General features: G+C 24.8%; 99 protein-coding genes, 9 tRNA genes, 1 other RNA gene and 1 pseudogene. 62 read left to right on the forward strand and 48 right to left on the reverse strand.

The window, feature by feature from the left end; all coding sequences use genetic code 11:
• Positions 1–221: 221 nt before the first annotated feature.
• From mnmG to GUU85_RS00045, 9 genes are all read left to right on the forward strand, one after another.
• The gene (mnmG, locus tag GUU85_RS00005) at positions 222–2,102 is read left to right on the forward strand and encodes a tRNA uridine-5-carboxymethylaminomethyl(34) synthesis enzyme MnmG (protein WP_163118815.1); all 1,881 of its coding nucleotides are present in this window, start codon (positions 222–224) and stop codon (positions 2,100–2,102) included.
• Between the two features lie 194 nt (positions 2,103–2,296).
• Positions 2,297–3,121 (forward strand): F0F1 ATP synthase subunit A, encoded by an 825-nt coding sequence (gene atpB, locus GUU85_RS00010; RefSeq protein ID WP_163118817.1) that lies wholly within the window; start codon positions 2,297–2,299, stop codon positions 3,119–3,121.
• Between the two features lie 39 nt (positions 3,122–3,160).
• Entirely contained in the window at positions 3,161–3,400 is a 240-nt protein-coding gene (gene atpE, locus GUU85_RS00015) for a F0F1 ATP synthase subunit C (RefSeq protein WP_163118818.1), read from the forward strand.
• Between the two features lie 131 nt (positions 3,401–3,531).
• On the forward strand, positions 3,532–4,026 hold the full coding sequence (locus GUU85_RS00020; protein WP_163118820.1) for a F0F1 ATP synthase subunit B: 495 nt from the start codon (positions 3,532–3,534) through the stop codon (positions 4,024–4,026).
• The gene (locus GUU85_RS00025) at positions 4,017–4,550 is read left to right on the forward strand and encodes a F0F1 ATP synthase subunit delta (protein WP_163118822.1); all 534 of its coding nucleotides are present in this window, start codon (positions 4,017–4,019) and stop codon (positions 4,548–4,550) included. The genes GUU85_RS00020 and GUU85_RS00025 overlap by 10 nt, the downstream gene beginning before the upstream one ends.
• Positions 4,551–4,563: 13 nt before the next feature.
• Positions 4,564–6,114 carry a F0F1 ATP synthase subunit alpha gene (gene atpA, locus GUU85_RS00030; protein WP_163118823.1) on the forward strand — a complete coding sequence of 517 codons (1,551 nt, stop codon included), beginning with the start codon at positions 4,564–4,566 and terminating at the stop codon, positions 6,112–6,114.
• Positions 6,115–6,140: 26 nt separating this feature from the next.
• Positions 6,141–7,013, forward strand: coding sequence for a F0F1 ATP synthase subunit gamma (gene atpG, locus GUU85_RS00035; protein WP_163118824.1), 873 nt, complete (start codon positions 6,141–6,143; stop codon positions 7,011–7,013).
• A gap of 29 nt (positions 7,014–7,042) precedes the next feature.
• Entirely contained in the window at positions 7,043–8,449 is a 1,407-nt protein-coding gene (gene atpD, locus GUU85_RS00040; RefSeq protein ID WP_163118825.1) for a F0F1 ATP synthase subunit beta, read from the forward strand.
• Between the two features lie 19 nt (positions 8,450–8,468).
• On the forward strand, positions 8,469–8,885 hold the full coding sequence (locus GUU85_RS00045; protein WP_163118826.1) for a F0F1 ATP synthase subunit epsilon: 417 nt from the start codon (positions 8,469–8,471) through the stop codon (positions 8,883–8,885).
• 62 nt (positions 8,886–8,947) lie between these two features.
• Here the strand turns inward: GUU85_RS00045 and gyrB are convergent, their stop codons facing one another.
• From gyrB to dnaA, 3 genes are read right to left on the reverse strand one after another with little or no spacing between them, the layout of a single operon-like run.
• Positions 8,948–11,359 carry a DNA topoisomerase (ATP-hydrolyzing) subunit B gene (gene gyrB / locus GUU85_RS00050; protein ID WP_163118827.1) on the reverse strand — a complete coding sequence of 804 codons (2,412 nt, stop codon included), beginning with the start codon at positions 11,357–11,359 and terminating at the stop codon, positions 8,948–8,950.
• A 44-nt stretch (positions 11,360–11,403) separates the two neighbouring features.
• Positions 11,404–12,507, reverse strand: a complete 1,104-nt coding sequence (gene dnaN / locus GUU85_RS00055; protein WP_163118828.1) for a DNA polymerase III subunit beta — start codon at positions 12,505–12,507, stop codon at positions 11,404–11,406.
• 4 nt (positions 12,508–12,511) lie between these two features.
• Positions 12,512–13,876, reverse strand: coding sequence for a chromosomal replication initiator protein DnaA (gene dnaA / locus GUU85_RS00060; protein ID WP_163118830.1), 1,365 nt, complete (start codon positions 13,874–13,876; stop codon positions 12,512–12,514).
• 446 nt (positions 13,877–14,322) lie between these two features.
• On the opposite strand from dnaA, the gene rpmH reads away from it, so the two are divergent.
• The 4 genes from rpmH to mnmE all read left to right on the forward strand — a co-directional run bounded on the left by rpmH (position 14,323) and on the right by mnmE (position 18,009).
• Positions 14,323–14,466, forward strand: a complete 144-nt coding sequence (gene rpmH, locus GUU85_RS00065; protein WP_163118831.1) for a 50S ribosomal protein L34 — start codon at positions 14,323–14,325, stop codon at positions 14,464–14,466.
• Positions 14,467–14,483: 17 nt separating this feature from the next.
• Positions 14,484–14,828, forward strand: a complete 345-nt coding sequence (gene rnpA / locus GUU85_RS00070) for a ribonuclease P protein component (RefSeq protein ID WP_163118832.1) — start codon at positions 14,484–14,486, stop codon at positions 14,826–14,828.
• A gap of 146 nt (positions 14,829–14,974) precedes the next feature.
• Complete coding sequence (yidC, locus tag GUU85_RS00075; protein ID WP_163118833.1) at positions 14,975–16,603, forward strand: membrane protein insertase YidC; 1,629 nt, start codon at positions 14,975–14,977, stop codon at positions 16,601–16,603.
• Positions 16,604–16,647: 44 nt separating this feature from the next.
• Positions 16,648–18,009 (forward strand): tRNA uridine-5-carboxymethylaminomethyl(34) synthesis GTPase MnmE, encoded by a 1,362-nt coding sequence (gene mnmE, locus GUU85_RS00080; RefSeq protein ID WP_163118834.1) that lies wholly within the window; start codon positions 16,648–16,650, stop codon positions 18,007–18,009.
• Positions 18,010–18,036: 27 nt separating this feature from the next.
• Here mnmE and GUU85_RS00085 read toward each other — a convergent pair.
• A tRNA-Phe gene (locus tag GUU85_RS00085) sits at positions 18,037–18,109 on the reverse strand.
• A 262-nt stretch (positions 18,110–18,371) separates the two neighbouring features.
• Here GUU85_RS00085 and GUU85_RS00090 point away from each other — a divergent pair.
• The 3 genes from GUU85_RS00090 (at position 18,372) to efp (ending at position 21,107) form a co-directional block, all read left to right on the forward strand.
• Positions 18,372–18,662, forward strand: coding sequence for a co-chaperone GroES (locus GUU85_RS00090; protein ID WP_163118835.1), 291 nt, complete (start codon positions 18,372–18,374; stop codon positions 18,660–18,662).
• A gap of 58 nt (positions 18,663–18,720) precedes the next feature.
• Positions 18,721–20,367: a chaperonin GroEL gene (gene groL, locus GUU85_RS00095; protein ID WP_163118837.1), complete on the forward strand. Its 1,647-nt coding sequence runs from the start codon at positions 18,721–18,723 to the stop codon at positions 20,365–20,367.
• Between the two features lie 170 nt (positions 20,368–20,537).
• On the forward strand, positions 20,538–21,107 hold the full coding sequence (efp, locus tag GUU85_RS00100) for an elongation factor P (RefSeq protein WP_174240621.1): 570 nt from the start codon (positions 20,538–20,540) through the stop codon (positions 21,105–21,107).
• Positions 21,108–21,113: 6 nt separating this feature from the next.
• Here the strand turns inward: efp and dnaC are convergent, their stop codons facing one another.
• From dnaC to rsmD, 3 genes are all read right to left on the reverse strand, one after another.
• Positions 21,114–21,854: a DNA replication protein DnaC gene (gene dnaC / locus GUU85_RS00105; RefSeq protein ID WP_163118841.1), complete on the reverse strand. Its 741-nt coding sequence runs from the start codon at positions 21,852–21,854 to the stop codon at positions 21,114–21,116.
• Positions 21,854–22,351 carry a primosomal protein DnaT gene (gene dnaT / locus GUU85_RS00110; protein WP_163118843.1) on the reverse strand — a complete coding sequence of 166 codons (498 nt, stop codon included), beginning with the start codon at positions 22,349–22,351 and terminating at the stop codon, positions 21,854–21,856. Before dnaT ends, dnaC begins: the two co-directional genes overlap by 1 nt.
• Before the next feature lie 80 nt (positions 22,352–22,431).
• The gene (rsmD, locus tag GUU85_RS00115; RefSeq protein WP_163118845.1) at positions 22,432–23,004 is read right to left on the reverse strand and encodes a 16S rRNA (guanine(966)-N(2))-methyltransferase RsmD; all 573 of its coding nucleotides are present in this window, start codon (positions 23,002–23,004) and stop codon (positions 22,432–22,434) included.
• 135 nt (positions 23,005–23,139) lie between these two features.
• Between rsmD and ftsY the strand changes: the two genes are divergently transcribed.
• Complete coding sequence (gene ftsY, locus GUU85_RS00120; RefSeq protein WP_163118853.1) at positions 23,140–24,222, forward strand: signal recognition particle-docking protein FtsY; 1,083 nt, start codon at positions 23,140–23,142, stop codon at positions 24,220–24,222.
• Positions 24,223–24,375: 153 nt separating this feature from the next.
• Complete coding sequence (gene rpoH, locus GUU85_RS00125) at positions 24,376–25,230, forward strand: RNA polymerase sigma factor RpoH (RefSeq protein ID WP_163118855.1); 855 nt, start codon at positions 24,376–24,378, stop codon at positions 25,228–25,230.
• Between the two features lie 134 nt (positions 25,231–25,364).
• On the opposite strand, the gene glmS is transcribed toward rpoH, so the two are convergent.
• Positions 25,365–27,194 (reverse strand): glutamine--fructose-6-phosphate transaminase (isomerizing), encoded by a 1,830-nt coding sequence (glmS, locus tag GUU85_RS00130; protein WP_163118857.1) that lies wholly within the window; start codon positions 27,192–27,194, stop codon positions 25,365–25,367.
• A gap of 79 nt (positions 27,195–27,273) precedes the next feature.
• A complete protein-coding gene (glmU, locus tag GUU85_RS00135) occupies positions 27,274–28,650 on the reverse strand; it encodes a bifunctional UDP-N-acetylglucosamine diphosphorylase/glucosamine-1-phosphate N-acetyltransferase GlmU (protein WP_163118859.1) in 1,377 nt (458 codons plus the stop codon).
• A gap of 167 nt (positions 28,651–28,817) precedes the next feature.
• On the opposite strand from glmU, the gene GUU85_RS00140 reads away from it, so the two are divergent.
• Both GUU85_RS00140 and metE read left to right on the forward strand, forming a co-directional pair.
• Positions 28,818–29,636 carry a Cof-type HAD-IIB family hydrolase gene (locus tag GUU85_RS00140; protein ID WP_163118861.1) on the forward strand — a complete coding sequence of 273 codons (819 nt, stop codon included), beginning with the start codon at positions 28,818–28,820 and terminating at the stop codon, positions 29,634–29,636.
• Between the two features lie 918 nt (positions 29,637–30,554).
• Complete coding sequence (metE, locus tag GUU85_RS00145; RefSeq protein WP_163118863.1) at positions 30,555–32,828, forward strand: 5-methyltetrahydropteroyltriglutamate--homocysteine S-methyltransferase; 2,274 nt, start codon at positions 30,555–30,557, stop codon at positions 32,826–32,828.
• A gap of 180 nt (positions 32,829–33,008) precedes the next feature.
• Here metE and purH read toward each other — a convergent pair whose 3' ends face one another.
• From purH to murB, 15 genes are all read right to left on the reverse strand, one after another.
• The gene (gene purH, locus GUU85_RS00150) at positions 33,009–34,589 is read right to left on the reverse strand and encodes a bifunctional phosphoribosylaminoimidazolecarboxamide formyltransferase/IMP cyclohydrolase (RefSeq protein WP_163118864.1); all 1,581 of its coding nucleotides are present in this window, start codon (positions 34,587–34,589) and stop codon (positions 33,009–33,011) included.
• 183 nt (positions 34,590–34,772) lie between these two features.
• Complete coding sequence (locus GUU85_RS00155) at positions 34,773–35,045, reverse strand: HU family DNA-binding protein (protein ID WP_163118866.1); 273 nt, start codon at positions 35,043–35,045, stop codon at positions 34,773–34,775.
• Between the two features lie 528 nt (positions 35,046–35,573).
• Positions 35,574–39,797: a DNA-directed RNA polymerase subunit beta' gene (rpoC, locus tag GUU85_RS00160; protein WP_163118868.1), complete on the reverse strand. Its 4,224-nt coding sequence runs from the start codon at positions 39,795–39,797 to the stop codon at positions 35,574–35,576.
• Positions 39,798–39,872: 75 nt separating this feature from the next.
• Entirely contained in the window at positions 39,873–43,901 is a 4,029-nt protein-coding gene (gene rpoB / locus GUU85_RS00165; protein ID WP_163118869.1) for a DNA-directed RNA polymerase subunit beta, read from the reverse strand.
• Between the two features lie 217 nt (positions 43,902–44,118).
• Entirely contained in the window at positions 44,119–44,487 is a 369-nt protein-coding gene (gene rplL / locus GUU85_RS00170; RefSeq protein WP_163118871.1) for a 50S ribosomal protein L7/L12, read from the reverse strand.
• 50 nt (positions 44,488–44,537) lie between these two features.
• On the reverse strand, positions 44,538–45,050 hold the full coding sequence (gene rplJ / locus GUU85_RS00175) for a 50S ribosomal protein L10 (RefSeq protein WP_163118873.1): 513 nt from the start codon (positions 45,048–45,050) through the stop codon (positions 44,538–44,540).
• Positions 45,051–45,295: 245 nt separating this feature from the next.
• Positions 45,296–45,991 carry a 50S ribosomal protein L1 gene (gene rplA / locus GUU85_RS00180; protein WP_163118874.1) on the reverse strand — a complete coding sequence of 232 codons (696 nt, stop codon included), beginning with the start codon at positions 45,989–45,991 and terminating at the stop codon, positions 45,296–45,298.
• A 1-nt stretch (position 45,992) separates the two neighbouring features.
• Positions 45,993–46,421 (reverse strand): 50S ribosomal protein L11, encoded by a 429-nt coding sequence (rplK, locus tag GUU85_RS00185; protein WP_163118876.1) that lies wholly within the window; start codon positions 46,419–46,421, stop codon positions 45,993–45,995.
• Between the two features lie 40 nt (positions 46,422–46,461).
• Positions 46,462–46,998, reverse strand: coding sequence for a transcription termination/antitermination protein NusG (nusG, locus tag GUU85_RS00190; RefSeq protein WP_163118878.1), 537 nt, complete (start codon positions 46,996–46,998; stop codon positions 46,462–46,464).
• 6 nt (positions 46,999–47,004) lie between these two features.
• The gene (gene secE / locus GUU85_RS00195; RefSeq protein ID WP_163118880.1) at positions 47,005–47,388 is read right to left on the reverse strand and encodes a preprotein translocase subunit SecE; all 384 of its coding nucleotides are present in this window, start codon (positions 47,386–47,388) and stop codon (positions 47,005–47,007) included.
• Positions 47,389–47,623: 235 nt separating this feature from the next.
• Positions 47,624–47,696: transfer RNA gene (locus tag GUU85_RS00200), tRNA-Thr, on the reverse strand.
• Between the two features lie 20 nt (positions 47,697–47,716).
• Positions 47,717–47,788: transfer RNA gene (locus GUU85_RS00205), tRNA-Gly, on the reverse strand.
• A 24-nt stretch (positions 47,789–47,812) separates the two neighbouring features.
• Positions 47,813–47,894, reverse strand: a tRNA-Tyr gene (locus tag GUU85_RS00210).
• Between the two features lie 39 nt (positions 47,895–47,933).
• Positions 47,934–48,006: transfer RNA gene (locus GUU85_RS00215), tRNA-Thr, on the reverse strand.
• Positions 48,007–48,143: 137 nt separating this feature from the next.
• The gene (gene murB, locus GUU85_RS00220; RefSeq protein WP_163118882.1) at positions 48,144–49,193 is read right to left on the reverse strand and encodes a UDP-N-acetylmuramate dehydrogenase; all 1,050 of its coding nucleotides are present in this window, start codon (positions 49,191–49,193) and stop codon (positions 48,144–48,146) included.
• 87 nt (positions 49,194–49,280) lie between these two features.
• Between murB and metF the strand changes: the two genes are divergently transcribed.
• The 6 genes from metF (at position 49,281) to cysE (ending at position 56,510) form a co-directional block, all read left to right on the forward strand.
• On the forward strand, positions 49,281–50,159 hold the full coding sequence (metF, locus tag GUU85_RS00225; protein ID WP_163118883.1) for a methylenetetrahydrofolate reductase: 879 nt from the start codon (positions 49,281–49,283) through the stop codon (positions 50,157–50,159).
• 1,680 nt (positions 50,160–51,839) lie between these two features.
• Positions 51,840–53,048 (forward strand): argininosuccinate synthase, encoded by a 1,209-nt coding sequence (locus GUU85_RS00230; RefSeq protein WP_163118885.1) that lies wholly within the window; start codon positions 51,840–51,842, stop codon positions 53,046–53,048.
• 80 nt (positions 53,049–53,128) lie between these two features.
• Positions 53,129–54,508, forward strand: a complete 1,380-nt coding sequence (gene argH / locus GUU85_RS00235) for an argininosuccinate lyase (RefSeq protein ID WP_163118887.1) — start codon at positions 53,129–53,131, stop codon at positions 54,506–54,508.
• A gap of 110 nt (positions 54,509–54,618) precedes the next feature.
• Positions 54,619–55,062: a rhodanese-like domain-containing protein gene (locus tag GUU85_RS00240; protein WP_163118889.1), complete on the forward strand. Its 444-nt coding sequence runs from the start codon at positions 54,619–54,621 to the stop codon at positions 55,060–55,062.
• Positions 55,063–55,166: 104 nt separating this feature from the next.
• Positions 55,167–55,604: a protein-export chaperone SecB gene (gene secB / locus GUU85_RS00245; RefSeq protein ID WP_163118891.1), complete on the forward strand. Its 438-nt coding sequence runs from the start codon at positions 55,167–55,169 to the stop codon at positions 55,602–55,604.
• A gap of 81 nt (positions 55,605–55,685) precedes the next feature.
• Entirely contained in the window at positions 55,686–56,510 is an 825-nt protein-coding gene (gene cysE / locus GUU85_RS00250; protein ID WP_163118893.1) for a serine O-acetyltransferase, read from the forward strand.
• A gap of 106 nt (positions 56,511–56,616) precedes the next feature.
• Here the strand turns inward: cysE and rpoD are convergent, their stop codons facing one another.
• The 3 genes from rpoD to rpsU all read right to left on the reverse strand — a co-directional run bounded on the left by rpoD (position 56,617) and on the right by rpsU (position 60,611).
• A complete protein-coding gene (gene rpoD / locus GUU85_RS00255) occupies positions 56,617–58,443 on the reverse strand; it encodes an RNA polymerase sigma factor RpoD (RefSeq protein WP_163118895.1) in 1,827 nt (608 codons plus the stop codon).
• A 147-nt stretch (positions 58,444–58,590) separates the two neighbouring features.
• Entirely contained in the window at positions 58,591–60,324 is a 1,734-nt protein-coding gene (gene dnaG / locus GUU85_RS00260) for a DNA primase (protein WP_163118897.1), read from the reverse strand.
• 71 nt (positions 60,325–60,395) lie between these two features.
• Entirely contained in the window at positions 60,396–60,611 is a 216-nt protein-coding gene (gene rpsU / locus GUU85_RS00265; RefSeq protein WP_163118899.1) for a 30S ribosomal protein S21, read from the reverse strand.
• A gap of 189 nt (positions 60,612–60,800) precedes the next feature.
• Between rpsU and tsaD the strand changes: the two genes are divergently transcribed.
• Positions 60,801–61,811: a tRNA (adenosine(37)-N6)-threonylcarbamoyltransferase complex transferase subunit TsaD gene (gene tsaD / locus GUU85_RS00270; RefSeq protein ID WP_163118901.1), complete on the forward strand. Its 1,011-nt coding sequence runs from the start codon at positions 60,801–60,803 to the stop codon at positions 61,809–61,811.
• Here the strand turns inward: tsaD and ribB are convergent.
• Together ribB and rfaE1 are read right to left on the reverse strand one after the other, a co-directional pair.
• Complete coding sequence (gene ribB, locus GUU85_RS00275) at positions 61,792–62,436, reverse strand: 3,4-dihydroxy-2-butanone-4-phosphate synthase (protein ID WP_163118903.1); 645 nt, start codon at positions 62,434–62,436, stop codon at positions 61,792–61,794. The two genes, tsaD and ribB, sit on opposite strands and share 20 nt — an antisense overlap.
• A gap of 284 nt (positions 62,437–62,720) precedes the next feature.
• Entirely contained in the window at positions 62,721–63,674 is a 954-nt protein-coding gene (rfaE1, locus tag GUU85_RS00280; protein WP_163118905.1) for a D-glycero-beta-D-manno-heptose-7-phosphate kinase, read from the reverse strand.
• Between the two features lie 219 nt (positions 63,675–63,893).
• Between rfaE1 and GUU85_RS00285 the strand changes: the two genes are divergently transcribed.
• Positions 63,894–65,156 (forward strand): tRNA CCA-pyrophosphorylase, encoded by a 1,263-nt coding sequence (locus GUU85_RS00285; RefSeq protein WP_163118907.1) that lies wholly within the window; start codon positions 63,894–63,896, stop codon positions 65,154–65,156.
• 6 nt (positions 65,157–65,162) lie between these two features.
• Here GUU85_RS00285 and GUU85_RS00290 read toward each other — a convergent pair whose 3' ends face one another.
• From GUU85_RS00290 to cysK, 5 genes are all read right to left on the reverse strand, one after another.
• The gene (locus tag GUU85_RS00290; protein ID WP_163118909.1) at positions 65,163–65,936 is read right to left on the reverse strand and encodes an undecaprenyl-diphosphate phosphatase; all 774 of its coding nucleotides are present in this window, start codon (positions 65,934–65,936) and stop codon (positions 65,163–65,165) included.
• A gap of 116 nt (positions 65,937–66,052) precedes the next feature.
• Entirely contained in the window at positions 66,053–66,556 is a 504-nt protein-coding gene (gene crr, locus GUU85_RS00295; RefSeq protein ID WP_163118911.1) for a PTS glucose transporter subunit IIA, read from the reverse strand.
• Between the two features lie 35 nt (positions 66,557–66,591).
• On the reverse strand, positions 66,592–68,325 hold the full coding sequence (gene ptsI / locus GUU85_RS00300) for a phosphoenolpyruvate-protein phosphotransferase PtsI (RefSeq protein WP_163118913.1): 1,734 nt from the start codon (positions 68,323–68,325) through the stop codon (positions 66,592–66,594).
• Between the two features lie 141 nt (positions 68,326–68,466).
• Complete coding sequence (locus tag GUU85_RS00305) at positions 68,467–68,724, reverse strand: HPr family phosphocarrier protein (RefSeq protein ID WP_163118915.1); 258 nt, start codon at positions 68,722–68,724, stop codon at positions 68,467–68,469.
• 160 nt (positions 68,725–68,884) lie between these two features.
• A complete protein-coding gene (cysK, locus tag GUU85_RS00310) occupies positions 68,885–69,829 on the reverse strand; it encodes a cysteine synthase A (protein ID WP_163118917.1) in 945 nt (314 codons plus the stop codon).
• A gap of 168 nt (positions 69,830–69,997) precedes the next feature.
• Between cysK and ligA the strand changes: the two genes are divergently transcribed.
• On the forward strand, positions 69,998–72,034 hold the full coding sequence (gene ligA / locus GUU85_RS00315) for an NAD-dependent DNA ligase LigA (RefSeq protein WP_163118920.1): 2,037 nt from the start codon (positions 69,998–70,000) through the stop codon (positions 72,032–72,034).
• A gap of 10 nt (positions 72,035–72,044) precedes the next feature.
• On the opposite strand, the gene GUU85_RS00320 is transcribed toward ligA, so the two are convergent.
• Together GUU85_RS00320 and GUU85_RS00325 are read right to left on the reverse strand one after the other, a co-directional pair.
• A tRNA-Lys gene (locus tag GUU85_RS00320) sits at positions 72,045–72,117 on the reverse strand.
• 132 nt (positions 72,118–72,249) lie between these two features.
• Positions 72,250–72,325: transfer RNA gene (locus GUU85_RS00325), tRNA-Val, on the reverse strand.
• A 212-nt stretch (positions 72,326–72,537) separates the two neighbouring features.
• Between GUU85_RS00325 and gltX the strand changes: the two genes are divergently transcribed.
• The gene (gene gltX / locus GUU85_RS00330; RefSeq protein ID WP_163118922.1) at positions 72,538–73,950 is read left to right on the forward strand and encodes a glutamate--tRNA ligase; all 1,413 of its coding nucleotides are present in this window, start codon (positions 72,538–72,540) and stop codon (positions 73,948–73,950) included.
• A gap of 234 nt (positions 73,951–74,184) precedes the next feature.
• A tRNA-Ala gene (locus GUU85_RS00335) sits at positions 74,185–74,257 on the forward strand.
• 105 nt (positions 74,258–74,362) lie between these two features.
• On the opposite strand, the gene fliE is transcribed toward GUU85_RS00335, so the two are convergent.
• Positions 74,363–74,662 carry a flagellar hook-basal body complex protein FliE gene (gene fliE, locus GUU85_RS00340; protein WP_254056358.1) on the reverse strand — a complete coding sequence of 100 codons (300 nt, stop codon included), beginning with the start codon at positions 74,660–74,662 and terminating at the stop codon, positions 74,363–74,365.
• A 258-nt stretch (positions 74,663–74,920) separates the two neighbouring features.
• Here fliE and fliF point away from each other — a divergent pair, with 258 nt between their 5' ends.
• From fliF to fliR, 12 genes and pseudogenes are all read left to right on the forward strand, one after another.
• On the forward strand, positions 74,921–76,579 hold the full coding sequence (fliF, locus tag GUU85_RS00345) for a flagellar basal-body MS-ring/collar protein FliF (protein WP_163118924.1): 1,659 nt from the start codon (positions 74,921–74,923) through the stop codon (positions 76,577–76,579).
• A complete protein-coding gene (fliG, locus tag GUU85_RS00350) occupies positions 76,576–77,571 on the forward strand; it encodes a flagellar motor switch protein FliG (protein ID WP_163118926.1) in 996 nt (331 codons plus the stop codon). Before fliF ends, fliG begins: the two co-directional genes overlap by 4 nt.
• Positions 77,564–78,214 (forward strand): flagellar assembly protein FliH, encoded by a 651-nt coding sequence (locus GUU85_RS00355; RefSeq protein WP_163118927.1) that lies wholly within the window; start codon positions 77,564–77,566, stop codon positions 78,212–78,214. The genes fliG and GUU85_RS00355 overlap by 8 nt, the downstream gene beginning before the upstream one ends.
• Positions 78,172–79,575: a FliI/YscN family ATPase gene (locus tag GUU85_RS00360; protein WP_174240615.1), complete on the forward strand. Its 1,404-nt coding sequence runs from the start codon at positions 78,172–78,174 to the stop codon at positions 79,573–79,575. Before GUU85_RS00355 ends, GUU85_RS00360 begins: the two co-directional genes overlap by 43 nt.
• A 27-nt stretch (positions 79,576–79,602) precedes the next feature.
• On the forward strand, positions 79,603–80,046 hold the full coding sequence (locus tag GUU85_RS00365; protein WP_163118931.1) for a flagellar export protein FliJ: 444 nt from the start codon (positions 79,603–79,605) through the stop codon (positions 80,044–80,046).
• Positions 80,047–80,054: 8 nt separating this feature from the next.
• Entirely contained in the window at positions 80,055–81,236 is a 1,182-nt protein-coding gene (locus GUU85_RS00370; protein ID WP_163118933.1) for a flagellar hook-length control protein FliK, read from the forward strand.
• Positions 81,237–81,368: 132 nt separating this feature from the next.
• Complete coding sequence (locus tag GUU85_RS00375) at positions 81,369–82,310, forward strand: FliM/FliN family flagellar motor switch protein (RefSeq protein ID WP_163118934.1); 942 nt, start codon at positions 81,369–81,371, stop codon at positions 82,308–82,310.
• Positions 82,307–82,693, forward strand: coding sequence for a flagellar motor switch protein FliN (fliN, locus tag GUU85_RS00380; RefSeq protein ID WP_163118935.1), 387 nt, complete (start codon positions 82,307–82,309; stop codon positions 82,691–82,693). The genes GUU85_RS00375 and fliN overlap by 4 nt, the downstream gene beginning before the upstream one ends.
• Before the next feature lie 86 nt (positions 82,694–82,779).
• Positions 82,780–83,079, forward strand: a pseudogene (fliO, locus tag GUU85_RS02885) (flagellar biosynthetic protein FliO); the annotation flags it as partial.
• 45 nt (positions 83,080–83,124) lie between these two features.
• Positions 83,125–83,859, forward strand: a complete 735-nt coding sequence (gene fliP / locus GUU85_RS02890; RefSeq protein ID WP_254056376.1) for a flagellar type III secretion system pore protein FliP — start codon at positions 83,125–83,127, stop codon at positions 83,857–83,859.
• A 56-nt stretch (positions 83,860–83,915) separates the two neighbouring features.
• Positions 83,916–84,185 carry a flagellar biosynthesis protein FliQ gene (gene fliQ, locus GUU85_RS00390; protein ID WP_163118937.1) on the forward strand — a complete coding sequence of 90 codons (270 nt, stop codon included), beginning with the start codon at positions 83,916–83,918 and terminating at the stop codon, positions 84,183–84,185.
• Positions 84,185–84,961, forward strand: a complete 777-nt coding sequence (gene fliR / locus GUU85_RS00395) for a flagellar biosynthetic protein FliR (protein WP_163118938.1) — start codon at positions 84,185–84,187, stop codon at positions 84,959–84,961. The genes fliQ and fliR overlap by 1 nt, the downstream gene beginning before the upstream one ends.
• 81 nt (positions 84,962–85,042) lie before the next feature.
• On the opposite strand, the gene rpmG is transcribed toward fliR, so the two are convergent.
• Complete coding sequence (rpmG, locus tag GUU85_RS00400) at positions 85,043–85,210, reverse strand: 50S ribosomal protein L33 (protein ID WP_014499811.1); 168 nt, start codon at positions 85,208–85,210, stop codon at positions 85,043–85,045.
• A gap of 13 nt (positions 85,211–85,223) precedes the next feature.
• Positions 85,224–85,451 (reverse strand): 50S ribosomal protein L28, encoded by a 228-nt coding sequence (rpmB, locus tag GUU85_RS00405; protein ID WP_163118940.1) that lies wholly within the window; start codon positions 85,449–85,451, stop codon positions 85,224–85,226.
• A 208-nt stretch (positions 85,452–85,659) separates the two neighbouring features.
• Between rpmB and GUU85_RS00410 the strand changes: the two genes are divergently transcribed.
• Positions 85,660–88,581: a translocation/assembly module TamB gene (locus GUU85_RS00410; RefSeq protein WP_163118942.1), complete on the forward strand. Its 2,922-nt coding sequence runs from the start codon at positions 85,660–85,662 to the stop codon at positions 88,579–88,581.
• A gap of 31 nt (positions 88,582–88,612) precedes the next feature.
• Here GUU85_RS00410 and ppa read toward each other — a convergent pair whose 3' ends face one another.
• Entirely contained in the window at positions 88,613–89,143 is a 531-nt protein-coding gene (gene ppa / locus GUU85_RS00415; RefSeq protein WP_163118944.1) for an inorganic diphosphatase, read from the reverse strand.
• A 180-nt stretch (positions 89,144–89,323) separates the two neighbouring features.
• On the opposite strand from ppa, the gene pmbA reads away from it, so the two are divergent.
• A complete protein-coding gene (pmbA, locus tag GUU85_RS00420; RefSeq protein WP_163118945.1) occupies positions 89,324–90,664 on the forward strand; it encodes a metalloprotease PmbA in 1,341 nt (446 codons plus the stop codon).
• 77 nt (positions 90,665–90,741) lie between these two features.
• Here pmbA and rnpB read toward each other — a convergent pair.
• Both rnpB and rsmI read right to left on the reverse strand, forming a co-directional pair.
• Positions 90,742–91,115: RNase P RNA component class A (rnpB, locus tag GUU85_RS00425), an RNA gene on the reverse strand.
• Between the two features lie 19 nt (positions 91,116–91,134).
• Positions 91,135–92,010, reverse strand: coding sequence for a 16S rRNA (cytidine(1402)-2'-O)-methyltransferase (gene rsmI, locus GUU85_RS00430; RefSeq protein WP_425619822.1), 876 nt, complete (start codon positions 92,008–92,010; stop codon positions 91,135–91,137).
• Positions 92,011–92,125: 115 nt separating this feature from the next.
• On the opposite strand from rsmI, the gene GUU85_RS00435 reads away from it, so the two are divergent.
• The 4 genes from GUU85_RS00435 (at position 92,126) to dapE (ending at position 97,766) form a co-directional block, all read left to right on the forward strand.
• Positions 92,126–93,343: a beta-ketoacyl synthase N-terminal-like domain-containing protein gene (locus GUU85_RS00435; RefSeq protein WP_163118947.1), complete on the forward strand. Its 1,218-nt coding sequence runs from the start codon at positions 92,126–92,128 to the stop codon at positions 93,341–93,343.
• A gap of 196 nt (positions 93,344–93,539) precedes the next feature.
• Complete coding sequence (gene tal, locus GUU85_RS00440) at positions 93,540–94,490, forward strand: transaldolase (protein ID WP_163118948.1); 951 nt, start codon at positions 93,540–93,542, stop codon at positions 94,488–94,490.
• A gap of 44 nt (positions 94,491–94,534) precedes the next feature.
• Positions 94,535–96,532, forward strand: coding sequence for a transketolase (gene tkt / locus GUU85_RS00445; protein WP_163118949.1), 1,998 nt, complete (start codon positions 94,535–94,537; stop codon positions 96,530–96,532).
• A 106-nt stretch (positions 96,533–96,638) separates the two neighbouring features.
• The gene (dapE, locus tag GUU85_RS00450; protein WP_163118950.1) at positions 96,639–97,766 is read left to right on the forward strand and encodes a succinyl-diaminopimelate desuccinylase; all 1,128 of its coding nucleotides are present in this window, start codon (positions 96,639–96,641) and stop codon (positions 97,764–97,766) included.
• A gap of 134 nt (positions 97,767–97,900) precedes the next feature.
• Here dapE and GUU85_RS00455 read toward each other — a convergent pair whose 3' ends face one another.
• From GUU85_RS00455 to aroC, 3 genes are all read right to left on the reverse strand, one after another.
• Positions 97,901–98,155, reverse strand: a complete 255-nt coding sequence (locus GUU85_RS00455) for a hypothetical protein (protein WP_163118952.1) — start codon at positions 98,153–98,155, stop codon at positions 97,901–97,903.
• A complete protein-coding gene (dapA, locus tag GUU85_RS00460) occupies positions 98,121–99,017 on the reverse strand; it encodes a 4-hydroxy-tetrahydrodipicolinate synthase (RefSeq protein ID WP_163118954.1) in 897 nt (298 codons plus the stop codon). Before dapA ends, GUU85_RS00455 begins: the two co-directional genes overlap by 35 nt.
• 412 nt (positions 99,018–99,429) lie before the next feature.
• Complete coding sequence (gene aroC / locus GUU85_RS00465; RefSeq protein WP_163118956.1) at positions 99,430–100,494, reverse strand: chorismate synthase; 1,065 nt, start codon at positions 100,492–100,494, stop codon at positions 99,430–99,432.
• Positions 100,495–100,752: 258 nt separating this feature from the next.
• On the opposite strand from aroC, the gene smrB reads away from it, so the two are divergent.
• From smrB to metG, 12 genes are all read left to right on the forward strand, one after another.
• The gene (gene smrB, locus GUU85_RS00470) at positions 100,753–101,289 is read left to right on the forward strand and encodes an endonuclease SmrB (RefSeq protein WP_163118958.1); all 537 of its coding nucleotides are present in this window, start codon (positions 100,753–100,755) and stop codon (positions 101,287–101,289) included.
• Between the two features lie 367 nt (positions 101,290–101,656).
• Positions 101,657–102,556, forward strand: a complete 900-nt coding sequence (gene hisG / locus GUU85_RS00475; protein ID WP_163118960.1) for an ATP phosphoribosyltransferase — start codon at positions 101,657–101,659, stop codon at positions 102,554–102,556.
• A 7-nt stretch (positions 102,557–102,563) separates the two neighbouring features.
• Positions 102,564–103,877 (forward strand): histidinol dehydrogenase, encoded by a 1,314-nt coding sequence (gene hisD / locus GUU85_RS00480; RefSeq protein ID WP_163118962.1) that lies wholly within the window; start codon positions 102,564–102,566, stop codon positions 103,875–103,877.
• Positions 103,867–104,952 (forward strand): histidinol-phosphate transaminase, encoded by a 1,086-nt coding sequence (hisC, locus tag GUU85_RS00485; RefSeq protein ID WP_163118964.1) that lies wholly within the window; start codon positions 103,867–103,869, stop codon positions 104,950–104,952. The genes hisD and hisC overlap by 11 nt, the downstream gene beginning before the upstream one ends.
• A 12-nt stretch (positions 104,953–104,964) precedes the next feature.
• A complete protein-coding gene (hisB, locus tag GUU85_RS00490) occupies positions 104,965–106,026 on the forward strand; it encodes a bifunctional histidinol-phosphatase/imidazoleglycerol-phosphate dehydratase HisB (RefSeq protein WP_163118966.1) in 1,062 nt (353 codons plus the stop codon).
• The gene (gene hisH, locus GUU85_RS00495; protein ID WP_163118968.1) at positions 106,026–106,616 is read left to right on the forward strand and encodes an imidazole glycerol phosphate synthase subunit HisH; all 591 of its coding nucleotides are present in this window, start codon (positions 106,026–106,028) and stop codon (positions 106,614–106,616) included. Before hisB ends, hisH begins: the two co-directional genes overlap by 1 nt.
• 4 nt (positions 106,617–106,620) lie before the next feature.
• Complete coding sequence (gene hisA / locus GUU85_RS00500) at positions 106,621–107,361, forward strand: 1-(5-phosphoribosyl)-5-[(5-phosphoribosylamino)methylideneamino]imidazole-4-carboxamide isomerase (RefSeq protein WP_163118969.1); 741 nt, start codon at positions 106,621–106,623, stop codon at positions 107,359–107,361.
• The gene (gene hisF / locus GUU85_RS00505; RefSeq protein ID WP_163118970.1) at positions 107,340–108,116 is read left to right on the forward strand and encodes an imidazole glycerol phosphate synthase subunit HisF; all 777 of its coding nucleotides are present in this window, start codon (positions 107,340–107,342) and stop codon (positions 108,114–108,116) included. The genes hisA and hisF overlap by 22 nt, the downstream gene beginning before the upstream one ends.
• Positions 108,110–108,763 carry a bifunctional phosphoribosyl-AMP cyclohydrolase/phosphoribosyl-ATP diphosphatase HisIE gene (gene hisIE, locus GUU85_RS00510; RefSeq protein WP_163118971.1) on the forward strand — a complete coding sequence of 218 codons (654 nt, stop codon included), beginning with the start codon at positions 108,110–108,112 and terminating at the stop codon, positions 108,761–108,763. Before hisF ends, hisIE begins: the two co-directional genes overlap by 7 nt.
• Positions 108,764–108,995: 232 nt before the next feature.
• Positions 108,996–110,405 (forward strand): NADP-dependent phosphogluconate dehydrogenase, encoded by a 1,410-nt coding sequence (gene gndA, locus GUU85_RS00515; RefSeq protein ID WP_163118972.1) that lies wholly within the window; start codon positions 108,996–108,998, stop codon positions 110,403–110,405.
• A 201-nt stretch (positions 110,406–110,606) separates the two neighbouring features.
• Positions 110,607–111,188, forward strand: a complete 582-nt coding sequence (dcd, locus tag GUU85_RS00520; RefSeq protein ID WP_163118973.1) for a dCTP deaminase — start codon at positions 110,607–110,609, stop codon at positions 111,186–111,188.
• Positions 111,189–111,286: 98 nt separating this feature from the next.
• Positions 111,287–112,930 carry a methionine--tRNA ligase gene (gene metG, locus GUU85_RS00525; RefSeq protein ID WP_163118974.1) on the forward strand — a complete coding sequence of 548 codons (1,644 nt, stop codon included), beginning with the start codon at positions 111,287–111,289 and terminating at the stop codon, positions 112,928–112,930.
• Between the two features lie 35 nt (positions 112,931–112,965).
• On the opposite strand, the gene tilS is transcribed toward metG, so the two are convergent.
• The 3 genes from tilS to GUU85_RS00535 all read right to left on the reverse strand — a co-directional run bounded on the left by tilS (position 112,966) and on the right by GUU85_RS00535 (position 114,392).
• Positions 112,966–114,174: a tRNA lysidine(34) synthetase TilS gene (gene tilS, locus GUU85_RS00530; RefSeq protein WP_367889640.1), complete on the reverse strand. Its 1,209-nt coding sequence runs from the start codon at positions 114,172–114,174 to the stop codon at positions 112,966–112,968.
• Positions 114,138–114,290 carry an ATP-binding protein gene (locus tag GUU85_RS02895; protein ID WP_254056359.1) on the reverse strand — a complete coding sequence of 51 codons (153 nt, stop codon included), beginning with the start codon at positions 114,288–114,290 and terminating at the stop codon, positions 114,138–114,140. The genes tilS and GUU85_RS02895 overlap by 37 nt, the downstream gene beginning before the upstream one ends.
• Positions 114,291–114,318: 28 nt before the next feature.
• A tRNA-Val gene (locus GUU85_RS00535) sits at positions 114,319–114,392 on the reverse strand.
• Positions 114,393–114,513: 121 nt separating this feature from the next.
• Between GUU85_RS00535 and GUU85_RS00540 the strand changes: the two genes are divergently transcribed.
• The gene (locus GUU85_RS00540; RefSeq protein ID WP_163118975.1) at positions 114,514–115,134 is read left to right on the forward strand and encodes a riboflavin synthase subunit alpha; all 621 of its coding nucleotides are present in this window, start codon (positions 114,514–114,516) and stop codon (positions 115,132–115,134) included.
• Positions 115,135–115,343 lie beyond the last annotated feature (209 nt).

Below are 115,343 nucleotides of genomic sequence, written 5' to 3' on the forward strand. Positions count from 1 at the left end.
TTATCCACAGATTTTACTTTTACTAATAACAATAATAAATATTACTACTATTTTTTATTTTTTCTTTTTTTATTTTAAAGAACTAAAATATAAAAACAAATTCTAAAAATAAAAAACCTTTCTTTTCTTTTTTAAATTTTATATTTAATATAGACATGTGTTATCTTTAATAAAATATTAATAATATTAGATTTGTATTTTTTTTTAAAAGGTTTTAATTTATGTCATGTTTAAATAATTTTGATGTCATTGTTATTGGAGGAGGTCACGCTGGCACTGAAGCGGCTATGGCTTCATCTAGAATGGGATGTAAAACATTATTATTAACTCAAAAAATTACAGATTTAGGTGTGTTATCTTGTAATCCTGCAATTGGTGGTATTGGAAAAAGTCATTTAGTAAAAGAAATAGATGCATTAGGTGGGGTTATGGCTCAGGTTACTGATTATTCAGGAATTCAATTTAGAATTTTAAATTCTAGAAAAGGTCCTGCTGTCAGGTCGACTAGAGCTCAAGTAGATAGATTGCTTTATCAAGAACATATCAAAAAAATTTTAATACAACAAAAAAATTTGTTAATTTTAGAAAAAGAAGTGAAAGATTTAATTATTAAAAATTATACTGTTATAGGTGTTATAACAAATAATGAAATGAATTTTTATTCAAAAGCAGTAGTATTAGCAACAGGGACATTTTTAGGAGGGAAAATACATATAGGATTAAAGAGCTATCCATCTGGTCGAATAAATGGAAAATCTTCCGTAGATTTATCTATTCGTCTAAGAGAATTATCTTTACGAGTTAATCGATTAAAAACTGGAACACCTCCTCGAATTGATATTAGTAGTGTGAATTTTCATAATTTATTTGTGCAATATAGCGATACTCCTGTTCCTGTTTTTTCATTTATAGGAGACGCTTCTAATCATCCTCAACAAATACCATGTTACTTGACGCATACTAATGAAAAAACGCATGATATTATACGTAATAATTTACATCAAAGCCCAATTTATGAAGGTTTAATAAAAGGAGTAGGGCCTAGATATTGCCCTTCTATTGAAGATAAAATCGTACGGTTTCCTGAGAAAAAATCACATCAAATATTCTTAGAACCTGAAGGATTATCGAGTATTAAAATATATCCTAATGGTATTTCTACTAGTCTTCCATTAGAAGTTCAAGAAAAAATAATACATTCAATTTCAGGCTTAGAAAAATCCAAAATCATAACTCCTGGTTATGCTGTTGAATACGATTTTTTTGATCCAAAAGATTTAAAATTAACTTTAGAAAGTAAATTGATAAAAAGATTATTTTTTGCTGGTCAAATTAATGGCACTACAGGCTATGAAGAAGCAGCAGCGCAAGGATTATTAGCTGGTTTGAATGCAGCACTAAAATCAAAAAATATAGAAAGTTGGTTTCCGAAACGTCATCAAGCATATTTAGGCGTTTTAATTGATGATTTAACTACTCAAGGTACTAATGAACCATATAGAATGTTTACTTCACGCGCAGAATATCGTTTGATACTACGAGAAGATAATGCAGATCTGCGTTTAACTGAAATTGGTCGTAAATTTGGTTTAGTTAATGATATACGATGGATGCATTATAATAAAAAACTATATAATATTAAAAAAGAAATTAGACGTTTAAATAATATTAAAATATACCCTATGTCATCTGATGCTAATATTTTACATCAATTATGTAATATCGATATAGTTAATCCGAAAAGTCTTGCTGAATTATTAAAACGACCAGAAGTTACATATCAAAAATTAGTACAATTAAATAATTTTAAGAATAGTATGTGTGATACACAAGTTATAGAACAAATAGAAAGTGAAATTAAATATGAAGGTTATATTAAAAGACAATTAGAAGAAATTCATAAACATGCAAGAAATGAAAACACTATTTTATCAGATACTCTTGATTATCAAAATATACAAGGTTTATCTTCTGAAGCAGTTAAAAAATTAAATGATTATAAACCACTATCTATTGGTCAAGCATCACGTATTCCTGGTATTACTCCAGCGGCAATATCAATTTTGTTAATTTATTTAAAAAAAAAATCTTATTGTGTATAATAACTTTGTTAGGTTTTTTAAATTTATGTTATTCAAAAAAATATTCATTGGAAATTTGATTTTAATTCATTTAAAATACATAATTATTTTAATTATTATAATAATTATTTCAAATGAAATATTTACTGAATGTATGCTTTTTATTATATATAATTTCTTTAAAATTGTATTAAAAATTATAAAAAGAGAAAAATATGTTTTTAGAAAAAATATCTAATCCTCAAAAATATATTAGTCATCATTTAAATCATTTACAAATAGATTTGCGTAATTTTCATATAATTGAACCAGGTAATGTTTCTTCTTATTTCTGGATAATAAATATTGATTCAATAATTTTCTCTTTTGTTCTTGGTTGTTTTTTTTTAAGTCTTTTTTATATTATTGGAAAAAAAATTAATACAAGTAAACCTAACAAGTTACAAGTTGGAATTGAATTAATTTTTGAATTTATAAATTTTAATGTAAAAAATATGTATACTGGGAATAATATTCTTATTGCTCCATTATCATTAACAGTTTTTATTTGGGTTTTTTTAATGAATTTAATGGATTTAGTGCCAATTGATTTTATTCCTATAATATTTGAAAAATTTTTTAAATTACCTGCTATTCGTATAGTGCCTTCTGCGGATATTAATATTACATTATCTATGTCATTAAGTGTTTTTGTATTAATTGTATTTTATGCTATAAAAATGAAAGGATGTATTGGTTTTGTAAAAGAACTCACTTTACAACCATTTAATCATCCTGTTTTTGCTATTTTTAATTTTATTTTAGAGAGTGTTTCATTAATTTCTAAACCAATTTCTTTAGCATTAAGACTGTTCGGAAATATGTATGCAAGTGAGATGATTTTTATTTTAATTTCAGGCTTTTTGCCATGGTGGCTTCAATTTGTTTTAAATCTTCCATGGGCGATTTTTCATATTTTAATTATTTTTTTGCAATCTTTTATTTTTATGGTATTAACTATTGTGTATTTATCGATGGCATCTCAATCACATAAAAGTTAAAATTTATTATGATCTTATAAAATAATTGGAGTTAATAAAATGGTAAATTTAAATGTTGATATACTTTATATAGCAGTAGCAATTATGGTTGGGTTAGCATCAATTGGAGCAGCAATTGGTATTGGTATTTTAGGCAGTAAATTTTTAGAAGGAGCAGCTAGACAGCCAGATTTAGTTCCGTTATTAAGAACGCAATTTTTTGTTGTGATGGGATTAGTTGATGCTATTCCGATGATTGCAGTGGGTTTAGGTTTATATATGTTGTTTGCAGTATCATAAATATATATTAAATTTTAATCTTGAATATTATATTAAAAAAAATATATATTTTTTATTCAATAAAATAATATCTTTACTTTTTTTGGATAAAGTGAATACTCTATTTTATTTAAATATAAAGGTGCGTTATTGTGAATCTTAATGCGACAATTATTGGACAAGCTATTTCTTTTATTTTATTTGTTTGGTTTTGTATGAAGTATGTTTGGCCTCCTATTATTTTAGCAATTGAGACTAGACAAAAAGAGATTAACACATCATTAATCAATGCTCAAAAAGCCAAAGATGATTTATATATTATACAACAAAAAATAAAGAAAAATATCTTAGAATCTAAAAAGGAAGCATCTAATATTTTATATGAAGCAAATAAACAAAAACTTTTAATATTAGATGAAGCACGAAAAAATGCTTTGATAGAAAGCAAGAGTATTATTCTTAATGCTCAATCTGAAATAGATATTACTATTATGAATGCACGTGAAAATTTATATAAAGAAATTTTAGATTTATCAGTTTTAATTGCGAAAAAAATTATTAAAAAAAATCTTTCTAAAGATGATCACGCATATGTTGTAGATGAATTTATTGCTTCTTTAAAAAAGGTAAAAAAATCATGTCTGTAATAGATACTATCGCTAGACCTTATGCGAAAGCTATTTTTGAAATAGCTATTCAAAAAAATAATATTACAGAATGGAAAAATATTTTAATTTTTATTAATCAAATTGCTTCCATAAAAAAAGTAAAAAGTTTTTTATCTGGCGCTCTTTCATCAAAAGATTTATCATTAATATTTATTAAAATTAGTCATGATATCATTAATGAGGATGCAAAAAATTTAATTCAGTTACTAGCTGAAAATCAACGTTTAAATATATTAAATAACATATTAAAACAATTTTTAAAATTGGAAACTGATTATCAAAATATTTTAATTGTAACATTGAGTACAGCTTTTGCTTTGCAAGAAAAGAATATTATTGAAATACAAAAAATATTAGAAAATGTTTTTTTAAAGAAAATTAAATTATTACTTAAGATTAATCCAGAAATAATAGGTGGTATAATTGTTTACATCGATGATACTGTTTTTGATTTTTCGATTAAAAATAGTCTTAAGCAGTTATCTGAAAAATTAAATTTTTAAGAGAAGATCATACATGCAATTAAATTCTGTTGAAATTAGTGAATTAATTAAAAAAAGAATAGATCAATTTGAAGTTTTTAATCAATCTTATAATGAAGGTACAATTATTTCTGTCAATGATGGTATTATTAGAATTAATGGTCTTTCTGATGTAATGTTAGGTGAAATGATTTCATTATCTAATAATGAATATGCTATTGCATTAAATATAGAAAGAGATACAGTTGGAGCGGTCGTGATGGGCCCTTATTTTCATATTACAGAAGGGATGAAAGTTCGGTGCACAGGAAAGATTTTAGAAGTTCCAGTTGGATCTAATTTACTAGGAAGAGTGGTTAATGCATTAGGTTCACCTATTGATGGGAAAAATTCTATTAAACATGATGGATATTTACCAGTAGAAAATAATGCTCCTGGAGTAATTGACCGACAGTCTATTGATGAACCTATTCAAACAGGTTATAAAATCATTGATTCTATGATTCCTATTGGCCGAGGACAACGTGAACTGATTATTGGTGATAGACAAACAGGGAAAACAACTCTGGCAGTTGATGCAATTATTAATCAAAAAAAATCTGGTATTAAATGTGTTTATGTGGCTATTGGACAGAAGTTATCTACAACTATTGATGTTGTTAAAAAATTAGAAGATAATAATGCTTTATTTAATACTATTATAGTAGTTGCTTCAGCTGCAGAAGCAGCTTCCTTACAATACTTATCAGCGTATGCTGGTTGTACAATGGCAGAATATTTTAGAAATCGAGGAGAAGATGTTTTAGTTGTTTATGATGATTTATCAAAACATGCTGTTGCGTATCGTCAAATTTCTTTATTATTGCGTAGACCTCCAGGTCGAGAAGCTTTTCCAGGAGATATATTTTATCTTCATTCTCGTTTACTAGAAAGATCAGCACGTGTATCACTAAAATATATAGAAAATATTAATAAAAATAAAATTTTTCAAAAAAAAACAGGATCTATTACAGCTTTACCAATTATTGAAACTCAAGCTGGAGATGTATCTGCGTTTGTTCCAACTAATGTTATTTCCATTACTGATGGTCAAATTTTTTTAGAATCTAGTCTATTTAATTCAGGTATCCGTCCTGCTGTTAATCCTGGTATATCTGTATCTCGGGTAGGTAGCGCTGCGCAAAGTTTAATAATTAAAAAATTATCTTCTGGTATTCGTACAGCATTAGCGCAATATCAAGAATTATCTGCTTTTGCTCAATTTGCATCTGATTTAGATGAAATCACTAGAAAACAATTAAATCATGGTCAAAAGATTACAGAATTCTTTAAACAAAAACAACATTCTCCTTTATCAATTTCTGAACAAAGTCTGATACTTTTTATTATTGAAAACAATTTTCTTGATGATATTAATGTAGATCAAATTATGCAATTTGAAAAAGATATATTAGTATATGCTAAAAATTATTATTGTGAACATATGAAGAAAATCAATGTTACAGGTAATTTTAATAGTCTAGTAGAAGAGACTTTTAAAAAATTAATTATAAATTTTAAAAAACAATCAATTTTAATAAAATAGTAATCAATTAAAAAAATGAGATAATAGTGACTAGTATAAAAGAAATAAAAAAACAAATTTCCAGTGTGGTAAATACAAAAAAAATTACAAAAGCTATGGAAATGGTTGCGATATCTAAAATGAGAAAAACTGAAGATCGAATGAGATCTAGTCGACCATATGCTGATATTATTCAACAAGTCATCAATCATGTTTTACAAGGAAAATTAGAATATAAACATATGTATTTAAAAAAAAGAAAAGTTAAACGTATTGGTATGATTATTATTTCAACTGATCGTGGATTATGTGGTAGTTTAAATACTAATCTTTTTAAACAAGTATTATTAAAGATTCAAGAATTTGCTGAAATTAATGTTTCATGTGAATTAATATTATTTGGTTTAAAAAGTTTATCAGTATTTAAATTATTTAAAAATCATATTCTAGCGCAAATAACTCATTTAGGGGAATATCCTAGTTTAGATGATGTGATTAATTCAGTTAAAATTATATTTAATAAATACCAATTAGAACATATTGATAAAATTTTTCTTGCTTATAATAAATTTCATAATAAAATCTTTCAATCACCTCAAATTACTGAATTATTACCTATTTCTAATATAGAATATAAACATACAAATTGTAAAAATTGGGATTATTTATATGAACCAGAATCTAAAATAATTTTAGATACTTTATTTAATAGATATGTTGAATCTCAAGTATATCAAAGTATTTTAGAAAATATAGCAAGTGAACAAGCAGCGCGTATGATTTCTATGAAAAAAGCTACAGATAATAGTTCTGATCGTATTAAAGAATTGCAGTTAATTTATAATAAAATTCGTCAATCAAATATTACTCAAGAATTAACTGAAATTATTTCAGGTGCATCTGCTATTTCAATTGATTAAAAATCTTATTGAGGTGTTAATAAAAAATAATGACTACTGGAAAAATTATCCAAATTATTGGGGCTGTAGTCGATGTAGAATTTAATCAAGATGCAGTTCCAAAAATTTATCATGCTTTAGAAGTTAAAAAAAAGGGTTTCAGGCTTATTTTAGAAGTACAGCAACAATTAGGATCAGGTGTAGTAAGAACTATTGCTATGGGTTCATCGAATGGTTTAAAAAGAGGTTTTACAGTCACTAATCTAGGTCATTATATAAAAGTACCTGTAGGAGCAGTGACACTAGGCCGTATAATGAATGTATTAGGTGAAACAATAGATGATAAAGGAAGTTTAAAAAATCATGATAAATCTGAAATAGAATATTGGGAAATTCATCGTACTCCTCCGCATTACACAGAACGGACTAGTACAAGAGATATTTTAGAAACCGGTATTAAAGTAATTGATTTAATTTGTCCATTTGCTAAAGGAGGAAAAGTTGGTTTATTTGGTGGGGCAGGTGTTGGTAAAACTGTGAATATGATGGAATTAATTCGTAATATTGCTCATGAACATTCTGGTTATTCAGTTTTTACCGGAGTAGGAGAAAGAACTCGAGAAGGAAATGATTTTTACAATGAAATGAAAGCTTCTAATGTTTTAGATAAAGTAGCTTTAGTATATGGTCAAATGAATGAACCTCCTGGCAATAGATTAAGAGTGGCTTTTACTGGTTTAACTATTGCAGAAAAATTTCGTGATACAGGAAAAGATGTATTACTATTTATTGATAATATATATCGTTATACATTAGCGGGAACTGAAGTGTCTGCTTTACTCGGTCGCATGCCATCAGCAGTAGGTTATCAACCAACTTTAGCAGAAGAAATGGGAGTATTACAAGAAAGAATTACATCTACACAGAAAGGTTCAATTACATCTGTTCAAGCAGTGTATGTGCCTGCTGACGACTTAACGGACCCTTCACCTGCTACAACATTTGCTCATTTAGATTCTACTGTTACATTAAGTCGTCAAATAGCATCACTAGGTATATATCCGGCTGTTGATCCTTTAAATTCGACAAGTCGTCAATTAGATCCTTATATTGTAGGTGATGAACATTATAATATCGCTACGGGAGTACAATCAATATTACAAAGATATGAAGAATTAAAAGATATTATTGCTATTTTAGGAATGGATGAATTATCTGAACAAGATAAATTATTAGTTTCAAGAGCGCGAAAAATACAAAGATTTTTTTCTCAACCATTTTTTGTAGCAGAAGTTTTTACTGGTTCTCCAGGTAAATATGTTTCATTAAAAGATAATATTCGTGCATTTAAAGGTATAATAGAAGGTGAATTTGATTCTTTACCTGAACAAGCATTTTATATGGTAGGTTCTATTGAAGATGTCATAGAAAAATCAAAAAAATTAACAGGTGCATGATAAAATTGGATATATATATATGAGTTTATATTTAAATATTGTCAGTTTAAAAGAACGTATTTTTTCCGGTTTAGTAAAAAAAATACGCGTAACCGGGAGTGAAGGAGAACTAGGTATTTATCCAGGACATACTCAATTATTAAGTATTATTAAACCAGGAATGGTTTATATATTTCATAAAGAAAATGAAACACAAGAATGTATTTATATATCAGGAGGAATATTAGAAGTACAACCATCGGTTGTGTCTATTTTAGCTGACATAGCCATTCGTGCTATTGATTTAGATCGTGATCATATTTTGCAAACTAAGCATCATGTTGAAGAAAATATCAAAAATCAAAATACAAAAATAATAAAAGACGAAATGTTATTAAAAATTGCTCAAGAAATTGCAAAATTACGTGTACTTGAAATGATGGATAAATATAAATAATAATTCATCTTTCGCGGCTGGTTTTTCCTGCCGCAAATATTGAAAAAATTATATTTAAAATGTTAAATGTCAATATTTTGTGCTTTTAATGCATTTTCTTGTATAAATTTTCGTCTAGGTTCTACAGAATCTCCCATTAAAGTATTAAATAAATTATTTGCTGAAATTGCATTTTTAATTGTAACTCGTAACATATTTCTAGTTTTAGGATTCATGGTTGTGTCCCATAATTGTTCTGGGTTCATTTCTCCTAAACCTTTATATCTTTGTACAAATAAACCATGTTTAGATTGTTGTATCAACCATTTCCATGTATTTTGTATATTATCTATTTTATAGATTGTTCCTGATTTTTCGATTATCAACTTATTTAAAGAGTATTCTTTAAAATTTTTACCTAAATTAGTAATAAAAAAATATTCTTTACTATTAAAAAATTCTTCTCTAAATGTATATATTTTATGATATGCATATCTTGATATTTTAATACTAGGCTCATATGTGTTGCTATTAATATTTTTTTGAACTTCACAAGAATATACAAAATGACTAATATTATTCTTATTAAGTTTATCTGTTAATTGATTAATCCAATTTTTTACTATTACTATATTTGTAAAATTATTTAAATGATCATGATAGATTAATTCATTGAAAATGATTTTAGGAAAATTATATTTACTGTGTTTTATAATTTGCCTAACATAATTGTAATCATAAATAATTTTTTTGAATTGTTTAAGATTTTTATTAACATTTAAACAATCATTATCCTTTAATACTAGATCTTTTAAAGCATTTTTTATTTGATATTGATTCATTTCTTCATCATTTTTAATATATTTTTCTTTTTTCCCTGTTTTTAATTTATATAATGGAGGTTGTGCAATATAAACATATCCTTTTTCAATAAGTTGAGGTAATTGACGATAAAAAAACGTTAAAAGAAGAGTACGAATATGCGCTCCATCAACATCAGCATCTGTCATTATAATGATATAATGATATCTTAGTTTATCTATATTAAATTCATTTTTTCCTATCCCGCATCCTAATGCTGTAATAAGAGAAGCTACTTCTTGAGAAAGAATCATTTTATCAAATTTTGATTTTTCAACGTTTAATATTTTTCCTTTTAAAGGAAGAATAGCTTGATTTTTACGATTTCTACCTTGTTTAGCAGATCCTCCAGCTGAATCACCTTCTACTAAATAAATTTCTGAAAATTTAGGATCATTTTCTTGACAATCAGATAATTTTCCGGGCAAAGTTCCTAAATCTAATATATTTTTTCTTTTATTAATTTCGCGTGCGCGTTTCGCTGCTTCTCGAACTTTGGCTGCATTAATAATTTTTTGAATAATTAGTTTAGAATCAGTCGGATTTTCTAAGAGATACTCAATTAAATTTTCATTAATTAATGATTCTATGGCTGAACGCGCTTCAGAAGAAACGAGTTTATCTTTAGTTTGAGATGAAAATTTTGGATCAGGAATTTTAATTGATATAATAGCTGTTAATCCTTCTCGTGTATCTTCACCAATAATAGCAATTTTATTTTTTTTATTATATCCTTCTCTATCAATATGTAGGTTTAATGTACGAGTCATTCCAGATCGAAATCCTGCTAAATGTGTTCCACCATCTTTTTGAGGTATATTATTCGTAAAACACAATATATTTTCTTGATGAGTACTGTTCCACTGCATAGCTACTTCTAATTCTATTTTATCTTTTTTAGATTTAAAATAAAATATTTTTGAATGAATAAGTGTTTTTTTAATATTTAAGAATTTAATAAAAGCTTTAATGCCGCCTTTATAATGATAACAATTATTAATGTTTGATCTATGATCTTCTAAATAAATTGTAATATTTGAGTTAAGAAAAGATAGTTCACGTAAACGTTTAGATAAAATTTCATATTGAAATTTGATATTGTTAGTAAAGGTTTTATAACTAGGCCAAAATCTTATATATGTTCCAGATTGATGACTAGAACCAATGATAGATAGAGGACTTTTTGGTGTGCCATTATAATAAATTTGTTGATATTTATTTTTATTTTTATAAATAACTAATTCTAATTTTTCTGATAAAGCATTCACAACCGATATACCTACACCATGTAATCCACCTGATATTTTGTATGAAGAATTATCAAATTTTCCACCAGAATGCAAAACGGTCATAATTACTTCTGCTGCTGAAATATTTTCTTCAGGATGAATATCAGTGGGAATTCCCCTTCCATCATCTTCGACAGATACGGAATTATCTGAATGGATAATAACTTTAATTTCTTTACAATAACCTGATAATGCTTCATCGATAGAATTGTCAACTATTTCAAAAACCATATGATGTAATCCACTTCCATCATCTGTATCTCCAATATACATTCCTGGTCTTTTTCGAACAGCATCTAAGCCTCGTAAAATCTTTATATGAGAAGAGTTATATATATAATTCATATGTTTCCTGTAATTATTAAGAAAAAAAGAAATATTAAAATTTTTTAATATTTTAATAACATTACTATGTATGTAGTTGAAGCATCATTTTCTGCTTCAATTTGAATTGAATTATTAGAATTATTGAGAAATAAAAGAATATTTTCACTATTAATGGAATTGAGTATATCTAACATGTAATAAACATTAATTGATATTTTTATTGAAGGACCAATATATTTGATATTGAATACATCTTCTACTGTTTCTTCTTCTTGATTATCAGATAATACTTTAAGTTGATTATTTTTAATATGTATTGCTACTCCACAAAATTTTTCATGTGTTAAAATAGCTGCACGTAATAATGCTTGTTTTAATAATATACAATTTATAATAATACCATTTTTTTTTTGTTTTAAGAATAAACTATCATAATTAGGAAATTCTCCTTCAATTAATTGAGCTGTAAATATTAATTGTTCTATATATATTCTAATACTATTTTTACTAATTAAAATTTTTATTAATTGTCTAGAAACATTTAATAATTTATATAATTCTATAATACCTTTTCTTGTGACAATTATTGAAAACGGTTCTATTTTTTGGTTTTCTAAAATAGTCTTCGTAATGCCTAAGCGATAACCGTCAGTAGCTACCATATAGAGAGAAGTATGGATAATTTTTAGCAACATACCGTTTAGATAATAACGAACATCTTGTTTTGCCATAGAAAAATAAATTTTTTCTATCATAGTTTTTAGAATATGCGAATCAATATAAAATTCTGATATATGATTAAAATCATGATGATTAGGAAAATTACTACAAGGTAAAGTTTTTAATATATAATGACTTTGATTAGAAATAATGTGTATTTTATTATCATGTAGTTCTAATTGTATATTCGATGAATTTAATGAATTTCGACAGATATCTAAAAGTTTTCGACTAGAGACGGTAATTTCTCCTGATTTATAATAGTTTATCAATGGAATATTTGCGATTAATTCTATTTCTAAATTTGTCGCAGTTAATGACAAAATTTCATTTTTAATAGAAATTAATATATTTTCTAATATTGGGAAAGAAATATTTTTTGTCGTAAATCTGTTTATTTTTTGTAAGTTTTGAATAAAAATGTTATTTTTTATTTGAAATTTCATATAATCACATTGATAAAGTTTTAATTAGATTTAAAAAATCTTTTTTAATTTCATGGTTTTCTGCTATTAATTGTTCAATCTTACGACATGCATGTAATACTGTAGTATGATCTCGACCATTAAAAGACGCTCCAATTTCAGGTAAACTATGACAAGTTAATTTTTTTGCCATGGCCATAGCTATTTGTCTTGGACGAGCAATTGAACGTGAACGTTTTTTAGATAGTAAATCACTAACTTTAATTTTATAATATTCTGAAACTATTTTTTGAATATTACTAATAGTAACAAGTTTTTTTTTGAGAGCAAGTATATCTCGTAGTGCTTCTTGCGCAAAATCGATAGTAATAGTACGATGGGAAAAGCGAGAATTAATAATTACTCGATTAAGTGCGCCCTCTAATTCACGTACATTGGAACTTAAATTTTTAGCAATAAATAAAGCAACTTCATTAGATAAAATAATATTTTGTTCATCAGCTTTTTTTATAAGAATAGCCACTCGAGTTTCTAATTCTGGAGGATCTATAGCAACAGTAAGACCACAGCCAAATCTTGATTTTAGACGATCTTCAACACCATTAATTTCTTTAGGATAACGATCAGAAGTTAAAATAATTTGTTGATTTCCTTCTAATAATGTATTGAATGTATGAAAAAACTCTTCTTGTGAACGTTCTTTATGAGCAAAAAATTGAATATCATCAATGAGTAATACATCAACAGAACGGTAGTATAATTTAAATTTTTCAATAGAATTATTTTTCAATGCTTTTACCATATCTTGCACAAAACGTTCAGAGTTGATATAAATAATTTTAATGTTATATTTATGTAATAATATTCCATTTCCTATAGCATGAAGTAAATGAGTTTTACCTAATCCTGTTGCGCCATATAAAAATAATGGATTATAAGAGTTACCAGGTTTTTTAGCTACTTGAAATGCTGCAGATCTTGCTAATTGATTAGATTGACCTTCTATAAAATTTTCAAAATTATGTTTATTATTAATATTAGAATGATAAGCAATATTTTTAAATATTGAAATATTATTCCAGTGTAATTTTTTATCTTTTTTGGAAGTTTTGTTTAATATATTTTTGTTACAATCCTTATTTTTATAAATTTTATATATTTTAAATTTAATCAATGGAGAATTAGAACCACAAACATCCTGTAGTATTTTTTTTAAATGAATTAAGTATTTATCTTGCACCCAATCTAAAACAAATTCATTCGGAGCATATATTTCTAAGATATTATTGTTTAGTTTGGCTTTCAGAGAGCGTATCCACATACTAAACTCTGTAGTAGAAAGCTCATCTTGTAACCGGTCAAGACACTGTTTCCAAAGACAAAGTGACACGGTAGACTCCAAGCGAACAAAATTAATAAAAATAAAATTTAAAACATTTTGGTTTCTTATATATTTATATTTATTTATATAATTTTACATAAAACAATAATATAAAATTATATGTTTTTATATTAAAAATTATATAATCTAAGATTAGTGAATATAATGAAAAGGATATAATATATTTTTGAGATATTTTATTTATCTAAAGAAGTGATTTTAGATTTATTATTATTTGATTAATAAAAATATATTTATAATAACAGAATATAAAATTAAAAATATTTTTTATATTTATTTTGTTTTAAATATATTTTTGTTATTAAATATTTTATAAATCTTTTGTTTACATATATATAAATAAATTTAATTGATATAGTATTGAGAATAATTAATCTTAGTAAGATGATATCTTATGATTATTTTTTTATAAACAATAGTTAGGTAAAATTATAATGAAACGCACTTTTCAACCATCAATATTAAAACGTAATCGTTCACATGGCTTTAGAGCACGTATGGCAACTAAAAATGGTCGTTATGTTTTATCTCGAAGAAGAGCTAAATTAAGAACACGTTTAACTGTTTCTAGCAAGTAATATAGGTTATTAGTATTATGTTTAATTATCTTTTTCCAAAGAATAAACGACTATTATATTCTATAAATTTTCAAAATGTTTTCGATAAACCTTGTCAAAAATATCATACTTTAGAAGCAAGTATATTAGGTCGTAATAATAAATTAGGTTACCCTAGGTTAGGTATTAGTATATCTCGAAAAAATATTAAATATGCTCATCATCGTAATTTAATCAAACGTTTAGTTCGTGAAACATTTCGTTTATTACAGTATAAATTACCGTCAATGGATTTTATAGTTATAGCACAAAAAAACATTTCTCATATAAGCAATAAATGCATTATAGATATATTAAATCATTTATGGGCGTATTATTATTAATTGTGTTATTTATACCATTATGTATGTAATTTAAGTTATTCGAAAAATTATTTAATAATTTAATATATTATTACTATGATCGCATATAAATTTAAGTAGACAATATAATTGATATTTTCAATTAAAGATAAAAGTGAATATTTATTATGGAAGTACAACGTAATTTTTTTATTTTTGCTTTTTTATTTTTTTCTTTTTTAATTTGGCAAGCATGGCAAAAAGAATCTTTTTTTAAAAGTAAAAAATCTGAACAAACAAATCACATATTTCATGGTATTGATATACAAGAAAATAAAAAACAAATTTTTATTAAAAATAATGTTTTAAGTTTAGTAATCAATATGTATGGAGGAGATATAGAAAAAGCTTCTCTGCTTTTATATAAAGATAAACTACATTCTCCTAAACCATTTAAATTACTTGATACAGCACCTGATTTTATTTACCAGGCTCAAAGTGGATTAATTGGAAAAAATGGACCAGATAATTCTACGAATGCGAGTAGACCATTATATTTTTCTGATAAAAATATTTTTGAATTGAAAAATAATCAGACAGAATTGCGTGTTCCTATAACATGGGTTAGTCATGAGGGTGTAATTTATAAAAAAACTTTTATTCTTAAATTAAATCAATATGATGTTGATATAGAATATGATGTGTATAATGCAACTCAAAATATTTTAGAAATGAATATGTTTGGACAAATTAAACAAACTATTAATATACCTAAAACACGTACTATTGATCATCATAATTTTGCACTGCAAACCTTTCGTGGTGCGGCTTATTCAAGTATTAATAATAAATATGAAAAATATAAATTTGATAAAATTTCTAATAATCAAAATTTACATGTTATTACAGAAAATGGTTGGATTGCAATGTTGCAACAATATTTTGCGGTCGCTTGGATTCCACAAAATTTAGGAAAAAATATATTATATACATCTTATTTAGATAATGATATTGCTGTTATTGGATATAAATCTTCTCGTATTCAGGTTTTGCCTCATTCTCGATCAATTATAAAATCAAAGTTATGGATTGGACCTGAAAAACAACAAGAAATGAAAGCTATTGCTCCATATTTAGATTTAACAGTCGATTATGGTTGGCTATGGTTTTTATCTCAGCCATTATTTAAATTATTAACTATATTATACAATATTTTAGGAAACTGGGGGTTTGCTATTGTTTTTATTACTTTTATTATGAAAGGAATTACTTATCCCTTAATAAAATATCAATATATTTCTATATCTAAAATGCGTATATTACAGCCTAAAATTAAAGAAATCAGAGAAACATATTCATATGATAAACAGCGTTTAAGTAAGGAAATAATTAATTTATATAAAAAAGAAAAGATTAATCCATTAGGTGGATTTTTACCCATATTAATTCAGATGCCAATTTTTTTATCTCTGTATTATATGCTTATAGGATCTGTTGAATTGCGCCATGCGCCTTTTATATTATGGATTCATGATTTATCTAGTCAAGATCCATATTATATATTACCCATAATAATGGGTATAACAATGTTTTTTATTCAAAAAACATCATCTAATAATCATATTAATGATTCAATACAAAAAAATATTATGAATTGTATGCCTATTATTTTTACAGTGTTTTTTTTATGGTTTCCATCAGGATTAGTATTATATTATATTATAAGTAATTTAGTAACTATTATACAGCAAAAGTTTTTTTTATCTTATCTCGATGTAAGTAATACAGATGATGGTAAAAAACCAATCAATAGATAGTTATATTTTGAAAATCTCACATTAAGAAATACAAGAAATATTTTATGATTTATAACGAAACAATTATTGCTCAAGCGACTTGCCCAGGAAAAAGCTCTGTTGGTATATTAAGAATATCTGGTATTCAATCAAAAAATGTTGCTATAGCGTTATTAGGACGAATTCCAATACCAAGATTTGCAACTTATTCAAAATTTTTAGATGCAAATTTTAATGTATTAGATACAGGTATTGCTTTATGGTTTCCTGCGCCTTATTCTTTTACAGGAGAAGACGTATTAGAATTACAAGGTCATGGAAGTCCATTAATTATGGATTTATTAATTAAAAGAATTTTATCGATTAAAAATGTTAGATTAGCTAAACCAGGAGAATTTTCTCAGCGTGCATTTTTAAATGATAAATTAGATTTAATTCAAGCTGAATCTATAGATGATTTAATTAATGCTGAAACAAAATCTGCTATTCATGCCTCATTGCACTCATTACAAGGTCATTTTTCTTCTTTTATTAATGAATTAATAAATTTAATTATAAAATTTCGTGTTTATATAGAATCTAATATAGATTTTTCAGATGAAGATATTAATCTTGATATTAAAGAAATTATTAATATAAAATTTTGTGAATTAGATAATCAATTTTTAAAAATAAAAAAAATAATTACAGAAGGTAATTTATTAAGAGAAGGAAAAAAAATAATCATTGCTGGCCCTCCTAATGTAGGAAAATCAAGCTTATTAAATCTTTTATCATCATCTGATAGAGCTATTGTAACTAATATTCCAGGTACTACGCGAGATTTATTGTATGAACATATTAGTATTAATGGTATTACTTGTGAATTAATTGATACTGCTGGTTTACGTGATACAAATAATTTAGTAGAAAATATTGGAATTACGCGTGCTTGGGAAGAGATTAAAAAATCTGATCATATTTTATTTATTCTTGATGCAACTATGCAATTATCTGATTATAAAAAGATATACAATCAATATATTCGTAAGTTTTTTAATTTAAATATTCCAATAACTTATATCTTAAATAAAAGCGATTTAGTTAAAAATCAAAGTAGCATGACAAATATAGAAGGTTTACAATTTATTAATCTATCTGCCAAGACAGGTTTAGGTATTGAGGTATTACGTCAAAATATTATCACTACTGAAGCACATGAAAATCGAGAAAGTATTTTTATTGCGCGTCGACGTCATGTACATCAAATTGATTTATCTTATAATGAATTTTTAGCTGCAAAAAAACAATGGAAGTTATTTAAAAACATTGAATGTTTAGCTGATTCATTAAATATTATAAATAGATTTTTAGGAGAAATTACAGGAAAATATACTTCTGCTGATTTATTAAATAGCATTTTTTCTAATTTTTGTATTGGGAAATAAGATAAATTTTTAGACTAAACTATGATATGCCCGGAGGCGGAATTGAACCACCGACACGGGGATTTTCAGTCCCCTGCTCTACCAACTGAGCTATCCGGGCGTAATATATATTAAATCATTAAATATAAAACATTGTCAATATTTTTATAATTAAAAATTTACTATTATTTATACTATTTTAACTAATCGTATAAATATTTAAAAAATCATTTAAATGCAGATTGATATAAAATAAAAAATAAAAAAATAATTTCTACCCTTGAAAGTTTTAAAAAAGATCCCTATATTTAAATTGAGACAATACATTTTAAAAAATTATATTTCAAATATTCATTATATTATTTTTACAGGAGAATTATCATATGAAAATTCGTCCATTACATGATCGTGTACTTGTTAAACGACAAGAAGTAGAATCAAAATCTGCTGGTGGAATTGTATTGACGGGTTCTGCTGCAGGAAAATCAACTCGAGGCACAGTAACTGCTGTAGGAAAAGGTCGTGTATTAGATAATGGAGAAATTAAACCATTAGATGTACAAGTGGGTGATATTGTAATTTTTAATGAAGGTTATGGTGCAAAAACAGAAAAAATTGATAATGAAGAATTATTAATTTTAAATGAAAGTGATATTTTAGCAATTGTTGAATAGTCAACTAAACTCTAATATTATGCTATATTCGTTAAAAATTTATTAAAGGAAATATCAAATGGCCGCGAAAGATGTAAAATTTGGAAATGAAGCTCGAATTAAAATGCTTCGTGGAGTAAATGTATTAGCAGATGCAGTAAAAGTTACTTTAGGTCCAAAAGGTAGAAATGTTGTTTTAGATAAATCTTTTGGTGCTCCTAGTATCACAAAAGATGGTGTATCTGTAGCGCGTGAAATTGAATTAGAAGATAAATTCGAAAATATGGGCGCTCAAATGGTAAAAGAAGTTGCATCAAAAGCAAATGATGCAGCAGGAGATGGAACTACTACAGCAACTTTATTAGCACAATCTATAGTTAATGAAGGTTTAAAAGCAGTAGCTGCTGGCATGAATCCTATGGATCTTAAACGTGGAATTGACAAAGCTGTTATTAGCGCAGTAGAAGAATTAAAGAATTTGTCTGTTCCATGTTCTGATTCTAAAGCTATTACTCAAGTTGGAACTATTTCAGCTAATGCAGATGAAAAAGTTGGAGTTCTAATTGCTGAAGCAATGGAAAAAGTAGGTAATGATGGAGTAATTACAGTAGAAGAAGGAACTGGTTTGCAAAATGAATTAGAAGTAGTTAAAGGGATGCAATTTGATAGAGGTTATTTATCTCCATATTTTATTAATAAACCAGAGACTGGTATTGTCGAATTAGAAAATCCATATATTTTAATGGCTGACAAAAAAATTTCTAATGTACGTGAAATGCTACCAATATTAGAATCTGTGGCAAAATCAGGGAAGCCATTATTAATTATTTCAGAAGATTTAGAAGGTGAAGCTTTAGCTACTTTAGTAGTTAATTCTATGCGCGGAATTGTAAAAGTTGCAGCAGTAAAAGCGCCTGGATTCGGTGATCGTCGTAAAGCAATGTTACAGGATATTTCTATCCTTACTAATGGAGCTGTGATTTCTGAAGAATTAGCTATGGAATTAGAAAAATCTACTTTAGAAGATTTAGGTCAAGCAAAACGTGTTGTAATTACGAAAGATACAACTACAATTATTGGTGGTGTAGGAGAAAAACGTAGCATTCAAAGTCGAATTAGTCAAATTCGTCAAGAAATTCAAGAAGCTACTTCGGATTATGATAAAGAAAAGTTAAATGAACGTTTAGCAAAATTATCCGGAGGAGTTGCAGTATTAAAAGTAGGAGCAGCTACAGAAGTAGAAATGAAAGAAAAGAAAGCACGTGTTGAAGATGCATTACATGCAACTCGAGCTGCTGTAGAAGAAGGAGTAGTAGCTGGAGGTGGTGTAGCATTAGTTCGTGTAGCAGGAAAGATATCTCATTTACGCGGTCAAAATGAAGATCAAAACGTTGGTATTCGAGTAGCTTTACGTGCTATGGAAGCTCCATTACGTCAAATTGTTTCAAATTCAGGAGAAGAGCCTTCTGTAGTTACTAATAATGTAAAAGATGGAAAAGGTAACTATGGTTACAATGCTGCTACTGATCAATATGGTGATATGATAAATTTTGGAATATTAGATCCTACTAAAGTTACACGTTCTGCTTTACAATATGCCGCATCTGTAGCAGGTCTTATGATTACAACAGAATGTATGGTTACTGATTTGCCAAAAGAAGATAAATCTTCTGATTCCAATTCTGCTCCTGCAGGAGGCATGGGTGGTATGGGTGGAATGATGTAATCAAGTTATTTGATTTTTATGATTTTAAATTAATTTAAAAATTATCTTTCCTCAGATGCATAGATCTGAGGAAAGTATTAAATAGAAGTTAAAAATCATCAATTATATATGTTATTAATTAAAACAATATTACAATAATATATAAATATAATATATACATTAAAATTATGATAAAAATGTATTGTAGTAATAATTTTCGTATAGGTTGTAAAATTATATTTGAAAAAGAACCATGTTTAATAGAATCTAGTGAATTTGTTAATCCAGGTAAAGGTCAAGCATTCGTACGTGTAAAAATAAGAAAATTGTTAACTCAACAACTTATAGATAAAACATTTAAATCGACAGATTATTTAGAAATAGCAGATGTAAAAGAATATGTTTTATCTTATTTATATAATGACGGTTATTTTTGGTATTTTATAAATAATAATTCTTTTGAAGAATTATCGGTAGAAAAAAAAATTATTGGTGTTAATAAAAAATGGTTATTAGCACAAGATACTTGTACTATAACGTTATGGAATAATGAACCTATTGCAGTGATGCCTAACAATTTTGTTAATATTAAAGTAATAAGTGTAGAAAAAAGCTTAAAAGGCAATACAGTAAATGTTAGAAATACAAAATTAGCAACATTAATCACCGGGGCTATTGTAAAAGTGCCATTATTTATTCAGACTGGATCTTTAATTAAAATAGATACAAGATCCGGTCAATATATATCTCGAGTAAAATAAAAATATTTAATATTCGTTTCCTTTAACATACTGTCTATAACTATCCCATTCAAATGTTAACCATAAACTATTTCCTAAACGCATTCTATCGATTACTCTTTCACCTAATAAATTTTTCATGCCTTTATGATCTAAATTGGATAACATACCAGTAGAACGTTTAGATGATGATCTTCTGTCAACTATTTGATTGATAATCACTTTTTCGTAACGAGATTCAGTTTGCATCCCAATTTCATCAATCATTAATAAATCAACACTACTGAGATTATGTAATAAATTCTCTTCAGTTATATTACTCATTCCATTGAATGTTCCTTTTATATTTGACATCAAATCAGCTACTGTAACAAGTAAAATACTTTTTCCATGTAAAATTAAATAGTTTCCTATTGCTGATGCTAAGTGATTTTTTCCAGTTCCAGGTTTGCCTGAAAAAATAAAACTAGCAATATTATCATTAAATTTTTCAGCATATTTTTTTGATGCTATCAGTACTTTTCTTTGTCCATCGTGTTCGATTTTATAATTGTCAAATGAACAATTCATATATAATTCACGAATACCTGATCTTCCTAAAATACGTTGCATTTTCATAGCTTTATTTGCACGTAATATTGATTCAGAAGAAATTCTTCCTTGTTCTTGATTCCAAGCAAGTAAATCTGCATCATTATCAAATTTAGGTTTAATATTTTTCGGCATTAAGCGTTGAAGACGTTTCAAGAAGTCAGTAGAAAATATCATTATTTACCTCGAAATCCATATGGTACTGTTTGATCAGGGGTTGGTATAGATGTAATATCTCGTTTTTTTGGTAGTGTATATTGAATTGATCTACTTTTTTGTAGACTTCTAGCTAATTTTTGTTGCCATTGTATGTGATAAAAAAAGCACCCTTCTGCTTCCCAATAAGAAATAAAAGCAGCTAATTCTGATTTAGATACTTCTTCAGTTAAAATAATACCCCATAAAGCCGCTTGACGTATAAAATTTTTATCAGGTCTCCAATGTGAATGCATAGAAAATTTTTTATTTATATTTATTGTTTTAATATTTTTATGATTTGTTAAATTATATTGTGAATTAAATATTTTATTGAATGTTTTAGGAGTAATGACATAAAAAATAGTCGAATTATTTTCTAATATTTCAATTATACCTTTATTAGCATGTTCTATTATTTTCGTTGGATTTTGACAAAATATATCAATATTAATTTTATCAGAAACTAAAATTTTCATAAATATTTTACCTGATGTCATTTATAATTTTTTAAATAGTAGTTGTGTATTATTTATTTCATCAAAAATGTTTTATATTTTTATTTATTAACAATATATAAATAATATTCTATTTGATTCTGATTTTTTTGTTTATATAATATCCAATTATTTGGTATAGTAAGGGATTTATTTTTTTCTTGTTCTATATAAATAATTGAATTTTTTTTTGTCCATTTTTTATTGTCTAATAAGTGAATAGTTTTTTCAACTAATCCTTGATAATAAGGAGGATCAATAAAAATTATATCATAGGGTGTACCAGTTTTTTTTAACCAATGTAATGTATTAGTGCATATAATTTCTGCATTGGATATATTTAGTATTTTTATATTTTTTTTGAGATTCCAGAATGTTTTTTTTTCTATTTCCAATAAAGTGAGAAATTTTGCGTAGCGCGATATAGCTTCAATTCCAAGAGCGCCACTACCAGAAAAACAATCAAGACATTTTGCATTTTTAATATCTTTAGATAACCATTGAAATAGTGTTTCTCGTATTTTATTAGTAGTAGGACGTAAATTATAATAATTATTAAAATATATTTTTCTACCTTTAAATTTTCCAGAAATAATGTAGACTTTTCCATTTCTTTTACAAAAAGAATTATACATGTTATTAGGCTATTTTATTAATAATACAATTATTTTTAATTGTTAATAATTTTACAATTAATATTGTAATTAAATTTAACTTGTAAGTTTTAATTATAAACATCATACTTAATTAATTAATTAAGGTAAATAAATATGAAGAGTAATAAAAAAGATAATTTTTTTTCTTGGTTCAGTTCTAAAATAAAAAAAGAAAAAACAAAAGATATTATACAAAACAATAATAAAAAAAAAAATAATATAGCTATATTAAATAAAATTGATAATTATATTGATGACAATGTTACAGATAATACAATTATAAAAACTAATTTTTTTTCACGATTAAAAAAAGGTTTAACAAAAACAAAGCAATTATTACATAATAGCATTAATAATATTTTTTTATCAAAAACTATAGATGATGCTCTTTTTGAAGAATTAGAAGAAAAAATGTTACTTGCTGATATTGGAATCAAGACTAGTAATCGAATTATTAGTAATTTAATACAAGATGTCAATCGCATAGATTTAAAGAATTCTAAAAAAATTTACTTTTTATTAAAACAAAATATGTATAATATTTTAAAAAAAGTAGAAATTCCTTTAGAAATTACAGATCATCAACCTTTTGTTATTTTAGTAGTAGGAGTAAATGGAACAGGAAAAACGACCACTATAGGTAAATTAGCAAAAAAATATAAATCTGAAGGAAAATCTGTCATGTTAGCTGCGGCAGATACATTTCGAGCAGCTGGAATAGAACAATTACAAATATTAGGAAAAGCACATAATATACCAGTAGTAGCACAAAATTCTGGTTCAGACCCAGCAGCAGTAATTTTTGATGCAGTTAAATCAGCGAAATCAAAAAAAGTAGATATATTAATTATTGATACTGCTGGAAGATTGCATAACAATTTGCATTTAATTGAAGAGTTAAAAAAGATTGTTAGAGTTACTAAAAAGCTAGATGTATCTGCTCCACATGAAATAATGTTAATTATTGATGCTTGTAATGGACAAAATACTATTAAACAAACAGAGATTTTTCATAAAGCATTAAATTTAACTGGTATAGTGATTACTAAATTAGATGGAACTGCGAAGGGAGGAGTTATTTTTGCATTAGCAGATAAATTTAACATTCCAATTCGTTATATTGGTATTGGAGAAAATTCTAAAGATTTAGGTATTTTTAATAGTGATGAATTTATTCATGCGCTATTCTTAGAATAAAAGAATATTTTTAAATAAAATTTGAATTTTATAAAAATTTAATAAATTATTTTTTATAAATCTTTGATTTATATTTTTAATTACAGTATTATACATTATAAGTCCCACATATTAATAATTCAGTCTATATAATTCATTGATGCGGGAATTGAAATGATTAACAAAGTACAGATTTTATCTGTAACACCACCAAGTAATTTAGATGCATATATCAGAATAGCTAATTTATGGCCCATGCTATCTATTGAAGAGGAAAAAATACTTACTACACGATTACGTTATAATGGCGATTTAGATGCTGCAAAAACTTTAATTTTATCTCATCTCCGATTTGTTATCCATATTTCACGTAACTATTCAGGATATGGCTTGCTTCAATCTGATCTTATACAAGAAGGAAATATAGGATTAATGAAAGCAGTACGTAAATTTAATCCAGAAATAGGAGTTCGTCTTGTATCTTTTGCTGTTCACTGGATTAAATCAGAAATACATGAATATGTTTTACGTAATTGGCGTATTGTAAAAGTCGCAACAACAAAATCTCAAAGAAAGTTGTTTTTTAATTTAAGAAAAACTAAAAAAAGATTAGGTTGGTTTAATGAAGAAGAAATTAAAATCGTTGCCCAAGAGTTGGGAGTGAGTAAAAAAGATGTCAGAGAAATGGAATCACGCATGTCTGCTCAAGATGTGACTTTTAATCCATTACCAGATGAAGACTGTGATGGTAAAATTAATGTTTCTATGCAATATTTAGAAGATAAAAAATCTAATTTTGCTAATGATGTAGAACAAGATAATTGGGATAAACATGCAACTTATAAACTAAGTAATGCGTTATCACGATTAGATGAACGTAGTCGAAATATAATTTATGCACGTTGGTTAGATAAAAATCATAAAAATACTTTACAGACGATTGCAGACCATTATGGCATTTCTGCAGAAAGAGTAAGACAGTTAGAAAAAAATGCAATGAAAAAATTAAAAATAGCTATAGAAAATTAAATTAAAAAAATAATTAAAATGTGATGTTTTTTATATTATTACGGAGTATGAGATTAAGTTGTGTTAAATAGAAAACTCATACTCTTTAAAAATTTGGAATTGATAATAAACTGCATATAATTTAATCAACATTTTTATGAAACAGTAACTGATTTAGCAAGATTTCTTGGTTGATCAATATTTTTACCTTTTATTAAAGCAATATAATAAGCTAGTAATTGTAAAGGAACAACATAACAAATAGGAGCGATTAATTCTTCTATATGTGGTAGTTTTATAATATTTATATTATCTTCATAGTCAAATTTTTGATCAGATAAAATATAAACTATACCTCCTCTAGCAGAAATTTCTTTAATATTTTGTTGATTTTTTAATAATAATGAATTTTTAGGAGCTATCATAATCACTGGCATATTTTCATCGATTAATGCAAGAGGGCCATGTTTAAGTTCTCCAGATGCATAGGCTTCAGCATGAATATAAGAAATTTCTTTAAGTTTTAAAGCTCCTTCTATAGCAATAGGATATTGATCTCCTCTTCCAAGAAATAATATATTATTTTTATTTGATAAATTTTGAGCTATATTTTTTATATCCTGTGTTTTTTTTAAAATCTCCTGAATTTTTTGTGGTAAATTTTGTATTGTTTTTATAATTGCTTTTGAAGTATTATCATTAATTTTTTTTAAAGTAATAATTTTAGCAATTAACATTAGTAGTACAGTTAATTGAGTAGTAAAAGATTTAGTTGAAGCAACTCCAATTTCTAAACCAGCTTTAGTTAATATATAACAATCTGATTCTTTAACTAATGATGATCCTTCCATATTGCAAATAGTTAAATTTCCTAAATAATTTAGATTTTTAGAATATCTTAATGCTGATAGTGTATCAGCTGTTTCTCCTGATTGAGATAACGTAATAAATAAACTATTTTTTCTAACAACTAATTTTCTTGATGAAAATTCAGATGCTATTTCTACATCACAAGGTATATTAGCTAGTGATTCAAACCAATATTTTGCTACCATAGCAGCATTATATGAAGTACCACATGCTACTATGTGAATATGTTCTGTATTAATCAATAAATTATCTTTTTCTAGATCTAATTCATCAAAATGTATTGTTTCATTATCTTTTAAGCGATTTTTTAAAGTGTTTTGAATAGAATAAGGTTGTTCATATATTTCTTTTTCCATATAATAATGATATTTACCTTTTTTTATAGATTTATATTTTATTGTAGATACAATTTCTTTTCTATTAATTTTAATATTATATTTATTAAATATATCAATTTTATTATTTTTAATAATAGCAATATCACCTTCTTCTAAATATATAAAACGTTTTGTTACATGCAATAATGCAATTTGATCTGATGCAATAAAATTTTCTTCTATTCCTAGTCCTATGACTAATGGACTACCAGATCGTATTGCAATTAATTTTGATGGGTTATTTTTATCCATTACAACCATGCTATAATTACCATATAATTTTTTAATACTATTTTGTATCACTTCTTTTAGACAATATTTTTTTTTATTTTGCTCCCAATGTAATAAATGAGCAATTACTTCTGTATCAGTATCTGAATAAAATTGATATCCTTGTTTTTTTAAAAAAACGCGTAGTATAGAAAAATTTTCAATTATTCCGTTATGTACAATAATAATGTTTGATGAAATATGTGGATGAGTATTTTCTGTTGAAACTTTTCCATGGGTCGCCCATCGGGTATGAGCAACACCAATATTTCCTGATATTTTCATGCTATTAATTTTTTTTATAAGTGCATTAACTTTTCCAACACAACGAATTCTAATAATATTGTTTTGATTATCTATTATTGCTAAACCTGAAGAATCATATCCTCGATATTCTAACTTTTTCATTCCATTAATGAGAATATTAGTAATATTACGTTTTGTTACTGCAGCAATGATACCACACATATTCGCTCCTTTTATTATTTAATAAAAATATGTTGTTTATTAGAAATTGATAACCTATTTACTTAATGCATCTGTATAATTATTTTTTATGAAATTTTTGGCTTTTTTTCCAATTTTTTTTATAGATTTGTTCTTTTTTATCATATACTAAACATTTGACGTTCACATCTTTTTTAACCGTTGTCCCGGCTGCAATAGTTGTATTTTTTATAATTTTTATAGGAGCAATTAATTGTGTATTAGCCCCTATAAATACATTATTACCAATAATTGTTTTAAATTTATTAACACCATCATAATTACACGTAATACTTCCAGCTCCAAAATTTACTTTAGAACCAAGCTCAGCATCACCTATATAACTTAAATGTTTTACTTTAGATTTTTTTTGAATAATACTATTTTTTATTTCAACAAAATTTCCTATTTGCACATGTTTATCTAATATAGTATTAGATTTGATATGAGAGAAAGGTCCTATTATACAATTTTTTCCTATTTTACAATTTTCGATAATTGTATATGCCTGAATATGTGTTTTGCTATTAATACTACTATTTTTAATAATACATCCAGGGCCAATTTTAACATCATCACCTAAAATAACATGGTTTTCAATGATTACAGATGTATCTATTTCAACATTTTTCCCGTGTTTTAATGTCCCTCGTAAAATAAAATGAGAAGAATCTTTTAATATAACTCCATTATTAAGTAATGTATTGATTTGTTTTTTTTGTAAAATATTTTCTAAAATAGACAATTGTAGTTTATTATTTACGCCTAATATTTCGTCTTGATTTAATGGTTGTATTGTTTTTATAGAACAATTTTCAAAATAGGCTAAAGCAATAATATCTGTTGCATAAAATTCTTTATTTTTATTTTTATTATTAATTTTTTTTAACCATCTTTTTAAATCTTGACTTTGTGCAATAAATGTTCCAGAATATATTTCCTTGATATTTTTTTGTTTCTCATTTGCATCTTTTTCTTCAACTATGCCACTAACTTTTCCTTTTTTTCGTAAGACACGTCCATATCCATAAGGATTATTAACTTTCATAGTTAATAAACTAATTTGAGAGATTTTTTTGGCATGTTTTAATTTTTTTATTGATTCAATAGATATTAAAGGAACATCTCCAGATAATACTAAAATATCTTCATTATTAATAATATTTTTGATAGCTAATAATATTGCATGACCAGTTCCTTTTGGATTTTTTTGAATAACCCATTCGATAGGAATATTATTACAATTAGATACCATAATTTTTTTTTTATTATTCCATACTAATATAATTTTTTTAGGTTTAATAGATCTAGCAGTATGAATAACATGATCTAAAATTGTTTTTCCTCCTAAGTAATGTAATACTTTAGGATAGTTTGATTGCATTCTAGTGCCTTTTCCAGCAGCAAGTATTACTACAATAATTTTTTGTTTTAACATAAATATCCTTTTATGGATGTTTTATAATATAGCTATCAATAAAAATATTGTATTAAAAGCAAATGAATAATTGTATATCTTTTAATATTTTTATTATATTAATATTGATATACATGACATTTTAATAAACATGAATATATAAAATATATTTTGATTAGGTTATTTGTATGTACAAAGTAATTGTTTTCGATTTAGATGGAACTTTATTATCTTCAAAAAATAAAATTACAAAATATACTCAACAAGTTATAGATATTTTAAGAACAAAAAAGAAATTATATTTTATTTTAGCTACAGGTCGTCACTATATAGATGCTATTAAAATAAAAGATATTTTAAAAATTAACTCGTTTATGATTACATCAAATGGAGCTAAAATTTATGATTTAAATAATAAATTAATATTTAGTGATACTTTAAATGACAATATTGCTTCAGTACTATGTCAAATTGTATATCAAGAACCAGATATTATTACTCATATACATCAAAATGATCAATGGTATATAAATAATCAAAATATAAAAAATCGGTTTTTACCAGATTATTCATTATTAAAATATCAATATTTTCATCCTAATTTTTTAGTTTATAAAAATATTAGTAAAATTTTTTTTACAAGCTATAATCATCAAAAATTATATATTCTTAGAAAAAAAATTATTGACTTATTTCAGAAAAATGTTTGTATTAATTTTTCAGATTCTGCTTGCCTAGAAATTACATCTGAAAAAAGTTCTAAAGGTTATGGATTACAATTAATATCGCATTTATTAAAAATATCTTTAGATAATTTTATTGCCTTTGGTGATGGCATGAATGATAAAGACATGTTAACTATTGTTGGAAAATCATATATTATGAAAAATGCAGATATAAATCTAAAAAATTCCTGTCCACACATTGAAATTATAGATAGCAATGATAATAATGGTGTAGCAGAATGTTTGTATAATCTGTTTATTAGAAAACAAAATATAGTATAAATTTTAAATGATTTTGATAATTGTTTAATAGTGATACTCTTCTAATAAGTATTTATTATATAACATATAGTCTATTAATCATTATAAGATACAAGTTTATAACATAAATAAATTGTTTTATAATTAATCTTTTATTATATATGTCCTAATTTAATCTTTTCTGAAATTTATTTTTATTTATTAAATATGTAATATTAATTTATTATTTAAATTATATTCTATTTTATAATATAAAATGAAAATTATATTTTTATATAATTATTAGAATATAATAAATTTATCTTTTATATTAATAATATATATGATTTAAGAAAGTTATAAAGAATATTATTATAGTATATCTATTACTGAATAGATCAATGTGTTTATAATTTTATCAATATAATATTTTAAGAAAAATATTATTTTTAGAATCAAAAATAATTTTTTAAATGATATCTATTTTATTAAATCAATCAATGGAAAATATAAATATTAATAATATAACAATATATAACTCTTAACATATGGTTAAATAATATTTTTATATTTGATTAGATATATTAAAATATTATTAAATATATTATTTATACAATACAAATAAAATACTTTTTTAAAACAATATATTAAATAAAATGGTTATTTTATAATCAATTATTAAGATTGTAATTATTTATAATTAATTAAATTAATTAGATAATACTCAGTGAGTGTCATTAAATATACATTTGATTGAACTTAATAAATATTTTTAATGTAAATATGATATTTGAATGAATTAATTTTTTTGTAACATTATTGTATTTTAATCACCAATTATTTATAGTTAATAATTTTTTATAATACTACAATTATATAAGATACTCTAAAATATAGTAAATTGTATATTTTATATAAATTTTAAGAAATCATTAAGTTATTAATCATAGGATATTTACAATGATCATTTTAAATCATATTCTCGGATTTCCAAGAATAGGTTTGCATCGTGAGTTAAAAAAAGCTCAAGAAAAATATTGGTCTGGCAATTTAACTTCTAATGAACTTATACTAGAAGGCTCTAAAATTAGACAGAAAAATTGGGAGACACAAAAAAAATCAGGGATTGACTATATACCTGTTGGAGATTTCGCTTGGTATGATCATGTTTTAACAACAACTATGATGTTAGGAAATATTCCAAACAGACATTTGATTAATTCTAATAGTGATATTGACATAGATTGTTTATTTCGTATAGCGAGAGGTTGTGCTCCAGATATTTCTGCATCAGAAATGACTAAATGGTTTAATACTAATTATCATTACATTGTTCCAGAATTTTACAAAAATACAGTATTTAAGTTTTCTTGGAAGCAAATTTTGGATGAAGTAGATGAAGCATTAGCATTAGGATATAAAGTTAAACCAATAATTTTAGGTCCTATTACATATCTTTGGTTAGGAAAAGTTAAAGGAGAATACTTTGATCGTTTAAATATATTACAAGATATCATTCCAGTTTATCAGTACCTTTTAAAACAATTATTAAATAGAGGTATTGATTTTGTACAAATAGATGAACCTGCTTTAGTCTTAGAATTACCTAAAAAATGGCAAGATGCTTATTATAGTGTTTATGAGCATTTGAATATAGGTGTTAAATTATTACTTACAACCTATTTTGATAGCATTCAACATAATATGCATTTTATTCGACACTTACCAGTTCAAGGTATTCATATTGATTTAACATGTGGAAAATATGATTTAATAAATTTTATTTCAAAAATACCACAAGAATGGATGTTATCTTTAGGTGTAATTAACGGTAGAAATATTTGGCGTGCTGATCTTATAAAATGGTTTAAATTAATTTATCCTATTTTAAAAAATAGTCGTAAAGATATATTAATTGGCTCATCTTGTTCATTATTGCATACCCCTATTGATTTAAAAATAGAATCCAATTTAGATGTAGAAGTACAAAATTGGCTGGCTTTTGCTGTGCAAAAATGTCAAGAATTAAAATTATTATCTGATGCGTTAAATACTAATAATATAGATTTAATCCAAACATGGAGCTTGCCAATTCATAATCGTATTTTTTCAAATAAAGTAAATAATATTGCAGTAAAAAAACGCTTATCAAATCCTTTAAATTATCAATATCAACGTGCTGATGTCTATCATATTCGTTCTTTAGAGCAAAGTAAAAAGTTTAATTTTCCTATATTACCTACAACAACTATTGGTTCTTTTCCTCAAACTGTTGATATCAGAAAAGTACGAAGTGATTTTAAATTAGGATTAATTAGCGAACAAGAATATCATGAAAATATCAAAAATCATATTAAAAAAGTTATTAAAATACAAGAAGAATTAGATATTGATGTTTTAGTTCATGGTGAATCTGAAAGAAATGATATGGTAGAATATTTTGGTGAACATTTAGATGGATTTGTATTTACAGACAATGGATGGGTACAAAGTTATGGTTCACGTTGTGTTAAACCTCCTATTATTATCGGAGATGTTAGTCGCATTAAACCTATTACTATAAAATGGTCTAAATATGCTCAATCTTTAACAAAAAAACCTGTTAAAGGCATGTTAACAGGACCAGTAACAATTTTATTATGGTCATTTCCAAGGGAAGATATTTCATTAAAAGAAATTGCAACACAAATAGCATTTGCATTACGCGATGAAGTATTAGATTTAGAAAAAGAAAAAATAGAAATTATTCAAATTGATGAGCCAGCATTACGAGAAGGTTTACCTTTACATAAAAGTGCTTGGTCTGAATATTTATCATGGGCTGTGAAAACATTTCAACTAAGCTCGTCAAGCGTCAAAAATACTACACAAATTCATACACATATGTGTTATTCTGAATTTAATGATATTATAGATTCTATTTCTTTATTAGATGCAGATGTAATTACTATTGAAACAGCTCGATCAGATATGAAATTATTAAAATCATTTCAAAAATTTAAATATCTTAATGAAGTCGGTCCTGGTATATATGATATTCATTCTTCTAATATACCTAGTATAGATTTAATTTGTAAATTATTAAATGCTGCAAGAGCATATATTCCTTTCAAACGTTTATGGGTTAATCCAGATTGTGGTTTAAAAACAAGAAATTGGGATGAAGTAATATTATCTTTAAAAAATATGGTAAAATCGGCGAAAAAAATTCGAGATCAAATTCAAAAAAATTAACAAAATTAATTGCTAACATAATATTAAATCATCTTTTAGAATATTTCAAAATCTAAATGATGATTTAATGTTGATAAATTTTATTTAAATAATAGTAATAGTATTTTTTATATTCCATTTGATTATTTTAAATAAAATTAAATTAAAAATTTTATTTTTTGTTTTTCTTAAAAAATATAATTAATGTTTAAAATGACGCTTATTAGTAAAAATCATTGCTATATTATGTTCATTTGCAGATTGAATAATTTCTTGATCGCGTATTGATCCTCCTGGTTGAATAATACAACTAATACCAATAGAAGCTGCGCTATCAATACCATCTCTAAACGGGAAAAAAGCATCAGAAGCCATAGTAGCTCCAAAAGTATTATAACCTTGATCTTGTGCTTTTATATTTGCTAGTTTAGTAGAATCAATTCTGCTCATTTGACCTGCTCCTATACTAAGTGTGACTTGATTACGTCCATATACAATTGCATTTGATTTGACAAATTTAGCAACAGTCCAGCAAAAAATAGCATCTTTCAATTCTATTTGTGTTGGAATTCGCTGACTAACAATAGTCCATTTTTTATGATTTATATCATGTATATCATATTCTTGTACAAGTAATCCATTTGTAATTCTTTTTAAATCTAATCCTTTTATATTATTTTTAAATTCACCAGTAATTAATATTCTAATATTTTTTTTAGTTTTTAATATTTTTTCTGCTAATATATGAATTCCAGGAGCAATTATAACTTCAATAAATTGTGTATCAATGATAGCTTGAGCTGTTTTAATATCTAAAATATCGTTAAAAGCAATAATTCCACCAAATGATGAAATAGGATCAGCATGATATGCTGATAAATATGCGTCTAAAATGCAATTACTGGTTGAGACACCACATGGATTTCCGTGTTTCACAATAACACATGTTGGCTTTTTAAATTCTTTTACACATTCTAATGCGATATCAGCATCTATCATATTATTATATGATAAAGTTTTTCCTTGTATTTTTTGTGCAGTGCTAATTGTTCCATTTGGTAAGATATCTTGTTCTACATAAAAAGATGCTTTTTGATGATGATTTTCACCATATCTTAAATCTTGTTTTTTTATAAAAGAAAAATGTATTATTTTAGGAAATAAATTAGTATTATGTTGTTTATTAAAATTATTATTTTTAATAAAATATTCTGAAATAATTTTTTCGTAAGATGATGTATATGCAAAGGCTTTAGATGCTAAATTAAACCTTGTTTTTATGTCCATAGTATTGTTTTGAATAGATGCAATGATATTGTTAATATCATTAACATCTACAATAATAATAACATTTTGATAGTTTTTTGCCGCTGCTCGTACTAATGTAGGGCCTCCAATATCAATATTATTTATAGCATCATTAATATTATCTTGTGACATACTCGTTTTTTTATTTTCAAAAGGATAAAAATTCACAATAACTATATCTATAGGTACAATATGATATAGCTTCATAATTTGTTCATCTTTGTCTGTTCTTCTTAAAATACCACCCATAATTTTAGGATGTAAAGTTTTTATACGTCCATTCATAATTTCAGGAAACTTTGTATAATCTGATATTTTTGTTACTGGTATATTATTTTTTTTTAAAATATCTGCAGTGCCATTGGTTGAAAATAATTTTATTTCATTTTTAATTAATTTTTTTGCAATTGTTACAATATTTGTTTTATCTGACACACTAATTAAAGCATTTTTTATAAGATTGTTTGGTAACATAATAGATTTTCTTTTTTTAAAAAACTAAATAATTTATTATATAATATCAAGATATTATTTTAATATTTATACTTGTTGAAGAAATATTTATATTTTAAAAATTAATAACATTAAATATCATATTGTGTATATGAGGGGCATTATGCCCCTATAAATATTTTGCAGATTATTAAATTATGATGATCATTTAATTGCATTTTTTAACGTTTTACCAGATGTAAAACTTGGCACTTTAGTAGCAGGAATTTGTATTTCTTTACCTGTTTGAGGGTTTCTTCCTATACGAGATGATCTTAAATTAACTTTAAAGGTACCAAAACCAACTATTTGTACAGATTCTCCTTTTTTTAAAGAGTCAATAATAGTAGATAATGTGGTGTCTAAGGTGAGTTTAGCTTGTGTTTTAGATACATTGGATTTTTTAGATATTACATTAATTAATTGAGTTTTATTCATTATTTTTCCTTTTATTTTAATATAAAAAATAATAATTTATTAATTCATTATTTTATAAATTTAGATAGAAAATTTTATTTGCAAAATATATTATTTATATTTTACGTTTTGTAATACATATTAAATGTAAAAGAAAACATATAATTTTTTTGTATTGTATGAATGAATATTTATCTTATGAAAACAAATATAAAAAAAGAAGATTTTTTGAAAATTCATTAATTATAGATATTAAACTATATAATATATATTAAAATTATTAAAAAATATTATTATTTTAAATATAATAAAATATTGATTTTTAAAAATGAAGCGTGTATTAAATATTTTAAAAATTTAATGTTTTAAATCCGTTATTTATATTTTATTATAATATAAAATAAATAATTTTAAGAACAATTAACAGATTAAAAATAATTCTCTTAATAATATTATCATTTCAACTATTATATTTTTATGAGGCTGCTTTTAGAAGCAGCCATAAGTTAAATATGTATCAAAATATTCGTTATAAACTAAACATATTTTTTATTTTTCTGTAAGAGTGGAATTTAATAATTCTGAAAGACTAGCAGAAGCTTCTTCAGCATTAAATTGAGAACTACTAACTATTGGATTGTTATGTTTTTTTTGTCTACGATTAAAGCGTTCTGTATGATATGCATATCCCGTTCCTGCAGGAATTAAACGTCCTACAATAACATTTTCTTTTAAACCTCTAAGTTCGTCTTTTTTCCCTGCTACTGCAGATTCTGTTAATACTCTTGTTGTTTCTTGAAAAGAAGCGGCTGATACAAATGATTCTGTTGCAAGTGATGCTTTTGTAATTCCTAATAAATCTCTTAAAAAACTTGCAGGTATTTTTTTATTTTTTTCTAAAATACGATTAGCAATTTTAATTCGAGAAAACTCAACTTGTTCACCTTCTAAAAAAATTGAATCTCCTGATTTCACTATAGTAGCTTTTCTTAACATTTGTCTAATTATAACTTCAATATGTTTATCATTAATCTTTACACCTTGAAGTCGATATACTTCTTGCACTTCATTAACAATATATTTTGTAACTGCTTCCACGCCTCTTAGCCTTAAAATATCATGTGGAGATTCTGGACCATCAGATATAATATCTCCTTTTTCTACTCTTTCTCCTTCAAAGACATTTAATTGCCTCCATTTTGGAATCATTTCTTCATATGAATCATTTCCGTTAACAGGAGTAATAATTAATCTTCTTTTTCCCTTAGTTTCTTTTCCAAAAGATATAATACCATTAATTTCTGCTAAAATTGCTGATTCTTTTGGTCGTCTAGCTTCAAATAAATCTGCTACTCTTGGGAGACCACCAGTAATATCTTTAGTTCCTCCTGATTCTTGTGGTACTCTTGCTAATGTGTCACCAGAACTAATTTTTACACCATCTTCAAGTTGTACAATAGCTTTTCCAGGTAAAAAGTATTGTGCAGGCATATCTGTTCCTGAAATTAATACATCATTACCGCTAATATCAGTAATCTTCAATGCTGGTCTTAAATCTTTTCCAATTGACATTCTTTCTGCTGTATCTAATATAACTATAGAAGATAAACCTGTTAATTCATCAGCTTGCCTTGTAATACTTTGCCCATCTATCATGTCTATAAATCGCACAAAACCATTTACTTCAGTGATAACTGGAATAGTATGTGGATCCCATTTTGCGACAGTTTCACCTGAATGTACTTTTTCACCATCTCCTTTGGCCATAACGGCTCCATAAGGAACTTTATAGCTTTCTTGAGTTCGACCAAAATGATCAATAATGTTTAATGCAACATTTCTTGAAGTAATAATAATTTTTCCATCAGAGTTTTTGACAGATTTAGCATTATTCAAGTGAATTATACCCTGAGTTCTAACTTGAATACTAGATTCTGCTGCTGCTCTTGATGCAGCTCCTCCAATATGAAAAGTTCGCATAGTTAATTGCGTTCCAGGTTCTCCGATAGATTGAGCTGCAATTACTCCTATCGCCTCTCCTTTATTGACTAAATTACCACGAGCTAAATCACGACCATAACAATAAGCACATACACCAAAATCAGTATCACAGTTGACCACTGATCTAACTTTAACAGTATCTATAGAGTTTTTTTGTAGCAAATCACATAATTGTTCATTAAGTAATGTATTTCGTTTAATTAAAGTATTTTTAGTATTAGGAATATTAATGTCATTTGCGGTAACTCTCCCTAATACTCTTTCGCGTAAAGGCTCTTTAACGTCTCCTCCTTCAATTAATGGTGTCATTACAATGCCTTCATATGTTTGACAATCATCTTGTGTGATAACTAAATCTTGTGCAACATCTACTAAACGACGTGTTAAATATCCAGAATTAGCAGTTTTTAAAGCAGTATCTGCTAATCCTTTTCGTGCTCCATGAGTCGAAATAAAATATTGTAATACATTCAAGCCTTCTCGAAAATTAGCTGTTATTGGTGTTTCAATAATAGAACCATCAGGTTTAGCCATTAAACCTCTCATGCCAGCTAATTGACGAATTTGTGCAGCAGAACCTCGTGCTCCTGAATCTGCCATCATAAATATACTGTTAAAAGATGTTTGTTTTTGCCTAATACCTGTTTTATTTATTACCGATTCTGTAGATAAATTTTTCATCATAGCTTTTGCTACACGTTCATTTGCTGCGGCCCAAATATCAATAACTTTATTATATCTTTCACCTGCTGTAACTAAACCTGATTGAAATTGTTCTTGTATTTCTGCTACTTCAATTTCTGCTTCATTAATAATATTTGCTTTTTTATCAGGTATAACCATATCATCAATACCAACCGAAGAACCTGATCGAGCTGCATAAGCAAAACCAGTATACATAATTTGATCTGCAAAAAATACAGTAGGTTTAATACCTAAAATCCGATAACAAGTGTTAAGCATTTTAGAAATATCTTTTTTTCCTAAAGTATGATTAATAATATTAAAAGGAAGTCCCTTAGGAATAATCATCCATAAAATTGCTCGTCCGATAGTGGTAGAAACGATTTTTTTTATTGCAGTAAAACTTTGATTTTCATTTTTTTTATATTCTACTATTCTTACTTTAACTGCAGCATGTAATTCGGCAATTCCTAAACGATATACTTTCTCTGCTTCATTAGCACTATTCAACAACATGCCTTCGCCTTTGCTGTTAATTTTTTCTCGAGTCATATAATATAAACCTAAAACAACATCTTGAGATGGAACAATAATTGGTTCTCCATTAGCTGGAGATAAAATATTGTTTGTCGACATCATTAATGCTCTAGATTCTAATTGTGACTCTAGAGTAAGAGGAACATGTACAGCCATTTGATCACCGTCAAAATCAGCATTATAAGCTGCACATACTAAAGGATGAAGTTGAATAGCTTTTCCTTCTATTAACACTGGTTCAAACGCTTGTATACCTAATCTATGCAAAGTAGGTGCTCGATTTAACAATACTGGATGCTCACGAATAACTTCATCTAAAATGTCCCATACTACTGATTCTTCTCTTTCTACCATTTTTTTTGCTGCTTTAATAGTAGTTGCTAATCCTCGTACTTCTAATTTGCCATATATAAATGGCTTAAATAACTCTAATGCCATTTTTTTAGGTAATCCACATTGATGTAAATGCAAATAAGGACCAACAGTGATTACTGAACGACCAGAATAATCTACACGTTTTCCAAGAAGATTTTGTCGAAATCTTCCTTGCTTGCCTTTAATCATATCAGCCAATGATTTAAGAGGTCTTTTATTAGAACCAGTAATTGCTCTTCCTCTTCTTCCATTATCCAATAATGCATCTACTGCTTCTTGTAACATTCTTTTTTCATTTCTTACAATAATATCTGGAGCTGATAAATCTAATAAACGTTTTAAACGATTATTTCTATTAATAACTCTGCGATATAAATCATTTAGATCTGATGTAGCAAATCTCCCTCCATCTAATGGTACTAACGGCCTTAGATCAGGAGGTAGTACTGGTAATACATTTAAAATCATCCATTCAGGTTTATTATGAGACTGAATGAACGATTCTAGTAATTTAATTCGCTTTGTTAATTTTTTTCTTTTTGTTTCAGAATTAGTTTCATTTAATTCTAATCTTAATGTATTACATACTTGTATTAAATTAATATCTTTCAATAAGAATTGAATTGCTTCTGCACCCATAGTTGCATGAAATTCATCTCCAAATTCTTCTAATGCATCTAAATATTGCTCTTCAGTTAAAATTTGATATTTTTCAAGATTTGTCATACCTGTTTCTATAACTACATAAGATTCAAAATATAATACTCTTTCAATATCTCTTAAAGGCATATCTAATAGTAATCCTATTCTTGATGGCAAGGATTTTAAAAACCAAATATGAGCTGTAGGAGATGATAATTCAATATGACCCATACGTTCACGTCTTACTTTACTTTGCGTTACTTCTACTCCACATTTTTCACAAATTACCCCTCTATGTTTTAATCTTTTATATTTTCCACATAAACATTCATAATCTTTGACTGGACCAAAAATACGAGCACAAAATAATCCATCTCGTTCAGGTTTAAATGTGCGGTAATTAATAGTTTCAGGTTTTTTAACCTCACCAAAAGACCAAGATCTAATCATATCTGGTGAAGCTAATGAAATTTTAATGGCATCAAAATCTTCATTTTTAGTTTGAGATTTAAGAAATTTTAGTAAATCTTTCACAAATTATCTCTCATTAGAGTAAAACTTTTTAAGATAGTTGATTTATAAATTTTTTTTGCAATTGAATGTCTATTATTATTCACCTTCTAATTCAATATTAATACCTAGAGAGCGAATTTCTTTTAATAAAACATTAAAAGATTCTGGCATACCAGGTTCCATTTGATGATTTCCATCAACAATATTTTTATACATTCTTGTTCTTCCATTAACATCATCAGATTTTACTGTTAACATTTCTTGTAATGTATAAGAAGCTCCATATGCTTCTAATGCCCAAACTTCCATTTCACCAAAACGTTGTCCGCCAAATTGAGCTTTTCCACCTAAAGGTTGTTGAGTGACTAGACTATAAGAACCAGTAGAACGAGCATGCATTTTATCGTCTACTAAATGATTTAATTTAAGCATATACATATAACCTACTGTAACAGGTCGTTCAAATTTTTCTCCTGTTCTTCCGTCAAAAAGTATAATTTGACCAGAAGTAGGTAAATTTGCAAATTGTAGCATTTGTTTTATTTCATGTTCTTGTGCTCCATCAAACACTGGAGTAGAAATAGGCAGGCCATGTTTAAAATTATTTGCTAAACATAATATTTCTTTGTCTGAAAATGTATCAAAGTTTATTTTTTGACGTAAATTATTACCTAAATTGAAAGCTTTTTGTATGAATTTACGTAATTTAAATATATTATTTTGAGTTTTTAACAAAGTATTTATTTGATCTCCAATTCCTTTTGCTGCCATACCTAAATGTGTTTCTAATATTTGTCCAATATTCATACGAGATGGAACACCTAAAGGATTTAAAACAATATCAACTGGGACACCTTTTTCATCATAAGGCATATCTTCAACTGGATTAATTTTAGAGATTACTCCTTTATTTCCATGTCTTCCTGCCATTTTATCACCAGGTTGAATTTGTCTTTTAACAGCTAAATATACTTTAACTATTTTTAAAATCCCTGGAGCAAGATCATCGCCTTGAGTAATCTTTTGACGTTTAATATTAATTTTTTTTTCAAATGTTAATTTTAATTCATTGTGTTGTTTTTCGAGTTTTTCTATTATTTTTTTTTTATTTTTTTCTTTTATTTCAATAGAAAACCATTTTTCATACGACATTGAATTAAGTTTTTCTGTATCAATATTAAAAGATATTAGTGTTTTTTTTATATGATTAAATAAACTGGATTCGAATATTTTAAATTCTTCTGTTAGATCTTTTGTTGCTTGTCTGATCTGCATATCTTCAATTTCTAAAGTTCGTTGGTCTTTTTTTACACCATCTCTTGTAAATATTTGTACATCTATTACAGTACCTGAAACTCCATTAGGAACTCGTAATGATGAATCTTTGACATCTGATGCTTTTTCACCAAAAATAGCACGTAATAATTTTTCTTCGGGTGTAAGTTGTGTTTCTCCTTTTGGAGTTACTTTACCAACTAATATATCTCCTCCAGTGACTTCAGCTCCAATATAAACAATACCTGATGCATCTAATTTTGATAATGCAGCTTCTCCTACATTAGGTATATCTGAACTAATATCTTCTGGCCCTAATTTAGTATCTCGAGATATACATGACAATTCTTGAATATGAATTGTCGTGAAACGATCTTCTTGTACTACTCTTTCTGAGACAAGAATTGAATCTTCAAAATTATATCCATTCCATGGCATAAATGCTACACGCATATTTTGTCCTAAAGCAAGCTCTCCTACATCGGTAGATGGTCCATCTGCTAATACATCACCTTTTTTAATTTTTTCACCTAATGTGACACATGGTTGTTGATTAATGCAAGTGTTTTGATTTGATCGAGTATATTTAGTTAAATTATAAATATCAATGCCTGCTTCTCTAGACTGCATTTCTGTTTCATTGACTTTTACAACTATACGAGAAGCATCTACATATTGAATAAAACCATTTCTTTTAGCAACTATTGTGACTCCTGAGTCAACTGCTACTGCTCGTTCCATACCTGTTCCAACTAAAGGTTTATCTGTTTTTAAAGTAGGAACTGCTTGACGTTGCATATTTGCACCCATTAAAGCTCGATTTGCATCATCATGCTCAAGAAAAGGAATTAAAGATGCACCGACAGAAACAATTTGTTGTGTAGAAACATCCATGTAATCAATTTGATGAGATTGAAATAAACTCGATTCACCTTTATGTCGACATGTTATTAAATCATCAGTAAAAAAACCATTTTTATCAATATTAGTATTAGCTTGAGCAATAATGTATTTGCCTTCTTCTATAGCTGATAGATACTTAATTTCTTTAGTTACTACGCTATTTTTAACTTTTCTATAGGGTGTTTCTAGAAATCCATATGAATTCGTTTGGGCATATACAGATAAAGAATTAATTAATCCAATATTTGGACCTTCTGGTGTTTCAATAGGACATACACGTCCATAATGAGTTGGATGAACATCACGAACTTCAAATCCTGCTCGTTCTCTAGTTAAACCTCCTAGTCCTAAAGCAGAAATACGTCTTTTGTGTGTAATTTCAGATAAAGGATTATTTTGATCCATAAATTGTGATAATTGACTAGAACCAAAAAATTCTTTAACAGCAGCTGATATTGGTTTAGCATTAATTACATCTTGTGGCATTAAAGTATCTAAATCACCTATAGATAGTCTTTCTTTAACTGCTCTTTCTACTCGAACAAGACCAATTCTAAACTGATTTTCTGCCATTTCACCTACTGATCTAACACGTCTATTTCCTAAATGATCAATATCATCTACTTCACCTTTTCCGTTTCGGATATCAATAATTTTTTTTATTACATCAATAATATCTTCTTTATTTAAAGTTCCTGACCCTTCAATATCTTGACGTAAAAGAGATCGATTAAACTTCATTCGTCCAACAGATGACAAATCATATCTATCTTCAGAAAAAAATAAATTTTCAAATAAATTTTCTGTAGCTTCTTTGGTAGGCGGTTCTCCAGGTCTCATAACTCGATAAATTTCTACTAATGCACTCATTTGATCATAAGACGAATCTATTCGTAATGTTTCTGATATATATGGCCCATGATCTAAATCATTAGTAAACAATGTTTCAATATAATGAAATCCTGATTTTTTTAATTTTTCTAATATTTCTAAAGACAATTCTGTATTAGCAGAAATAATTTTTTCTCCTGTTCTTTGATCTATATAAGTTTTAGATACTACTCTACCTAATATATATTCAATTGGAACAGTAATACTGGTGATATTATCATTTTTTAATTCCTGAATATGTTTAGCTGTAATACGACGTCCTTTTTTCACATATATTTTTTCGTTTTTTTGAATATCAAAAGAAGCTGTTTCACCTCTTAGTCTTTCAGGAACCAATTGTAATGCAATATTATTATTATTGATTTTAAAAATATTTTTTTCAAAAAAGATATTTAATATCTCTTCTGTATTATAATTTAAGGCACGTAAAATAATGCTAACTGGCAATTTTCTACGTCTATCAATTCTAACAAATAAATTATCTTTTGGATCAAATTCAAAATCTAACCAAGATCCACGATAAGGAATAATTCTAGCATTATAAAGAACTTTTCCAGAAGAATGCGTTTTACCTTTATCGCTATCAAAGAATACTCCAGGACTACGGTGTAACTGAGATACTACTACTCTTTCTGTGCCATTAATTATAAACGTTCCATTACTTGTCATTAATGGAATTTCACCCATATAAACTTCTTGTTCTTTTATATCTTTTACAGTTGCTTCTAATATTTCACGTTCATAAATAACTAAACGCAATCTTACTCGTAATGGTGCTGAATAAGTTGCTCCTCTGATTTGACATTCTTTAACATCAAATATCGATTCGCCTAAACGATAGCTAACATACTGCAATTCAGAATTACCGTTATAGCCATGTATAGGAAATACAGAACGGAATGCAGCTTCTAAACCGTATTCACCACGTAAATCTGGTTGAATAAATTTTTTAAAAGAATCTAATTGAATCGAAAGAAGATATGGTATATCTAAAACTTTAGGACGTTTGCCAAAATCTTTACGAATACGTTTTTTTTCAGTATAAGAGTAAATCATGGGGTTCCTAATCTCGTTGACAGATAAGTTAAAAAATTAATTTATCATTTTGTCTGAAGGGGAGAGACAGTTTTAATATTTTTAAGAATTTTAATTTTTTTTAATAAGTTTTTATAAACATTTTTTAGAAATAATTCGAATTGTTTATTGATAAGGCTGGCGTATTATCATCACCAGCCATATGTAAAATTTTATTAAATGATTATATTTGATATGTTTATTTCACTTCTATTTCAGCGCCTACATCTTCTAATGTTTTTTTAAGTGATTCTGCATCTTCTTTATTAATATTTTCTTTTAAAACTATTGGAGCTGATTCTACTAAATCTTTTGCTTCTTTTAATCCTAATCCTGTTGCGCTACGTACTGCTTTAATAACTGGAACTTTATTTGGACCAATAGATTTTAAGAACACATCAAATTCTGTTTTTTCTTCATTTAATTCTTTTTCATGATTATTGTTACTATTCAGAGACATGTTAGCAGATACACCAAACTTTTCTTCCATAGCTGCAATAAGATCTACAACATTCATTACTGACATTTTTGATATAGCTTCTAAAATTTGTTCTTTCGTGATAGACATAAAAATAATTCCTAATAACAATAATATTTATTTTAGATGTTATTAATACATCAAAAATTAACCTTAAGAGAGGTTTCTTTTTTTTGTTTTATAGCAGATAATGTATAAACAAGTTTACCAGAAATTAATATCTTCATTGTTAATAGAAGTTTAATTATTGCTTCTTGATAAGTCGGCATATCTGCAAGTTGATTAATTTCTAAATCAGAGAGTAATTTTTCTTCAAACGCTCCTCCTATAATTTTAAATTGTTGATTATTTTTTGCAAATTCTTTAAATAATCTAGCGCAACTACCAGGATGTATCATAGAATAGCCAATAAAAGTAGAACCTTGTATTTTTTTTTTTAAACATGCAAATTTAGTGTTTTTAATTGCTAAAGATAATAGAGTATTTTGAATAATACTCATTTTTACGCCCATTTCACGTCCAGACTGTCTTAATTTATTAATTTTATTAACACAAATATTTTGAGAATCTGCGATTATGGCTGATAATGCTGTATTAGATAGTTTGTTGATTTTAGCAACGATCATCTTTTTTTTATCAAGACTTAATGCCATGGATTAGATTCTCCTATTTTATCTTTATTGATTTTGAGAGAAATCATTTATTTCGCTGTGTTCTAAAAATTTTTTATTAAAAATAAAAATTTTATAATTTCATTGATATTTAACTAAAAAAATTTTTTTCAATAAAAGCATTTATTAATATAATTATATTTATTTCAGATAAATAAAAAAACATGTAAAAAAAAGGACATTATTATAATTAATTTTTTTTCTGTCGTAAAGAAAAAATAATTTTTCTAGATGAATAAATTAGATTGATCAACTGTTAACCCTGGACCCATAGTTGTTGATAATGTAATTTTTTTTATATATGTTCCTTTAGATTGAGGAGGTTTAGATTTTTTAATAGATTCTAAAAATATATGACAGTTTTCTTTTATATGTTCTTCAGTGAAACTAATTCGACCAATTGTAGCATGAATGATGCCATTTTTGTCATTTCGATATTTAACTTGTCCTATTTTTGCATTTTTAATTGCTTGAGCGATATTTTTAGTAACAGTTCCTAATTTTGGATTGGGCATTAAATTACGAGGTCCAAGAATTGGTCCTAATTGTGTTACTATCTTCATAGCATCAGGAGAAGCAATAACCGTATCAAAATTTATTCCTTCTTTTTTAATTTGATCAACTAAATCTTGCATTCCTACATATTCTACTCCTAAATTTTGAGCTATTTCAATATTTTTACCTTGCGTAAAAACTGCTATGCGAACAGAACGGCCAATGCCGTTTGGTAATACAGTTAATCCTCTTATATTTTGATCTGATTTTTTAGGATTAATCCCTAAATTAATAGCAATATCAATACTTTCATCAAATTTTACTGTAGATGTTTTTTTTAGTAGATTAATAATTTCATTAATATGATATAATTTTTTTAAATCAATCTGATCTTTAATTTTTTTGATTCTTTTAGTTGTTTTTCTCATATTATTCCTCAATTATTAATCCCATTGATTTTGCTGTTCCTTCAATGGATCGCATCATACTTTCAATATTAGCGCCACTCATATCATTTTTTTTAATTTGGGCTATTTCGCGTATTTGTTCACGACTAATTTTTCCTGATATTTCAGATTTATTTTTACTAGATCCGGATTTAATTCCAGATAATTTTTTTAACAAAATAGAAGCAGGAGGAGTTTTTGTAATAAATGTAAATGAACGATCAGTATAAACTGTGATAATTACTGGTATTGGCAGTCCTTTTTCTATATTTTCTGTTTGTTTATTAAATAATTTACAAAATTCCATAATATTCACTCCTTTTTGTCCTAAAGCAGGTCCAATAGGAGGACTTGGATTAGCTGTTCCAGCTGAAACTTGAAGTTTAATATATGCTTGTATTTTTTTAGCCATTGTTTTTCTTCTTTATAAAAAATCAAAATATTTAAAAATATTAATTTTTTTCTACTTGTCTAAAATCTAATTCTACAGGAGTAGATCTCCCAAAGATAGAAACAGATACTTTTAATCTACTTTTGTCATAATCTACTTCTTCTACTACGCCATTAAAATCTGAAAAAGGACCATCGTTAACACGAATCATTTCTCCTGGTTCAAACAAAGTTTTAGGTCTTGGTTTATCTCCAATTTGACGTAATCGATTAATAATAATTGCCACTTCTTTATCACTAATAGGTGAAGGTTTATCTGATTTTCCTCCAATAAATCCTAATACTTTAGGAATATTTCTAATTAAATGCCAAGTTGAATCTGTCATAATCATTTGAATCAATACATATCCTGGAAAAAATTTATATTCACTTTTTTTTCGTTGCCCGCCTCTGATTTCAACCACTTCTTGAGAAGGAACCATGACTTCTCCAAAGAAATTATGCATATCATTTAATTTTACATGTTCACGTATTGATTGTGCGACACGATTTTCAAATCCAGAAAAGGCTTGTAATACATACCATTTTTTTACTTTCATACATGTTTAGAACCTTAAACTGATAATTAATGCTATCAAATGCAGTATTATATTATCTGCACACCACAATAAAAAAGAAATAAGAATTGCTACAGAAATAATAATTAAAGTAGTATATAAAGTCTCTTTATATGTAGGCCATATAATTTTTTTCATTTCTTGTTTCGACATAATAATCAATGATAATATATGTTTTCCTTTTTTTGTATATAAAAAAATTCCTCCTGCACATAAGGCTAAAAATAATATAATAAATACACGAATTAATAATTGTATTTTATAAAAATAGTATTTTATAAAAAATAATAATAATAAAAAAAATGATATAGATAACCATTTTATTTTTTCTAAAACTTTAGATTTTTTTTGATTATGGTTGTTTTTATTCATGCATACTCCTGAAAATTCTAAAAGAATAGTAGAAAAAATATTTTTTTTATATATGTGAGTAAATATTTATCTTGTTAAGATTACTAAGAAAATAAATTATTTTTTATAAATAGATTGATGGATTATGAAATAAATTAAAAATTTATTCACAAAAAAGTATCAGGTGAGATTGATGATAAATGATTTGAAAATAATTTAAAGTAAAATCAATAAGATACCAAATGATTTCTAGCAATGCTGATACCCAGGATTGAACTGGGGACCTCACCCTTACCAAGGGTGTGCTCTACCTACTGAGCCATATCAGCAATTTTATTTTTATTTTTTTAGCGGTCAGCGGGAATTGAACCCGCATCATCAGCTTGGAAGGCTGAGGTAATAGCCATTATACGATGTCCGCATATTTAGTTATAACTTTTTATTTTGGTGGGAGAAGGATTCGAACCTTCGAAGTCTATGACGGCAGATTTACAGTCTGCTCCCTTTAGCCGCTCGGGAATCCCACCTGAAAATGATTATTATTATTTATAAATTAATATATTTATTGCCGGCTACCGGAATTGAACTGGTGACCTACTGATTACAAGTCAGTTGCTCTACCTGCTGAGCTAAGCCGGCTAAGATTAATATTATTTTATTATTTCTTGAATATTAATTTTAAAAAATTATTTTTTATTAAATGATATTATATAATTTTTCAATTGTATTGCAAGTTTTTTATCGTAAATAATTATTGTATATTTAATTGTTATATTTTATTTTAAAATTTCTGATGATTTTATTTTCCCTACAGGTCCAATAAAATCTATTTCTGGCTCTAATGCAATGTTAAATTTCTTTAAAATGCATGAATATATTATTCTAGCTAATTGTATGATATCTTGTGGAGTAGCATTATTTTTATTAATTAATATAAGTTTTTGTTTTTGATAAATAGTTGCATCTCCAATTTGAATATTATTGAATTGATATTTTTCAATTAACCAACCTGCAGAAATTTTTATTAAACCATTTTTTTCAAGAAAATATGGTATCTTTCGATAGAATGGCACAAGTGTTTGTAATTTTTTCTTTGTAATGATAGGATTTTTGAAAAAACTACCAGCATTACCAGTTTTTTTTGGATCAGGTAGTTTATTTTTACGTATTTTACATATTATATTAAATATTTGATGTCCATTAACATGTTTAGTTTGAATATAATTTTTAATTGAAGATAATATAATAGGTTTCCAGTTTTTTAAGATTTTTATTCCAACTTTAATAATTGCATATTCATGATTATATTTATGTTTAAAAATACTGTTTCTATAAGAAAATAGACAAAATCTATTATATATTTTCATTTTAGATCTATTTTTTAAGGATATTATCTCAACATACTGACAGATATCTTTAAATTCTAAACCATATGCTCCAATATTTTGGATGGCTGCAGATCCTATACAACCAGGAATTAAAGCTAAATTTTCTAACCCAAAGATACCTAAATTTACAGTTAATTTTACTAAATGATGCCATTTTTCTCCTGAGTTTACATGTAATAACCATGAATCATCTTGTTCGACGATTTTAATTCCTTTAATACGATTAAAAATTACTACTCCTTTATAATTTTTTAAGAATAATATATTACTCGCTTCTCCTAAAATTATATAAGGTATATTATATAATTTACATTTTTTTGATATTGCAATTAATTGTGCAATTGTTTTTACAAAAACAATTTTTTTTGCTGTGATATCGATTGCAAAGGTATTTAAATTTTTTAATGATTGATTACAAGAATATTTATTTTTATACATAGTATCTATAATAATGATATGATGAAATTAATAAACATATATTTTAAATTTGAAACAATTTTTATATAAAATAAATGGAATTTAAAAATGAATATATTATCTGAATATTATCAAGATATAATTAATCAAAAAACAGAAAATATCAAGAATAGTATACATTGTTCTTTTGAATTTTTCCCTCCTAAAAATATCACTTTAGAAGAAAATTTATGGTCTGTTATTCGTAAGATTGTTAAATTAAAACCAAAATTTTTTTCCGTTACTTATGGAGCTAATAATGGAGAATGTCAAAAAACATACAATATCGTAAAAAAAATACGTGAAAAAACAGGAATCATTACTGCAGCTCATTTAACTTGTGTTAATTCTACACCGGGTAAATTAAAATCCATAGCAGAAAAATATTGGAATAATGGGATTAAAAATATTATTGCACTTAGAGGAGATGCAATAAAAAAAAATTATAAACATACCATGTATGCTTCAGATCTAGTAATATTATTAAAAAAAATCGCTGATTTTGATATTTCTGTAGCAGCTTATCCAGAATTACATCCAGAATCACAAAACTCTAAAGAAGATATTATAAATTTGAAAAAAAAAATTGATTTAGGTGCTAATAGAGCTATTACTCAGTTTTTCTTTAATATAGATTTTTATTTAAAGTTTCGTGATAACTGTATAAAAAATGGAATTACAGTTGAGATTATACCTGGTATTTTACCAATCTATAATTTTATACAATTACAGCGTTTTTTAAAAATGACTAATGTTCAAATACCTAAATGGATGTTTGAAATATTCAATGGATTAGAAAACGATATATTTACACAAAAAATTATAGGAGCGAGTATAGCAATAGATATGGTAAAAAAATTATCTTCCGAGGGAATAAAAAATTTTCATTTTTACACTTTAAATCAATCAGATATTACTTATTCTATTTGTCGTATTTTAGGTTTATAAATTTTTATAAATTATTTTACAATTATGTTTGATAATTTTAAAAGTATTATTAAAATATTTAATAACAAGATTTTGTTATTTGTATATGAAAAGTTTTGATAAAATATATAAGTTATTTAATTTATATAAATTTTTTTATTAATATTATTTAATAGAAATAAATTTATAAGTCAATATATAATAAAATGATTTATTATCGTTTTTATTGTTTATTTTTTACAAGTATTTATAATAGTTTAATAGTAGAATATATAATCATTATATCATGAATATTTTTATTTATAAATTAATAGCATATTTTTTTTATTTTGTTTATATAATTTCATGTATATACATTATATATTCAGTGATATAGAATTTTTTTATTTTTTTATATATTTTAGAAAATGTTACGTAAAGCATTTAATAGTTATTTTTTGGATATGTTTGTTAAAAAGTATAATATATTAAAATATTATTCTACTATGTTTAAAAAAATATTTTTATATTTTTCGATATAATAAGATTTCCTTAAACTGCAATATTACTGCATATAAAAAAATAATTATTTTTTTATAAATTATAATATATGTTTTTAAAAGGTTATTGTTTTTTATTTTTATAGATATTTAATGTATATATAAATCATTTAAAATTATTCTTACTTACATTAATGTAGTCTTAAATATATCATCATTAAAATATTATATAAAATTCACTTAAAACAACGTTATTTAGTTAATTTTGATCGACTCATAGTAATTTTCATATTTTGAGAATTTAATAAATTACAAAAGCATAAGATATTATCTTTATAATATATAGTTCATATTTTTTATAAGCAATGGATTGGTTCTTAGATTATAAATATTTTTATTAATAATATTTTTTTTGTTTAAAAATCGTAACAATATATTTTTATTTAACAATTTAGTGATTTAATTTCAAAAAGTTTTATGAAAATTTAGAATTTATATCTTCAATCAACGCAATAGTATTATATATCATATAATTAATATTATAATGTTTGTTTTAATAATTACTGTTAATATTTTATTTTTGAATAAAAATAATACAATATTTAATAAAATAATATTTTCTAAAATCTTAATTTTCTGATTTTGTGTTATTACCAATTATTAATAAATATTTTAATAAATATATATAACATTTTTCATTAATATTAATGAAATATAGTATTTATTAAAATTATCATTATGTTATTTATTTAATACCATTAATAGTTATTTTATTTGAATATATTTTTAAATGAAATATGTAAATACTTAAAATGTATATTTTAAAAAACAAGATAATTGTATTACTGAATTATATTCAGTATTAATGTTTTTAATAGATATAAATTTTGACTATTAAAACATATTTTTTAATTAATCATTTTATAGTGTCAATATTATATAACAAAATAATAATTGATTTTATACTGTATAAGTTATAACTAATTATTTTTTTAATAAAATTATTATTCTTTCATAAAGAAAATAAATAAAATATTTAATGATTTCATAAAAATAAACATCGATTAAGAAATATTTTTATTATCAATTATCTTGATAATTATATATAAATTGGTAATTTAGAAAAATATTGAACTATTAATATTACTACTTATAGTATCAATTTTTCAATTTATATTGTTTATAAATTTGTTTTTAAGTAGATGTAGATGAGTATAAATATATGAAAAAAAGCACATGTAACAAGGTAGTTTTAGCATATTCTGGAGGTTTAGATACTTCAGCTATTATTCCATGGCTTAAAGAAAATTATAATTTTGAAGTAATTGCTTTTGTAGCTGATATAGGACAATCTAGAAAAGATTTAGATGAAATTAATAAGAAATCAATCAATTCTGGTGCATCTAGTTGTTATATTGTTGATTTAAAAGAAGAATTTATAGAAGATTATGTTTATCCTATTTTAAAAACTGGAGCTTTATATGAAGGTAGTTATTTGCTAGGAACAGCACTGGCTCGTCCTATTATTGCAAAAAAACAAGTAGAATTAGCATTAAACATTAACGCAAATGCATTATGTCATGGTGCTACAGGAAAAGGCAATGATCAAGTACGTTTTGAAATGACATATGCAGCATTAGCTCCTCATTTAAATGTAATAGCGCCATGGAGAGAATGGAATCTTGATTCTAGAGAATCATTAATACAATATTTATATGAAAAAAAAATTCCTACTACTGCGACAGTTGAAAAAATTTATAGTAAAGATGAAAATGTATGGCATATTTCTACCGAAGGAGGATTGCTTGAAAATCCTTGGAATAGATCTAATCAAGATTGCTGGAGTTGGACAATAGATCCTGAAGATGCTCCAAATACACCTGAATATGTTTCATTAATTTTACAATCTGGATGTGTTATATCAGTAAATAATATCAATTTAAAACCTTTAAAATGCGTTGAAATGCTTAATATATTAGGGTCTCGGCATGGAATTGGAAGAATAGATATTGTTGAAAATAGATTGATTGGAATGAAATCGAGGGGGTGTTATGAAACACCAGGAGGAACAATAATTATGACAGCTATTAAATCGATTGAGCAATTAGTTTTAGATCGTGAAAGCTTTCAATGGAAAGAAAAAATAGCATTAGAAATGTCTTCTGTAGTATATGATGGACGCTGGTTTACTCCAATACGTGAATCTCTACAAGCAGCTGCAAATTCATTATCACAAAAAATTACCGGAGAAGTGATTTTAAAATTATTCAAAGGCTCTGTGACAGCTATTCAAAAAAAATCTCCTTATTCATTATATTCTGAAGAATATGCAACTTTTGGAAAGGATCAAGTTTATAAACAATCTGATGCAGATGGTTTTATTCGTTTATTTTCTTTATCTTCTAGAATACGTGCACAGAATAAATGTTAATAAGTCAATAAAAAATAGAAAATATTTATTTATTCAATTTTTAATTTTATTTATATTTATAACTTTTATAGAGAAAATATATGACATTATGGGGTGGAAGATTTATTGATAAATCAGATAAATTGTTTAAAAAATTTAATACCTCTTTATCATTTGATTATATTTTAGCGGAAGAAGATATAACTGCTTCAATTTCTTGGTCAAAAATTTTACTGAAGAGTAATATTATTAATAAAAAAGAACAAATTAAAATTGAACATGCTCTTATTGAGTTACTACAAGAAATTAAAAATAATAGTAAGAATATTCTTTTAAGTAATTGTGAAGATATTCACAGTTGGGTAGAAGAAAAATTAATTGATAAAATTGGAGAATTAGGTAAAAAATTGCATACTGGTCGTAGTCGCAATGACCAAATTACAACTGATTTAAAATTATGGTGCAAGAAAATTATTCACATTTTATTAAATAATATTATTAAGCTACAAAAAAGATTAATTATTTTAGCTGAATCTAATAAACATGTTATCATGCCAGGATATACGCATTTACAAAGAGCACAGCCAATCACTTTTTCTTATTGGTGTTTAGCTTATATAGAAATGTTAACACGAGATTTTAGTCGTTTAGAAGATGTTTTAAAAAGGTTAAATACTAGCCCTCTTGGTTCAGGAGCTCTGTCTGGTACGGCATGGAAAATTGATCGTGAAGTACTTGCTTTATCTCTAGGATTTAATTCGGCAACAAATAATGCTCTAGACAGTGTTTCTGATCGTGATTATGTAATTGAATTATTATCTTCTGCCTCTATAAGTATGATGCATTTATCAAGATTGTCTGAAGATATTATTTTTTTTAATTCAGGTGAAGCTAATTTTATTGAATTATCTGATGCAATTACATCTGGTTCATCATTAATGCCTCAAAAGAAAAATCCAGATGCATTAGAACTTATTCGAGCAAAATGTGGTCGTGTATATGGTTCTTTAGTATCTATTTTAGTTGTATTAAAATCTCTTCCATTATCATATAATAAAGATTTACAAGAAGATAAAGAAGGTTTATTTGATTCTATAAAAACGTGGAATGATTGTTTATGTATGACAATTTTAGTGTTAAAGAATATAAAAATAAAATATGATATATGTCGTCAAGCTGCAGAAGAAGGTTATTCTAATGCAACAGAATTAGCAGATTATTTAGTGAAAAAAGGATTAACTTTTCGTGAAGCTCATCACATCTCTGGCCAAATAGTTTTACACGCAATTAAAGTGCAAAAACCTTTACATGCTTTAAAATTATCTACGTTTCATATTTATAGTAATCTTATTGAAAATGATATATATCAAAACATTACTTTAGAATCTTGCCTAGAAAAAAGAATATCTAAAGGTGGTGTAGCACCACATCAAGTTGATAAAGAAATAATTAAAGTAAAAAAAAGACTATATGTTTTTTAATATATATTTTATATCTAAAAAATACTATTTGTTTACGTTAACTAACTAGCATTTAAACTGTTTAAATGCTTAGTTAATATCAGTGAATAAAATATTAGGAAATATCATTCATGCAAGAACTATTTTTGTTTGTTAGTGAACATATTATACTAGTAAGTATTTGGTTTATTTGTTTAACTATATTGATTTTTTCTTTTACCAAACATATGTTCTTAAAATCTATTATAATTAATAATATTCAAGCTATTCAATTAATAGATAAAAATAAAGCAATTATTATTGATACCCGTACTGATGAAATATTTCAAACAGGTCATATTTTCAATTCTATTAATATTCCATTAAAAAATATTTTTTTAGGAAATTTGAATCAAATAAAAGAATTTAAAAAGTCTCCTATTATTCTTATTATTAACAATTCGTATGAATATAATAAATGTATTAAACATTTTTTAAAATATGGATTTAATAATATTTATATTTTGAAGAATGCTTTAAATGATTGGAATTGCAATCATTTACCCTTATTTATTAATAACATTCATGATAAATAATATTTTAAATAAAAAATTTTATATATCTTGGTATTAAGTAATAATTTTATCCTAAATACTTCCATGTTACTTGCTAAATAAAAGATTTTATTTCTGGAATAGTTATGTTAGATAAAAAAAATCAAAAAGAATTTTTTGAAATTCAACGTATTTATATTAAAGATATTTCTTTTGAAGCTCCTCATACACCGAATATTTTTCATGATCAATGGGAACCAAGTATTAATTTGAATGTAAATAATAAAATACAAGAAATCGAAAAAAATATTTTTGAAATTGTTTTAAAAATTAAAGTTATAGTTAAAATTAAAGACAAATTAACATTTTTATGTGATTTAGATCAAGCGGGTATTTTTTTAATTATGAATATAAATGGAGAAAAATTAAAACATTGTTTACATTCTTATTGTCCAAATATTTTATTTCCTTATGCTCGTGCATGTATTGCTAATTTAATATCTTATGGAAGCTTTCCTCCAATTAATCTTGCTCCTATCAATTTTGATGCTCTGTATGATAATTATATTAAATCAAAAAAATAAATAAAATAAATACATTAAATATTTAATATAAATAATTTAAATATTATTAAAATTTTTATAATATTATTTTAGGAGAAAATAATGTATTTTTTAAAAATATCAAAAATATGGAGAAAAATACTTGATAAAACTGATTTATTGTTAAAAAAAGAACCTATTTTATCAAATTTTTATTATAGTACTATATTGCAACACAATAGCTTAAGTAGCTCTTTAAGCTATATATTAGCCAAGCAATTATCTACATCTATGATTCCTGACAAAACTTTGCAAGATATATTTAATCATGTATACGACGATCATGATTATATGTTGAAATATATAGTCCGAGATATTGAAGCGATTGTAGAGCGCGATCCAGCAGCAAATAATTATTTAACCCCTCTTTTATATTTTAAAGGTTTTCATGCGTTAGAAGCATATAGAATTAGTCATTATTTATGGAATATCAATAAAAAATCATTATCTCAATATTTACAAAATAGAATATCTTTAAAATTTTCAGTAGATATTCATCCAGCTGCATATATTGGGTCCGGTGTAATGCTTGATCATGCACACGGCATTGTGATTGGTGAAAATGTTAGTATAGATGATGATGTTTCAATTTTTCATTCAGTAACTTTAGGTGGTACTGGTAAAGATTTAGGTAAGAATCGACATCCTACCATTCGAAAAGGGGTTATAATTGGAGCAGGTGCAAAGATTTTAGGGAATATTGAAATAGGATTAAAAGCAAAAATAGGAGCAGGTTCAGTTGTTTTAAAAAATGTGCCTTCTTATGTTACTGTAGTTGGTATACCAGCTAAAATTGTTAATGATATAGATAATACAAAGCAATTTTTTCTAGATCAAAAAAACAATCTATCTTATTTAAATACATTTCAATATGGTGATGGAATTTAATAAATATATATAAAATAAAAACTTCTGTTTTTATAAAAAACTATGATCAATATGTTGATATTAATACAGAAGTTTTATTTTATTTTACTTGTTAATATATTATGCTTTAATCATCTAAAAAACTACGTAATACTTCTGATCTACTTGGATGGCGTAGTTTTCTTAACGCCTTAGCTTCTATTTGTCTTATTCTTTCTCTGGTAACATCAAATTGTTTTCCAACTTCTTCTAATGTATGATCAGTATTCATATCAATTCCAAAGCGCATACGTAAAACTTTTGCTTCACGAGCAGTTAAACCTGCTAATACATCATGTGTCGCTGATCTTAAGCTTTCAGATGTGGCAGAATCTAATGGTAATTCTAAAGTTGTATCTTCTATAAAATCTCCTAAATGTGAATCATCATCATCTCCAATTGGAGTCTCCATAGAGATAGGTTCTTTAGCAATTTTTAATACTTTTCTGATTTTATCCTCGGGAATAAGCATTTTTTCAGATAGTTCTTCTGGAGTAGGTTCTCGACCTATTTCTTGTAACATTTGTCTAGAAATACGATTAAGCTTATTAATTGTTTCGATCATATGCACTGGAATACGAATTGTTCGTGCTTGATCTGCAATCGAGCGAGTAATTGCTTGTCGAATCCACCAGGTAGCATAAGTAGAAAATTTATAACCTCGACGATATTCAAACTTATCAACAGCTTTCATTAAACCAATATTTCCTTCTTGTATTAGATCTAAAAATTGTAAACCTCGATTTGTGTATTTTTTTGCAATAGAAATTACTAACCTTAAGTTAGCTTCAACCATTTCTTTTTTTGCGCGTTTAGCTTTTAATTCTCCAATAGACATTCTTTTATTAATATCTTTAACTTGTTCAATTGTTAAACCTGTTTCTTCTTCTATTTCAATTAATTTTTTTATACTACTAAAGACATCTTCTTGAACTTTTTTTAAGTTATTAGACCATGGTTTATTTTTATTTTGTTCTTTTATAAACCAAATATGATTAATTTTTTGAATTGGAAAGATTTTAATAAAATTTTTTTTTGGCATTTTACAAATTTCAACGCATAATTTGATAATAATTCTTTCTTGTTTTCTAACTCTTTCCATCATATTTCGCATATTATTAACTAAATGATCAAATTGTTTTGGAACTAATCGGAATTGTTTAAATATTTCTGATAAGTTATAAATTTCTAACAATGCATCTTGATGTGTTCTATTTTTATTTTTAATTGTTTGATAAGTATTATTATATTGCAGACGTAGTGCAGAAAATTTTTCATTAGCTAATTCTGGATCAATGATATGATCATCTTCATGATGTTCGTGATCGTCTTCATTATTTTGTTCCTCTTCTAATAATACAGAATCTATATGCATAGCAGTAGGAGAAAATATTTCTTCTGCATTTGGATCAACAAACCCTGTTATTATGTCTGATAATCGTATTTGACCAGTTTGTACGCGTTCATATTGATCTAATAAATATGTAATTGCTTCCGGATACTCTGATACTGAACATTGAACTTGATTAATACCTTCTTCAATGCGTTTAGCTATATCAATTTCTCCTTCTCGTGTTAATAATTCAACAGTTCCCATTTCTCTCATATACATTCGAACAGGATCTGTAGTTCGTCCTAATTCTGATTCTACACTAGATAGTACTTGCGTAGCTGCTTCAACTGCATCTTCATCTGTGTCTGTATTAATTTCATTTAAAATTAAATCATCAGCGTCAGGTGCTTCTTCAACTACTGGAATGCCCATATCATTAATCATTTGAATAATATCATTAATTTGTTCCGAATCGATAATATCTTCTGGTAAATGATCATTAACTTCAGAATAAGTTAAATATCCTTGCTCTTTGCCATGTGTGACAAGTAGTTTAAGTTGCGACTGTGGGTTTTGATCCATAATACGATATCCAGATTGTATTAATTGAATAAATATTTATCGACTGATTAGTCAATAATAAATAATAGCATTATTATAAAAATTTTGAAGAAGTTAATAAATGTTTAGATATATTAAATTGATGTTATATTTTTATAAAATTTAATGTTATTTTTTAGATAATGTTTGATTGATAAACCAAATTTCTTTTTTTTCATTAATTGTTAGTCCTTTTATTCTATCTTGAGAAATTAGATATTCTTGTCTTGTTTCAAGAATTTTATTATATATATTTGTTAACAAATCTAAAAACATATTTTGAATTTCTTCTTGAACAATCATATGATCCCATGAAGATAATTTTTTTAAGATATGAATTATTTTTTTATTTCTATATAATTCTAATAATTGACCTGTATTTATATTAGGATAGTTAAGACATGTTTGTAATATTTCTAAAAAAATAGGAAGTCCTTTTAATTTAAAATTTTGCAATTGTATTATTGAAGGAACTATTTTTGATAAACTTGGGTTTTGTATAAGCAATCCTATTAAAGTACGCATTGGGGTATGTTTTATTTGAAAATGTGATCTATATTTTTTTTTTGTTTCTTTTTCATATAAAAATTTTTGAAATTGATGATCATCTAAAATTCCTATCATTCTTGCTAATATTTGGCGTAAATAAATACGTATTGTATCATTAGAGATAGTGTTAATTAATGGTAAAGCACGTGAACTTAAATAAAATTTATCATCACTAGACAATAAATTAATATTTTTTAATATATTTTTAAAAAAAAATTTTGACATAGTTATTGCATTATCAATACGTTTTTGAAATTTTTCTCGACCTTCTTTTCTAATAATAGTATCAGGATCTTCATTATTTGGTAATAAAATAAATTTTAATATTTTTGTTTCTGATATATATGGTAATGATTTTTTTAAAGTTTGCCAGGCTGCATTTTTCCCAGCTTCATCTCCATCATAACAATATATAACTATATTAGTATTTTTAAATAAAATTTGAATATGCTCACTAGTTGTAGCAGTACCTAAAGAAGAAACAACATAATCTATATTATGTTGTGTTAATGTAATAACATCAATAAATCCTTCTACTACTAATAAATATAAAGGTTTAGAGAATTTTTGTTTAACTTGATACAATCCATAAATTTGTTTTCGTTTTTGGAAAATATGAGTTTCAGGAGAATTAAGGTATTTTGGTGGAATATTATTTAGTGAACGTCCTCCAAAACCTATAATTCTACCATGATGATCTTGTATAGGAAATATAATACGTCCTTGAAATCTATCATATTTATAGCGTTTTTCATTTATTGTAATAATATTATTAGTCAATAATTCTTCTTCAAAATTTTTAGTAATTTTAAATTTTTTACAAAAATCATTCCAATGTAAACTAGCAAATCCAATTAAAAAAAAATCAATCATGTATTGACTAATGCCTCTATCAGATAAATATTTTTGTGCTAAATTAGTAACATGCATATTTTCTTGATATAATTTACACATTTGATTCATTAATAAATATAATTTTTGTTTTTTAAAATATAAATTATTTTGAAACTTTTTTTCAAATGGAATTTTTACACCATGCATTAAAGCAAGTTCTTCAATACTTTCGATAAAACTTAAACGTTCATATTGTATTAAAAAATCAATCGCATTACCATGTGCATTGCATCCAAAACAATAATAAAATTGCTTGTCTTCATTCACAGTAAATGATGGAGTTTTATCGTCATGAAAAGGACAATTAGTTTTATAATTTTTACCGTATTTTTTTAAGATTAAACGTTTATCAATTAGATTTACAATATTAGTATGAGATAGTAATTCATTGATGAAATATTTAGGTATTTTCCCAGGCATATATTTTATATGTTATATTTGTTCCGTTCTTAAAAAAGAACGGTTTAATAGTGATTGATCTTGTGATTTGTTTAATACATACGAATACGTCTTGCGTTTTCTCTTGTAAGTTTTTTTGCAAGTCTTTTAATAGCTGAAGCTTTAGCACGTTTACGTTCCGTGGTTGGTTTTTCATAAAATTCTCTACGACGAATTTCAGATAATATTCCAGCTTTTTCACAAGATCGTTTAAATCGACGAAGTGCTACATCAAATGGTTCATTTTCTCGGACTTTTATTATTGGCATATAAAATTTACCTCAATTAAAAATAAAATCAAATTATAAAATAGTTTTAAATAATAAACCTTATATCACTTATTAGGATCTTGTAAAGTATCATTGTATATAAATGCATTTATTTAGAAAATAGTTATTTAAAGTTATTATTAAAGAGTTTATTATGATAGTACATCAATACATTTTAGGTATAAAATTATGAAAATATTAGGTATTGAAACGTCTTGCGACGATACGGGTATAGCTGTTTATGATAGTCAACAAGGTTTATTAATGAATGAAACATATCATCAAAAAAAAATTAATAATATTTATGGAGGTATTATTCCAGAATTAGCATCTAGAAAACATATACAAAAAATCATTTTAATATTAAGCAAAATTTTTCAAAAATATAATTTTGCTAAAGAAATTGATTTAATTGCATATACCGCAGGTCCAGGTTTAGTCGGATCTTTATTAGTAGGAGCAACTTTTGCATGTACATTAGGATTATCTTTAAATATACCGATATTACCTGTAAATCATATGGAAGCACATCTTTTATCACCAATGTTAAACTATAAATCTATTAAATTTCCATTTATTGGATTATTAGTATCAGGTAAACATACAGAAATTATTGCGGCTTATAAATTTGGTGAATATGAAATATTAGGAAAATGTTTAGATGATGCAGTTGGTGAAGCTTTTGATAAAACTGCAAAATTATTAGGACTACAATACCCAGGTGGTCCAGAATTATCGAATTTAGCGCGTCAAGGCATCAAAAAAACATTTTTTTTTCCAAGACCTATGATACACCATTCTAGTTTAAATTTTAGTTTTTCTGGTCTAAAGACTTTTGTAGCCAAAACTATCAAAAGATCTAATCAAAGTATACAAGAAAAAGCAAATATTGCAAGAGCATTTGAAGATGCAGTAATTGACGTATTATTAATTAAAACTAAAAAAGCATTAAAAATGAAAAAATGGAATCGTTTAATTATAGCAGGCGGTGTAAGTGCAAATACTTGTTTGCGTAAAAAATCTCAAGATATGATGCGAAAATATTTTAATGGGAAAGTTTTTTATGCTGATTTAGAGTATTGTACTGATAATGGAGCTATGATTGCTCAAATTGGTTATATGCGCTCAAAAGAAGCTAATAATTCTCAATTAGAAATATTAGTAAAACCAAAATGGTCTATTAATGATCTATCTTTGTAAGATAAAAAATTAAGTCTTTTATAGTTAATATTTGCATTTTTTTATATTCTGAAAATTGAATGATATCAGGAGTGCGTGCCATAGTACCATTTTTGTTTGTTAATTCACAAATAACTCCTGAAGGTTGAAAACCTGCTAAAGATACGATTTCTATAGCAGCTTCTGTATGCCCTGCTCTTGATAAAATTCCTCCCTGATCAGCTCTTAGCGGAAAAACATGACCTGGTCTATTCAAATCATTAGGCTTAGTATTGTCCGCAGTTGCAGTTTTAATAGTAGTCCATCTATCTTGAGCTGATACACCAGTAGAAATTCCTTTTGCAGCTTCTATTGTTACTGTAAAACCTGTGCGATATGCACTAGTATTTTTTTTTACCATCATAGGTAAATTCAATTGTTTACGTTTAGATTCAGTAATACACAAACATACAATACCACTACCGTATCGAATTGTGAGAGCCATTTGTTCTACTGTCATATTTTCGGGAGAAAACACTAAATCTCCTTCATTTTCACGAGATTCATCGTCTAATATAATAATTCCTTGACCAGATTGCAAAGCTGATATTGATTTTTGAATTCTCTCTATAGGCGTTCCAAATTTAGATGGGAGCATTCGACTCATTACAACAACCTTACTTAAGTTACATTACTGTTTACAAATCAACATTATATTGATTATATTTTATGTAAATTATGATTAAATTTATTAGTATATCTAATTTTTCCACAATGAAAATTGAAATATTATATATTGAATTTAATATAAGAGCAATTTAGAAATATTTTTATTTAAGTAATATTTTCATATTTTTATTAAAATGTTTTATATGATTATCTTTATAGAATATATATTTATAAAATTAAAATATTTTAAAATTAATTTTTAACAATTATAAAAATATTTTGTTATTTTGATATAAATTTTAACACTGTATTTAATTCATTAATCGTTAATGTTTCAGTTCCAACTTTTTTTATAACTATACCTGCGCTAATATTAGCATAAAAACATGCTTCTTCTAAAGAATATCCTGATGCTAAAGCAGTTGCAATAATTGCAATAACCGTGTCTCCTGCTCCAGTAACATCAGAAGCTTTTTTAGAGCTAGCTGGAAAATGTATTGGTTTTGTGTGTTTTTGAAATAAAGTCATTCCATTTTTAGATCGCGTTACGAGTAATGCTGATAATTTAAGTTTCGATAGTAATTTTATTCCTTTGTTTAAAATATCATTTTCTTGATAGCATTTTCCAACTATTTTTTCAAATTCATAAAGATTTGGTGTTAATAGACTGGCTCCAGAATATTTTTCAAAATTAATACCTTTAGGATCTATGAGTATAGGAATAGATATTTTTTTTGCAAAATTAATTATTTTTTCTATATTAATTAACGTGCCTTTTGCATAATCAGATAATATCAAAATTTTATATCTTGATAATGAATAAAAAATTTTTTGATGTAAAATATCTATATTATTAATAATATATTGTTCTTGCAAATCTACTCTCAGAAGTTGTTGACATTCTGATAAAATTCTAATTTTTGTAATAGTTTTATTATCTTTGATAGATATTAAATCGTAATTAATTCGAGTATGATTAAGTAATTTTTTTAATATTAATCCTTCATAATCTGATCCAATAAATCCAATTATTTTACAAAAACCTCCAATTTCTGCAATATTTTTAGCTACATTAGCAGCTCCTCCTGGTTGCTCTTTAATTGTTTGAATAGGCATAATAGGAGTATTTTTTTCAAGCATCTTGCAATTATTTTTGCTATACCAATAGCAGTCTAATATAATATCTCCTACAACTAGTACAAGTGAAGTATTAAAATTAATTAATTTTTTTTTCATAATTTAATCTCGATATATTATATTATTTTAAATATTAACATTTAAAATGTTATGTATAAAATAAAGTTTAGTTAATTTTTTCATTAAAAAAAAATAATTTTTTATATATTATTTATCATCTTATTATAAGATTAAATAATTTAAAAATAAAAATAATTCTTAAATCAGTTAATTTTTTAAAAAATATATTTCTATTATTATGATTGTGAGATATTAAACATGAAAATATATTTAGTAGGAGGAGCAGTTCGTGATTCATTACTAAATTTACCTGTGAAAGATAAAGATTGGGTAATAGTTGGTGGAACAGAAAAAATATTATTAGAAAAAAAATTTCGACAAGTTGGAAAAGATTTTCCAGTTTTTTTACATCCAGAAACAAATGAAGAATATGCATTAGCAAGAAAAGAGAGAAAATCTGGAAAAGGATATACTGGTTTTGATACTGATTATAATTCTAACATTACTTTAGAAGAAGATTTAGTGAGACGTGATTTAACAATGAATGCTATTGCTCAAGATCAATATGGTAATTATATTGATCCTTTTCACGGGAAAAAAGATATCAAATATCGTATTATACGTCATGTATCAGAATCCTTTGTCGAAGATCCTTTACGAATTTTACGTACAGCTAGATTTGCTGCAGCATTAGTGCATTTAGGATTTACTATTGCAAAAGAAACTATGATATTAATGCAAGTTATAGTTAAAAAAAAAGAATTATTGTATTTGACAGCAAATAGAATATGGAATGAAACAGAAAAAGCTTTTAAAACATCTAATCCACATGTATATTTTCAAGTATTACATCAATGTCATGCATTATATTTTTTTTTTCCAAATATCAATCTTATATATAGAAAAAATTGTTTTTTTAATAATTATTTTTTTAAAAAAACATATAATCTGAATGAAGTATTGATGAGATTAGCTAAAATATCAATTCAATATAAAGATATTGATATTCGTGTTTCTTATTTATTTCAGTTTATATCAGTTTATAATAATATATATAAAAATTTTTCAAATATATTTTTTGATAAATCTTCAGCTGATATTGTATTAAATATATGTAAACGTTTTTATATTCCGTCTTATATTAAAGAGATAGCAGTTTTAAACACAGGTTTTTATTGTTTTTTAAATAATATTTATTATCAAACATCTGAAAATATTATAAAGTTATTTTTAAAATTAGATGCATGGAGAAAACCTAAGAGAATTGAAAAAATTGCAAATTTAATTAATTTTCATTTTTTAAATAATTTAGAAAAAAAGTACTTTGATGTTCTACCAGGTATTTTTTTACAAAAATGTTTTTCTATTGTTAAAAATATTTCTGTTCAATCTATCTTAAAAAATAATCTTCAAGGAATAGAAATTAAACAAGAATTAATGCGTTTAAGAATTCAAACATTAGAGTTATGGAGATATAAAACAAACAAATTTTATTTTCTTTATAATAAAATTATTTTTTAAATATACTTATGAATTCAAAAAATAAATTAATCCAGATATTATAAAACGATATATTCCGAAAAATATTAGCGATGTTTTATTTAATATTTTTAATAAAAATTGTATGCATAACATAGATACTACAAAAGAACTTAAACATCCTATAAATGAAATGAGAATATCTGTTCTAGTAATATTATTCATGTTATTCAATATTTCAAACAGAAATATTCCAATCGATAATGGAATAGATATTATAAAAGAAAATTCTATTGCGACTGATTTTTTTAATCCTAATAGTAAAGCAGTTGCTATAGTCGATCCAGATCTCGAAAAACCAGGATATAAAGAAAGAATTTGAAAGATTCCAATTATAATTGCTTGTAATAAACTAATATTATTAATATTATATATTATATATTTTTTTGGTTTAAACATTTCAGAAAATATTAGAAATAATCCACCTAATATTAATCCATATATAATATTCTCTAAATTAAATAATAATTTAATTTGTTTATAAAATATAAGCCCAAAAAATATTATTGGTAAATTTGATAATATAACGTGTTTGATTTTATTTTTTATGATGATAACAATTTTTTGACGAAAAAAATATAATGCAGCTAATGTAGAACCAAGTTGAATAAATATTTCTAATATTTTAGTTGTATCATAATTAGTTTGTAAATAATGAGAAGCAATCATCATATGTCCTGTAGAAGAAATAGGAAGAAACTCTGTTATTCCTTCTATAATACCAATTATGATTGAAGTAATAATTTGATATAAATTAATCATTTTTTCCTGTTTTTATTGTGTTTAATTTAATAGCATTAAAATTAATACTAATAATAGTCGTATTCATATAAATAATAAAACGGCACTAAATAACAGCACCGTTTTTATATTTCAAATTAATTATATAAAGATATAATAACTGTTTGCCCAGCAATAATGGTGCCAGATGATTTTTCTATTTTTTTGAAATTTTCTATATTAGATATTATAACAGGTGTCAAAATAGACTTTGCATGATTTTTTAAAAAATCTAAATCAAAAACAATAATTTCATCTCCTATTTTTACCGTTTGGTTATCTTCAGCTTTTTTTTGAAATCCTTCTCCTTTTAATTGAACTGTATCAATACCAAAATGAACAAATAATTCTACATTATCTTCTGAAATAATTGAAAAAGCATGTTTACTATCAAATATTTTACCAATAGTTCCATTAACTGGTGCAAGGATCTGATTTCCCGATGGTTTAATAGCAATTCCATCACCTACAATTTTTTTAGAAAAAACAGGATCTGGTATATCTTCTATTTTTATAATTTCACCTGATAAAGGTGCAAAAATTTCTATTTTTTTAGAAAAATTGCTTTTTTTACTATTAAAAAAATCAGAAAAGAAACTCATTTTTTTCTCCTAATTACTTTTTTGATGATTTTTTATCATGGTTTTTCTACCTTTTTATAATCAATAAATGTTTCTAATAAATTCAGTAATTCTTTTGTTGTTGATAATGTAAGTGCTTTTTGTGCCAATTTTTGAGCACGATAAAATGATGTTTTACGAATAATTTTTTTTATTTTTGGAATATTTATTGAGCTCATACTAAACTCATCTAATCCCATTCCTAACAAAAGAACAGCAGCACGTTCATCTCCTGCGAATTCTCCGCACATACCAGTCCATTTTCCATATTTATGTGAAATATTTATAACTTTTTGAATTAATTTTAAAACAGCTGGATGTATAGGATTATAAAGATGTGAAATTAATTTATTACCTCGATCAACAGCTAAAGTATATTGTGTAAGATCATTAGTGCCAATACTAAAAAAATCCACTTCTTGAATTAAATGTTCCGCAATAATAGCCGAAGATGGAGTTTCTATCATAATTCCAATTTTAATATTTTTATCAAATAATATTTTATTTTTATTTAATTGAATTTGTAATTTTTTAATTTCTAATTTTAAAAATTGAATTTCTTCTACAGATATTATCATAGGAAATAAAATATGTATTTTACCAAAAGCTGAAGCCCTTAGAATTGCATTTAATTGTGTATGTAATATTTCTTGACGATCAATAGAAATACGGATAGCACGCCATCCTAAAAAAGGATTTTCCTCTTTTGGCAAATTCATATAAGGTAGATCTTTATCACCTCCAATATCTAAGGTTCTAATAATAACAGTTTTGTTTTCCATTAATTCTGCAATTGCTTTATATGCTATGAATTGTTCATTTTCAGTAGGTAAAGAATTTCGACCCATAAATAAAAATTCAGTACGATATAAACCGATGCATTCTGCTCCATATTTTTTAGCAGAATTAATTTCTTTAATATCACCGATATTTGAGCCAATTTTAATACTATGACCATCTATAGTGGTAGCACTTAAATGTTTTAAAATTATTAATTTATTTTTTTTTAATAAATATTTTTTTTGTATCGTTTTATTTTGATTAATTAGTTCATTAGATGGATTAATAAAAATTTTATTATTAATCGAATCTAAAATAATATTATCATTATTTTTTACTAACTTCGTAATATTTCCGGTTCCTACAATAGCTGGAATTTCTAAAGATCTTGCCATAATAGACGTATGTGATGTTGTGCCTCCTAAATCAGTAATAAATCCTAGAATATATTTAAGATTAATTTGCGCTGTTTCAGATGGAGTCAAATCTTTTGCAATTAAAATAACTTTTTTATTAATAGCATTTAAATCAATAATATCAAGATTAAGTATGTTTCTTAATAAACGCTTACCAATATCTCTTACATCAATTGATCTATTTTTTAAATATTCATCTTTTAGTTTTTCTAATGCTTGAGCTTGATTTTCAACAATTATTTCAGTAGCAGCTGCTGCAGACATATTTTTTTCTTGTATTAGATATATGATTTCTTTTTCTAACTCTTCATCTTCTAATAGCATAATATGTCCTTCAAAAATACTCTCTTTTTGCGCTCCTAATTTTTTTCTAGTTTTAATTTTGATTTCTGTTAATTGTTGTATTGATTTTTTTCTACCTTCAAAAAATTTTTCTATTTCTTGTTTAATATGATTAGTATTAATTAAATTCCGGTTAATAACAATTTTTTCTTCGTTTAATAAAAGAGCTCTTCCAAAAGCTATACCTGGTGATGCCAAAATACCTGAAATCATAACCTTACCTTTAATAATAAATTTTGTCTATTCAGCAGTAAAACAATGACGTGTCAGGCAAATATATATTTTATAAATTTATTAAAATAAATATATATTATGTATGATATTATCTACAATTCATAAATTTTTTATTATATATTATTCTAATTCTGTCATAATTACAGATAAATGTTCAATAGCTTTTTGTTCATCTTCACCTTCAGCAAGTAGCGTAATTAAGCTACCTTGTATTAAACCTAATGTTTGAATTTTAAACAAACTTTTCGCATTTACTGATTTTCCATTATAAAGAATAGAAATTTCAGAAATAAATTTTTTTGCTTCTTTTACAAATTGTGCAGCTGGACGAGTATGCAATCCGTGTGGTGCAGTAATTTTAATTTGATTTTTAACCATTTTTTTTCCTTAAAATATTCTGTATAAAAATTCTTTAAAATTTTTTTAATGATTTGTGTTATAAAAACATAAAATATATCTTTTTAAATAAAAATAATATTTTTTAATAATTTTTTATTTTTATACAGTCATGACAATAACTGAATTTTTTTATTTTAACTTAATTAGTAAATAATTCTGTGCTTAAATAACGTTCTCCTGAAGAAGGTAAAATTACAACTATTTGTTTATTTGAAAATATTTTTTTTTGTTGTATTTTTATAGCTGCACATACAGCAGCACCAGAAGAAATACCAGCTAATATTCCTTCATTTTTCATTAATTTTTGAGCAATTATCATTGATTCTTCACTAGAAACAGTAATGACTTGATCAATTAATTTTAAATCTAAATTTTTAGGTATAAATCCAGCGCCGATACCTTGAATTTTATGTAAACCAGGCTGTATTTCTTGACCATTTAAAAATTGTGTAATTACAGGTGATTCGGTCGGTTCAACAGCGATGCTAATAAAATCTTTCTTTTTTTTAGTCAGTTTTATATATCTTGTAATGCCTGTAATAGTACCTCCTGTTCCAACACCAGAAATCAAAATATCTATTTTTCCTTCAGTATCAAACCAAATCTCTGGACCAGTAGTTTGTTCATGAATTTGAGGATTAGCCGGATTATCAAATTGTTTTAGTAAAAAATATTTTTTTTTATTAGATGAAGCTATCTCATGAGCGCGAGAAACAGCTTTTTTCATTCCATATCTTCCATCAGTGAGTATTAATTTTGCTCCTAATGCTTTTAATAATTTTCTTCGTTCAATAGACATAGAATCTGGCATAACAAGCGTTAATTGATAATTTCTAGCAGCAGAGACATAAGCTAATGCAATTCCTGTATTACCACTTGTTGCTTCTATTAATTCTATATTTTTATTTAAATTTCCATTTTTTTCTGCAGTCCATATCATGTTAGCACCAATTCTACATTTCACACTAAAACTAGGATTTCTTGATTCTATTTTGACTAAAATATTTCCTTGACCCATTGTTCTTAAACGTACTAACGGAGTATTTCCAATGGTTAAAGAATTATCATTATATATTTTATTCATTTTTTCCCTTGTTTTACTTTTTTAAGTATGTGTATTTTACAGTTTTTAAAAATTTTTATTTTATTATAAGTGCAAATTATAATATAAAAAATATTTTAAAATATTAATATGATTAATTTATAATTTTTGAGATAATTTATTACATTTTCATTACTTTTAAATAAATCTATGACATCTGTAAAAAAAAAAATTGATAAATTAAAAAAAAATATTTTAAAGTATGAATATTATTATCATACTTTGAATCAACCGATAATTTCTGATGCAGAATATGATTATTTATTATCGCAATTATATAATTTAGAATTAGAAAACAAAGAATTTATTACTTTAGATTCACCTACTCAAAAAGTTGGATCTAATTTATTATCAAGATTTAAAAAAATCAAACATTTTTCTCCTATGTTATCTTTAGAAAATACATTTAATATAGATGGATATCTAAATTTTGAAAAAAAAATTAGAAAATCTCTAAATACTAATCAAACTATTTCTTTTTGTTGCGAGCTTAAAATAGATGGTATAGCTATCAGTATCATTTATGAAAAAGGAATACTAGTAAGAGCTGTTACACGAGGTGATGGTTTTCAGGGTGAAAATATTACGAATAATATCAGAAATATTAAATCAATACCTTTAAAATTAATTGGTATTGATATACCAGAACGATTAGAAGTTCGCGGTGAAATATTTATGTTAAAATCTGATTTTATTAATTTAAATAAACAATATGAAAAAAATTCACATAAATCTTTTTCTAATCCTAGAAATGCAGCAGCAGGATTATTGCGTCATATTACTAAAAAGACTATTTTTAATAAAAGATTAATGTTTTCATGTTATACCTGTATTTTTTTTTCAGATATTTCTCAAAAACTACCTATGCACTATGAAAGACTAATGAAATGTGCATCTTGGGGATTACCTGTAAACGAAGAAATAACAGTTTGTTTAAATCATAAAGATATTATTAATTTTTATAAAATAATTGAAAAAAAAAGATGCAGACTAAATTTTAATATAGATGGCATTGTTATTAAGGTTAATTCAATAGAATTACAAAAAAAATTAGGATGTAATACAAAATTTCCCAAATGGGCTATAGCATTAAAGTTTCTTTCTACAGAAAAAATTACGTTATTACAAGATGTTAAATTTCAAGTTGGAAGAACAGGTGTGATTACTCCTGTAGCGTATTTCGATACTATATATATATCTGGAGTTAAAATTAGAAAAGCATCATTGCATAATAAAAATGAAATAGAACGATTAAATTTACATATCAATGATTCTATTGTAGTTTGTCGGTCAGGAGATGTGATACCAAAAATATTAAGTGTTGTAAAATCTTTACGCTGGAATAATGGGAAAAAAGTGATTTTTCCTGAATACTGTCCAGTATGTCAAAACAAATTATTAGAAAATTTAGAAGAAAAAATTATTCGATGTCATTCTGGATGGACATGTGAAGCTCAAAAAGAAAAATCATTAGCACATTTTTTTTCTAAACAAGCTTTAAATGTAATTGGCTTAGGTCCAAAAATTATTAATGAGTTAATTAAAAATAAATATGTTAATAATCCTGTAGATTTCTTTTATCTTACAGAAATGAATTTCATGAAATTAAATTATTTTAGTCGTAAGAAAAGTTTAAAAATACTTTCTTCAATTCATAAATGTAAAAAAACTACTTTTAAACGTTTTATTTATGCTTTAGGTATATCAAATGTAGGTGAAGTGATTTCGGAAAAAATTGCAAATCATTTTGTTAGTTTAAAACAATTGATGCATTCTGATGCCATTAAATTAAGTTCAATATCTGGAATAGGAAAATCAATTGCACATAATATACATAATTATTTTTCTATATCCTCTAATTGTCAAATGATTGATCAATTAATACATCAAATTGGTATTGTTTGGAAAAATCAAGATAATTGTAAAATAGAGAATAAAAATAAATTTTTATTTAATAAAAAAATTGTTTTAACCGGAGTGTTTAAGTATTTTTCTAGAATAGAATTAAAGACCTTATTAACAAATCTTGGAGCTCAAGTTATAAATCATATTTCTCGCAATATTGATATTTTAATTTGTGGAAAAAATTTTGGAGCTAAATTATTGCAAGCTAAAAAATTAAAAATTTTTATTATCAATGAAGAAAATTTATATAATTTGATAAATTTAGATATTAAAAAAATATAAAATTATATTTTGGGTCGTGCAGGATTTGAACCTGCGACCAATTGATTAAAAGTCAACTGCTCTACCGACTGAGCTAACGACCCTTAAAATTTTTATATAACTGATTTGTAAAATATATCACTGATTTTAAATTTAATTTAATAATTTATTTTAAGTTAATTTCAGAGATTTTAAAAATTATTTAATTATTTATAAAAACAACATATAATTTATTTTGGTAGGTGATGACGGACTCGAACCGCCGACTTCCTCCGTGTAAAGGAGGAGCTCTACCAACTGAGCTAATCACCTATTTATTTATCACAAAAATATATTATTCACTATTCTAAAGCTAGGATATTTAGAGAGTCAATCTTTTTTTAAAAAATAATATTTATTTGTTGTAAATTTAATCATAATGATTAAATTATACGCTATTTAAAATAATAGATTAAAAATTTATATTAAAAAATATTTTTTTTATATTTTATTTTTAAGAGTAATATTAATGTTATAAGGAATATATGAAAGTTATAACTCGTTTTGCTCCTAGTCCTACTGGAAATTTACATATTGGCAGTATTCGTACTGCTTTATACTCTTGGTTATTTGCAAGGCATTATAATGGGAAATTTATTCTTCGTATAGAAGATACTGATCTCAGTCGTATAGATTTAATGGCAGTTGATTCTATTTTAAATGGATTAAAATGGTTAGGTTTAAATTGGGATGAGAAACCGTTTTTTCAAACTAAGAGGTTAAGTAGATATAAAGAAGTTATTAATTTAATGTTAGAAAAAGAAGATGCATATATATGCGTTTGTTCATCAGAAAAGTTATTAGAAATAAAAAATAAACAAATTAAGTTAGGATACAAACCGCGTTATCCTGGTATTTGTAGAAATTTAAAAATTAAAAAAGATAAATTAAATAAAAATTATGTAATACGATTTAAAAATCCACTTGTTGGTCAAGTTATATTTCAAGATCAAATTAGAGGAGAAATTATTTTTCAAAATACAGAATTAGATGATTTTATTATTCAACGTTCAAATGGCATGCCAACTTATAATTTTTGTGTTGTAATTGATGATGCAGATATGAAAATTACTCATATTATTCGAGGTGAAGATCATATAAATAATACACCTCGTCAAATTAATGTTTTTAAATCTTTAGGTTTTAAAATACCTATCTATGCTCATTTATCAATGATTTTTGATGAATCAAAACAAAAATTTTCTAAAAGAAAACATGCTGTAAATATATTAGAATACTGTCAAAATGGTTTTTTACCTGAAGCTTTATTAAATTATATTGTGCGGTTAGGTTGGTCGCATGGTAATCAAGAAATTTTCAGTAAAAATGAAATGATCAAATTATTTAATTTAAAATCTATTAATAAATCTGCTAGTATTATTAATACTAAAAAACTTCTATGGATCAACAAATATTATATTAATAATTTATCTTTAGATACTCTTACTCAATTAATATATGAATATATGACAAAACAAAAAATTAATATTACTAATGGTCCTGATTTAAAATCTTTAATAATATTATTTCAAGGTCGTCATGCTACTCTAAAAGACATGATGGAATCTTTTCGATATTTTTATGAAGAAAGTAATTTTTTTAATTCAAATATAGAACAAAAATATAATGTAATAGAAAATTGTGTTACTTTAGAAATGTTTTATGAGAAAATAAATAATTTATTTGATTGGGAAGATAAATATATATCGATGATTATTAATGATATTTCAAAAGAAACAAGCGTACAAAAAAAAGATATTAATATGCTATTGCGTATATCTATCACAGGCAGTTTATATACACCTAGTATCAGTTCTATCATTTATTTAATTGGAAAACAAAAGGTATTATTGAGAATTCGAAAGGCTATTAATTATATCAAAATGCATAAAGCATAAAAAATATTATTTTTAAAAAAAATTTTAGTATTTGAAAATACTAAATAGTAAAAATTTAAAAATAACTTATAAAAAATTTGGTGATCTTATTTTTAATAAGATCTTACTTGAAGCAACTATACTATGTAAGAATTTTATTATATAATATCGATAACATTATATGATAATAAATATAAACATAAAATTAAAAATAATATTGACAGAATTCACCTGTTTTTATATTGTAATAATTTAGGGGCTATAGCTCATATGGCAGAGCACTTGCATGGCATGCAAGATGTAAGCGGTTCGATTCCGCTTAGCTCCACAAAAAAATGTATATGATAAATATTTTAATACTGTGCCGTTTTTTATTAGCACAGTAGAAAATATTATATAAATTTATATTTATTTTATTATAATTTTATAATAATTAAACTTGTTGACTCATGATCTCTTGATATGCTGATGTGATTTTATTTCTAATCTGTATAGCCATTTGTATAGAAATAGCAGATTTTTCTATATTTATCATTACATCATTAAGAGATACCCCTGATTCATTTAATATAAATTTTTTAGTTTCAGTGTTTTCATGATGTTGATTATTACTAATTTCTTCTAAAGCTGTTTTTATATAGTTTAAAAAACTGTTTTCTTTTCTGCTTGAATTTGTGTCTAGGTCATGAATGATTTTTACATCTTGATGACTTATATTATCAATAATCATCATCTTCCTCTACATTTTATTACACGTTATTTATATTTTTTGAAATACTATCATAATATATCTTTCACTGGAAAGATAAATTTTTAATAATGATATTAAAAATAATATTTTATTTGATATATTATTACACAACATTTTAAAAAAAATCATTTTTTTTTATAAAAAATATTTTTTATTTATACAAATTATGTAATAGTCAGTGAATTATTTGATGCTTTATTAAATTGTATTTAGAATTAACTATTTAGATAGGAAGATTTCATGAATTTCAGTGCTATAGAAGATTCAGTTATGAGAGAGAAAAAAAAATTTAGTAATTTTTTATCTCGATTTTTAAAAAATTCTCGTATTTTAATTATTTTATTAACAGCTACAGTAGTGACTACTGTTTCTGTTTCAATATGGATTAAATCTCCTGAGTATCAAATTTTATATAATAATTTATCTAATGAAGATAGTGGGGAGATTATTAATGAATTAAATAAAATGCATATTGCTTATCAGTTTACTGATATTTCTGGTCAAATCTCTGTTCCTAAAAATAAAGTTTATGAAGCACGTTTACATTTAGCAGAAAATAATCTTCCTAAAACTAGAGGAGTAGGTTTTGAGTTATTAGATCAAGCAAAATTCGGAGTTAGTCAATTCAATGAAAAAATAAATTATCAAAGAGCTTTAGAAGGAGAGTTAGCTAGAACTATACAAAGAATTAAAATTGTAAAAAATGCAAGAATACATATCGCTTTTCCTGAATCATCATTATTTTTAAATAATCAAAAAACATCATCTGCCTCAGTAATATTAAACCTTCAAACCGGATATCAACTAACTTTAAATCAAATTAATGCAATATTACACTTAATTGCTAGCAGTGTATCAAATTTACCAATTAAAAATATTACTATTGTAGATCAATCAGGAGCATTATTAAATCAAAATAATTTCGAATATGATCAAATTAACAATATACAATTGAAATATTCTGAAGATATTGAATCGCATTATAAAAATAGAATCAAAAATATTTTAGAACCATTAGTAGGACGTGGTAATGTAGATGCTCAAGTTACAGCACAAATAGATTTCAATGCACAAGAACAAACGGAAGAAAAATATTCACCAAATACTGATCGTAACAATCAAGCAATTAGATCTCATCAAACAAGCATGCATGATCAAACAAAAAAAAATGTAAAAACAGATTTTCCTAATAATTTTCCTCACTTGAATAATGATATAGATCTTAATAGCAAAATAAATAATAAAAAAGAGTTACTTTCTAAACAAAATAATAATATTAATACTAGCTATGCTCCTCTTGACAGTGTAGTCACTAGAGATAATACAACAAATTATGAATTAAATCACAGTGTGCTACATACTAAAATGAATATAGGAGAAATAAAAAGATTATCAGCAGCAGTAATTATTAATTTTGTTAAAGATAAAAATGGTAAAAATATACCTTTAACTCCAGAACAAATAAAGAATTTTGAAAAATTAACTCGTGAAGCAATAGGATATTCTCGCACTAGAGGAGATAGTGTTCATATTGTTAACGCATCATTTTTTAAACATGAAAACATATTTCCTGTTGCAATTCATCATTCTCAAAAATTTGACTTATTAGATTATTTATTGATTTTTGCACCATGGTTTTTTTCTTTTTTATTTTTGTTTTTTTTATTAAAAAAATATATTTTTTCTGCTTCTAAAAAAAAACATCTTAAAAATATAAAAATTTCTGAAAAAACCAAACATATCAGTACAAATAATGATTTAGAAAAAGATATTGTTCAATTTGATATACAAAACAATAATAACTTAAATAAGTTAATTCATCAGATTGGTAATATATCTAATCAAAATCCACGTACTATAGCATTAATTATTCGTAAATGGATGAGTGATAAAATATGAGTTTAAATGGCATTGAAAAAAGCGCATTACTATTAATGACAATAGGGGCTGAACAAGCTGGAGAAATATTAAAAAATTTAACTCCTTATGAAGTTCAAGAATTAATTGCTTCTATGATAAATATTCAAAGCGTTTCTAATAAAAAATTGCAGGAAGTTCTGTTGGAATGTTATAATCTTGCTATAAAAAACAACATTTTTAATTATAATAATAGTGATGAATATCTTCTAAAGATGTTGACTGAAGCATTAGGAGATAAAGCAGGAAATTCTATTTTACAAGAGGCGTTAGAAATTCGTAATGCTAAAATATCTATTAAAGCTCTTAACTATATAAGCGCACAAAAAATAGCTTGTTTATTAAAAGATGAACATCCCCAAGTTATTACAACAATACTTGTATTTTTACATCAAAAGCAATCAGCACAAATTTTAACATTCTTTAATCAAGAAAAACGTGCTGAAATCATATTAAGAATCACAGAATTTCATGGAGTTGAAGAAGGTATTTTAATTGAACTTAACAAAGTAATTAAAAATTTAATTAATAATAAAAAAATAGTTTTATCAGAACGAGGAGGAGTAAAAACTGCAGTTAAAATTTTAAATTCAATGGATATAAAAAAAGAAAAAGAGACTATACAGATAATCAAAACATTTAATAAAACATTAGCAAAATCAATTATTGATGAAATGTTTTTATTTGAAAATATAGTCGATTTAGATGATAAATATATTAAAATAATTATTCAAAATTTAGAGAGAGAAAAATTATATATTGCATTAATAAACACTACAGTAGCTGTGAGAGAAAAATTTTTTAAAAATATGTCTGATAAAGAATCAAAAAGCATTTCTAATCGATTAAACGAGAAGTCTTATATTTCTAGTGTGTCTATCAAAAATGAACAAAAATTGATTTTAATAATGATTCATAATATTTTAAAGAATGGAGATCTTTCATTAGAAAATTTAAGAGAGTATTATGTCTAACTTAAATACAAATAAAAAATGGGTAAATTGGTTTCCAGAAGAAGTATTTTTGAAAAATATTAATAATAACCAAACAATACTTTATAACATTGAAAAAATTAAAAAAGAAGATTTTTGTATTAACAATAATGTAAATAATATATCGAAAGAATTAAGTATAAATAAAACTAATACAGAAATACATAAAGAAGCCTTTAAAAAAGGATTTTTAGAAGGCAAAATGGCTCATGATATTTTAACAAAAAAATTAAATAATTTATGTTTATCGTTTGAAAAAGATCTGTCTACTTTTGAAAATCAATTATACTCTGCTGTATTAAAAATAGTTATAAAAATTTCATCTTATATTATTGGTAAAAATATTAATATTGATCAATCTATTTTAATTAAAAACATTAAAAAAATTTTTAATGAAAATGGTTCTTTTTTAAAACATCCTCGAATTTTAGTGCATCCAGATAATAAAATATTATTAGAAAATACATTTAAAAAATTTATTAAGAATTATCAATGGAGATTAGAATATGATGATAATATTGACATAAATGGTTGTAAAGTTATATCAGAAGATAGTTATATAGATTCTACAGTTGATGCCAGATGGGAAGAATTATATCGTCTTATATTTTCAGAGGAATATTAATGAATTTAAGATTTACAAAATTTTTCAAAAAATTTTCTTCTTTTGAATATCAGATTAATCAATTATCTAGTATTATTAATTATGGTCGATTAGTAAGTATTAATGGATTGGTTTTAGAAGCCGTAGGGTTAACTAGTTCTATAGGATCCGAATGTTTTATAGAACGTATAATAGAAAAAAAAAGAAGAGATATTAGAGCTCAAATAATAGGTTTTTCAGGTAAAAAAACTTTTTTATTAGCATCAGAAGAGATTAGAGGTGTATTTCCTGGAGCTCGTGTTTTTATTAAATTTAGGAATAATAAAAATTATGTATTGAGAAAAATGCCATTTAGTACTCAGTTATTAGGAAGAGTATTAGATGCTCGAGGTGATCCATTAGATCAATTACCTAAAATAGATTATAAATATTATTCTGCAATAGAACAAAATTCGATTAATCCGTTACATAGAGAATCAATTACTGAAATTTTAGATACTGGCATACGTTCTATTAATACTCTTTTAACTATTGGACAAGGCCAAAAAATAGGAATTTTTTCTAGTTCAGGCCTGGGTAAAAGTATGTTGATCGGAATGATAGCAAAATATACAAAATCTGATGTTATTGTTATTGGCTTAATTGGAGAGCGTGGCAGAGAAGTAAAAGATTTTATAAAAAATATATTAGGTCCTGAAGGTTTATTACGATCTGTTATAATAGCTGCTCCTGCAGATGTATCTCCTATTTTAAAAATACAAGCTGCTTCTTATTCAGCTAACATTGCAGAGTATTTTTTTAAGAAAAATAAAAATGTTTTGTTTATTATGGATTCTTTAACTCGTTATGCAATGGCTCAAAGAGAGATTGCATTATCATTAGGTGAATTACCAGTTTTTAAAGGCTATCCAGCATCTTTATTTTCAAAAATTTCAAATTTAGTTGAGTCTACTGGAATAGTCAGTCAACAAAAAGGTTCAATTACATCATTTTATACGATTTTAAATGAAAGTGAAGACGAACAAGATCCAGTTTCGCATCTTGCTCGTTCTATATTAGATGGTCATATTATATTATCTCGTGATTATGCTGACGCAGGACATTATCCTGCTATTGACATTGAATCGTCTATCAGTCGCGTTATGCCGAATATTATTAATTCTAAACAGTATCAACAAGCATTATATTTTAAAAAATTAGTTTCTGTATATCAAAAAAATAAAGATTTAATTAATGTTGGAGCATATATTCATGGTACTGATATAATTTTAGATCATGCTATTAAACTCTGGCCGAAATTAGAAAAATTTTTGCAGCAAACAATGTCAGAAAAACATGATTATTATTCTTCTTGTAAAAATTTAAATGAAATATTTCTTTAAAAATTTCATAGTATTTAGGATACAAAAATGCAAGATAAAAAAAATGTTTTTTCCATATTAGAAAAAATAGAAAAAAATAAATATCAAATTACAATGATGAATATTAAAAATATTTATTTACAAGAAAGAAAAAATTTAGATCAATTAAAGATATTAAATAATTATCGAAAAGAATATTTGAAAAAAATACATATAGAAATGCTAGCAGGTATTAACGTGAATTATTTGATAAACTATAACAATTTTATGCGTATGTTAGATAAAATTATCCAAGAAAATATATGTTTTATTGAAAATCATAAAAAAATTGTTAATGAACATTTAAATGCTATTATTAAAAGTCAGATAAATTTAAAAACTTGGGAGTATTTAGATAAAATATGTAAAAAAAATATATTAAAAAGAAAATTAAGAAAAGAACAGATGATTAATGATAATAATATTCAACTACAATCTTTTCAAAAAGGATGATTATTGTAATGCCAGAAATAATTAATAATATACAGTGTCATAAAAATATTATTAGTCAAAATAATAATTTTAAATATTCTCTTTGTAAATTTGATTTATTTACTTCTATTTTTGATGCATATAATACATATTCTTTAAAAAAAGAAATAAAATTTCATTCTATACCAGTAGAAGAAAAAAAATATGATGATAATAGTATTATATATTCTAATTTTCATTATATGTTAAATAATTTATTAAACGTTTTAGACCATAATAAAAAGACAATTTATACTAATCAATCAAATCATGTTAAACATAAAAATATACAAAATAACACAATAGATATAAATAATGATAATCATGCTATTCAATTCAATGATTTTTTAAGAAATACATTTAATATTAAAATCAAACAAGAAAATAATGAGGCATTTTTAAAAAAAAAACTATCTCGTCAAATTAATCGAATTGTAAAAAAGTATAAAAATGATATTACAAAAAATAATAAAATATATGAACATTATCCTATAAATAAAAGCAGTAATTTACATTTTTCTCAAACAAAAAATCAATCTTATCAAAAACAATTAAACTGGTTTATAAAAAATATTGATTTTAGTGATCATGATAAAAAGATTGTTTTTACGTCAGATGTGAATAAATTTAAAAATGATTTAGATTTCCCTAAGATAGAGAATAAAATATATACCGAAATCAATCATCAAAACAAATTGAATCTATTAAGTTCAAATGAATTAGATTTATTAAATATACAAAAAATTGTTTTACAAGATTCTAATAATTTTATTAAATGGAAAGATTTTATTAGTCAAAAAATACTTTCATTTATAGCACATAATAATAGTCACGCTAAAATTAATTTAAAACCTGAATCATTAGGATCAATAAATATTATTATGAACATAAAAAATGATAATATTATATTACAGCTGATTTCTGAAAATCACAAAGTTCGAATATTGTTCAATAAGTGTATACCGTTTTTATCACATGAACTAAATAAACAAGGAATGATATTAGAAAAATGTAATATACTTAGTTCTTTAAAACATTATCGAAATATTTATAATAATAAAAAATGTTCTAAAAAGTCTATTGATCGTGTTAATCAATTTCAAAAAACAATAAATACTTGTGAACAAAAAAGTAGTTTTATGGAATATAAAAAAATAGATTGGTATGTTTAATGATTGATATATTTATTTATAAGAAAATATTTTTGATACAAACATATATTATTATATATCACGATATATTATCAAAAAATTTATTTTTTATAAATTATATATTCGATTAACTGTAACCTGTGAGGTATATAAATGGGGAAAACTAATATTTTAAATGATAAATTTAAAACAGTTGATCAAAAAAATAATAATTTAAAGAATTTTTTACAAGAAGATGAAATTCAAATTTTAGAAAATATTAATCAGTACTTTATTAAAAACTTTATAAGTTTTTTTTCTAAATTAATTAAAAATCAAATTCAATTAATTGAGTATAATTTTAAAATAGAATCTTATAATTTTGATAATATTGTTAAGAAGCATATAGAATGTTTTAATATCATTGAAATATCTCCTCGTCAAGATAATGCTTTAATTATTTTTTATAATCATTTTTTATCATACACATTAGATTTATTATTTGGGGGATTTGGGAAGATTACAAAAACAATAACAAAATCAAAAGATATTACAAATACTAATGTATTTATTAATACAAAAATTATTACATTTATTACGAATCTTCTATCTAATATTTATACAAAATATTTTTGTACAGAAATCAATTTTATTTATAAAAAACTATTTTTTGATAATAAAACGTATAAAATTGATTCAAAAACAATATTTTTAACTAATAATTTTAATTTTATGATTAATAATATTACTTTATCTTTTGATATACTTATTCCTAAGTCAATTATCTCGCAAATTAATTTAAAAAAAAATATCTTATTAAAAAATCACAATAATGTATATAAGAAAAAAAATAAATTTTCCTTAGAAGATATAAAAGATGTAGAATTAAATATTATTGCTCGTATGATTTCTACTACTATATCAAAAGATAAATTTGATAACTTATCAGTTGGTGATGTTTTGCCAATTCATCAGCCTGATAAAATTATAGGATATCTAGAAAATCAACCTATATTTTTCGGTAAATATAAAAGTTTTAATAAAAAATATATTGTTTTTATAGAAAAATTTATTAATCATGATTCAGAATTAAATAAAAAAGGTAAGATTAAATGAGTAACATAGTAGAAAACTCAATAAATAAAAATATTATTGCATCTGAAAAAAAAAAATCAGAAACTGAATTGATTAATGAAAATAGCTCTAATGAAGACACATCGAATCATTCTGAAAAATTAAGTAAATCAAAAAATATTTTACTTAATACAGAAGTTAAAATTACTATTGAATTAGGAAAATCAAAAATTAAAATTAAAGATTTTCTTAAATTATCTGAAGAAAAAATATTTATTTTGAATAAATCGGTAAAAGAACCATTAGATATATTTATAAATGATTATTTAATTGCATCTGGAGAACTTGTAGTGTTAGATAAAAAATATGGTATTCGTATTACGAATATTAAAAGTTCTTTAAAAAATATCAATATTTCATCTTAAAATGAAATTTTATGAAAAATAACTCTTCTATTGAATCATCATTTAATAGTTTTCACTCAATATTGAATAATGAAAAAATTTTTCAAATGCTTAGTTCATTATCTTTAATAATATTATTAATACTAATTATAACGTGGATTTTAAAAAAAATTTCTTTTATTAAAATTAATAATATGATGTCTTGTATGACGATATTAGATAGGTTGTCTATTGGTCCTCAGGAATACATTATTCTTGTTAAAATTACAGATATAAAATTAATTTTAGGTGTAACGAAAAATAATATTACTCATTTGCATACTGTTACATCAATTATAAAAAATACATCTACACAAGATCAATCAATAAAAAAAATAGATAATATTTTATTAAAAAAAAAATATTTTTATCATTTTTTAAGTAATTTTTCTAAAATATTCTGGAAAAAAACAATGTTTTATAAGATTATTTCAATTATATTTTTATTGCTATTTTGTCCGACTATTTATGCTCAAATACCTGGGATAACCAGTCATATATTAAAAGACGGTGGACAAACATGGTCTGTACCTATACAAACATTAGTTTTTTTAACGTCTTTAACTTTTCTTCCAGCATTTCTTTTAATGATGACCAGTTTTACACGAATTATTATTGTATTTGGTTTGTTACGTAATGCATTAGGTACTCCGTATGCTCCATCTAATCAAATATTACTTGGTTTAGCGCTTTTTTTAACGTTTTTTATTATGTCTCCTACATTTGATAAAATTTATCAAGATGCATATATACCGTTTAGTGAAGAGAAATTAAATATGGAAGATGCTATTTTGAAAGGATCAGTTCCTTTAAAAAAATTTATGTTAAATCAAACACGTATTACAGATTTAGAATTATTTTCAAAATTAGCTCATATTTCTAAATATAATAATCCAAATGATATACCTATGCGGATTTTATTACCATCTTTTATTACTAGTGAATTAAAAACCGCTTTTCAAATTGGTTTTACAATTTTTATACCTTTTTTAATTATTGATTTAATAGTAGCAAGTGTTTTAATGGCTTTAGGTATGATGATGGTGCCACCTTCAACAATTTCTTTACCTTTTAAGTTAATGTTATTTGTATTAGTAGATGGATGGCAGTTATTAGTTACGTCATTAGCAGCAAGTTTTAATACATAATATTTTTTTATTTTTATTGCTAATTATTTAAATTTTTTAAAAGGAGATATTAATTTATGACTTCTGAGTCTGTAATGGAATTATTTTATAATGCAATCAAAGTCACATTAATTATTGCATCACCATTGTTATTAGCAACTTTAATTAGCGGTTTAATCATTAGTATATTACAAGCAGCAACACAAATTAATGAGCAAACTCTTTCTTTTATTCCAAAGATTATTTCTGTTTTAGGCATCATAATCATCTTAGGTCCTTGGATGTTAGGTGTTATGTTAGATTATATGCATAATTTATTTACCAATATACCATTGATTACAAAATAATGTTAACTTTCAATAGTTTCGAATTAATGCAATTGATTAGTAATTTTTTTTGGCCTATGGTCCGAATTTTATCATTTTTGTCTGTTTTACCTATTTTTAATAATACTATTTTTAATAAAAAAAACAAAATCATTTTATCTGGAATAATTAGTTGGTTAATTTCTCCATTTTTGCCTGAAGTACATATTATATTATTTTCTTTTATGGGTTTATTATTATTTTTTCAACAAATATTAATTGGTGTAGTATTAGGTTTTATTGCGCAATTTATATTTATTACGATTGATTTAGCGGGTGAATTTATCAGCTTACAAATGGGTTTATCATTTGCTACTATTTTTAATAGTCATATACATATTGGAAATTCTATTATATCTCGTCTATTAAATATTTTAACTTTATTTATTTTTCTTGCATGTAATACTCATTTACATTTGATTTCTATATTAATTGATAGTTTTTATAGTATGCCGATTGATACTTACGTTTTAAATGCAAATATTTTTTTTATTTTATTAAAATTTTCTAGTTATTTCTTTGTAAATGGTATTATTTTAATTTTACCGATAGTAATTATATTATTAGTATTAAGTTGTATGATGAGCATATTAAATCGTTTATCTCCGCAGATATCAATTTTTTCTATTGGTTTGCCATTAAATTTATTTTTTGGAATATTTATTCTATATTTTTTAATACCAAATATATTGCCATTTTTGGAAAATTTAATTCATGAGACAATTGTTTTTATTAATTATAATTTTATACAACTGTAATTTTTGATAAATAAAGTATAATTTTTTGAGAAATTATACTTTAATTCTATTATATATTATAGGTCAGTACTTTCTCTTATTTTATTTAATTTTACCTTCATTGTATAAGACATGTTTTTGAATAACAGGATCATATTTTTTAAATTTTAATTTATCAGGCGTATTTCGTTTATTTTTAGTTGTTGTGTAATAATGACCAGTTCCTGCAGATGATATCATTTTAATTTTTTCACGATTTTTTTTAGCCATAATAATATCACCTTTATTTTTTAAGATTTATTTTTTGTATAATGGTTTCGATTCCATTTTTATCAATACATCTCATACCATGAGCTGAAACACGTAATTTAATAAATCTTTTTTGATCAGGAACCCAAAATCGATGATATTGAAGATTGATTAAAAACTTTCTTTTAGTAGCATTCATTGCATGAGATCGATTATTGCCAATCATTCTTTTTTTTCTAGTAACTTGACAAATACGTGACATAATTTATTCTCTTAAATTTAATTAAATCATTTATCATTTTAAATAAAAATATTTTAACATATTATAAAATACTATAATAGTTGTTTAATTTTTACTAGTTTTTATTGTATAAAAAATTTTAATGAATTTTAGATATAAAATATTATATTAATTATTATTAAAATAACATTATACATTATAAAATTAATATCAAATCAGGATAATTTTTATGAATATATGTCAGAGATTCTTATTTAAATCTTTGATGTTTTTTTCTATTTTTTTTGTGGCTTTCATATTATTGCTAGAAACTAATTTAGGTTTTAAATGGTTTTTTAATTTATCTAATCATTTTTTTATAAAATTAAAAGTAGAAAAAATATCAGGAAATTGGCGTGATTTTTTATTAAAAAATATTGAATATGATCGTTTAAATTATTCTATGAAGGCTAATAGCGTGCATATTAAATTAGACGCTAAATCGTTATTTAATATGTTGATAGTTTTTAAAGATATTCAAATAAACCATTTAGTAGTTTTATCAAAACATAATATATCTAATGATTTTTCAAAAAAAAAAATCTTTCATAATATTATAAAAAAAAATATATTTATTAAATATCCATTAATTTTCCAAAAAATACATATAGATAATTTACTATTTCAATCTTCTCGATTTAACATATTATTTTTAAATATTTTAACTAGCATTAAATTCATGAATAATGATGTTATTTTTTCCCCTAGTTATATTGATAATATTAATGTAAAAACTCCTAATTTTCAATCATCTAGAATAATTTTCAAACAACATCATGTTACACAGAAATTTAATACAATTAAAGAATTAAAATATTTAAAAAAAATATATCGCTTTTTAAAATATTATTCAAAAACTTCCCCAATACATATTCCATTAAATATTGATTTGAAATATGTTAAATGTAAAAAAATACAAATTATTAACAATAAAAATATTGGTTTATTGCAATTAAAATTACAAGCTAAAATAAAGAATGATATTTTAAGTATCAAAACTGCTAACATCAAGTCGGATATTTTTCAAATAAAATCTTTTGGAAAAATTATATTTCATAATAATTCTTCTATTTCATCTATTATAAACAACAAAATAATTATACCGAAAATAAGCAATAAAAATATTAATATTTTATTTAAATCGTATTTAAATAAATCATTTATATTTACATTAAAATCAAAAAATTTATATAAATTAAATATGCATGGATCAATTTTTTTTAATAATGTAAATGAACCATTTAATTTAAAATTAGATATCCAAAATTTATTTTGGCCTATTAAAAAAAAATATTTTTTAAAATTCATGAATTTACATGCTTGTGTAAAAGGACAAATAAATCACTATTTTATATCTTTTCAAAACATATTTGCATTAAAAGGATTACCTTCAATTTTATTAAATCTTAAAGGACAAGGTAGCTTAGAAAATATATTTTTAAAAAAAGTGCAATTATTTCCTGTAGATATTCATAATAATAATAATACAAATATAAAATCTATTATTAATCGTCAAAAATATAATAAGAATATATTAGAATTAATAGGAAAAATGAATATTTTAGCTAAAATTCATAATAATATAAAACATTTATATATTCCTAATATTGATCTTAATCTTGCTTTTATGCAAAAAAAACTGGATATATTAGGATCTTTATATTATCAAAATAATAATTTACTAAGGATTCCAAAAATTAATTTATTTATAGGAAAAAATCAATTATTTTTCAAAGGTTGCATAGGTCATACATATAATATCGATTCGTCAATTTATGCAAGTAATTTAAATTATTTTATTCCTAGTTTAACAGGTCAAATTAAAGCTAAAGCAAAATTGTATGGAAATTATATTTTTTCAATATTAACTGGAAAATTTTTTGCTTCTAATCTACATGTTGACAATTTAAATATTAAAGATGTAAAAATATCTACAAATATTAATATGCAAGATATAACTTCAGGAAAGATATTTTTATATGCAAAAAAAATAAATTTTTATAATACTTATATTAATTATTTACATATTAAAATTAATCTTCATGATAAAAACCAGAATTGTGATTTTTTACTAAAAAGTAAAAATTTTTATATGCATTTTATAATTCATGGAAAATTTAATAAAGAAGAAAAAATTTGGCATGGTTTATTAAAAACAATGAATATAAAAACATTATTCGGAGAATATCACTTGAGAAAAAAATTTTCAGTTAATTATAATATTAATTATTTTATAGATTATATATATAAAAAAAATATACAAAGAATAAATATTCTTTCATTTATAAAATATAATAAAAAATTATTTTTTTGCAATATTTTTAGCAAACCGCTAATAAAGTTTAAAAGCAATTTATTTATTAAAGGATATTTAAAAAGTTTTTTAGGAGATAAAATTTCTAATGGAAAAATATTTTTAATAGGATCCAATATACAAGCTGAAAAAAATCAAAATAATAAAACATTTTTAGAAAAAATTGATTTTTTAAAAATATCTGTTAATTTATTCGAAAATAATTTAAAAGCTAAATGGATTGTCAAAAAAATCAATGCATCATTAAAAAATGGTATGATATTTGGATATTTTAATATTCTAAATTTTTATAAAAATAAAAATATAAACGGTAAATGTTATATTATTAATTTTCCGATTTCTTTATTAAATTTTATTATATCTAATAATAATACAATAAATGGCATATTTAACAGTAAAATAAAATTTTTTGGAACAATTTATCAGCCTAAAATTTTGGCTGATATTGATGTTAAAGATATTTATATTAGAACTAATAATACATTAAAATATCTTTCTATATTATTTCCTCATTTTCTAAAAAAAATTAAATTTATAAAAATTTATCAAGAAATATTGATAAAAAAAGGAAAAATATTATTTAAATTACATCCACTTTTTAAAAATTCTCATTCTAATTTATCATGGTATCTTTCTGTGAATAGTGATCAAATATTTATATTTATTTTTCCAAAAATTCCAATTAAATTTTCTACTCATTTAAATTTATATTATTTATTGACAAGATATAATTTAACAGGTTTTATAAAATTACCCTTTTTATATTTTAAAATCAATGAAAAAAACTTGGTATTTTAATTAAATATAATTCTAATAAAATATTAAAAATTTATTTATTTTGTGCGCGATGATATGCTTGATGAATTTCTAATTTAGCTTCTTGACAATTTCCCCAACCAATAATTTTAACCCATTTATCTTTTTCTAATGTTTTATAATTTTGAAAAAAATGGCTAATTTGTTTTTTTAATAAATCTGATATATCTGAAATATCATTTATATTTTTATATTCTGTACAAATTTTACTTTTTGGTACAGCTATAATTTTTGCATCATTTCCTGATTCATCATGCATTTTTAATATTCCAATAGGTTTACAATGAATGACAGAATTTGATTGTATTGGATAAAGAGAAGGCACTAATACATCTATAGGGTCACCATCTAAAGATAAAGTGTGATTAATATATCCGTAATTACAAGGATAAAACATAGGAGTGGGTATAAAACGATCTACAAAAAGTATTCCTGATTTTTTATCTATTTCATATTTTATAGGAGATGAATTAGATGGTATTTCTATAATGACATATACATCATGAGGTATATTATCACCTGCTATAATATTTTTAAAATTCATTATATTTTTTCCTTTAATAATAAATTTTTTATTAATATATCATTACACAATTTAATAAAATGTAAATCTTAATATTGAAATATAATTATATCTATTATTTATAATAACTAATTGATATTCATTTGTAATGTTTTTTTATATAATATTTTATATACACATAAAATTTTTAAGGATTAATATATGCAATTAATCAAAGATATAAAAATAGAGGAATTATCTTTACTAAATACTGTACAAAAGACATTAGAACTATCTAAAAATAAAAATATTTCTATTGAAGTGTATATAAAAAAAACAATTGGAATTAGTGTTAATATTAGACGTAGCATTGTAGAAAGTGTTGAATTTAATAGTGATGGTGCATTATTTATTACAGTATATAATAAATTTTCGAAAAGCACTGTATCATCAAAAGATTTTAGCTTTAATGGCATAGAAAATATGTTAGACATAGCTATTAATATCTCAAAACACACTTCTTCTGATTTTTTTTCAGGATTGCCTGATATAAAAAATTTATGTTTTGATGAATTAGAACTTGATTTATTTCATCCATGGGAATGGAATATCAAACATGCTATTCAATTTGCTATTTCATCAGAACAAGCGGCGTTAAATTTTGATAAAAGAATTGTAAATAGTGAAGGAAGTTTCTTTAACGGACACATTACAATGAATGTATTTGGAAATAGTTTAGGAATGTTACAAAAATATAAATCGACTCATTATTCAAGTTATAATTGTATGATTGCACAAGATAAAAATGCTATGCAAAGAGATTTTGATTATTCTGTTTCAAGAAAAATAGATAATTTATTAAAACCAGAAACATTAGGCCAAAATAGTGCTAAACGTGCTGTATCTAGATTAGGGGCAAAAAAAATAGCTACTATGAAATCGCCAATTATTTTTTTATCTTCAATATCTTATATTTTTTTTTCACATCTTGTTTCTGCAATTAGCGGTAATAATATTTATCAAAAATCTACATTTTTACTTAATGATTTAAAAAATAAAATTTTTCCTGATTGGTTAGATATTTTAGAAAATCCACATTTAAAACAAGGTCTAGGAAGTAAACCATTTGATGATGAAGGTGTATCTACTAATATAAAATATATTGTTCGTAATGGAATATTACAGACATGGTTATTAAATAGTTATACTGCTCGAAAACTTCAATTAGAAAGTACAGGAAATTGTGGTGGAATTTATAATTGGCTAGTATCACATAAAAATATCTCTTTTGAAGAGTTGTTAAGATATATGAATAAAGGTGTATTAATTACAGAGTTAATGGGTCAAGGTGTAGACATTATTAATGGAAATTATTCACGAGGAGCTGTAGGTTTTTGGGTTGAACAAGGAAAAATTGCTTATCCTATACATGAAATTACAATATCTGGAAATTTAAGAAATATGTGGAATAATATTATTAGTATTAGTAATGATGTTGATGTCCGTAATAATATTCAATGTGGTTCAGTTTTATTATCTGAAATACAGGTTTCTGGAAATTAATTAAAAAATATATTTTTAAGAAATATTAAAGGTAATAAATTTATTACCTTTAAAACAAATTAAAAAATTTTTTAACTTTATGAAGTTGACCTATAAGCCGGGTTCTGTTTAAACAGTCATTCATCTAGATTAATAATCACTTATTAATTCAAGCAGCCTACCCAGGTTTCAATAGCACGAGCAGCACAAGTTAATAAAATGTTATCCTATATTTGGCTTTGCTCCAGGTGGAGTTTACCTAGCCATAATTGTTACCAATTATGCGGTGCGCTCTTACCGCACCTTTTCACCCTTTCCATATTGTATTAATGACAAATTGGAGGTTTATTTTCTGTTGCACTTGTCATAAGCTTACGCTTTCCAGGTGTTATCTGGCACCTTGCTCTATGGAGCCCGGACTTTCCTCTTTTTAATTTGATTAAAATTAAACAGCGACTGTTTGGTCAACTTCAGAATTAATAATACAATATTTAAACTTTTTTGTCATGCTTATTTTTGATAACATATTGATATAAATTATTTTTATTAAAATTATGTATTTTAGCTGTAATAAATACTGATGTTTTTACAGTACAAAAATTTCTTAGCATAAAAAAAGTATCTAATATTTTTTTATCTAAATTATGATTTTTTGATTTTTTAAAACCATCAATAATAATTACCATTTCTCCTTTATAACGATTTTTTTCTTCTTTTAGCCATTTTAGTAATACAGCAGCTTGTGCTCCATAAATTGATTCCCATTTTTTTGTAATTTCTCTAGCGATTACTATATGTCTATTTTCATCTATTTGTTCTATTATATCTTGTATACTTTCAAGAATTCTATATTTTGATTCATAAAAAATAATTGGTCGTGTTTCTTCTCTTAAAGAATACAATAAATTACGTCTGATTTGTTTTTTAGAAGGCAAAAATCCTTCATAACAAAAACGACCATACATTAAACCAGATGCACTTAATGCTGTAATAGCTGCGCACGGACCAGGAAGAGGGATAACTTGAATATTACAATTATGACATTTTTTTATTAATAAATTACCGGGATCATTAATAATTGGCGTACCTGCATTAGATACTAAAGCAATTTTTTTACCTATTTTAAGTTCATTAATCAAATGATCACTTTGTTTTTTTTCGTTATTTTTATTTAGTGATATTAAAAAATTTTTAATATTAAAATGCTGAAGTAAAAGATTAGTATGCTGAATATTTTCAGCAGCAATGATATTTACTGTATTTAATATTTTTAATGCTCTGTGAGTGATGTCTGATAAATTACCAATTGGAGTAGGTATAATATATAAAATACCAATATAATTTTGATTCATTTTATTCCGTAAAATAATATTATATTATAATAATAAATATTATCTCGAATATTTAAAATAAAATAAAATATTTTTATTATGCCTAATATTATTTGATTATGTAATTTTTTGTTAGCGTAAGGATTGCAATATGAAACGTGTCGTTATTACAGGCATTGGCATTATTTCTAGTATTGGTAATAATAAAGAAAAAGTATTAAATTCTTTATATAATGGTATTTCTGGAATTATTTTTTCAAAAGAAATGCAAAAATTAAATATGAGAAGTAATGTTTGGGGTTATGTTGAATTACAACAAAATCATATAATTTTAAAAAAAATAAATCGATTTATGAATAATAGCTCTAAATATTCATTTATAACTATGTTAGAGGCTATTCAAGATGCAAATTTAAAAAATCAATATTATCAAAATAATCCTCGTGTAGGCATTATTACAGGATCAGGATGTGGTTTTACAGAAAATGTTATTTATAATAAATATAATATGAAAAATAAATATATTTCAAATGTTATTAGTCCGTATCTTGCAATCAAAACGATGCCATCTACTACATCTGCTTGTTTATCTGTTTTATTTAAACTACATGGAGTTAGTTATTCGATTAGTTCAGCTTGCGCTACTTCTGCCCATTGCATTGGAAACGCATTTGAATTAATTCAACTTGGAAAGCAAGATCTAATGTTTGCAGGAGGAAGTGAAGTGATAACTTTAGAATTAGCTCGTCAATTTGATGCTATGAAAGTGTTATCTGCTAATTTTAATGATAATCCTCAACAAGCATCACGTGTTTATGATGTAGATCGTGATGGTTTTGTTATTTCAGGAGGAGCAGGGATGTTAGTTCTTGAAGAATTAAATTGTGCTTTATCTCGCTCAGCTAATATATATGCAGAAGTTATTGGATATGGAGCAACATCCGATGGTAGCAGTATGTTTATACCATCAGGAGATGGAGCAGAACGTTGTATGAAGTTGGCAAGAGTAAATAAAGATATATTGATTGATTATATTAATGCGCATGGTGCATCTACACAAATTGGAGACATAACAGAATTAAAAGCTATAAAAAAAGTATTTTTCAATGAAAATCAGCCAATGATATCAGCAACAAAATCTATGACAGGTCATGCATTAGGAGCATCAGGTGTACATGAAATAATTTATACTTTGTTGATGCTGCAACATGATTTTATAGCTCCAACAATTAATATTAAAAAATTAGATTATCAAGCAAAAAATATGAATATTATTCAAAAAGTTACTAATGTTAAAATAACTACAGCTATGTCTAATAGCTTTGGTTTTGGAGGGTCAAATGCATCATTAGTAATACAAAAATATTAATGTTATATATCATAATATTTTATAAAGTAAGAGAAATTAAATATTTTAGTATTAATAATAAAAAATCATTTTAATGTTTAAAATATTAAAATGATTTTTTATTATTAAAATAGCCAGGTTTATTATATAAGATATACCTAAATTTAAAATTATATATCCATAAAAATTTTTATTTTTCAATAAGAGAGTTTTAAGTATGAATCAATTAGATATTTTGAAGCAATTTTCTACTATTGTAGCAGATACAAGTGATATAGAATCTATATGCAAATATCAACCTCAAGATGCAACTACTAATCCGTCACTCATATTACAAGCAGTAAATACTGATATAAATCAAAAATTTATAGATCAAGCGGTGCAATATGCAAAAAAGAAAGGAGGCTTATTAAAAGATCAGATCATTAATGCAAGTGATAAAATATTAGTTAATCTTGGAATAGAAATTTTAAAACATATACCAGGTTACATTTCTAGTGAAGTTGATGCTCGTTTATCTTTTAATACAGAACAATGTATTTTAAAAGCACAAAAATTGATTGATTTATATGAAGAATCAGGTATTTCTAGAAATAGAGTATTAATTAAACTAGCAGCAACTTGGGAATGTATAAAAGCTGCAGAAGAACTAATAAAAAATAATATTTTTTGCAATTTGACTCTTTTATTTTCTTTTGCACAAGCACGAGCTTGTGCTGAATCGAAAGTTTTTTTAATTTCTCCCTTTGTTGGTAGAATTTATGATTGGTATGTTGCACAAAATTTATTATCAAAATCTTTTGTAGGTAAAGATCCTGGTGTTATATCGGTTTGTAAGATTTATGATTATTATAAACAACATAATTATAAAACTATTATTATGGCAGCAAGTTTTCGTAATATTCAACAGATATTATATTTATCCGGATGTGACAAATTGACTATTTCACCTATTTTATTAAAACAATTACAATCTTATCCTGGTAAAATAGAGAGACAATTAAAACTTCCTAATATTTTATTATCATCTCCAAATTCATTATCTGAAGATGAATTTCGTTGGGAACACAATCAAGATGCCATGGCTGTTCAAAAATTATCTGAAGGTATACGTAATTTTGGAAAAGATCAAATGGATTTAGAAAAAATACTTTCTAAACGGATATAGTATTTTATCATATTAAATAATATTAATAATTTTAAGGAAAATATATGTATTTACGAAAAAAATTGGCTAATGCGATTCGAATATTAAGCATAGATGCTATTCAAAAAGCAAAATCAGGACATCCTGGTATGCCTATGGGTATGGCTGATATTGCTGAAGTTTTATGGAGAGACTTTTTCAAACATAATCCTAAAAATCCTAACTGGTATAATCGTGATCGATTTGTTCTATCAAATGGACATGGTTCAATGTTATTATATAGTTTATTGCATCTTACAGGATATCATTTGTCAATAGAAGAATTAAAAAATTTTAGACAAATGAATTCAAAAACTCCAGGACATCCTGAAATAGGAGAAACACCTGGTGTTGAAGTAACTACTGGCCCTTTAGGACAAGGATTAGCGAATGCTGTTGGCATGGCTATTGCTGAAAAAACTTTAAGCGCTTATTTTAATAGATCAGAATATAATATAGTAGATCACTATACTTGGGTGTTTGTTGGTGATGGTTGTTTAATGGAAGGCATTTCTCATGAAGTATGTTCTTTAGCTGGTACACTAAATCTTGGTAAATTAATTGTTTTTTATGATAAAAATGGTATTTCAATAGATGGTCAAACATCTAATTGGTTTACGGATAATACAGCTCAACGTTTTAGATCGTATAATTGGCATGTTATAGATAATATTGATGGCCATAATTCAAGTGTTATTAGTGATAGCATCAAATTAGCTCAATCAGTGAAAAATAAACCATCTATTATAATTTGTAACACAATTATTGGATTTGGTTCGCCAAATAAATCAGGAACATCAGAATCACATGGCGCTCCTCTTGGTGAAGTAGAGATTTCTTTAACACGAAAACATTTAAATTGGCATTATGATCCTTTTCATATTCCTGAAGAAATTTATTCAGAATGGAACAGTGTACAAAAAGGTTTAGACTTAGAAAGTCAATGGAATGAATTATTTTCTTTATATAGATCTAAATACCCAAGTTTATCATTAGAATATTTAAGACGAATGAATCATAAGTTTCCTGAAAATTGGAATAAAATTACTAATAATTATATTCATTTTTTACAGAATAATAAACAAGATATTGCAAGTCGACAAGCTTCTCAAAATACATTAGAAGAATATAGTAAAATTTTACCTGAACTAATCGGTGGTTCAGCTGATTTATCACCCAGTAATTTAAGTATGTGGTCTGATTGCATTTCTATTAAGGACAATACATCAGGTAATTATATTCATTATGGAGTTCGTGAATTTGGAATGACTGCAATTGCAAATGGAATATCACACTATGGTGGCTTCATTCCTTATACTGCTACATTTTTAATATTTTTTGAATATGCAAGAAATGCAGTACGAATGGCTGCTTTAATGAATACAAAACATATTTTTGTATATACTCATGATTCTATTGGATTAGGAGAAGATGGCCCTACACATCAACCTATAGAACAAATAGCTAGTTTACGTATGACTCCTAATATAGATGTATGGAGACCTAGTGATCAAGTAGAAACAGCAGTAGCGTGGAAAATAGCTCTTGAGAAAAAATCAGGACCAACAGCATTAATTTTATCACGTCAAAATTTACCTCAGTTTCATAGAAATTCTAAACAATTAAATAGCATTTCTCATGGAGGATATATATTATATGATTCTGATAAACCGCTAGATATTATTTTTATTTCTACTGGATCAGAACTTTATATTACTCTAATGGCTGCAAAAAAACTTACAAATTTAGGATATTCTATACGTGTCGTGTCTATGCCTTCTACTAATGTCTTTGATAGACAAGATATTATTTATAAAGAGTCTATATTACCATCGGATAATACTAAAAGAATTGCAATTGAAGCGAGTATAAAAGATTTTTGGTACAAATATGTAGGTATTAATGGTTTAATCATTGGTATGAAGACATTTGGTGCATCAGCTCCCGCAAATGACTTATTTAAAAAATTTGGTTTTACTGTTGAAAATATAGTTAAAAAATCCATAATATTTTTACAATCTTAATATTTTTTGATTTGATTAAAATAATTATGGGGCTAAAATATAGCCCCATTTTTTTATGAAAATAAAAATAATATTGATTGATATTATCTTAAAATTAAGGAAAGATATGATTTGCCCTATTACTCAATTAGCAAAACAGTTAATTTCTATTCCATCTATTAGTCCGCAGGATTTAGGTTGTCAAGAAATTATTATCAAGCGTTTATATTCTATGGGATTTACAATTAAGAAAATTAACATTAATGATACAAAAAATTTCTGGGCTTTTAGAGGTACCGGAAAAACATTGACATTTTTAGGGCATACAGATGTCGTTCCTCCAGGGAAATATGAAGATTGGCATACACATCCTTTTAATCCGATTGTTCGTGATGGATTTTTATTTGGTCGTGGGTCTTCTGATATGAAAGGTTCTTTAGCATCTATGATAATAGCTGTAGAAAATTTTATAAAAAAATTCCCGTACTATAAAGGACGATTATCTTTTTTAATCACTTCAGATGAAGAATCTAGTGCCATTAACGGTACTACGAAAGTAGTAGAATATTTACAAAATCAAAATGATACAATTGATTATTGTATAGTAGGAGAACCATCGAGTATTAAAAAAGTTGGTGACGTTATAAAACATGGTAGACGTGGTTCTATTACAGCTAACATTACTATTTATGGAACTCAAGGACATATTGCATATCCTCATTTAGCAGATAATCCAATACATAAGTCGTTACCTCTTATTTTAAAAATATTATCTATTCAATTAGATCATGGGAATAATTTTTTTTCACCAAGTAGCATAAATGTCGCTAATATTCATTCAGGAGAAGGCATTAGTAATATTATTCCAAAATCATTATTTGTTCAAATTAACATTCGTTTTAACCCAGAAACATCAGCGACTAAAATTCAATCAAAAATTATTAATTTATTAAATGAAAGTAAAATTGATTTTTGTATAAAATGGGATATTTCAGGTCAACCTTTTCTTACTAAACATGGTCTTTTAATCAAGACTGTTATGCAATCTATTAAATATTTTAATAAAAATCCTCCTATTTTATCTACTTCGGGTGGCACTTCTGATGGAAGATTTATAGCATCAATGGGATCTGAAGTAGTTGAATTAGGTTTAACAAATAATACAATTCATAAAATTAATGAATGTGTAAAAATATCTGATTTAAAAATATTAAGTTGTATTTATGAAGATATTATAAAAAAATTGTTTACTTAATTTAAAAGATAATATTTATATAATTATTATTTTATTTGTGTTTAGATTCAGTCTATTATTGCAATAGACTGAATCAATTAACACATAATGCAAATATAGTTTTAATTTGACTTAACTATTTTTAAAATATATTTTTATATCGGAGGTAATATATTATAATTGTTTTCTTCTATATCTTTATAAGGAATATTATATTCTTCATTTTTAACAGGTATATTAGTATCATTTGGTACAGTTAATTCTTCTAATTGACTAATAGCTTTTTTAAACCTTAAATTATCATTTTGATTATTTTGTTTTAACATACAAGAAGAAGTAAATAATGTACTAAATATTTGTAAGATAATTATAATTTTAAAAAATTTTTTGTTTGTGCGAAATATTAGCATATTGAATTGCTTTTTCCAATTGTAAACGAGTAGAATTTAAAATAGGTGTCATTGGTAAACGAAGCGTAGCATTTTTAATTAATCCTATTTTTTTAGCTAACCATTTTACGGGAATGGGATTAGGTTCTATAAATAGTGCTTCGTGTAGTAATGTTAAACGTTTATTGATAGATCGCGCATTAATGAAATCTCCTTGAAGCGCATAAGAACAAATTTTTACCATTTCTTTTGCAGCAATATTTGCTGTTACTGATATAACTCCCGAACCACCTAATTGTATAAAATCTAATGCTGTAGCATCATCGCCACTAATTAATAAAAAATCATTTTTTACTATTTCTTTGATTTGATTAATTCTTGATAAATCTCCGGTTGCTTCTTTAATTCCTATTATATTTTTAAATTTAGCTAATCTCGCAACTGTTTTAGGTAATAAATCACATCCTGTACGACTAGGGACATTATATAAAATTTGAGGTAATTCAGTATTTTCTGAAATAGCTTTAAAATGCTCATATAATCCATCTTGAGTCGGTTTATTATAATAAGGAGTAACAGTTAGACAACCGCAAATACCAGATTTTTCAAATCTTTTTGTTAAAGAAATAGCTTCTGTTGTCGCATTAGCTCCTGTACCAGCAATAACTGGAATACGTTTATTTGATAATTCTAATGTTAACATAACAACATTTATGTGTTCTTCTTGACTAAGTGTTGCTGATTCTCCAGTTGTTCCAACAGAAACAATAGCTGTAGTTTTATTAAAAACATGGTAATCAATTAATTTTTTTAAACTAGAACGACAAATTTGACCTTTTTCATCCATGGGTGTAATTAGTGCAACAATACTTCCTGTGAACATTATTTGTTCTCCTCCATAAAAATATCTTATGGGATGTTTGATATATTTAGAAGATAAAATATATATTAGTAATAGAGGTACTATTTAAAAATATCTTTTTAAATATATTAAAGTATAAATCATAAAAAAATTTTTATTTTATAATATTAATAATAAAATTGATTATATGATTAGAATCATTTAATTAAAAATTAAATTTTTTTGATATATTTGATTCATTTATACATAATATAAAATGAATGCATACTGAAAGATAATATTTTAATATAATTTAATCTGACATCAACATACATATAATATAATATAAAATTTCGATATTATTTAATTATAAAAATTATCTGATAATATATTAAGTAACTCTAAAATTAATCGTCATGATAAATAACAATTAGCTTACAAATTTTTATAAAAATTATTTTTTATTGCATTGTGCACGAAATCTTAATAAATGATCCATCAATACAATAGCAACCATAGCTTCAGTAATTGGAACTGCACGCAATCCTACACATGGGTCGTGTCTACCTTTAGTAATAATTGAAATTTTTTCATTTTTGTTATTAATTGTATTACCTGGTTTAGTAATACTGGATGTAGGTTTAAACGCTGCTTTTAATATAATTTTTTCACCATTACTAATACCTCCTAAAATACCTCCAGCATGATTAGTGGTAAATCCGTTAGGTGTTATTTCATCTCGATGTATACTCCCTTTTTGACTGATTACTTCAAAGCCATCTCCAATTTCTACACCTTTAACAGCGTTAATGCTCATTAGTCCATGAGCTAAATCAGCATCAAGACGATCAAAAATAGGTTCTCCAAGTCCAATAGGAACATTTTCAGCAATAATAGTAATTTCAGCTCCAATTGAGTCACCAGCTTTTTTTAAATCTTTAATTAAATGCTCTATTTTTAAAACTTTTTCGTGATCTGAACAAAAAAAAGGATTTTTTTCGATTTCTTCCCACGATTTAAAAGGACAATTTATATGCCCTATTTTAGACAAATATGCACGTATAATGATTCCATGTTGATTATTAAGATATTTTTTAGCAATAGCTCCGGCAGCAACTCTCATTGCAGTTTCGCGAGCAGAAGATCGTCCACCTCCCCTATAGTCTCTAATGCCATATTTTTTTTCATAAGTATAATCTGCATGTCCTGGTCGAAATATATTTTTTATACTTTTATAATCTTGTGAACGTTGATCATTATTATAAATCATTAATCCAATACTAGTGCCTGTTGTTAAGCCATTAAATACACCAGAAAGTATATTAATTTGATCAAGTTCTTGACGTGGAGTTGTATAACGAGATAAACCTGGTCGTCTGCGATTTAAATCGTACTGTAAATCTGAACAGCATAATCTAAGTCCTGGTGGAGTTCCGTCAACTATACATCCTAATGCTGTTCCATGTGATTCACCGAAAGTAGTTACACAAAATATCTTACCAATTGTATTTCCAGACATAATTTTTCTCTAATATAAAAGGGAATGACATATTTATAAAAAGTAAATATAAGACACGATTTTTATATAAAATGTAAAATATATTAAATTTTAAATGTTTTTTAAAAAATTAATTTTTTAAGAAAAATATTTTATTTGTTGTTTTTATAAAAACTAAATTATATAATTAATGTAAATAAGTAAATAACTATATAAATTTAAATAAATTATATTACGTTTAATTTATTAAATGAATTAATTTTATTGGTAATTAAAATTATGAATAAAAATAACCAAGATATTATTAATTCGAAGAATTTATTTCGAAAATGGTTGAACGGTACTCGTGAGATAGTACAAGATACTATTTTTCATTCTCGAGTTCATAAAAAAAATAATACTAATATTATATCTAAACGCCTTATGTTTGAGCAAAACGCTCATAGTCATTATTTCTCTTATAGAAACCAAAAAAAAAATTTATTTAAAGACAATCCTGTATCTTATATTCGTCACGATAGCGCATATAATATATTAAAAAATTTACAAGCAGGAAAATATGATCCAGATATTTTTCTTGATTTACATGGATTAACACAGTATCAAGCGCAACAAGCGTTAGCAGAATTAATTACCACATGTCAAAAAGAAAAATTTTTTTGTGCGCATGTGATGCATGGATACGGTAAAAATATATTAAAAAAGCAAACTCCTTTTTGGTTATCTCAACATCCAGATATTATAGCTTTTCATCAAGCTCCTAAATTTTTTGGAAGTGATGCTGCTATTATAGTTATAATTGAAATTCATTCTTAAAAATATAAATATATTTTTTTATTACTACTAAATTACATAGTTTATATATATCTTAAAATAGGTCTTAAAAATATAGATTTTATAAAGACTAATGTTAATGATAATTACTGCTTTAAATTTTCTTAAATAATTTTTCATAGTTTACAATCTTCTTTATTTAATATAGTTCTAATTGTATTTATAAATAATTATAATTTATTTTTTTAAAACTTATTGTAATAATAATATTGTTGTAATTATTTCAATAATATACTTTCTGAACATTATAATAAAATATTTTTCAAAAACCCTAATTATGGGTTTTTTCTTTTTTAAGTTAATAAAGTGCAAATTAATTGTTTGATAAAAATTTTTCAGGAATTGAAACATGTTTGAAAATAATCGTGTACGCATAGCGATGCAAAAAAATGGTCGTTTAAGCAATGATTCTATAAAATTATTAACATGTTGTGGTATTAAAATTAATTTAAAACAAAAAAAATTGATAGCTTTTGCTGAAAATATGCCTATTGATGTTATGTTAGTTCGTGATGATGATATTCCTGGTTTAATCATGGATAATATAGTAGATTTAGGAATAGTAGGAGAAAATGTACTTGAAGAAGAATTATTAAAACGTTCATCACAAAAATTAGAATGTTCTTATATTATGTTAAAACGACTTGATTTCGGAATATGTCGATTATCTTTAGCACTACCAATTGATATAATTTATTCTAATATTCAATCTTTAAAAAATATCAGAATAGCAACCTCATATCCTCATTTATTAAAAAAATATCTAGATTCAAAAAATGTTATATTTAAGTCCTGTATGTTAAATGGATCAGTAGAAGTAGCTCCTAGAGCAGGATTAGCTGATGCTATTTGTGATTTAGTTTCTACAGGAGCAACATTAGAAGCTAATGGTTTACGTGAAGTAGAAGTAGTTTATCGTTCTCATGCGTGTCTTGTTTGCAAAACAGGTCATATCAATTTAGAAAAAAAAGAAGTTATTAATAAATTAATGACTCGTATTCAAGGGGTTATTAAAGCACGTGAATCGAAGTATATTATGCTACACGCTCCTATAAGTAAGTTAAGTGAAGTAATATCATTATTGCAAGGAGCAGAAAAACCTACTATTTTAAAATTAGCAGGAGATAAAAATAGAGTAGCTATGCATATGGTAAGTAGTGAGACAGTATTTTGGGATACTATGGAAAAATTAAAATTATTAGGTGCTAGTTCAATTTTAGTTTTACCAATTGAAAAAATGATGGAGTAAAATTAATATGAATCATTTTAAAAAAATATTTTTTTGGAATCAATTAAGTGCAGATAAACAAAAAAAAATATTATCTAGACCTTGTTTAAAAAAAAAATCTAATATTAAAAATATTGTTAAAAAAATTATTCATAATGTTCAAATATACGGAGATCAAGCGTTAAAAGATTATTCTATTTTGTTTGATAAATATGATTGTAAAACATTACAAGTATCAAATAAAAAAATTTCTTTATCATCTTTGCACGTCAGTGAAGACTTGAAAAAATCCATTTTAATTGCTAAAAAAAATATTCAATCTTTTCATCAAGCACAAAATTTATCTGCAATAGATATTGAAACTGAAAATGGTGTGCGTTGTCAGCAAATCTATCGACCTTTAAAAACTATAGGAATTTATATACCAGGCGGAACAGCTCCTTTATTGTCTACTGTATTAATGTTAGCAATACCAGCTAAAATTGCTGGTTGTAACAAAATTATTCTTTGTTCCCCTCCTCCAATTAGCCATGAAATATTATATGCAGCCCATATTTGTAAAATTAATACTATTTTTCAAATTGGAGGAGCTCAAGCAATAGCAGCATTGGCTTTTGGAACTGAAACTATTCCTAAAGTAGATAAAATTTTTGGCCCAGGTAATGCTTATGTCACAGAAGCAAAATTGCAAGTTAGCTCAGTTTTTCATGGTACATCTATAGACATGTTAGCAGGTCCATCAGAATTATTAATCATAGCTGATGACATGGCGAATCCAGATTTTATTGCTGCTGATTTATTATCACAAGCTGAACATGGGCCATATTCTCAAGTGATTTTATTAACAACATGTTACAAGTTAGCAAAAAAAGTTTTGTTATCTTTAAACAAACAGCTAAAAAATTTATCTAGATTTTTAGAAATTTTAACTGCATTAAAAAATAGTGCAATTATTATTGCTAAAGATATATTAGAATGCATAAATATAGCTAATATTTATGCTCCTGAACATTTAATTATTCAAACAATAAATCCAAGAAAAATAATTCATTATATTTCTAATGCTAGTTCTATTTTTTTAGGTTCATGGTCACCTGAATCTGCAGGAGATTATGCGTCTGGAACTAATCATGTTTTACCAACTTATGGTAGATCTATTACTGATTCCGCTTTAGGTTTATTAGATTTTCAAAAACGTGTACTAGTTCAAGAATTAACACCAACAGGATTAAAAAATTTATCTCATACTATCGAAATTTTAGCTTCTGCAGAAAAACTTGAAGCGCATAAAAATGCTGTAAAAATTAGAATAAATTTTTTAAAGGAAAAATATGAAAAATAAAATTTTGAAATTATCTAGAGATAATATACAAAATTTAACACCGTATCAATCTGCAAGATCTATTGGAGGTACGGACGGTAGTATATTATTAAATGCAAATGAATCTCCACTTCCTGTTGCCTTTAAATTAAAAAAAAAAATATTTAATCGTTATCCTGAGTGTCAACCGTATAATTTGATATTATTATATTCTGATTATATTAATTTATCTTGTGAACAAATATTAGTAACACGCGGGGCTGATGAAGGTATTGAATTGTTAATAAAAGCTTTTTGTCAACCTAGACGTGATGCAATTATTTATTGCCCTCCTACTTATGATATGTATAGAGTTAGTGCAAAAATAGCAGATATTCACATAAAAACAATCCCTACTATAAAAAATACTTGGCAATTAGATTTACCTAATATTCAATGTAATCTTATTGGGGTTAAATTAATATATATTTGTAATCCTAATAATCCTACTGGCAATCTTATATTACAAAATGATCTTATAAGTTTATTAAAAATGACCGTTGGTCAATGTTTAGTTGTTATTGATGAAGCATATATTGAGTTTACTCCTACAAATACAATGACTAATTATTTATCAAAATATTCAAATTTAGTTATTTTGCGTACATTATCAAAAGCTTTTGCATTAGCTGGTATAAGATGTGGTTTTACTTTATCACATCCAGAAATAATTAATACTTTAAAAAAAGTTATTAGTCCTTACCCTATATCTATACCTGTTGCTGATATTGCTATTCAAGCTTTAAAAACAAAAAATATTCAATTGATGCGAAATAGAGTATTAAGTTTAAATAATAATCGTACTTGGTTAATTGAAAAATTACAACACATTCCATGTGTAGAAAAAGTTTTTGTAAGTCATGCTAATTATATATTAGTCAAATTTTTTATGTTTAAAAAAATTTTTGATACGTTATGGAAAAAAGGAATAATTTTAAGAAATCAAAATGAAAAAAATAATTTAAATAAATGTATCAGAATATCAATTGGAACACATTTAGAAAATATACTTTTAATTAAAGAACTAAAAATATTTTCTGAAGAAAATATGTTTTAAGGTGAATTTATAGTGAAAAAGAAAATATTATTTCTTGACCGAGATGGTACATTAATTGACGAACCAAAAAATACGTATCAAATAGACTCAATAAGTCAATTAAGATTTAAAAAACATGTTATTTCTTCGTTGCGTGCATTAATAAAATTAAACTATAAATTAATTATGGTGACAAATCAAGATGGACTTGGCAGTAAAAATTTCTTGTTAAATAATTTCAATCGTGTACATAAATTTATGTTACATATTTTTAATTCAGAAGACATAATATTTGATGAAATATTAATTTGCCCTCATTATTCACATGATAATTGTTTATGTCGTAAACCTAAAATTCATATGCTCAAGCCTTGGTTAAATCAAATTAATATAAATAACAGTTATGTGATTGGCGATCGCATCACAGATATGGAGTTAGCAAAAAATATGCAGTTGCCAGGCATTCAATATAATGATAAATCATTTAATTGGATTGATATTAAAAAACATATTATTAAATATAATAGATATTCAGAAGTATTTCGAAATACCAAAGAAACTGTATCTCATATACGATTATGGCTGGATTCAGATGAAACTAGTGAAATTGATACAGGTATTAAATTTTTTGATCATATGTTAGAACAATTATCAGTACATAGTGGAATTTGTATGCACATTAAGATTACAGGTGATCTAGAAGTTGATGATCATCATACTATCGAAGATACAGGTATTGTTTTAGGGGATGCTTTATTGCAAGCTTTAGGAAATAAAATAGGATTATCTAGATTTGGTTTTTATTTACCTATGGATGAAAGCAAATCTAATTGTATTATAGATATATCTAATCGACCGTATTTCGTATTTAATGCAAAATTTCATTATAATATGGTTGGAGATCTTAGCACAAATATGATTGAACATTTTTTTTATTCTTTATGCTATTCAATGAAAATTACTCTTCATTTATATGCTGAAGGCAAAAACGATCATCATTGTATTGAAAGTTTATTTAAAGCTTTTGGACGCGCATTACGTCAAGCTATTAAAATTGAAGGAAGTACATTACCTACTTCAAAAGGAATTTTATAATGAATATAGTTATTATAGATACAGGATGTGCAAACTTAACGTCAATACAAGTAGCTATTAAAAAGTTAGGTTATAATTCTATAGTTACGTCTCGTTCTTCTGTTATTTTAAAATCTAAAAAAATTTTTTTACCTGGAGTAGGAACAGCTGCTAGTGTTATGAATTTTTTACAAAAAAAAAATATAATTAATATTATCAAAGAATTAAAACAACAAATTTTAGGTATATGTCTTGGTATGCAACTATTTTGTAATTTTAGTGAAGAATGTAATGGTATTCAAACTTTGGGTATTATGAAATATCCTGTATTACATTTAAAACATAATAATTTGCCATTACCTCATATCGGATGGAATCGAATTCAATTTAATACGGAACATCCTTTATTGAAAAATATTCCTAATTATTCAAGATTTTATTTTGTTCACAGTTATGTTGTTCCAATTAATAAAAATACATTATCTACTACTAGTTATGGTATTGATTTTAGTTCAATTATACACAAAAATAATTTTTTTGGTGTTCAATTTCATCCAGAAAAATCTGGTCATGTTGGATCTCAATTATTAAAAAATTTTTTGGAGATGTAATTTAATGATCATTCCAGCATTTGATATAATTAACAATCAAGTAGTACGATTATATCAAGGAAATTATTTAAATCAGAAAAAATATAATATTAATTTGATAAATTATTTGACAGAATATAAATCAAAAGGAGTGAAAATTGTTCATTTAGTTGATTTAGATGGAGCTAAAGATCAAAAAAATAGACAAATAAAATTATTTCATCAGATATTATCTTCTACTAATATATCTATACAAATAGGAGGAGGAATTAGAACTAATAAAGATATTAATGAATTATTGACATTAGGAGTAAAAAGAGTCGTAATCGGTTCTTCATGCATACAAAATAAAGAAAAGATAAAAGAATGGTTAGAAATTTATGGTCCAGATGCAATTGTTTTAGCACTAGATATACAAATTAATAGTAAATATCGTAAAGAGATATATATTAACGGCTGGATAAAAAAAACTAATTTTATTTTAGAAGAAATTATTGAATATTTTTTACCGAGCGGATTAAAACATGTATTATGTACAGATATATCTAAAGATGGAACATTATTAGGTCCAAATATTCAATTATATCAAGAAATTTCGAATAATTTTCAAACAATATCATTTCAAGCATCTGGGGGAATTTCTACATCAAAAGATATTATTGAATTACGAAAAACTGGCGTAAAAAGTGTTATTATTGGCCGTAGTTTATTAGAAAGGAAGTTTACAATCGAAGAGGCATTAAAATGTTGGCAAAACGACTTATAGCTTGTCTTGATGTAAGAAATGGTGTAGTAGTAAAAGGAATTAAGTTCAAAAATCATGAAATTGTAGGTAATATAATACCTTTAGCCAAACGTTATGCAAAAGAAGGTATAGATGAACTAGTTTTTTATGATATAGCTGCATCAGTCAACAATAAATTAGTCAGTAATCATTGGATTAAAAAAATTGCCCAAGTAATTAATATCCCATTTTGTGTAGCTGGAGGTATTAAAAATATACAAGATGTTCAAAATATTTTATCTAGTGGGGCAGATAAAATATCAATTAATTCCTCTGCATTAATTGATCCAAATTTAATCACTAAAATTTCAAATCAATTTGGAGTGCAGTGTACAGTAGTAGGAATTGATTCTTTTTTTGATCAAAAAAAAAAATGTTATATGGTTCAACAATATACAGGAGACATTAATAAAACTTATCAAACTTCTTGGAAAACAATTGATTGGGTAAAGGAAGTACAAGAAAAAGGTGCTGGTGAAATTGTGTTGAATGTGATGAATCACGACGGATTACAAAAAGGTTATGATATTTCTCATCTCCAACAAATTAGAAAAGTATGCCAAGTACCATTAATTGCATCAGGAGGAGCTGGGCATTTAGAACATTTTTATGAGGCGTTATATTATGCTAACACCGATGGTGTTTTAGCTGCATCTGTGTTTCATAAAAAAATCATAAATATTAAGATTTTAAAAAATTTTTTAATTAAAAAAGGTATAGAAATTAGAGAATGTTAAAACAATATGATTTATCTAATCTAGACTGGATTAAAACTAATGGTATGATTCCTGTAATAATACAAAATTATGATTCATATGAAATTTTAATGCATGGATATATGAATAAAGAAGCGTTATATAAAACGCAACAAGAAGGTTTAGTAACATTTTATTCGCGTACCAAAAAATGTTTATGGACTAAAGGCCAAACATCTGGTAATTATCTGAAAGTTATAGAAATTAGTACTGATTGTGATCATGATACATTATTAATTTTAGTTTTATCGATTAGAGAAACGTGTCATTTGGGTAATAAAAGTTGTTTTTCTGTCAAAAAATATAATATAGATTTTTTATTTGATTTAGAAGAATTGATAGAAAATAAAAAAAATAATTATACTGATAAGTCATATACTTCTTATTTATACCAATCTGGAACAGGTCGTATTGCTCAAAAAGTAGGTGAAGAAGCGATAGAAACCATATTATCTGCTATGAAGAAAGATAAAAATGAATTAATTAATGAATCTTCAGATTTAATTTATCATCTCATTGTTTTGCTACATAATCAAGATTTGAATTTAAATATGGTGATAGAAAATTTAAAAAAAAGAAATAAAAAAGATATTTTTATAAAAAATAAGATTAAGATGATCAAAAAATAATAAAATAATATTTTAAACAGATTTGATTTTTAATATGAAATAATATCAAAAATATATTACTAATAGTTATATTTTATAAAACTATATTTTAATAACATTAAAATTAATATATAAATATTTTTTTGAAATTGTATAAAAATATAATAATGATGTTAATATAAAAATTTATTCATAATAGCATATAATATAATTATAGTTGTTAACTATTTATTTTATTCATTCAGGAGAACAAATGTCAAAACAACAAATTGGTGTTATAGGCATGGCAGTTATGGGTAAAAACTTAGCTTTAAATATTGCTAATAAAGATTATACTGTATCTATATTTAATAGAACTCGTAATATTACTGAAACAATCATTAACACTTATCGTCATAATAATCTTTTTGCATATTTTTCAATAAAAGATTTTATTCATTCTCTATTAACACCTAGATGTATTATACTCATGGTACAAGCTGGATCAGCTACTGATGATATAATTAAATTAATTATGCCTTATTTAGAAAAAAAAGATATTTTAATTGATGCAGGAAATGCTTTTTATAAAGATTCTATTAGAAGACATGATCAATTATCTCGATATGATATTAATTTTATAGGTATGGGTATCTCAGGAGGAGAATTAGGAGCATTAAACGGCCCATCTCTCATGCCTGGAGGCCAAAAAAAAGCATATCAACTTGTTTATCCTATGTTAAAAAAAATATCAGCTAAATTTCAAAATGAACCTTGTGTTAACTATATTGGACCAGATGGATCGGGTCATTATGTTAAAATGATACATAATGGTATTGAATATGGAGATATGCAATTAATTGCAGAATCTTATTATTTATTAAAAAATATATTATTTTTGAACAATGAAGAGTTATCTATCATATTTTCGAAATGGAATAAGAGTGAATTAAATAGCTATTTAATTGAAATCACAGTAGATATTTTTTTAAAAAAAGATGAAAATAATCAGTATTTAATAGATGTTATTCTAGATCAAGCTCAAGATAAAGGTACTGGAAAATGGATTAGTCAAGATGCTTTAGAAATTCGCGAACCACTTTCTCTAATTACTGCTTCGGTTTTTTCTCGTTATTTATCTAATTTAAAAAAACAACGCATGATTGCGTCAAATATTTTAACAGGACCTAATGTAAACAATGTAATTAGCGATAAAAATAGTTTTATTGAAGAAATTAGACGAGCTTTGTATTTAGGAAAAATTATTTCTTATGCTCAAGGTTTTTCACAATTACGTACTGCTTCAAAAAAATATAATTGGAATTTAAAATATGCAGAAATAGCTAAAATTTTTCGTGCTGGATGTATTATTAGAGCAAAATTTTTAGAAAAAATCACTGAAGAATACTTTCAAAATAAAAATATAGTTAACTTATTATTAACTCCTTATTTTTCAAAAATCGCTAATGAATATGTTAAATCGTTGCGTCAGGTAGTAATATATGCAATAAAATATGGCATTTCTATACCAGCATTTTCTACTGCTATGTCGTATTATGATAGTTATAGATCAGCTAATTTACCTGCGAATTTAATTCAAGCACAAAGAGACTTTTTTGGATCACATACTTATAAAAGAATTGATAAATTAGGTGATTTTCATTCTAATTGGTCAATTAAATAATAAGATTAGAAACAATGAAAATATACTACTATTTCTTATAGTATAAAATATTATTAATTTTATAATTAAAATTTTATGACTAGATATAAAAATAGCAGAATATATTAAATTATATTTCTGCTATTATATTGTATATATGATTTAAATATTTTATCTTATAATCATTATATAAAATAAATTGTTAATATGATAAGGCTGAAAATGCGTTTATGTGATAAAGATATTGAAAGATGGTTAAAAAGAAAAGACTTAATTATTAAACCATATCCTGAAAAAAAACTAATAAATGGTATTACAGTTGATATACATCTTGGTAATACATTTCGTGTTTTTAATGAACATACTAGATCTGTTTTTGATTTAAGCGATTCTAAAATTAATAAGGCATTAGCGTTAATAGAAATTATGAGTGATGAAATAATTTTTTCTAAAGAAAAACCATTTTTTTTACAACCAGGATCTTTAGCATTATTTTCAACGTTCGAACATATTACGATTCCAAATAATTTAGTAGGCTGGTTGGATGGTCGCTCTTCACTAGCTCGCCTTGGATTAATGGTTCATGCTACTGCACATCGTATTGATCCAGGATGGCAAGGTAACATTGTTTTAGAAATATTTAATGCAGGGAAATTAACTTTAGTTTTGCGTCCTAAAATTAAAATTGCAACGTTAAGTTTTGAGGTATTATCTCAGCCAGTTTCGCGCCCTTATTATCTAAGACAAGAAGCTAAATATAATAATCAAAGCGGTGTGACACCTAGTCGTATTCATCAAGAATAATATTGATAATATTTTTTAAAAAATTATTTATTTAGTATTAAAATAGTTTATTATTAATATTATTTGTTATAATAAAAATTTATTAAAAGTATAATATTATGTCACATATATTAAGGAAAATTTTAGTTACTTGCGCATTACCATACGCTAATGGGCCAATTCATATTGGTCATATGTTAGAGCATATTCAAGCAGATATTTGGGTGCGTTATCAGAGAATGTGTGGACATGAAGTTTGGTTTGTTTCGGCAGATGATGCACATGGTACAGCGATAATGTTAAAATCGCAAGATTTAGGCATATCTTCAAATGAATTAATTAAAAATATAAGAAAAGAACATAAACAAGATTTTTTAAACTTTAATATTTCACATGATAACTATTATTCTACACATAGTTTAGAAAATTTATATTTGTTGAGAAAAGTATTTAAATGTTTAAATCAGAAAAGATTAATTCAAGAAAAAAATATTTTTCAATTTTATGATAATATAAAAAATATTTTTCTTCCTGATAGATTTATTAAAGGAATTTGTCCTATTTGTAATGCACAGAATCAATATGGAGATATTTGTGAAATATGTAGTGCAACATACGAACCTACAGATTTAATTAATCCTATATCTGTTCTTTCAGGTTCACGGCCTATTTTAAAAAAAACAAAACATTTATATTTTAATTTACCGATTTTCAGTGATATGTTAAAAAATTGGATCAATTCTGGAGTTGTAGATAATGCAATTATTAATAAAACAAAAGAATGGTTTAAGATCGGTTTAAAATCGTGGTGTATTTCTCGTGATGAGCCTTATTTTGGATTTAAAATACCACAACATAAAAATAAATATTTTTATGTTTGGCTTGATGCTCCAATTGGTTATATGAGTTCGTTTAAAAATCTTTGTTTTAAAAATAAACAATTAAGTTTCAATGATGTTTGGAATGAAACATCTAATTATGAATTATACCATTTTATTGGTAAAGATATTATTTATTTTCATACTTTATTTTGGCCTGCAATATTAGAAGCAGCTTCTTTTAGAAAACCAAATAAAATTTTTGTCCATGGTTATCTTACTATTAATGGTTTAAAGTTGTCTAAATCACGAGGAGCTTTAATTAAAGCTAGCGATTGGATTAAATGTTTTGATTCAGATAGCTTACGTTATTATTATGCAAGTAAGTTATCTAATAAAATTGATGATATTGAAATAAATTTAGAAGAGTTTATTCATAAAATTAATAGTGATATTGTGAATAAATTAGTAAATTTAGCATCAAGAAGTGCTAGTTTCATTAACAAATATTTTAATGGATATTTATCTAACGAATTAGATGACGCGCAATTATATAAATATTTTGTAGATTCTGGTGTAAATATTAAAAGTTTTTTAGAAAATCGTCAATATAGTTTTGTAATAAAAGAATCTATGCGACTATTAGATATAGCAAACCAATATATTAATGAAAAAAAACCATGGACAATTTTAATTAATCAAAAAAATCTTATTCAATTACAAAAAATATGTACAATGGGTATTAATTTTTTTAGAATTGTAATGATTTTTTTAAAACCTATTATTCCTGATTTAACATGTAAAACAGAATTATTTTTAATCGTCAAATTAACATGGGAAGATATTAAACAACCTCTTTTATCACATAAAATCAATCATTTTTTATCATTATATGAAAGGATTAATCGTGAAAAAATAATGGAGTTGATAAAATTAACGGAATAAAAAAGATAAATTATATTATATCAATAATAATATTTTTAATGAAAATTAAATATATTATCATGAGATAATTCTAAATGACTTTCCCACGAAACTGTCCAATAATTTCGATCAGTAATATCCAGATTAATAACAAATACTCCGATAGCAGCAATAAAAAGATTATTATAAAATAAAAGTGGAATTTGATTTCTTAACCATGGTGGAATTTTTTTTTCTTGCCAAATTTTTTTTATTTGTCTTTTTTGATCTCTTCCTAAAATTAAAATTTTACCTTCGTATTGAAAACGAATATTTATTAATTCATTATTTTTTGGAGCAGGTAGTTGATTTCCACCGTATAAACTTAGTTTTAAATATCCTAAATAATTTGGTAGTTTTAGTGTTTTTTTTGGATTATGCCAAAATAATAATTTATTTTGAATATTTGGTTGAGTTTTTACAAAATATAGAGATGACTGATATCGTCTAATTTCATAATTTTTTAAAATTATTTTAGGATTAGCATCTTGTCGACTAAAAACCATTTGTTTATAAATATATTGAATACTTTTATATGAAGGTATCTTGATTTTTTTAAATGAAAGCCAGTATCTAATTAATGCTGTACACATATCTTCTTTCATATTTTTAAATTTTTGAATATTTAAACAATCATTAAATTTAATGAAATAATAAATTTTTTTTCGTAGAAAATAATTAAGTAATTTAGTTTCTTTTTGACATATCTTGATTGTACGTAGACAATTATTAATAAAATAAGGCCATCTTTGTTCAAATACTGGTATAATTTTTTTACGTATAAAATTACGATCGTAATTAATTTGAAAATTACTAATATCTTCTATCCATGTTAATTGATTTTTTTTAGCCCATAATTCTAATTCTTTTTTCGTAACATTTAAAAACGGGCGAATAATAGTTTTTCTTCCTAATGAAGTCTTGACAGACATGCAAGATAGTCCGGTCGGACCACTTCCTCTTTTTAAAGATAAAATAAATGTTTCACATTGATCATTAACATGATGTCCAGTAAGTAATATTTCATTGTGCAATAAATTTTTATAAAAAATATTATATCTTTGTATTCTTAGTTTTTCTTCAATATTGCTGATTATATTTTTAATTTGAATGTTTTCAATAATTAATGGTATTTGATTTGTAACACAAATTTTCTGACAATGTTTAGTCCATTTTATGGACAGAGGATTTAAATTATGATTGATATGAATAGCTCGTATTTGAATATTTTTTTTTTTTTTATTTTTAGTAGTTTATAAAGTAGTACTGTAGAATCTAATCCACCACTATAAGCAATTAAAAAAGATTTGTTTATATTTTCTTGAATAATTTTTTCAATCAAATTTATCATTATTCCTAAAGATATTTAATACGTCCGAGTGGACTTGAACCACTAACTTCTACCATGTCATGGTAGCGCTCTAACCAATTGAGCTACGAACGTAAAATATTTTTGTTGCAATTATACATTATAATTATCACAATATACAAATATTTTTTAAAAATATATGAATTTTCATGTAAAATATTATTATATTTTACAAATATTTTTAAAAGGCAATATTATGTTTACAGGTATTGTGCATGGAATAGCTACGATTATTTTTATAGAAAAGAAAAAAAATATTTATACTTTTACCATAAAAATCCCTTCTTGTTTATCTAAAAATCTAAAATTAGGTGATTCCATTGCATGTAACGGATGTTGTTTGACAATTCGAGATATAAATAATTCTTATTTTATATGCGATGTTATTAAAGAAACATTAAAAACTACTAATTTAGGATTGCTTTCTGTTCACGATCATATAAATATTGAAAGATCAGTAAAACTTGGAGATGATATTAGTGGTCATATAATATCAGGTCATATTATGACTACTGCAAAAATTTCTAATATATTTAATGTCGATAATAATTATATAATATGGCTAGAATTAACAAAACAAAAATTCATGAAATATCTTTTTTATAAAGGATTTATTTGTATTGATGGTATTAGTCTAACCGTTAGTAATATTACTCAAAATGAGTTTTGTGTTAATATAATACCACATACTTTATTTTCTACAACAATCTTTAAAAAAACAATAAGTAGTATTATGAATATTGAAATTGATTTTTATACCCAAACAATTGTGGATACAACAGAACATCTAATAAAACAAAAAATTAAATTATTATAAATATATAATAAATTGATATTTGATATCTTCATTAAACTAATAAAATTTTTTATTTATACAATAGATTTGATATTAAAATTATATATTTTATATAAATTTATATATCATATAAGAAAATATATAATATTATTGATTAACAATATTCGTATTTTATATAAAATATAAGAATATTAAGTTTAATAATAATTAATATTTTTATAAAACAGATT

Origin of the sequence: Buchnera aphidicola (Uroleucon sonchi) (assembly GCF_011035165.1) — a bacterium.
GTDB lineage: Bacteria > Pseudomonadota > Gammaproteobacteria > Enterobacterales > Enterobacteriaceae > Buchnera > Buchnera aphidicola_BE.

Coding starts and splice junctions, on each gene's coding strand:
- mnmG (WP_163118815.1), top strand. CDS start 222: ATGTCATGTTTAAATAATTTTGATGTCATTGTTATTGGAGGAGGTCAC.
- atpB (WP_163118817.1), top strand. CDS start 2,297: ATGTTTTTAGAAAAAATATCTAATCCTCAAAAATATATTAGTCATCAT.
- atpE (WP_163118818.1), top strand. CDS start 3,161: ATGGTAAATTTAAATGTTGATATACTTTATATAGCAGTAGCAATTATG.
- GUU85_RS00025 (WP_163118822.1), top strand. CDS start 4,017: ATGTCTGTAATAGATACTATCGCTAGACCTTATGCGAAAGCTATTTTT.
- atpA (WP_163118823.1), top strand. CDS start 4,564: ATGCAATTAAATTCTGTTGAAATTAGTGAATTAATTAAAAAAAGAATA.
- atpD (WP_163118825.1), top strand. CDS start 7,043: ATGACTACTGGAAAAATTATCCAAATTATTGGGGCTGTAGTCGATGTA.
- GUU85_RS00045 (WP_163118826.1), top strand. CDS start 8,469: ATGAGTTTATATTTAAATATTGTCAGTTTAAAAGAACGTATTTTTTCC.
- gyrB (WP_163118827.1), bottom strand. CDS start 11,359: ATGAATTATATATATAACTCTTCTCATATAAAGATTTTACGAGGCTTA.
- dnaN (WP_163118828.1), bottom strand. CDS start 12,507: ATGAAATTTCAAATAAAAAATAACATTTTTATTCAAAACTTACAAAAA.
- rpmH (WP_163118831.1), top strand. CDS start 14,323: ATGAAACGCACTTTTCAACCATCAATATTAAAACGTAATCGTTCACAT.
- rnpA (WP_163118832.1), top strand. CDS start 14,484: ATGTTTAATTATCTTTTTCCAAAGAATAAACGACTATTATATTCTATA.
- yidC (WP_163118833.1), top strand. CDS start 14,975: ATGGAAGTACAACGTAATTTTTTTATTTTTGCTTTTTTATTTTTTTCT.
- mnmE (WP_163118834.1), top strand. CDS start 16,648: ATGATTTATAACGAAACAATTATTGCTCAAGCGACTTGCCCAGGAAAA.
- GUU85_RS00090 (WP_163118835.1), top strand. CDS start 18,372: ATGAAAATTCGTCCATTACATGATCGTGTACTTGTTAAACGACAAGAA.
- groL (WP_163118837.1), top strand. CDS start 18,721: ATGGCCGCGAAAGATGTAAAATTTGGAAATGAAGCTCGAATTAAAATG.
- dnaC (WP_163118841.1), bottom strand. CDS start 21,854: ATGATATTTTCTACTGACTTCTTGAAACGTCTTCAACGCTTAATGCCG.
- dnaT (WP_163118843.1), bottom strand. CDS start 22,351: ATGAAAATTTTAGTTTCTGATAAAATTAATATTGATATATTTTGTCAA.
- rsmD (WP_163118845.1), bottom strand. CDS start 23,004: ATGTATAATTCTTTTTGTAAAAGAAATGGAAAAGTCTACATTATTTCT.
- ftsY (WP_163118853.1), top strand. CDS start 23,140: ATGAAGAGTAATAAAAAAGATAATTTTTTTTCTTGGTTCAGTTCTAAA.
- rpoH (WP_163118855.1), top strand. CDS start 24,376: ATGATTAACAAAGTACAGATTTTATCTGTAACACCACCAAGTAATTTA.
- glmS (WP_163118857.1), bottom strand. CDS start 27,194: ATGTGTGGTATCATTGCTGCAGTAACAAAACGTAATATTACTAATATT.
- glmU (WP_163118859.1), bottom strand. CDS start 28,650: ATGTTAAAACAAAAAATTATTGTAGTAATACTTGCTGCTGGAAAAGGC.
- GUU85_RS00140 (WP_163118861.1), top strand. CDS start 28,818: ATGTACAAAGTAATTGTTTTCGATTTAGATGGAACTTTATTATCTTCA.
- metE (WP_163118863.1), top strand. CDS start 30,555: ATGATCATTTTAAATCATATTCTCGGATTTCCAAGAATAGGTTTGCAT.
- purH (WP_163118864.1), bottom strand. CDS start 34,589: ATGTTACCAAACAATCTTATAAAAAATGCTTTAATTAGTGTGTCAGAT.
- GUU85_RS00155 (WP_163118866.1), bottom strand. CDS start 35,045: ATGAATAAAACTCAATTAATTAATGTAATATCTAAAAAATCCAATGTA.
- rpoB (WP_163118869.1), bottom strand. CDS start 43,901: ATGATTTACTCTTATACTGAAAAAAAACGTATTCGTAAAGATTTTGGC.
- rplL (WP_163118871.1), bottom strand. CDS start 44,487: ATGTCTATCACGAAAGAACAAATTTTAGAAGCTATATCAAAAATGTCA.
- rplJ (WP_163118873.1), bottom strand. CDS start 45,050: ATGGCATTAAGTCTTGATAAAAAAAAGATGATCGTTGCTAAAATCAAC.
- rplA (WP_163118874.1), bottom strand. CDS start 45,991: ATGAGAAAAACAACTAAAAGAATCAAAAAAATTAAAGATCAGATTGAT.
- rplK (WP_163118876.1), bottom strand. CDS start 46,421: ATGGCTAAAAAAATACAAGCATATATTAAACTTCAAGTTTCAGCTGGA.
- nusG (WP_163118878.1), bottom strand. CDS start 46,998: ATGAAAGTAAAAAAATGGTATGTATTACAAGCCTTTTCTGGATTTGAA.
- secE (WP_163118880.1), bottom strand. CDS start 47,388: ATGAATAAAAACAACCATAATCAAAAAAAATCTAAAGTTTTAGAAAAA.
- murB (WP_163118882.1), bottom strand. CDS start 49,193: ATGTATAAAAATAAATATTCTTGTAATCAATCATTAAAAAATTTAAAT.
- metF (WP_163118883.1), top strand. CDS start 49,281: ATGAATATATTATCTGAATATTATCAAGATATAATTAATCAAAAAACA.
- GUU85_RS00230 (WP_163118885.1), top strand. CDS start 51,840: ATGAAAAAAAGCACATGTAACAAGGTAGTTTTAGCATATTCTGGAGGT.
- argH (WP_163118887.1), top strand. CDS start 53,129: ATGACATTATGGGGTGGAAGATTTATTGATAAATCAGATAAATTGTTT.
- GUU85_RS00240 (WP_163118889.1), top strand. CDS start 54,619: ATGCAAGAACTATTTTTGTTTGTTAGTGAACATATTATACTAGTAAGT.
- secB (WP_163118891.1), top strand. CDS start 55,167: ATGTTAGATAAAAAAAATCAAAAAGAATTTTTTGAAATTCAACGTATT.
- cysE (WP_163118893.1), top strand. CDS start 55,686: ATGTATTTTTTAAAAATATCAAAAATATGGAGAAAAATACTTGATAAA.
- rpoD (WP_163118895.1), bottom strand. CDS start 58,443: ATGGATCAAAACCCACAGTCGCAACTTAAACTACTTGTCACACATGGC.
- dnaG (WP_163118897.1), bottom strand. CDS start 60,324: ATGCCTGGGAAAATACCTAAATATTTCATCAATGAATTACTATCTCAT.
- rpsU (WP_163118899.1), bottom strand. CDS start 60,611: ATGCCAATAATAAAAGTCCGAGAAAATGAACCATTTGATGTAGCACTT.
- tsaD (WP_163118901.1), top strand. CDS start 60,801: ATGAAAATATTAGGTATTGAAACGTCTTGCGACGATACGGGTATAGCT.
- ribB (WP_163118903.1), bottom strand. CDS start 62,436: ATGAGTCGAATGCTCCCATCTAAATTTGGAACGCCTATAGAGAGAATT.
- rfaE1 (WP_163118905.1), bottom strand. CDS start 63,674: ATGAAAAAAAAATTAATTAATTTTAATACTTCACTTGTACTAGTTGTA.
- GUU85_RS00285 (WP_163118907.1), top strand. CDS start 63,894: ATGAAAATATATTTAGTAGGAGGAGCAGTTCGTGATTCATTACTAAAT.
- GUU85_RS00290 (WP_163118909.1), bottom strand. CDS start 65,936: ATGATTAATTTATATCAAATTATTACTTCAATCATAATTGGTATTATA.
- crr (WP_163118911.1), bottom strand. CDS start 66,556: ATGAGTTTCTTTTCTGATTTTTTTAATAGTAAAAAAAGCAATTTTTCT.
- ptsI (WP_163118913.1), bottom strand. CDS start 68,325: ATGATTTCAGGTATTTTGGCATCACCAGGTATAGCTTTTGGAAGAGCT.
- GUU85_RS00305 (WP_163118915.1), bottom strand. CDS start 68,724: ATGGTTAAAAATCAAATTAAAATTACTGCACCACACGGATTGCATACT.
- cysK (WP_163118917.1), bottom strand. CDS start 69,829: ATGAATAAAATATATAATGATAATTCTTTAACCATTGGAAATACTCCG.
- ligA (WP_163118920.1), top strand. CDS start 69,998: ATGACATCTGTAAAAAAAAAAATTGATAAATTAAAAAAAAATATTTTA.
- gltX (WP_163118922.1), top strand. CDS start 72,538: ATGAAAGTTATAACTCGTTTTGCTCCTAGTCCTACTGGAAATTTACAT.
- fliE (WP_254056358.1), bottom strand. CDS start 74,662: ATGATGATTATTGATAATATAAGTCATCAAGATGTAAAAATCATTCAT.
- fliF (WP_163118924.1), top strand. CDS start 74,921: ATGAATTTCAGTGCTATAGAAGATTCAGTTATGAGAGAGAAAAAAAAA.
- fliG (WP_163118926.1), top strand. CDS start 76,576: ATGAGTTTAAATGGCATTGAAAAAAGCGCATTACTATTAATGACAATA.
- GUU85_RS00355 (WP_163118927.1), top strand. CDS start 77,564: ATGTCTAACTTAAATACAAATAAAAAATGGGTAAATTGGTTTCCAGAA.
- GUU85_RS00360 (WP_174240615.1), top strand. CDS start 78,172: ATGGGAAGAATTATATCGTCTTATATTTTCAGAGGAATATTAATGAAT.
- GUU85_RS00365 (WP_163118931.1), top strand. CDS start 79,603: ATGCAAGATAAAAAAAATGTTTTTTCCATATTAGAAAAAATAGAAAAA.
- GUU85_RS00370 (WP_163118933.1), top strand. CDS start 80,055: ATGCCAGAAATAATTAATAATATACAGTGTCATAAAAATATTATTAGT.
- GUU85_RS00375 (WP_163118934.1), top strand. CDS start 81,369: ATGGGGAAAACTAATATTTTAAATGATAAATTTAAAACAGTTGATCAA.
- fliN (WP_163118935.1), top strand. CDS start 82,307: ATGAGTAACATAGTAGAAAACTCAATAAATAAAAATATTATTGCATCT.
- fliP (WP_254056376.1), top strand. CDS start 83,125: ATGTTTTATAAGATTATTTCAATTATATTTTTATTGCTATTTTGTCCG.
- fliQ (WP_163118937.1), top strand. CDS start 83,916: ATGACTTCTGAGTCTGTAATGGAATTATTTTATAATGCAATCAAAGTC.
- fliR (WP_163118938.1), top strand. CDS start 84,185: ATGTTAACTTTCAATAGTTTCGAATTAATGCAATTGATTAGTAATTTT.
- rpmG (WP_014499811.1), bottom strand. CDS start 85,210: ATGGCTAAAAAAAATCGTGAAAAAATTAAAATGATATCATCTGCAGGA.
- rpmB (WP_163118940.1), bottom strand. CDS start 85,451: ATGTCACGTATTTGTCAAGTTACTAGAAAAAAAAGAATGATTGGCAAT.
- GUU85_RS00410 (WP_163118942.1), top strand. CDS start 85,660: ATGAATATATGTCAGAGATTCTTATTTAAATCTTTGATGTTTTTTTCT.
- ppa (WP_163118944.1), bottom strand. CDS start 89,143: ATGAATTTTAAAAATATTATAGCAGGTGATAATATACCTCATGATGTA.
- pmbA (WP_163118945.1), top strand. CDS start 89,324: ATGCAATTAATCAAAGATATAAAAATAGAGGAATTATCTTTACTAAAT.
- GUU85_RS00435 (WP_163118947.1), top strand. CDS start 92,126: ATGAAACGTGTCGTTATTACAGGCATTGGCATTATTTCTAGTATTGGT.
- tal (WP_163118948.1), top strand. CDS start 93,540: ATGAATCAATTAGATATTTTGAAGCAATTTTCTACTATTGTAGCAGAT.
- tkt (WP_163118949.1), top strand. CDS start 94,535: ATGTATTTACGAAAAAAATTGGCTAATGCGATTCGAATATTAAGCATA.
- dapE (WP_163118950.1), top strand. CDS start 96,639: ATGATTTGCCCTATTACTCAATTAGCAAAACAGTTAATTTCTATTCCA.
- GUU85_RS00455 (WP_163118952.1), bottom strand. CDS start 98,155: ATGCTAATATTTCGCACAAACAAAAAATTTTTTAAAATTATAATTATC.
- dapA (WP_163118954.1), bottom strand. CDS start 99,017: ATGTTCACAGGAAGTATTGTTGCACTAATTACACCCATGGATGAAAAA.
- aroC (WP_163118956.1), bottom strand. CDS start 100,494: ATGTCTGGAAATACAATTGGTAAGATATTTTGTGTAACTACTTTCGGT.
- smrB (WP_163118958.1), top strand. CDS start 100,753: ATGAATAAAAATAACCAAGATATTATTAATTCGAAGAATTTATTTCGA.
- hisG (WP_163118960.1), top strand. CDS start 101,657: ATGTTTGAAAATAATCGTGTACGCATAGCGATGCAAAAAAATGGTCGT.
- hisD (WP_163118962.1), top strand. CDS start 102,564: ATGAATCATTTTAAAAAAATATTTTTTTGGAATCAATTAAGTGCAGAT.
- hisC (WP_163118964.1), top strand. CDS start 103,867: ATGAAAAATAAAATTTTGAAATTATCTAGAGATAATATACAAAATTTA.
- hisH (WP_163118968.1), top strand. CDS start 106,026: ATGAATATAGTTATTATAGATACAGGATGTGCAAACTTAACGTCAATA.
- hisA (WP_163118969.1), top strand. CDS start 106,621: ATGATCATTCCAGCATTTGATATAATTAACAATCAAGTAGTACGATTA.
- hisF (WP_163118970.1), top strand. CDS start 107,340: ATGTTGGCAAAACGACTTATAGCTTGTCTTGATGTAAGAAATGGTGTA.
- hisIE (WP_163118971.1), top strand. CDS start 108,110: ATGTTAAAACAATATGATTTATCTAATCTAGACTGGATTAAAACTAAT.
- gndA (WP_163118972.1), top strand. CDS start 108,996: ATGTCAAAACAACAAATTGGTGTTATAGGCATGGCAGTTATGGGTAAA.
- dcd (WP_163118973.1), top strand. CDS start 110,607: ATGCGTTTATGTGATAAAGATATTGAAAGATGGTTAAAAAGAAAAGAC.
- metG (WP_163118974.1), top strand. CDS start 111,287: ATGTCACATATATTAAGGAAAATTTTAGTTACTTGCGCATTACCATAC.
- GUU85_RS00540 (WP_163118975.1), top strand. CDS start 114,514: ATGTTTACAGGTATTGTGCATGGAATAGCTACGATTATTTTTATAGAA.